Genomic DNA, 115,343 nt, shown 5'->3' on the forward strand with positions numbered 1-115,343 from the left:
ACCCAGTTTTTTCATAGTTCAGCATTCCTAATTGTGTGTAATAGTCAATGGTTCTCCTCGAAACATTCGCAAGTTCAGCAAGCTGGCCAATCCGATATATATTCATCCAGACAGTCACCTTCTTTTAAAATCTACTGTTAACGATACTATAACATAACAATCCAAAAAGGTGACTTCGAGGATGAATCTATTAGACTACTTTATCCGAGTTACCCTTCAGCTGCTTCTTGGCAAAATACAGAGCATCTTCCTTCGATTTAAAAAAGTGCTGTTTTTCTATTTTATGATATAATCCGGTGCTGAGTAGCAATTCCTTTGGTTGCTTCTGGATTCCAGAAATGATTAATTTCCCCTTATATTTTCCGATACGATTAACAATCGCCAATAGTGCAGCCTCTGCTGAAGTGTCCATATATGTTACCCGGCGCATGCTTAATACCAACACCTTCGTCTTATTATCCACGTTCGCTAATATCGATGACTCCAGGACATCAATCGAACCAAAGAAGAGAGGACCTTCCAAGTTATATACATTGATCTTTGAATCAGAATTGTCAATAGGAACAATCTCAGTAATCTCATGACTTCTTTCCCTAACCTTTAACGTGTGGCTCATTTTTGCAATGAAGGTGATGAATGCAATCGATAAGCCAATCCCCACTCCCATGATTAAATCAGTGAAGACAGTGACGAGAAAGGTGACTAGCAAAACGGCAGAATCTGCAGTCTTCGTTCTCAATACATGGGCGAATTCCTTTCTTTCACTCATATTCCAGGCAACAAACATCAATATGGGTGCCATGCTAGCCAAAGGTATATGCGCTGCAAATGGAGAAAGGACAAGCAAGACCAATAAAACGACAATGCCGTGAATGACTCCTGACATCGGAGAGGCTGCCCCGCTTTTTATATTGGTAGCTGTCCTGGCAATAGCACCTGTTGCCGGTATCCCACCGAAGAATGGAGTCGCGATGTTCGCGATCCCTTGGGCAACCAATTCCTTATTACTATCATGCTTGGTCCCCCCCATGTTATCGGCCACGGTAGCGGATAACAATGACTCGACACCGCCCAACAAGGCAATCGTAAAAGCAACTGGAAGGAGTGTGATAATGATCTCCACTGAAAGCTCCGGCACTTGGAATTCCGGAAAACCTCTCGGAATCGCTCCATAAGTGGAACCAATCGTAGCCACCTTATCGGGAAATAAAAAGTAGGCAGACATTGTGGATATTAGCAGACCCAGAAGTGGAGCTGGCACTCGCGGCAAAAGTCTAGGTGCAAGCAGGATGACGATGAAACATATGACCGCAACAATCACACTATATATATTGATCTTGTCTGCATTAATCACCAGTTCTTTCATGTTATCTATAAAAAATTCATGTTTTTCCACATTCATACCAAAGAAGCTGGCAATCTGCCCAGAAAAGATTATTATCGCAATTCCTGTAGTAAATCCAATGATGACAGGACGGGGAATGAACTTCATCAAATTTCCTAACTTAAAAAGGCCCATCAAGACTAATATCATCCCCGCTAAAAACCCGGCAATTAGCAGACTTTCATATCCATATTGCATAACGATACCAAATAATAAAGGTACAAATGCTCCGGTCGGTCCTCCAATTTGATACTTGGAGCCACCCAAAATCGATATGAGGATTCCAGCGATGATGGTCGTATATAATCCGTATATCGGTTCGACGCCTGAAGCAATTGCAAAGGCCAAACCTAAAGGAATGGCCACAACACCTACAACCAATCCTGCCGTTACGTCCTTTTGAAAACCCTTCATGTTATATCCTTGGAATCTGGAATCTTTTATCATTCTTTTCAAACTCACATCCTTAGTCGTTTTTTAAGATTGGGATCTACCATTATCAGGAAAAAGATATTCTTTCATTTTAGAGGGAGTTACTCAATCGATATCAATATTAACTATTGTAGAGGATACTATTCTTTCAACGGGACTGATTGGTTCACTACAAACATACGGGGGACCTTTCAAAAATAAGAAATAATCGTCATATGTAATCTCCTTTGTTAAGTTATTTGACATGGTTCTTGGCCACGCTTCAACATTATACAGTAAAACGTAAAACTGTACATTGTTAGCATTGTAAACATTTGTTTACATTTTTTTGAATTTTTTTACATATACATTACAATCCGGGACCATACTTCCAGTCTAGTTAGTTTGATCCTGGAGATATAGACTACAAACCGGGAAGTTTGAACTTTCGACTAATTCCCCACTCATCTCAAGGTGTAGCCTTGAAACAAATATTGATCATAATTCCCGATACTACAGAATCGTTTTTTCCAAACTTATCTTTTATGGTCGATATAATTTCCCTATTATTCGTTCAATCATTTACTGGTCTATATATACAAAAAACCTCTTGATTAATATCAAGAGGTTTTCTTTCTATTTACAGCTCTTCTCCTCTCGTCTCGATAATATGCTTGTACCAATGAAACGACAGCTTCTTTTTTCGGTTTAATTGATCATGATGGTCCACGTAAATAAATCCGTATTGCTTTTTATACCCGTTTAACCAGCTTAATAGATCGATGACAGACCAAGCGTAATACCCTTTTAAGTGAATGCCTTCTTTGATTGCACGCTTAATCACTTTTAAATGTTCCTCAATATATTTAATACGAGGAACATCCACTATTTCACCATCAATAATCGGATCCTCATCACCAAGTCCGTTTTCCGTAACATACATTTTAATATCACCATAACGCCCTTTTAACATATGAAGCCCATCTAAAAATCCTTGAGGAGAGATTTCCCACCCCCATTTTGTATATGTTTTATCTTCCATTTTCACGGTCCGATAAAAGCCATCAAAAGATGGGTTCCCTGGAGCTAGAGTAGATGTTTCTCTTGAATGCTCCATGGATGAAACGGCTTCCTGATTTTTTTCCACTCGAATGGGCTGGTAATAATTAAGTCCAATAAAATCATTCTTTTCCGCATTTCTTTTTAACGTATCCAGTTCTTCTTCGGTCCAACTTGGCGTCCAGCCTTTCTCCTTTAATTGCTCAACCACATAAGCTGGATATTCACCTTTTAATATTGGGTCATAATACCAAAAAGTTTCATATTCATTGGCATGTCGGGCAGCTAATGCATTCTCATGCTTATCATCTATGCTGTAAGCTGGTAAGAAAACATGGGTAATCCCAATTTCACCGTAATGATTCAGTGCCTTGTATACTTCTACTGCTCTCGCATGTGCATAAAACACGTAATGTGTCGCTTGAAAGTATTTATTCTCATCATTTTGGATACCAGGCGGATGCGCACCTTTTAAATAGCCCAATCCGCAAAACATAACCGTTTCATTAAACGTAATCCAATGTTTGATGCGGTCTCCGAATGCCTTAAAACAAATTTCTGCATACTTGACGAATGCTTCAGCTGTTCGCTTATTCGTCCATCCTCCATCTTGTTCAAGCGTCAAAGGTAAATCCCAATGATACAGCGTAACAAAAGGAACTATCCCATATTTTAAGCATTCATTTATTACATTATTATAAAATTCCAAGCCTTTTTCATTTACTTCTCCGTCACCTGTGGGCAAAATACGTGCCCATGAAATGGAAAACCGATACGATTCAAGTCCCATCTCTGCCATTAATTTAATATCTTCTTTGTAACGATGATAATGGTCTATGGCTACATCTCCGGTTGTACCTTCATATGTTTTCCCCGGAATCTTTGAAAAAACATCCCAATTCGTTATTCCTTTACCATCTTCATCCCATGCTCCTTCTATTTGAAAAGAAGCAGAAGCTGCTCCGAATAAAAAATCGTGTGGAAACTTCATAATAAACCCTCCGTTTTTATACCAGCTTATTAAATTGATAATAATATATTTTATTCATTGGCACAAATATTAATGTGATTATAATTTTATTCAATATTTGACTATATAATCTTCGTAATAACATAACCATTAAAGGTAGTATTTACTGTATAGGAATGATTAAATCCAGTGTCAAAGAGAAACCTAAAATAAAAGATGTTAATTCTGTGAATCAATCTCTCTTTTTTAGTAAAAGATAAATAACTTACATCTCGTTTTTTAGTTTCATATGAATAAATACAAAACCCGTCCACCTTTGGAGGACGGGTTACACATATTCAAGATGGTGCTAATCACTCCACAACCGGGAGCCAACCTTTTATATGAATCAACTTTTCCCAAAGCGGATCTGGAATGACAAGTTCTTCCTGATCCTTTTTCGAAAGGGTCGTCCGTATTTCCCCTTCTTTTCCAGACCTGATTTTTTCAATCCAATGCGGTTCCATAAGAAGTTCACGGCCAAGTGCGATAAATGGGACACCCGTTTCCATAGCTTCTGCAACTTCATCGGGTGTATGCAGGGATCCTACACCGACAACTGGAATACGATTCCCTACTTTGTCGTAAATTTTAACGATGCGCGACTTTGTCCTATCACTCTCACGGAAAGATCCATTCCAGAAGTGACCTACCGATATATGTAGATAATCCAGGTTTTGATTTGCTAATCTATCCACAAACTGGATCGTATCATCTAAAGTGATTCCAGGATCGCTGCCTTCTTCAGGAGAAATTCGGTAGCCAATGATAAATGGCTTTTCCGCATGCTCAGCAACCGATTTTTCGACTTCATTCACAATGGTAAGCGGGAAAATCAATCGTTTTCCCAGTGTTCCTCCCCAGTTATCCGTACGACGGTTTGAGTGCGGCGAGAAGAATTGTTGAAGCAAATACGTATTGGCACCATGGATTTCCACACCATCAAATCCCGCTTCGATGGCCCTTCTTGTTGCTTCTCCAAATGCCTTAATTACGCCTTGAATTACATCTTCACTCATTTCCCGCGGTACCGGTGCTTTCTCGCTGGAAGCAATGGCACTTGCAGAAACAGGTTGGTTATCAGGCAATAATTCCGGCGGACTTTGCCGGCCTCCATGATATATTTGCAATATCGCTTTTGACCCGTTAGACTGTATCGTTTCCGCTAATTTTCTCAAAGATGGGATAAATGAATCATCATCAGCACTAAATTGACCTGGGAATCCCTTTCCTCCAGCAGATACATAGGCACATGCCGTGACCACCGCACCTACACCTGCCGAGCGTTCAGCGTAATAGGCCAGTTCATCATCGGTTACAAACCCTTGATCATCCGAGGAATAAGTGGTCATAGGTGCCATCATGATACGATTTTTCACTTCTACCCCTGATGGAAATTTATATGGTTGAAAGATCTTTTCGTATTTTTGATTCATGCCAATCCTCCCCCTTTAATCTTAATGGTGATGATGTCCGTGCGGCTCCTTGGAAGGGTTCGTGATTTCAAAGCCTTCTTCAGGTACATAAAAATATTTAATCCAGACACCATCCAGAAATTCCTCACGTGAATCAAGCAAAATATCGATATCTTTATCTGTTTTGACGATTTCATCATGCTCTGCAGGTGTATCTAGTTTCATCTCATAATGGGCATGATCGCCATGCATATGGGTGATATATACACGAATCATTTTCCCTTCGGCTTCTTCAGTGCTCAGCATTTTTTGTAAGACCTTTGCTGCATTACGATTAATTTTACAATTCATGTCCATTCCTCCAACAATAAAAATTTCCATGTACTGAATTCTACCCAATTAAGGGGCATCAGTAACATCCATTTATACCCTTCCTGCTTGGCCATGTCCAATTAGTGCTTATAATCCGTCTGAAGGAAAGACGACGCCGATTTGCTTTCTTGCTTCATCCATGATTTCCATAGTCAACAGTGAATTCGAATATGAATTTATATCCGATTCCTTTTTCCCCTGCTTTATCAATTCAACAAATTCTTTCGCTTCATAATACATCGTATGCATATCCTGTTTAGCCGAAATGTTTTCAGTGGTTCCATCCCGATACTGGATATCCACAGCTTGAGGTCCAGAAATTTTCTGAATGAGGATGCTTCCAAGCTCACCTTGAATTTCCGTTGGCAAATTGGATTCAGTAATCTTGGAAAACATGACGACTGCCTCCATTTCATCATAGGAAAGCAAGATCGTCCCCTGTCCATCAACTCCTGATTCAAGCATCGTTCCTGATGCCTGCACCTTATTTGGTTTACCGAAAAGTACAACAAGTGGATAGAGGACGTAAATTCCTAAATCCATTAAAGAACCACTGGAGAATTCAGGATTGAATGCATTCAGCACAGTGCCTTGTTTATACGCATCATAACGTGATGAATATTGACAAAAGCTTCCTGAAAAACGTCTTACCTTCCCGATTTTATCCAGATTCCCTTTTATACTTTCGAAATTCGGCATGATGGTTGATTTCATCGCTTCCATCAATAGCACTTCATTTTGTTTTGCAGCCTCAATCATTTCCTTTACTTCTGCCGCATTCGAGGCCATTGGCTTTTCACATAATACATGTTTTTTATTTTGTAAAAATAACACGGCTTGCCTGCAATGATGAGAGTTAGGGCTGGCTATATATACAGCGTCGATATCATCGCTGGCCGCCATTTCTTCTAAATTTGTAAATGTCGTATGTACATCGTACTTATTGGCAAACTCCTTGGCTTTCACTTCTGTACGTGAATACACTGCGGTTAACGATAAATCCTCTACATGCTTTGCAGCCTCCAAAAATCGCTCCGTGATCCAATTTGTACCTATTACCCCTAATCGTATCAACATCCTATCCCCTTTCAAGCTAATTTATCATGTCCTCAATATACAGACATTTCACTGAAAAACAAAGTAAAATGAACACTGTCAACGGTTTAAATTGGATTTTTCAGGCAATATTCGTTTATAATTTTTCTATATTACCACTGCCATGATGTTTCTACATACTCCCTAAACGGGAAAGAAAAACTTAAAAGGAGCGTGTGAAGTTTATGACAGATTTAATGAAAAACAAAGTTGCCATCATTACCGGTGGAGGATCGGGAATTGGCCGGGGTGCAGCACTGAAACTAGCTGAAAACGGTGCCAACATCATCTTTTTTGACCGTACAGTCGAAAATGCCGAAAAGGTGAAAGAAGAAGTGGAAAACCTGGGCCGAGAGGCTTTAATCATTAAAACGGATGTTTCCAAGGCTGAGCAAGTTGAACATGCCTACAAGGTCGCCTATGACCATTTTGGGAAAATTGATTTTGTATTCGCAAACGCAGGCATCAACGGAGTGATCGCCCCTATAGAAGATATTAAGCCAGAAGATTGGGATCAGACTCATACCATCAACCTCAAAGGCACCTTTCTCACCATTAAATACGCCATTCCCTATATGAAGGAAACGGGTGGCAGCATCGTTATTAACAGCTCCATCAATGGAAACCGATATTTCAAGAATTTTGGTTTTTCCGCCTATAGCTCATCCAAAGCTGGACAAGTCGCTTTTGGTAAAATGGCTGCACTTGAATTGGCAAAATATAAAATCAGGGTAAATACCATTTGTCCCGGCGCCATCGATACGAATATTCATGATAACACCTTCCCGGAAGATGAAAACCTAAAAAAAATCAGGATTCCCATTGAATATCCGGAAGGCTCTCAGCCCCTGGCGAAGAAAGCAGGGACTACCGAACAAGCTGGTGATCTCGTATTGTTCCTAGCATCAGACATGTCCTCCCATATTACGGGCACGGAAGTTTATATCGATGGAGCAGAATCACTATTATGATTCATACTTAAGCCCTCATACAAACCCATTAAAAGGAAAAAGCTGAAATCCCACTTCAGGATTTCAGCTTTTTCCTTTTTAAGCAACTCGCCTTAACCCGCGACGGGCAAGAATCAAATAAGCGAACATGGCGATGACATGACAACTTACCATCACAACTCCCATCGGCAAGGAGGACTCACCTGAGCCTAAGCCCACGAGCGGAGCCATTACTGATCCTAATATAAAAGGAAGCAGTCCAATTAAAGCCGAAGCACTGCCTGCTGTTTTTTTCTGATTTTGCATCGCTAAAGAAAAACTCGTTGTACCCACAATACCGACGCTGGAAACGGAGAGGAACAAAGCGACCAAGATTCCTGCCAACCCGATTTCGAGAAGGACTGAGGCAAGAAGGAATATTCCTCCAAACAAAGCAAGACATAGTCCTATCTGAAGCAGTTTTTCTTCTTTAACCTTCCCTGCCAGCTTTCCGGCAATTTGGGAAGCAATGATGATCCCAATTCCGTTTATTGCAAAAATCAGGCTGAATGTCTGTGGGGAAACCCCATAAATATTCTGGAGAACAAAAGGAGATCCGGAAATATAAGCGAACATGGCGGCACTAATGAACCCTTGTGAAAAAGCATAGCCCATGAACACTCGGTCCTTCAATAAATTCCCAAAAATCTTGATTGTATCGTTTATCCCACCGGCACTCCTGAGATTAGGAGATAAAGTTTCTTTTATCCCAAAAAATGCAGCCGCAACCATAAGGATACCTAATACTGAAATGACAATGAAAACTCCCCGCCAAGAAGTGAACTGCAAAAGCTGACCGCCAAAAACTGGAGCCAAAATCGGTGCCGCTCCATTTACCAGCATTAACATGGAGAAGAACTTGGTCAATTCCGTTCCTGAAAAAAGGTCACGAACTATGGCCCTTGAAATGACAATGCCTCCAGCTCCCGCAATACCCTGGATAAAACGTAATAATAAAAGCAATTCTATTGATGGAGCAAAAGCACATAACAGAGATGAAATGCAATAAATGGATAATGATATGATTAACGGTGTCCGTCTTCCCTTTGCATCACTTAGCGGCCCTAAATAAATTTGGCCTAAAGCTAATCCTAACAAGCAGGCAGTCAAACTCAGCTGGGCTAAAGACGTAATGCTTTTCAGATCCTCTGCCAGTGTCGGGAGACCCGGTAAATACATATCAAGTGACAGTGGTCCAATCGCAGCAAAAGACCCCAGCATAAGCGCCATCAACAGCCTTTTGGATTTGGTCATTTCGTTGCCTGATGATATCGTTTCCTTCATTTCAATCATTATTACCCCTATCCCTCTTTCAACTAATTGTTTTTCCTAAATAAAACCCGGATTTCTTTAGTTTACAAAAAATCCGAACAATTTACGATAAGTATGCTTCCCTTGAATTGGATTCTTCCTTTCACCGATAAATTAAGCACATGCTTCAAAACTCCGAAATCTCCTGAAAAGGACAAATCATATATCAGGAAATATATGTGAGGATGCTACGAACCAAAGGAAAACTATTAAAGGTCCAAACAATTCCCCACCTTCGGATGTAACTCCATTTGAGCATTATTTTCAGCTTCGGCTAAAAAAATCCAATGGACATTCCCCATAAAAAATAACCCCATTTTGGAGTAATTTCAGACTGTAGACAAACTCGAGGAAAAGCGAGTTTGACTACTATTTTTTTCTAAAAAAAACATTCCAGTTGATTGTAAAGGAAGGTACGGGACTCCTGCGGGAAAAGCGCGTCCAAGGCAGACCCCACAGGCGCGAAGAGCGACGAGGAGTCTCGGTATCCAGTTATTTGGCAGGAGGTGTTGCAAATTTCTTCAATCTAGTAGGAGTTTCATAAAACAGTAAAAAACCCTAAAGTATAAACTAGCCTAATAGGTGGTTTGGGATGAGACCATTCCAAACCACCTATTAGGGTCATTTTGATTTATTCAACAATACTAAATTACGGGGAGTATCACCAGATAACCCCTCCATCAAGTTTTGTACAGCAAGAGCTGCCATTTTCAATCTTGTGGCAATACTGGCACTCCCGATATGCGGCAATGTAACCACATTGGGCAATGTTAGCAGCGGGTGATCCACGGGAACGGGTTCTTCTTCAAATACATCCAATCCAGCCGCCCAAATCTCTCGGTTTTCCAGCGCCTGGTACAACGCCTTTTCATCGATAATCCCGCCTCTTGCGGTATTTATGAGCACAGCCGTCCCTTTCATTAATTCCAGCTGCTCCTTGCCAATCATGTAAGTGGTTTCCGGTGTGAGCGGCAGCATGACACAAACGAAGTCCGAGAGTTGGAGCAATTTTTCAAGGGGCTGATATTCGATTCCTAATTCTTTTTCCTGTTCATATTTACGGCTTCGATTAAAATAAACTATGTTCATATCAAATCCCTTAGCTCTTTTTGCAAGGGCTTCCCCAATCCTACCTAACCCGATGATACCAAGCGTTGCACCGTGTACATCTTGTCCGGTCAGCTGCATCGGCGACCATGTTTCCCACCTTCCACTCCTTAAATAATCTTCTGCCTCCATCATCCTTCTCGCCGTTGCAAGCAGTAAGCCGAAGGTTAAATCAGCTGTCGTTTCCGTTAAAACCCCCGGTGTGTTCGTTACCATGATGCCTCGTTTTGTTGCACTTTGAACATCAATATTATTATGGCCCACTGCCATATTCGCGATGATTTTCAGATTAGGCGCCTGTTCAATCAGTGACTCATCGATTTGTTCTGTCAATAAGCATAGCAGCCCCTCGACTTCTTTCATTTCTTCTTCAAGGACTTTCCTAGGGACCGGTATATCCTCTTGGTCCCACATCCTGACATCATAATTCCCACTAAGTCCATCGATGATTTGTTCCGGCAATTTCCTTGTAATATAAATTTTAGTCTTCAAACCATAACCTCCCATACCGTTTCATTTCATAGAACGCGTTACACATTCAGTGTTCATTTCATATTCACATACAACAATCCATTTCAAGAATATTGGCTAAATAATCATCTTGTTTATTCAATTTTAAAATAAATTAGATGAATAGACCATTCATTCCCAATTATTAAATTCTCGTTTGCCTGAAAGCTTCCGCTTGACAGTTTCAGTTCATTCAACTAATCATAGAATAATAACCCTTTAAATCTATTCGGTCATTAGTAATATCGCAATTTTCCAGATGAAGTTTATCTCGATTTAGGAGGATATGGGACGTTCATGAAAACGAATACAACATTTAAAATTTATCCAATTATAGCTCCAAGCGCTTTATCTTTAAAAAGTATAAACTTTTATTTAGTTAAACAGGATGAATCTTTAACATTAGTCGATGCAGGTATGAATGATGACGTCTGCTGGAATGCACTGCAGCAAACATTAAACGAAAATGGATTTACCGTTGGAGATATCACGGAAATTTTGTTAACCCATCACCATGGAGACCATGTTGGTTTGGTCAACCGGATTACCGAACTCCATCCGATTCCCGTTTATGCCCATTCTAAATCCATTCCCCGTTTAAAAAGGGATCCTGACTTCTTAAGTATGAGAATTAATTTTTATAAGCAGCTTTACCATGAGATGGGCTGTGGTGAACTTGGAGATAAACAAGTGGCTTACCTATTCAACGCAGTCGATAATAATAAAGATCAAAAATTGAATGGTGACATCATCGCGATCACGGAAAAACAATGGCTGAATTTTGAAGTGATCGAATTTCCCGGGCATGCCCCGGATCAAATTGCTTTCCTTGACCAAGAAGAGAAACGGCTTCTTGCCGGTGATTTATTGATTGAACATATATCGAGCAATGCCTTGATCGAACCTGATGAAAACGGTAATAGGATGCTGACTCTTGTAGATCATATCGATTCCTTAAAACGATGTTTAGCATTACAGGTGAATCTACTCTTTCCTGGTCATGGTAACATCATTGAACAACCTGGTCATCTGATTGAAAAAAGACTCAACAGCATAGAAAGAAAATCACAAAAAATCCTGGCCTTGATAGAATCTGGAATTTCTACAGGCAATGAACTGGCAAAGGAATTTTACAAACAAAAGTATATAGCAGAATTCCCGCTCGTCATGTCAGAAATCATCGGCCATTTGGATTATTTAGAATATCAGGGGAAGGTCACGAAACAACTCGTTGAAAATGTAGTTCATTATCAAGCTAAATGACATCAAAAAAGGCTGAAATTGATATTATCCCCACTAAGTGGAAAGTGTAAAAGGCTACGGAATAATCCGTAGATGATACACTCACACTTGTAGGGGACTTTACTATGTCTAGAAAAAATATGTAAATCACTTGAATCTGAAATACATAGGCCTATTTGGGTGTTTTAATTAATCGAACAGGAAAACGATTAGAAAATGAAGAATCTATTATCTGAATATTATTTATTTTCAGAATAGGAGAATGAATGTGAAAAGAAAATTTTTAAAGGTTTTAAGTTCAACAGTAGTAGCCGCAGCATTACTTGGCCCAAATGTCAGCTTAGCTGAAAGAGGACCGAATACGACAGGTGGAACGAATCTTTCTACCGAAGCATTCCTTAATTATGACGAACTTGTAAAAAAATTAAATCAACTTGAGCAAGCGAGTGCAGGGAAAGTCAATGTTGAAGTGGCTGGACAAACAAATCAGGGTCGTTCCATTCAAAAAGTGACTGTCGGTCATGGTGACAAAGTCGTTCTTATTCAAAGTGAAATTCATGGAAATGAAAAAACTGGAACTGTTGCGTTATTGAACATTCTTAACAACCTTGGTCAAAGTAACTCACCTGAGGTAAAGAAAATGCTTGATGAACTAACAATTGTTGCTATTCCAATGATGAACGTAGACGGCTCAGAGCTTGATCGTCGTGGAAATGAGATGACATGGTCTGAGGTTGTAGGGAAATTCCCCCATCTTTCTAATGTGAAACCTACTTGGAACTATTACACTACTCCCAGATCAGGAGACGACTATGCTAGCAAACCGGGATTTGATGTTAATCGTGACTTTAATCCTGACCTAAACTATGTACCAAAGCCTCAAGACTTCCCGGGGGCATCTGAAAAGCCGGGCTGGTTTATTACACCCGAAGCGCAGACGGTACGTGACACATATAAAGGGTTAAAATCGAAATTCGGGAAAGTGGATGTTTTTATCGATCTTCATCACCAAGGGTTCCCATATATCGAAGGAACTGATGAGCGTGTAACTATGTCAATATCAGGAAAATTCGTTCCTAACCCAAGCACTCCAGAAGGGGCTAAATATGCAGAGTATGCAGATAATTTTAAATATGATTTCTCCCGTCAGTTGACACTTACTGCGTATAACGCACTACAAGCAAAAGGGAATTCAGTTTTTACAAATATTTCATTATACGATCAATCTATTGACCTGCCAGGAACTGCTTTAGGGACGTTTGCTTTAAACGGAAGTGGGACGGTTCTATTTGAAGTTAGTGGTCAAACACAAAACTTTGGGCAAAAAGAGAAAGGCCAGCTCGTAAAAACGGTTGAAACGGGGCTAATGGGTATTATCAATGGTGTGACAGATGGATCGGTTCATAGTCTTAATCCATCAGACTATGAAAAAATTCCTGAAAGTTCATCTACACCCGGAATCTAGTCAATTTTGAAACTTAATTGTAAAGGGGGCTTGTCCGCCATCTGGAACCGGTTGAATATCGAAGCCAGATGGCAGCACAGCCTTTTTTAGTTGTCTACTTGACAGGGGTAAGTCCATATCCAATTAAAGATTTCAGCCTTTTCTTGCTGACGAAGCTCACACACACACTACAACCTGTCTGGAAAAAATACCCTTCCTGGCTACACAGCGATCAGCAATTTCAAATCCTGCTTCTTCAATCATATGATCCATCGTGTCAATCGTTACGACGACGACCTTGTCAGCAAAGCTCCTGGCATGTTTAAGGATCGATAGCTGATCCTCCGGCGTTGCATGCGTATACAAATTGTAAGGCATATCGATAATCGCTACATCATATTTACTGGTGACCTCTGAAATCGGACCTGTAGTTACATCACCTTCGAGTCCGAAATAGGCAATATTCTCTCTAGAACCGTCAGTAACAAGTGGGTTGATATCTCGGCCAACAATATTTATCCCCATTGATAGTGCCTCTACCAATACCGTTCCAATTCCGCAGCACGGATCAATGGCCCTCACTCCATCAGGATGTGGAACGGCTATGTTGGCAATGGCTCTCGCCACTCTTGTGCTAAGTGCAGTTGAATATTCACGCGGCTTCTTCATATGATGTAACCAAACAGACTCAGGTTTGACATATTTCCCAAAATACCAACGGCCGCCCAGGGGCACGATTCCGTAAACCTGATCAGGATTACGTACATCGGCATTCCCCTGAATGTGCCAGCCAATTTCACGCTCAATTTCACGCTGTCCCTCATAATCTATTTTTGCTTCTTTAGTCAGATCATTAATTTTTACGAATAATACTTTGAACGTCGAATCCGGCAATTGAATATCCTTCACTTGCTCAACAATTTCGGATATGCTTTCCCCTTCAAACATGACATCGACCCGCCCTTTCATAAAAGGACTTCTGCTCGGTTCAATTTCTATATCACTTTGTAAAATATTTCCTGAAGTCTCAAAGCCAAAGAACGAGCGCATCTCCATTTTAGATAATTCGCGTTCGTCAGGGGTGCATGTAAAGGTATATATATATGCCGGTTTACGGCTATGATTAGTCAATCCATTCCCATCCTTCATTTACTTTAGATTATATCTTTCTATCAAACATAGCTGTAATAGTATAGAAAAGCAAATGGAATCGCGCAGAAAAAACAGCAGGAGTGATTTTCTTTCAGCACTCCTGCTGTTTTTTCCATTTTCCATCACTAAAGAAAAGTATTAATCCAATTTAAACGGCCGGCTATTTATATACTTTGCACGGGCCTCAATGAATTTCAGGATAAATTCGGGCTCATTGTCAAATTTTTCTTCCCCCCCTTAATATACGGGTCTTTTGGAACATAAGGTCTTATTTGATCATGCATTTCCTGAATGATAGGTTTCATATACCCAACGTTAACCGATTACTCAAAATCTTCTTTAGAAGACTCTGGTATCGAACACGAAATGCCCTAACATCAAGGATTCTAGCAGTCAATGTGTTGAATCCCTCGATTCTCACATAATCCTCTTCCATCACTTTCCCATTAACATCCCTGCCCCATGTCGCATCATAATCCCATGGGATTATTTCAAAGAGTCCTGTATCTCCATTTCGATACAAGGCATAGTTATGGACAAACCCATCATAGTTTTGCGTGAATATGAGTCCGTCCAGCCAGCGCAGGTACTTTTCCACATCGACATATTTTACGATTTCCTTTTCAAAATCCCCCTTGAAATTGTATTGATTTGAATGATCAACTCTTGTAAATGTAATTCATCCTTTCCTGTTCCCCATTTTTTTGATATCCCATCTCCAATGATTTTTTGATTCCTTTATCCAAATCGCTCATCAATGAGAAATTGGCATCACCATCCACTGCATAGAAAATGGCACCCTTGGGCAGCCCCCTTGTCTTCAACTAATATTCATCCACCGATTCCAATTCTAGGTATATCCCTTCGTCCTTTCCGTTCAGATTCAGGAAAACGAACTGGGAGTTCGGTAATAAGGTGCCTATATCCGCAAAAAAGTCTAAAGATAATTTATTTCTTAGTAAAGATTTATCTTTATATTCGGCATTTAAATGAACTTCCTTGGCATTCTTATAAGTATTAGGTTTTTAAAAGACTACATTATAGGATTTTTTGCGAAAACCGCGGATATGTGAGCCACGGTAAACAATATCAATATCCAGTTTTTTTCTGTTAAGTGTTAACTTTGCCGGTAAAGGATCATTGCACCATATATCTCTGCGAAGTTCCATTAAATTAACTGGTGGAATAAAAAGCTGGTACATAGGCAGCTTCTTGTCAGCATTCATATAACCCTTCCCTTTCACTTTCCTTTTAAATTATGGAAAAAAGCGAAGGGTGTCACCAAAAAAACACTATTTTTAAAAAGACTGGGGATTATCTTTAGCAAATCACGTACAAGCAACATAGTTTAATGTATAGAAAGGGGGATTATATATGTCAGAAATCATTCGTGACATACAAAATGCGGTGGATAGAGCCAATTCCATGGGATTAAGCGATTTCATGTTTAAGGACCCATGTTCAAAAGGCCGTTCTTCACGTAAAAGCAACAAAAACAGGCGAACTTCGCGCCGCAGAAGCACTAAACGTTGCACTAGCAGGAGGAGGTCCACTTGCCGTACGCAAAGACGCACTAGCAGGAGGAGGTCCACTTGCCGCACGCAAAGACGCACTAGCAGGAGGAGGTCCACTTGCCGTACGCAAAGGCGCACTAGCAGGAGGAGGTCCACTTGCCGTACGCAAAGGCGCACTAGCAGAAACCGGTGTTCCATATGCTGCAGACAAAGGCGCTCCAACAGAAACCGGTGTTCCTCCAACCACTGCAGTTGGCTTTGCTTCAATAACTTTCGCAATAAACGGAAAAGGTGCTTCTAGTTTCATGGTTCCGTTTTAATGTACAATTAATATTTTTTTACTGGATATTAAGCTTTACTTTAAAGTCCAATTTCTATAAAAAAAAACAAACTCGTCGTAAAGGGGCGAGTTTTGTGTTTTTAAAATTATCACGATCGTTATATCCATTAAAATGTCCCGTTCCTTAAACAATAAAAAACACTGCCATTTATAATGACAGTGGATTTATTTGCCATGTACCCGAATCTATAAAAAAGGACCCTACCCTCAAACATAAGGTAGGATCCTTCCAGTTTCGCTTATTTAACGGAGACCAATTCGAACTGTGCATACACATCCTTCAGCCCTGCTTGAATGGCTTGACCAGCCTTTCCACGATAATGCATTTGCACACGATCAATCAATTCTTCGATACCATCTTTCAGGCAATAACCGCGCAGCAGTTGACGAATGAATTCCCTGCCATGTTCTGTAGCTAGTGTACAGGAAGCCTCGACTATTACACCATATTTAAAGTCAAGTTCTACCGTGATGGTGATGGAATCATATATATTTCTCGCTGCCATCCCTTGTGGAAGCTTTGCATGCCCTGCAATAAAGTATGTGTTCATCATCTGATCTCCTCTATCTATAATTAATGTACGGAAACCTGCTCGAAGGGCCATGCAGGCAATTGCTTACGAAGCTCTTTATCTTGTCTGTAGCCAAGTGCGTATTCACCTTGCATTACTGTATGAATCTCACGGGTGCCTTCGTAAATGACCGGAGCTTTTGAATTCCGTAGAAAACGTTCGACTGGATATTCATCCGAGTACCCATAGGCACCATGGATTTGAACAGCATCATTGGCTGCTTCGTTAGCAGCATTACATGAAATCCACTTGGCAAGTGATGTTTCCTTCGTATTCCTTTTACCTTGGTTTTTTAAGGTACCCGCTTTAAATACCAGCAATCTGGAAATCTCTAAATTTGCGGTCATCTTGGCAATCATCTGTTGAACGAGCTGATGCCTGCCAATCTCTTTTCCGAATGTACTTCGTTCATGGCAATACTTCAAGCTTGCTTCAAGGCTTGCTTCAATTAATCCTACAGCACCTGCTGCCACTGTAAACCGACCGCTGTCCAATGCCGACATGGAAATTTTAAAGCCCTCACCTTCTTCACCAAGCCTATTCTCCACCGGGACTTTAACATCCGTTAAAAAGACTTCGCCTGTATTCCCCGCACGAATTCCCAATTTTCCTTTAATGGCCTTCGACTCCACTCCCTCAAAAGTCCGTTCCACAATAAAAGCGGTAATTCCCCTTGAGCCAGCATCATGATCAGTCTTGGCGAAAATGAGAAAATGATCTGCATAATCACAGAGCGAAATCCAAGTTTTTGATCCATTCAAGATATAATGGTCCCCAACACGTTTTGCCGTTGATTTCATCGCCGCTACGTCGGACCCTGCATTCGGTTCAGTCAGCCCAAAAGCGCCAATCTTGGTCCCTTTTGCTTGCGGAACTAAATATTTCTGTTTTTGTTCTTCCGTCCCCCATTGCAGCAGGGTCATGCTATTCAACCCCGTATGTACAGAAACTGCTGTTCGATAAGCCGTATCGCCTCGCTCCAGCTCTTCACAAACGATGGCCAGGGTATTATAATCCATTCCGACTCCACCATACTCTTCGGGGATACAAACGCCCATTAACTGCAATTCCGCTAACCTTTTTAAAATATGTGGTTGAAATTCCCCTTGCCTATCCCACTCTTGAATATACGGGATAATTTCCTTATCCACAAATTTCCTTACCACTTTCTTCACGCTTTGCTGCTCTTCTGTTAATTCGAAATTCATCATCAAAATTCCTCCTAAATAATTTTATTTTGCTTGAATTTGATTATTTGGTCCGGACTATATCCAATTTCAGCCAAAACGGCATCGGTATGTTCCCCATACAGCGGCGGATGCTTTCTCATCGTGACCGGTGTTTTTGAAAGGTTCAAGGGCGATCCCGTCACTCTAAGATTTTCGATTGTGGGATGTTCCATTTTCACCAACATGCCTCTTTCGATGATCTGTGGATCCTCGAACATCTCTGCGATATCATTAATCGGACCATTTGGTATCCCTGCATTATCAAACAGCATTTTCCACTCTTTTTTTGTCTTTGCTTTCAATGAATCCTCTAGTATTGGTATTAATTTTTCCTTGTTCAGCAATCGTTTTTCATTATGCTTAAACTGTTCTAGCTCCGCTAAATTAGGTCTGCCAATAACGGTTGAGAATCTCCTGAACTGCTCATCATTGCCTACAGCCACTACAAGCTCCCCATCGCGTGTTCGGAAAGTTTGGTATGGAACAATATTGGGATGTTGGTTTCCCATCCGTTCAGGGGTCAAACCATTGAATAAATAGTTGCTGGCTACATTCACCAATGAAGAAACCTGACAATCCATTAACGAAATATCAATTTCCTGTCCTTCCCCCGCTTTATCCCTATGATGTAAAGCGGATAAAATGCCAATGCATGTATACAAGCCAGTCAATATGTCAGCTATGGCCACTCCGACCTTCACGGGACTCCCATCTTTTTCTCCTGTGATGCTCATCAAACCACTCATCGCTTGAATGATATAATCATAGCCAGGTAAATCTTTATATGGTCCGGTTAAACCAAATCCCGTAATCGAGGCCATGATCAGTTTGGGGTTGCATTCCTTTAAATCCTCATAACCTAACCCCAGTTTTTCCAATGTACCCGTCTTGAAATTTTGAATCACTATATCCCCTGAAGACACCAACTTCCGGAATATCTCTTTCCCTTGTTCCGACTTTAAATTCAAGGTCATGCTTTGCTTATTTCGGTTTGCACATAAATAGTAAGCGCTTTCTCCTTGCGCGAATGGCGGACCCCACCCTCTCGTTTCATCACCTGATTCATGATGCTCGATTTTAATTACATCCGCACCCAAATCACCGAGAATCATTGAACAAAACGGACCCGCCAAAACACGGGACACATCGATAATCCTGACTCCTTCCAAAGCTCCATTCATACCATCACCCCTTTCAAACTGTCGGGATACACAAAAAAGAGCCAGTAAAACAAACAATGTCATTACATTGAACGTTTCACTGACCCTTATCCACGCACTGTCTTCCTGCAAAGGAAGATCAAGTGAACCAAGTCAATTTTTATGAATTCCAGATTTATGACAAGCCGGCCATGCAACAAGGTAACTTGTTGTCATCGGTTTGGTAAATTAAGTATAGAACCATTGTTTGAATTTTGCAATAATTTTGTTTATTGGTCGATCATAATTTTAACGCCCTTTAATCGTTGCTCTTGTAATCTCGGGAATCCTTTATGTTTAAGAAGCGAAAATTTACACTATTTGGTTATGCGCCATAACGTTCTTTTTGGATTTCTTTAAGAGACTTCCCTCGAGTTTCCGGTGACATGGTAAGACCAATGACTAAATGGATGATTAGGAATGCAATCATAATCAAACCAGCGATCTTGAACCCTAATGTCGTGATTAATAAGGCAATAACTAGAGAGAATAGCCCTACACCGATGCGGGCAATCGAAAACATGACACCTTGAGCTTTTGCACGATACTTCGTGTGAAACAGCTCACTTGACCATAAGGCATAAAATGATTGTGCCCCAAAGCCTGCTGCGGTTCCCCAAAGCAAAACAAACAACAGCAGTTCCGTCCAGCCCATTCCTCCAAACGTTAGGATGAGCCAAGCGACGATTCCCATTGCAGCTCCAATCCCAAACAGAACCTTTCTGTTTACTTTATCTCCTAATTTAATAAATACAAAATAGGTGGAGACAACAGTCAATAACCATAGTGTACCTTGTAATAAGTTAGCTTGTGTAGCGGTGAGGCCACCTACTGTTTCATATATATATGGCATAAAGTACCCCATTACTCCAGCTACTAAATTCCAGAATCCGTATATCCCGATTAAAAGGAATAAGGCTTTACGGTTTTCTTTCACACTGAACAATTCTTTAAGAGAAACGTCTGTAAGCTTCCCTTTCTTTTTAAGTTTGTTTTGTTTTTGTTTTTCTTCTTCCCAGATTGTCGATTCATTAATTTGTTGTTGCAATATCCAAGTGACTAAAGCAATTATAAATAATTGAGCGAAAATTAACCGGCTGCCCAATAACCCCAGTGGAGCCAACGCAACGGAAAGTAATAAGGTGATTGCTGGTCCGACAGACCATGCTAATTGCCCCCAGCCTACTCTTGCCGCTCTCTCTCCTTCTGGTGCTTCCTCAGCTATATATGTCCAAGCTGCGGGAATTGCAGCACCGACAGCAATTCCCGTCACCACGTACCCTATAAGTAACATCGGGAAGTTATACGAGAAAACAATCAGTAATACGCCTAACATATAGGCAATCAAATCATATTTATAGATGAATTTCCGCCCATATTTATCAACCAGGAACCCACCTAACAGCGCACCAACGGCAGCACCAAAGCCATTGGCACTAAGTGCACCCAAAAGTCCAAGTTTAAAATCATTGAGATCTAAATACTCCATCCAGAGTGTAAGTCCACCAGCACCTGCCACTATGGAACCGGCCTCCAAATAGTTAGACATCGCTACGGTAATGGTAGATTTCAAGCTTCCTTTTTTACCTTTTTCGCCATTAGACACCTTCCCAACCCCTTTCATGTTAAAAAACCTATAATTCCAAATACAGAAACAGATTGTAGATGGAGATCAAGCTATCCATCTCTACTTCAAATGAAACACTTCATTCAGCTCGATGGATACTGGGCTATTATTTGGGTTAGTTTCCATTAAAGGCTGCATATATTCCCACCACTTTTTATTAATCGCAGTTTGAGGCATCCTTTTCCATTTTTCTTCATCTTCTATTTCTAAATAAGCAAATAGCTTACCCGTTTCTTTTTCAAGAAAGATAGAATAATTGTGGGCTCCATGTGCCTTTAACTCAGCTTCCATCTCTGGCCATAGTTCATCATGTCTTTTTTTATACTCTTCATATTGATCTTCATACACCGTCATGATGCTGGCTTTTCTAATCATGTGGATCCCCCCCATTTTTTTCGAGCGAAATAAGAGCTATACTCTTTCCGATAAAACCTTTTTCTCATATGTTTTTACGTCTGCCAGCCAACCTTCACGTACAGGTACATTTTGAGTTGCACAATAGTAATCCCAAATCGCCCCAAATGGATACATCTTGAACTCCTCCAGCAGCGCTAGACGTGTTGTATAATCACCTTCCAATTCAGCCAGCTTTAATTTCTCAGTAGGAATCAGGTATGCACGGAGTAGTGCTTTAATCATGTTACGTGTTCCGATGACCCACGCTGCAACACGGTTAATGCTTGCATCAAAGAAATCCAGTCCAATATAAGTTTTTTCAGTCAAATTATGAGTGACTAATTCACGAGCTATTTCAAGAAGCTCATCGTCCAATGTCACGACATGATCACTGTCCCATCTTACTGGGCGGCTAACATGTAGAAGCATACCTTCACTGAATAACGAAAGAGAAGATAGCTTATTTGAAACCGTTTCTGTCGGATGGAAGTGTCCTGAGTCCAAGCAAATCAATTTATTTCGTGTTAAGCCATACCCCATATAAAATTCATGAGACCCTACCACGTAACTTTCAGATCCAATCCCAAATAATTTACTCTCCACAGCATCTAAATTGTATTTGGTATCAATTTCTTCCTTGAAAATCTCATCCAATGATTCTTCTAATCTTTTTCTAGGTGTTAATCGATCGACTGGGATATCTTTAAATCCATCTGGAATCCAATAATTCGTTACACAAGGCTGTCCTGTTTCCTTTCCAAAGTATTCACCAACTTTTCTAGAGCGCTTACAATGTTCAATCCAGAAATCGCGTATTTCCTTGTCTGGGTGGCTAAGGGTAAAACCATCATCTGATTTTGGGTGGGAAAAACATGTCGGGTTGAAATCCAGCCCTAACCCTTGGTCTTTTGCCCATTCGACCCATTTTGAGTAATGACGCGGTTCAATTTCATCCAAATCGACTTTTTCGTCTGTGTCTGCATAAATGGCATGTAAATTCAACTTATGTTTTCCTGGTATGAGCGAATATGCTTTTTCTAAATCCATTCTAAGTTCTTCCGGTGTTCTTGCTGCACCTAGATAGTTGCCCGTTACGGAAATCCCACCAGTGAGGTCTTGGTCTTTATTCATAAAACCTTTTACATCATCACCTTGCCAGCAATGCATCGAGATCTTTATTTTCTTTAATTTTTCTAATACTTCGTCTGTATTGATTCCATGACTCGCATATAATTCCTTAGCTGCATCGTAATCTCTTTTAATTTGTTTTTGCATAGTGGGTTACCTCCTTAAATTTGTTAATGATTGTGATGCGGTCATCTTCATTCGGAAAATATTTTTTAACTTCAAATGAATCTCCTATTAATTGTCTCCCTTCTTTTAAACTCTTAATCTCTTTGCTAGCAATCATTTGAATCAACAAATTCCCTATTGCAGTTGCCTCCATCGGACCTGCGTATACCACTCTCCCGCTTATGTCAGCTGTTAATTGATTTAGCAAATCATTATAGGCCCCACCACCAACTACGTGTAAGCGGTTGATAGGCTCTTCTGTTATTTCTTCTAAATCTTCTATAGTAATGGCATAAAGGATAGCCAAATTGTTAAATACACAACTGGCCAATTCTCCGGCTGTAACTGGAACAGGCTGGTTCGTTTCCTGACAGTATTCTTGAATTTCTTCAATCATATTAGGAGGATTCAGAAAACGATTATCGTTAAAATTAATGAATTGATTGAATTTTCGCTCTTTTGATGCTTCCTCTACAAATTGCGCAAAATTATAATCCTGCTTCAAATACCTTCTTACTTCCTGAATGACCCATAACCCCATTATGTTCTTTAGTAATCTTGTTGTTTGAAAAGCTCCCCATTCATTCGTATAATTATTGTTAAATGCTTTTTCATTCGCGAACGGAACAGAACTCTCGACTCCTAGCAAAGACCAAGTACCACTACTTAAAAATGCCCACCCTTTACCTTGACCAGGTGTCCCTACAACAGCAGATGCCGTATCATGTGTTGCCACCGTAACGATCCGACAGTCTGGCAGCTTATAAAACGGGAATTTTTCCTTCTTCAATTCACCCAAAATAGTCCCTGGTTCAACTAATACAGGGAATTTTTCCTTTTCAATAGAAACAAGGTCAAGAAGTTGTTCATCCAGATGCCTCGTTTCTAGATTCAACATTTGTGTCGTTGAAAGATTAGTTACATCACTCACAGCATTTCCAGACAAGCAGTAACCTAAATAATCAGGAATCATCAATATTTTATTTGCTCTATGTAACATGGCTTTATTTTCTTCAAAAAATTGATAAAGAGTATTGAATGATAGAAACTGAATACCTGTTTTCTTATAAATATCTTCTTTAGAGAGTAATTGAGTAACCTTCTCTAAGGTATTTTCTGTCCGGCTATCACGATAAGAAACAGGCTTTTGTAAATATTCTCCTTTTTCATCTACTAACACATAATCAACTGCCCAAGTATCTATTCCGACAGTGCATGTTTCGTAACCTAGCAGTTTGACTTTCTCTAATCCTTTTAATACTTCATTTAATAGATGGTCAATATCCCAAACGAGTCTGTTTTCGTTTTCTGTGAATCCGTTTGCAAAACGATGTATCTCTTTTATTTCTAATTTTTCATTCTGTAAGGTTCCTAGGATTAGTCTTCCACTTGAAGCTCCGATATCTACTGCTACATATACCAAAATCTCACTCCTTTCATTATTTGGACTTTTCGAATTCTTTAACTAAAACAAATAATACAACAAAAACAAATATGAATCAACGTGATTTTTTTTGTTTTCATACGATTTGTTTAAAAAACAAAACAAAATCAAAAAAAATACATAGATAAGCATCATCCGTCTGTTATATTTGCTTATTTTTTAAAACGGAATGGACAACCCCTACTAGATCCCCCCTTTTATCATATCCATTGATTTTTCGTACAAGTACTACCATAAATAGCCTTGGTCATTCCTCCAATTAGGAGTTATTAACCACTTTTTAAATAATTCTTAATATAATAAAAAAATCTATTCAAAAATAAACAAAGATATATTATAATCAAAACAGAATAAAACAAACAAAAATAAAGAAGATAATTGTAAATGGAGGGAATTCACTTGGTTAATAATTTATGGAATTCTAATACGGCAGAACAAGCTGCCAATGGAGTAGAAGAATTAGTATATCGTTCAAACTTAATCGGATCAGATCGTGCCGTGTGCAACTGGGGTGGTGGAAATACATCCACAAAGACGACGGTACAGGATTTCCGCGGTCGGGACGTAGAGGTCATGTGGGTTAAAGGAAGTGGATCAGATTTAGCAACAATGAAAGAGAAGAATTTCACAGGACTGCGTCTAGAAGATATAACACCATTGATTGAACGCGACGAAATGTCCGATGAAGAAATGGTTGAATATTTATCCCATTGCATGATTGACAGTAAACATCCAAGAGCATCTATTGAAACACTTCTTCATGCTTTTTTGCCTTTCAAGCATGTGGACCATACACACCCAGATGCCATCATCAGCATTTGCTGTGCAGATAATGGTCAAGAAATCGCCAAAGAAATTTATGGAAATCGCTTCGTTTGGGTTCCCTATGTACGCCCTGGTTTTACCTTATCTAAAATGATTGCTGAAGGAGTAAGAAATAATCCTAATGCTCAACTGGTGTTAATGGAGAAACATGGTTTGGTTACATGGGGAGAAACATCCGAAGCTAGTTACGCACAAACCATTTCAATCATTAATGAAGCAGAAAACTACATTCAATCTAAAATAACGGAAGCTTCTGTATTTGGTGGTCAAAAATATCACTCTCTTTCCGATGAAGAAGCAAAGGAAATATTATCCTTTGTGATGCCTGTTATCCGTGGAGCTGTCAGCGACGAGAAAAAAATGCTATTATCTTATGACCGTAGTGATGATGTTCTTCAATTTGTGAATAGTCATGATGCCGCAAACGTTTCACAAATCGGCGCGGCCTGTCCTGATCATCTAGTACATACGAAACGAGTTCCATTGTTTATTGATTGGAATCCAGAATCAAAAGACATTAAAAACTTGATAGAAATAATTAAAGATGGCATTGAAAAGTTTAAGGAAGAATATAGAGCTTATTTTAATAGAAACAAAAATGAAGGCGATAATATGGTCGAACCTGCACCGCGTGTGATTTTAATCCCTGGGGTGGGCATGATCAACACCGGAAAAGACGTTACTAATTCCCATGTGAGCGGCGCATTGTATCACCGCGCCATTTCTGTTATGAAAGGATCGACAACACTTGGAAATTTTGTTTCATTAAGTGAAAATGAATCTTACAATGTCGAATACTGGCCCCTGGAATTATACAAACTCTCATTAGCTCCTGCTGAAGCTGAATTCTCACGTAAAGTCGCATTCGTCACTGGTGGTGCTGGTGGTATTGGAAGTGAAACATGCCGTCAATTCGTATCACAAGGTGCACATGTTATAGTGGCTGACCTAAACTTGGAAGGTGCACAGAAAATTGCTGCTGAAATTAATGTGAACTATGGTCCTAATCGAGCCGTTGCATTAAAAATGGATGTAACAAAAGAAGAAGAAGTTCGGGCAGCTTTTGCTCAAACTGCCCTTAGCTTTGGTGGTGTCGATGTAATTGTAAATAATGCAGGACTTGCCACTTCAAGCCCGATTGATGAAACAACTCTAAACGAATGGAACTTGAATATGAATGTATTAGGTACAGGATATTTCCTGGTTGCCCGTGAAGCATTCAAGCAAATGAAACAACAAGGCATTGGTGGTAACATGGTCTTTGTTGGATCTAAAAACTCTGTTTACGCAGGGAAAAATGCGGCTGCCTACAGTTCGGTAAAAGCATTGGAAACTCACCTAGCACGATGTATCGCTGCAGAAGGTGGAGAGTTTGGCATTCGCGTAAACTCTGTCCTTCCCGACGCTGTCCTTCAAGGATCAGCTATCTGGGGTTCAAAATGGCGTGAAGATCGGGCATCTGCATATGGCATTGAACCTGATCAATTAGAAGATCATTATCGCAAACGCACGACTTTACTCGTGAATATTTATCCTAAAGATATCGCAGAGTCCATCACTTTTTTCGCTTCATCCAAAGCAGAGAAAACAACAGGTTGCATGATAACGGTTGATGGTGGCGTTCCAGCCGCTTTCACACGATAGGATTCACAGCTTACTTTTCAAATTATCATGATCCGGAAAAAAACCAGTCTTGCTCATTCAATTGTGCAAGGTTGGTTTTTTTGTTATGGTCAAACATTCAATGAAAAACAAAAACGAACAACTTTTGTATATGTGGTTTTTCTAATAAAAAACCTTAAGGGCTCATTGTTTAAGAGCACTTAAGGCTAATTAATTACATTCTATTCATGGGAACCTTTCATTGACCACTTACTTTAAGAGTGATATTTTTCTCGTTTAACTCTTTAATATAGTCCCCAGAAAGCTTTGAATCTGTAATAATTTCATCAATTTGATTAATGTTAGCAATTTGCACAAATGTTCGAATGCCAAACTTGCTGGAATCAGCCAATAATATCGTTTTGTCCGCAATTTGTAACATCTTCTTCTTAAGTAAAGCTTGCCATTCATTCGAATCGCTTAAGCCCTCGTCTAGATGAACACCTTTACATGAAATAAATGCTTTATTCACAAAATACTTATCCAATGAACGTTCTGCTAACGGACCAGCAAAGGAAAGTGATTTAGATAAAAGCATTCCACCGGTGGATATAACCTTCACATGTTCTTTTTTACTCAATTCAATCGCCACTTTTATTGAGTTGGTAATTACGGTCAACGGCATATCTTCGAGCTCTTTAGCCATAAACCATGCTGTCGTGCTTGCATCTAAGACAATTTGATCTCCTGGATTAATTAACTTTACTCCTTCTAATGCTATGGCCTTTTTCTCCGAGGAGTTAAGTATTTCCCGCTCCGTATAGGGAGTTTCCGTGTTAGTCTTCTCAATACTCACCGCCCCGCCATGACTACGGCGCAATAATTCTTCCTTTTCCAATCTTTCAAGATCTCGTCGAATCGTTTCTTCGGTAACATTAAATACATCACTTAATTCTGATACCCTTATACTCAGTCTTTCATTGACCAAATCCACAATTTTCCTTTGTCTTTCCGCTACAAGCACTTAACTTATACCTCCTATAGAATAAACCCTTAAGTCCGTTTATTTTTAAATTATTCTCTTACTTCATCATATCATGTGATGGAGATCTTTTGAATCCTCCCGTTACATTTCCAATACAAAAACAAACAAAGAAAATGAGAAATCTTTATTATACGGATTCTTTAAAGGAACTTTTTTTAAAGTAACCTTTATCGTGGGCTCTAAAATCTCACCATATTCATTTTCAGGATGTTTAAATTGCCTTTACAGAGGTGACATGTGATGATTAAGATACTCAAACTCTATATGATAAAACAAACCTATTTAGAAGGCATTTAAAGATTTAAAGGGAGATGGCAAAATGGAAAATATAAAGAAAGAAATAGTCGAAGCCATCAAGAAATACCCCACAATTATCATTCATCGCCATGTTAATCCGGACCCGGATGCATTGGGCTCACAAATTGGCTTAAAGAATCTATTGAAGCAGTCCTACCCGTCTAAAGAAGTCTTTGTGGTAGGCGAGGAAGTGGAAAAGCTCCTATTCATTGGTGAAATGGATGCCATTTCCGATAACAAATACAAAGGGGCCTTGGTGATTGTTTGTGATACTGCCAACATTTCACGGATCAGTGATTCCCGCTATGATCAAGGGGAGATGCTGATCAAAATTGACCACCACCCCGAATATGAACAATTCGGTGACCTTTCTTGGGTCGATCCGTCCTATAGCTCTGCAAGTGAAATGCTTGTTGATTTATTTTTGCTATTTCCAGAAGGCTTTATCATGAATAAAGAGGCAGCTAAATCATTTTATGCAGGAATACTTGGTGATACAGGGAACTTCATGAATGGGAATACCACTCCTAGGACATTAAAATTGGTTTCGCACTTAAGAACTTTTAATATCCAGCCAGAAAGAATCCATAACTGCCTTAATATAAAGCCGAAAAACGCTTCCAGACTTCAAAAGGACATTCTCATGAGCTTCAAGGTAACCGATAAAGGGGTGGCTTACTTCATTATTACGGAGGATTTGTTAAATATGTATGGTGTAGACCGAATCGAAGCTTCGAATTTAGTTAATACGCTATCAGGTGTCAGAGGAAACAAAATCTGGGTTTTTTTCATAGAATATCCTTCTGAAATCCGTGTCAGGATTCGTTCACGAAATATTCCCATCGCTTCAGTCGCACGTCAATTCAATGGAGGGGGACATTCACTGGCTTCAGGAGCTACCATCCATTCCTGGGAAGAGGTTGATCATGTTATTCAAGCATTGGATCAAGTCTGTCTTTAACAGGTGCATGACTTCATATTATGACAGCAATCATTTTGCTGCCGTGTTTATTTAGGATTATATTCCCAGGTTCATTAATACGGATTAATTCGACCTATACCAGAATAATTCGGCCTATACCGGATTACCAAAAAAGCGCCAAAACCAGGATGGCTGAGGCGCTTTTTGTTTCAATTTACTTGGATACTTCTTCAAGAGTTGATAGATCGATCATACCTTTTATATCACTGCTTGGGATATAACCAGCTTCTTTGCTTATGTCAGCCATTTCCTGAATGACTTGCTCATTAACTTCAGTGGTCACTTCCAGGCGTGAAAATGCTGAAGCCACTTCTTCTTTACTTAATTCTTTTCCTGTCAGTTCCTTCAAATGCTTAATGACAAGTTCTTGGCTTTCTTCAGGATTGTTTTGAATAAAATCCACTGCTTTTTCGTGAGCTTTCAAATAGGAAGCGGCGCGCCCCTTTTTATCCAAGAACTTCTGGCTTGCAGCCACTACCGTATTTGGTGAATCTTTCCCCCATGCAAATTGATCCCAATCAAGCACTAACTTTCCTTTTGCCTGGTTTTCCAATACATACCCCCATGGTTCCTGGGTAGCTGCTGCATCGACTGATTTTTGGACAAAAAGAGCAGTTGTGTCAGCAGGTGCTGATGCATACAGCTCAACTGTCCCCCCATTTGTAGTCGGTTTTAAGTCAACATCTTGAAGGGCTTTCCTAAGCATGACATCCTGTGTGCTCCCAATGACGGGAATCGCTACTTTTTTACCATCCAAATCCTTTAAATCAGTAACCTTGCTGCCCTCGCTAGCCACAAGAACTGCACCGCCATTAACAGCTCCAGAGATCAGGTGGTATTCAGGGTTTTTTACGTAAAAGTTAAGCAATGGACCAGGACCAACCGTTCCAACATCAATGGCGTTTGTAGCCATTGCTTCCATGAATAAACCGCCATTGGCCACTGTCTTGGTTTCAATCTTGACATCTTTACCGAACTCTTCTTCAAAAAAGCCTTTTTCAAGTGCAATGATCGTTGCACTGTGAGTTAAGTTAGGAAAATATCCAATTTTCACAGATTTTTTCCCCGAGCCTTCTCCTTCTTCATTACTGGTGGATTGCGTGCACCCGCTTACTATTCCGATTAACAATACGGACATAATAAGGGCAAAAAATGATTTTTTCAGCATATTTTTCTCTCCTTTTTATCTATTATCCTATTAAACTACCGTTGATTCACGCCCCACTTCAGTTGAACATTACGTTCCAGGCGTGAGAAGACAACATTATCCACGATTGTACCGATGATTGCGATAATGATCATTACGGAGATGACCAAATCCATTTGTCCCAGTGATCTGCCCATTTCCAGCAATTGTCCAAGACCGCCTCCCCCGCCAAGTAATTCACCGGCCATCAATGCACGCCAGGAAAATGCCCATGCAATTCGCAGACCGGATATTATTTGTGGGACGGATGCCGGTAAAATCACGGTGCGAAGAAAATGAAACCCGGTCGATCCATATGTTTTGGCAACCCGCTGATACAATTGGGGCACATTCCGGAATCCACTGGTTGCATTAACTGTCATCGTCCAAGTTGCACCGATCGTGACGATAAAGAGAATCGAAAAATCATTCAATCCAAACCAAATGATCGCTAGAGGGAACCAAACTATACTCGGGATGGACTGTAAGGCTGTCACGACGAATCCTAGAGTATCTTCCACCAGTTTAAAGCGCCAAATGAAATATCCTAATATTAGACCTACTATAATGGCAATCGTAAAGCCGATCAGGATACGGCCAAGGCTTTTTCCGATGGCTTCGGTTATTTGTCCGCTCACCAGTCCATTAAACAGAGTTTCCAAAACCTGCGTCAGGCTTGGGAACATGAAATCCGGAAGACTGGAAAGTCTAGATGTGACTTCCCATATCCCCGCTATCATCGCGATGAATATGATTCGTCTTAAAGCTGTAATCATTCCCCATTTCCTCCTTCAGCACTTTTTCAATTTCCTCCTGCAAGATCGATAGAACCCTTTGTTCAGTATGCAAAGTTACACTATCCGGCATAACCCCATCTTTCATGGAAGGGACGGAAATCGTCTCTTTAATTTTCCCTGGACGGGTTGCAAAGACGATAATTTTTTCGGAAAGCTGAACAGCCTCACGAATATTATGGGTAACGAAGAAGATTGTCACCTTAGTTTTTCTCCAGATTTCGAGCAGCTCTTTATGCAAGACCATCCTCGTTTGCTCATCCAGCGCAGAAAATGGCTCATCCATCAACAGGATATCCGGTTCCATCACCAGCGCTCTTGCGATGGCTACCCTCTGTTTCATGCCCCCCGAAAGTTGATGTGGATAGGAGTCAACATAACGGCTGAGGTGAACCATTTTTAAAATGTCCAATGCCTTGGATTTAGCCTCTTCTTTGGGAATTTTCTTTAACTTCAATCCATATGTAACATTTTCAAGTACCGTCAACCAAGGAAATAACCCGGCCTCCTGAAACACTACGACCCGTTCCGGACCTGGCTTCATCACCTTTTTTCCAGCTACACGTATTTCTCCTTTATCAGCCTTATCAAGGCCGGCAATTAAATATAGAAGTGTCGATTTGCCACATCCTGAAGGTCCGACGATTGAAACGAAGCTTCCTTTCTCGACCTCTATGTTAATCTCATCGAGCACCTTTATGCTTTCTTTCTTTTCATTCGAAAAACTTTTTTCAATGCCATCTATTGTTAAATACATAAAGTCACCCCACTTTTATATCGCATCGATTTACTAAACATTATTTCTTAATAATGATTAATCCAATGGTTTTTGTCAACTATAAAAATGCAAAAATTCTAATTTATCGGTATCTTTCTATTTAACTGTCATTTTATTTATAAATATGCCAAACTTGCACAAAAAAACCATTTAGACAACTTCCATGCAACAAAATAAAAAAACCTGAGCCCTTTCTAAGGGTTCAGGCTAATTTGAAGTATCCAGTTTCGTTTCAAGTAAGGGTAAACGAAGTTCCCAGCCCATTCAGTGAACTTAAAAAATCCTGCTTCCATACAATTTATCCTTCATCTTTTGTGTCCTTGCATGCAAGGGCTTTTTCAAAATGATTCCTAAGATGAGCGTAATCATTATAAAGAGAAACAAGATGAAAATATCCCTACCAGCAACGCTCCAGGTTATTCCCCCAACAGATTCACGAAGTAAACCAACGGCATAGGTGAATGGCAGGAAGGGGTTGATATGTTGAAAAAAGGGAGGTGTAACTTGAATGGGAAATGTGCCTCCTGAACTTGAAATTTGAAGGACCATCAAGACGACACTAATCCCTTTTCCAACATTTCCAAGAACTGAAACGAAGGTGTAGACAATGAGTGTAAATACTGTACTTATCAAGACAGAAAACAGGATGTACTCAAATTTATCCGCTACGTACACATCGATCAGTAGAATATTCCCTATGGACACACTAAGTGCCTGCATTAACCCAATTATGAAGAAAATAAGATACCTACCGATATAAATTTGATACGGACTGTATTTTTTTTGAGAAACACCCACGCTAAGCATGGAAATCAATATTGTACCACCCACCCAAAGGGAAAGTGCCGTAAAGAAAGGAGACATGGCTGATCCATAGTTTGGAATCGGAAAGAGACTATGTTTATTGAGCAGCACTGGTTCTGAAAAAAATTCACTTTCTTGTTCAATATCATTCCTTAGGAAATCAATCACTTCTTCCATATTATAAGACTTATCGATTTCTCTCATTTTAGAAGCTAAGGCCTTTATTTTCGTTTCGATTTCCGGGAACTTTTTCTGTAACTTATCGATATCCCCTGAACGTGTTTCCAACGTTCGATTGGTCTCATCCAAAAGCGTCTTCACTTCTGGAATGACCTTGGTCCCCTCTTCCATCGTAACCTGGACTTTATTCAATATTGATTCCGTTTCATTCCATATTTCATTGAATTTTGGCGCTGTTTCCTTTGAATAGACATCCTGGAATCTTGCCAAGACTTGATCATTGTTCTCGCCAAGTTCGATAAGATTGCCGAAGGATCGGTTATTCAGCGCGTGAAGTTGGTTCGAAGCATTATCCCGTAAATCCTCCACTAGCTGTATTTCCGGCTGAAGCAAGCTTTTCTCACTAAATTGATTGACTCTCACCAATAAATTATACATACTATCCAAAAGGTACAACTCTTTATTTATCCTCGTTATCCCTTGTTCCATTAGCTGATCTGACTCATTGCCAGGCAAACCCTGACCCGTTAACCGGTTCGCCAACACTAAAGTTGATTCATTAAAGCTCCTGATATTCGCAATATCATTTTTCAAGAGTGGATTGAGTCCTTCAAATGCCTGCTTTGTTGAATCTACATAACTGGAAACGTCTGAAACCAATTTGTCTTTCTGCGATGTTATCCCTTCTATGGAATCCAGACCATCATTCACTACCTTAATGATATCTTCAGCCTTTTTAACATGTGTTTGAACGGTTTTGATATTTTGTTCAAGCTCAGGCAATTCAGCCTCTAATAAATACACCATATTCTTCATTTTTTGAATCGTCGGCAACTCATTTTGCAAGGTTATTCCCAGTTCATTAAAGATTGCAAGGATACTCCCACTAGCTGATTTGATAAAGCTTTTGCTCACATTATCCACAATGCTGTTGGCCCCCGCTGCCGTAATTTTAGGAGCAACGGAATTGATTTTTTCATTAACATAGTAATCAATCTCCGCTTTCACAGGGTCATCGGTCATGATTGTCGCAATATGCTCGGAAAAATTCTCTGGAATGATGATGGATGCGTAATAATCCCCTTTTTCCACCTTTGCTATCGCTTCTTTTTCCGTTGTGAATCTCCAGCCCAGATCTTTATTCCCTTTTAACCCCTCTATTACTTCCTTCCCTATGTTCACCGCTTCGCCATTTATATCCGCACCTTTATCATTATTGGAAACACCGACAAGGATTCCTTCCGTATTTGCATACGGGTCCCAGGATGCGACAATATTAAACCACGCATAAATGGACGGGATGAACATAAGGAACACAACAACGATACAAACGAAGAAATTTTTATAAATGCTTTTTAAATCGTCAATGAATATTTCCCGAATATTACTCAAACCATACCCCCGTGCAAAAAAGTATTTTGATGCTATTATTCGAAAAATGTTCTTAATCAATACTAAGTAAACATATCCATGGATTTTTCAAAGCAAATAAAAAGAAGCAAGTAACGAGCTACCTGCTTCCGGAGATTTAACTTATCTTGAAGGCTTGGTTTAAAAGGAAGTACGTTTCATAATGATTAATTCTTCTTCATCTATCACACCCATAGAATAAATCTATCAATTTATGTCAAATGGGTTTCCCATCCAAAGACGGTTTTTTTCTTCTTACTATTACAGAATAAAGGGCTTGCTGTATGAACATGCTATCACAAACGAACTGTCGGGATTTTTGTAAGGGAGAAATAGTCATGTCAGAATCTGTTGAAATCATCTTTCGAACCTTTACCGCGTTTATTTTATTATGGGCATTTGTACAGCTGCTCGGTCAACAGACGATTGCCCAGAGGACCTATCACCTTTATATCGCTTCAATTACAATGGGGACAATTGCAGGAAATCTAGCCTTTAATATTAAAATTAAATTCCTGTATTTTATCATTGCAATTATCATAATGGGTACCGTCGTTTTTATGCTGAATCTTCTAGCGGTTCGAAATCCGCGCTTCGGGAAATGGATCGCTGGAGAACCTGCTACCTTAATTCAAAAAGGACAAATTCTCGAAGAGTCAATGGAGCGAATGGGGTACTCACTGGATTCTCTTAAACAGGCTTTGCGGGGAAAAGATATCTTCAACATAGAAGAAGTGGAGTGCGCCATTTTAGAGATAAATGGCTCACTCTCTGTATTAAAAAAAAAACAATACCAAAATACCACCAAGCAGGATTTATCTCTACTGGCCTCAGCAGGTTCTGTACCGATAGAGCTGGTTCATGATGGGAAGATCTTATACGAAAACTTATCCAAACACAACTACGATGACGAGTGGTTAATGGCTGAACTTAAAAAAAGAAACCTTTCTGTTTTTGACATCTCATATGCCGTCGTAGGGACAAAAGGAAATTTGTATATTGATTTGATTAAGGATCAATTAAGATAATAATCCTTTGCATTTCAAATAACATTATTAAACCTGTACAACTAATATCATAAGAAAAGTAATCATTTATCGAAGGTCCGAATGCCCCATAAAGGAACTTAACAGCAAGCAACGGAAAAAACCTTACGACTCTAAGACAAATTGACCGTCACATGGAGTTTCTGTGCAGTCTTCGTGCTTTGCATTCAGGAGATAATGATTTCTAAAATGACAAAATAAAAAACGGGAAGAACAGCAATGCTTTCGCCGTTCGGATGACCCGTGAGGAATTCGAACAGGGACCCCTTCATAGAAATCAAACTGGTTACTGCATTAAATGAGTGAAGATACTCCTTTTTATTTTCATATTTCGCATTTGGTAATTGGAAATAGGAATAATTAAAAGTGGTTTTTCCAGAAGGAAAAACCACTTTTTCACGCTATTATGTTTTAACGCTTTTCAATCACGTTTATCAATTCCCTTAAATAATCAGGTAGATCAGGCGGGCGTCTGCTTGATACAAGGTTTCCATCTACTACGACGGGCTTATCTATCCAAGTTGCCCCCGCATTTTCCATATCATCTTTAATGCCAGGTGTACTCGTTACATTCTTCCCATGTAAAATTTTAGCAGAAATCAACACCCAACCAGCGTGACAAATTTGCCCGATGGGTTTTTTATTTTCTTCCATGCTTTGGATAAGTGATATCACTTCAGGAAACCGACGAATTTTGTCAGGTGCCCAACCGCCTGGTACAAGAATGGCATCATATTCTTCAGCTTTAATACTGCCATACTCATAATCAGATACGGCTGGTACACCATATTTTCCAATGTACGTTTCATTCGCCTTTTCTCCAGCGAGGTGAACAATCGCTCCCTCTTCTTTCAATCGTAAGATCGGATACCAGAGCTCTAAATCTTCAAAATCGTGGTGCACAAGACTGATAATTTTCTTTCCTTCTAACCTCATGGAAATCTCCCCTTCTTTCGTTATTTCCCCTTTACCATTCTTCCCTATTTCTTGCAACAAGTCCAAAGTGTTGTGAGACCCTATGGGATATCGGTGATGATTTAAACAATGCATTAGGCGATGCATCAATATTTGGTCTAAAAATCAACCTTTACCAAGTACAACCCAGCTGCCTCCGCCATACGCCCCGTCTGGATTCTTTCTTTTGACTCTAAAATACTTGGTATATTTTCAGCATCTATTTCACCCAACCCAACTTCTATCAACGTTCCGACAATTTTTCTGACCATATTATAAAGAAATCCATCACCTCGCACTGTAATTTGGATGAAGCCGGCATTTTCTTCTATATCAATAGAATATATTTCACGCACCATGGATTTTTTCTTAGACTTTGCATTAGAAAAAGAAGTAAAATCATGTTCACCTATAAAATATTGACATGCTCTTTTCATTTTTGTGATATTCAGCTTTTTCTCAACATGCATACTGTACTTTCGCATGAAAGGATTTGTATATTGCTCGTTCCAGATCTTATACAGATAGGTTTTATCCTTAGCATTATAACGGGCATGAAAACGATCAGGAACTAATGTAACATCCACAACGCTGATATCTTGGGGTAAATATCTATTCAAATAGTTCATGATTTCAGATTCAGTCAGATTTTCTCCGATCTTAAAATTGGCAATTTGAGCAAGAGCATGTACACCTGCATCTGTTCTGCTGCATCCGATGATTTCAATTTTTTCCCCTACCATTTCCGTTAATACATTTTCTATTTTCCCTTGAATGGTATCATCACTATTACCGAGTCGTTGCCAGCCCTTATAGCGCCCGCCATCATATTGAATCGTCAATTTAAAATTGTTCATTGCTTCCTCCTTATTTTATTACTGTATAGTCATCTAAACAGAAAATTCTTGATAAAATACAAGCCCCCATACAACTCCTGCTGTATGAGGGAACATATGATTTTTTCTTATAAACAATATTATATTGTATTGTATTTTGTCCCTTTATTCCCCTATATATCAGGTTAAACTGAACTTCGTTACTTCTTTCAAAAGTCTAAAGCAACTGTAGTAACAGGATAATCCGCTCCCCTTTTCAGGTTTCGATTGGAGCACCCCACAGCTTACAAGGACCATGATTTATGTAAAGTTCATACATCTTATTAATGCCTTTCGATTTTAACCCTAGCAATCAAAGTGAAATGTACTTCTGCATAGTGTATCAAAGAGGCTAACGTCATGCAACGAACGATTCACCGTCATATGCAGTTTCTGAGCAACTTTGTACAAAGCATGAACAAACAGGAAAAATGGATGGAAGCGAAAACAGGAAATGGGTCAAAATCCCTGTTATATCATGGATTTAAGCCTTTGGCTGTTGATGACCTGTGACGAGCATAAAATGCTTTCGGTAAGATTTTTAAATTGACGATCTTCATGAAACACTTGAATTCCAAATTTTAAAAGCATAAAAAAACACCTCACATATTTTAGCGTGAAGGTGGTTTGTTGGCATTCCATGGTGTTTAACTTGCCCCATCATAATACAGTCGTGATTTAAAATAAAAAACGGCAAAAACATTGTTTAACAATGCTTCCGCCGTTCGGATGACCTGTGAGGGATTCGAACCCACGACCCCTTCCCTGTCAAGGAAGTGCTCTCCCACTGAGCTAACAAGTCGTATGTAAGACTGACTGGTAAATTACTTAAGTACATAATTTATTATAAGTTTTTTTGTTAAAAAGTCAACGAGTTATATTAAAAAAGTTTTAATTTTATCTTTTTTTATTTTACCTCCCTAAAAAACCAGAACCGACGTTCCCTTTTCCCTTGCATAAAAAACGTATGTTCGCATATAATATAGCAAGCAAGTCAGCAAAGGAGTGACAAGGAATGAAATATATACTTCGTAAACATATGGAAGAAAACGCTCCATTGGAAATAATCTATCTCTCCGAACAAGGAAAGATTACGCAGCGGAAAATCCAGGTGCTTGAAGTTTATCCAGGCCATATTCACGCATTCTGTTTTCTAAGGCAGACAAAACGGACATTTAAAATGGCCAATATCCTTTCTGCCCGCCTCATTAAGGCCAGGTTTGATAGATCTGGATGAAAATTGTTTATTAAGATTCAACCGATTAACTCTTCTTCTTCCTGAATGTCCTTTTCCTGTTCAGTTAATGATTCTTCTTCATCTCTTAGGCGATGAGCTAACCTTGAGGCGGCACTCGCGGCAATACTTGCAACGATATCATCCAGGAAGGTATGCACGATTCCTTCTTGTTTCTTATCAAGTTCGTGAATGACGCCTATTTTATTTTTGTCCAAATGGCCAAAGGTCGTTACAGCAATGCTTCCGTAACCGAGTACTGCACCAAAGGCAATCGTTTCATCCACTCCGAATAAACCTTCATCAGATTCAACAATCGATTGCAGGGGTTCTGATAGCTTTTTTTGCTCTGCCAGTTTATCCAGCTCCACACCGACTAAAATGGCATGTTGAATTTCCCTTTTCAACAGGACACGCTCAACGCTGTGGATGCATTCCTCAAGCTTAAGATCAGCTTTATACGGGAACTGCAATTCATAAACGATTTTTGCAATTGCTTCCACACTGACACCACGTTCTATCAATGATCGTTTAGCCGCCTTTGTTACTTCCCTGCTGTGTACGTGTACATCTGCCATTTTATTCGCCACCTCTTTTATTGTATTTTTTTTCTATATCCTTGTATTATAACACCTTATAATTTAAATTTTTAGAAAATATAATGAAAATTTTCTATTCTAAATTCTTGTCACGGGAAAAAGTCGCAAGGCTATGCTAAAATAATCAAGTAAGTTGTTTTTCATTATTAATTATCATTGAGGTGCGGGAGAATGAGTTTACGCAAAGGCACAATTAAAGAGTACATGTTTAAAAGCGAAACTTTAGCAGAAGAATTGGAACTACTTGTTTACTTGCCTGCAAATTTTTCGCCATTGTATAAATATTCGCTTGTGATTGCTCAGGATGGCCGTGATTATTTTCAAATGGGCCGAATTGGTCGCGTAGCCGATGAACTGTTAGGGAACGATGAGATCGAGAATATCATCATTGTCGGCATTCCCTATAAAGACCGTTTTGACCGCAGGCGCAAATATCATCCGGACGGGGAACAGCACATTGCATACATACGTTTTCTTGCCCATGAACTTGTCCCGTTTTTAGATGATGAATTTCCAACCTATCAAATGGGACATGGTCGAACTTTGATCGGTGACTCTCTTGGTGGTACAGTTTCTTTATTGGCCGCCCTGCAATACCCCCATACATTCGGGAAATGCATCATGCAGTCGCCACTTGCCAATGAAGCCGTAATGGATGCTGTACGTAATTTTGAGGATCCGCATCTCCTCGAACTTTACCATGTGATCGGGACTGGGGAAACGGATGTTCCGACCACGGATGGCAACAAGGCAAACTTCATAGAACCCAACAGGGAATTGCATAAGTTACTAAACCAAAAAGGATTTCCATGCTTCTATGAAGAATTTGAAGGTAATCATACCTGGAAATATTGGCAGGCAGATTTAAAGAGAGCACTATTGGAAATGTTCTAACTTACTCGAAATCGTCCCTTTAAGATGGTTTCAAGAAAAACACGTCCAACTATAATACAAAAATCAAAAAATATCAGGAGGTTTTATTTATGAAATATGGTGTTGCAATTTTCCCTTCAAAAAAACTTCAAGATTTAGCTAACTCCTATCGAAAACGGTATGATACGAAATATGCTTTCATTCCACCGCATCTAACGCTTAAACCAACGTTCGAAGCGACGGATATGGAAATTTCGACGATCGCTGAACAATTAAAAGACATTGCTAAAAAGTGCAGGCCTTTTAAAATGAACGTAACTAAAGCGAAGTCTTTCCAACCCGTAAGCAATACTATTTATTTCAAAGTTGAATTATCCGAAGGGCTTCAAGACCTGCATAATGCACTTAACAATGAGGAATTTATGAAAAGTGAAAATGAACATGCATTTGTCCCGCATATTACCATCGCTCAAGATTTATCCGATAATGAGCATTCTGATGTTTTAGGCCAATTGAGCATGCTTGACGTTAGCCATGAAGAAGAGGTGAAACGCGTTCACTTGCTATATCAGCTTGAAGATGGGGCATGGACCGTTTATGAAACATTTAGATTAGGAGCTGAATGATTTCGTGTTTGTAAAAATTGCAGAGAACAGCCAAGAGCTTGAAAATGCTTATTTGATTAGAAAAAAAGTATTCGTCCAAGAGCAAAATGTCCCTCTTGAAGAAGAGATCGATGAATATGAAGAAGAGTCTACACATTTCGTTTTATATGATGAACAGGAACAACCAATCGGTGCCGGCCGCTTCAGGGTCATCGACAACATTGGTAAAGTCCAGCGCATTTGTGTACTGTCATCGGGCCGAAAGAATGGTGCCGGTGCCATGATCATGAACGCTATCGAAGAATACGCAATCCAGCAGGAAGTCCCTCAATTGAAGCTTGATGCCCAGGTACATGCGATTCCTTTTTATTCGAAATTAGGATATGAGATCGTTTCCGACGAATTTCTGGATGCTGGCATTCCACATAAAACGATGATGAAAACCATTACATGAAATAAAAACGCTGTCCTTTCAGTCTTCTGATTGGACAGCGTTTTTTTGTTCGTTCATGATTTTAAATTATCGTTTTTAAAAAAACCATATCCGTTCAATGGCAATCTCCGCAAAAATACATAGTCTATATATAGAAAGCAAGAAGGAGGGAAAATTTTATGGGTAACAATGAATTTAACCTGGAGGAGTCTCAAAAAAGACTAATGGAGTTGCTGGTTTCAAGGACTATGAGAAAACATGGTTTCAAAAAGGGGAATATCGATCTAACTGAAAAAGAGAAAAACAACTTAAAAGAAACCATTCGCTATTTACAAGAGCAATCACAGAAAATCATAAACCAAGAAAAGAACATCACGGAAAATGATGTTAATCCAGTTACAAATACCATTCACAACAAATTCACGGATTCCAAAGATAAATGACTCACCATATCACCTAATCAAACCTTACTTGCTGGCGAGAAATAAATAAACCAAGACATAGCAGCACTTACATTTAATTCCTAAAGTTCCAGCTTCTTTATTTTTCAACCCCCGCAAACTAATACTTTCCCTATGTATTAAAAAATAGACGAATTAACTGGTTTATTCGTCCAACCCGATTATCCATCAAAGCATATTTTAATAGGGAATAAAACCTAAGGAGGAAAAAACAACATGAACCAAAATGTATATCGTAGCAACTGTAACACACATGAAGACTCTGAAAGATCATGGTCGGCTCTAGATTCCGCTTCCAGACATCCCCTGTCAGGATTCTGTAACGACGATGACACACGGATTGACCAAGATGCAAGACAGGATAATAATCAAGTTCAGCTTTCTGAAGAACTTATTTACATTAAAGATTCTTGTAATGTAAATATCACTTCAACGGATGTTAAAGCGGCTCTTTCTCTACAAGCAGCCCTACAAGCAGCAATTGCAGTCATCGTAAGCATTTCCATTGCAGATGCTGATAATGCTGATAAGATCACTCAACAATTAATCCAATCTTCTAATATTAAACAAATCACGCGCCAAAAAACAATTGTTGAAAACAGCCGTGATATCGACATTACAACAACAGATGCACAAATCGCTCTTAACATCCAACTATTACTGCAACTATTGTTAGCTCTAATCGTGGAAATTGACATTCTCTAAGAAATCATCACAAAAAGGACACTTCGTGTGTCCTCTTTTGTTTTCATTGCAGAATTAGATAATTTCGTTGAAATACCCACCTTTTCCTGTTATTTCAGCCGTTAATTCTTCACTAATTCCCATTTGTTTTTTATACGTGCCTGCTCCATATGTCCTTTCCCGAATATGATTTTTAACTTGATCGAATCCTTCAAAGCTTCCCCTCTCCTCTTCCAACACCTGATCAAAACGGATAGGTTGAATGGGTGTCGTTCCTTCAACAATTCTTAGTTTCTCTGCAGCTTCGAGCGTCCGTTTGGCATATTGAATGTAATCAAATTGTGTGACAGGTGCTATGTATCCCATAGTAATCCCTCCGTTATTTAAAACGTTAAATTGTCATTTCAATACCCGTCCGGGACGATATTTAAACACAATTTCCGCATTCTTTTTTCCTAATCTTCTGGTATGATGAGTATTGCCGATATTTTTATAGATTAGAGGTATCCATTTATATGAATCAAGCAAAATCTGGCAATGAAATTGTACATTTACATACCGTTTCAGCTGGTGAGCTGCAGACACTCTTTGAAAAAGGAAAACGTGATCAGCTTTCTTGTATCATTTGTCATAAACCAGTGAAATTGTTTATTGGAATTCATGAGACACCCTATTTTTATCATAGTGACCCATCGCAGGCACCCTGTGAAATGCCAAATGAACCAATGAATGAGGACAAGCCATTAGAATATATGGAACAGAATGGATTTAGGATTCCAACATCACGAACCATTACGGAAACAAAAACCATTACGGAACCTCTCCTTAAAAGCCGGCCCATAGCTGGCAATCCGAAATATTCAGCTAAGCCTTCTGCACTGGCACAATCAGAGGAACCATACTTTCAGGAATTATCCTCATCCGGGGTTGTTCTCGATGCAGAGCAACTCAAAGCGGTAATTACGATCGATGGACCAATTCTGGTCCTATCAGGAGCCGGCAGTGGGAAAACCCGAGTATTAACGGTACGTACTGCCTATATGCTCACAGTGAAAAAGATTGATCCAAAAAGTATCATGCTTGTGACCTTTACGGCGAAGTCTGCAAAGGAAATGCAGCAGCGTCTGCTAGGCTATCCCTATATGACTCCTTCCCTTGTTTCGCAAATAGTTAGCGGGACCTTTCATAGCATCTTTTATAAAATCCTGATTTTTCACGAACCATCCAAATGGCAGCGCGATTTCCTTTTGAAGTGGGAATGGGAAAAAGAAAAGATATTGAAACAGGCTGGCAGGGAAATGGAACTTGATGATAAGGAATTTGCATATGATCAAGCCCTTCAACAAATTGGGCTTTGGAAAAACTCATTGGCCTTTCCAGAAGATATTCAGCCGAAGGACGAGTGGGAGAAATCCTGTTTATTTTTATATAAAAGATATGAAGAATATAAACAGCAAACAGGGAAGTATGATTTTGATGATATGCTTGTGGGCTGTTATGTATTTTTAAAAAATCACCCGGATTCTTTAAAGAAATATCAGCAAAGGTTTAACTATTTTTTGGTTGATGAGTTTCAGGATATCAATAAAGTTCAATATGAATTGATAAAACTACTCTCTGCTGAATCAAAAAATGTATGTGCGGTTGGAGATGATGATCAATCCATTTATTCATTCCGGGGAAGCGATCCGAAGTATATTCTGAATTTCAATCATGATTTCCCTCGATCCCAGGTTATAAAGCTGACTGAGAATTACCGCTCTTCCCATGAAATTGTCGCTACAGCGAACCGCTTGATCAAGCGTAACCAGAACCGGATGGAAAAAAAGATGCGGGCACAGCATGATTCTGGAAATCCCCCTGTATTATTTTATCCTTATGATGAGGAATTGGAAGCAACGATGATCGTATCCGATATCCAAGAAAAAATATCCAAGGGAGCAAACCCTGGGGAATTTGCAGTTTTGTACAGGACACACACGATGTCCAGGGCCATTTTTGAACGGCTCGCAGCTTCCAACCTGCCATTTGTCATTGAAAAAGATGCGGATTCGTTTTATCAGCGCAGGGTCATTCGCGGCATGCTTGCCTTTATGCGCTTGAGTTTGTTTCCCCATGATAGCAAGGCAGCATCGGATGTCCTTTCCTCCTTATTCTTGAAACAAAGTATATTACAGGAGTTAAAAGCACAGACAATACTGCAGGATTGTGATTTTATCGATGCATTTGCTTTTGTTAAGACAGGACATGCTTTTCAAGAACGAAAATTAAAAACGATACCAGGGCAGATCCGCTCTTTAAAAAATATGTCACCACTCGTCGCTTTAGAAATTATCGAGAAAGATTTAGGATATCAGGAATATGTAAAAAAACGCGGAAATGATGCGAACCTGGAAAAGGGTTCCGATGACATCCGCGACCTAAAGGTGGCAGCAAATCGTTTTCATACCGTCGCCGCTTTCCTTGATCATGTCGATCATATGACTGCGATGGTCCAAGAGATAAAACAGCTATCGAAACATTTTAAGGATGCGATTCAACTTACCACCATACACCGTTCAAAAGGGCTTGAATATCAAACCGTTTATGTTCTTGCTGCAGTCGATGGCAGCATTCCTCATGATTTCGCACTTGAATCATACCGAAAAGGGGAACTGGCTCCTCTTGAAGAGGAAAGGCGCTTGCTCTATGTAGCGGCAACCAGAGCTAAAAAGGACCTTTACCTTTCCATCCTGCAAACTAGACGCGGACGGACCGCCCATCCATCACGTTTCTTGAAGCTTTGACCAAGAGTTTATCTCTCCTTGGAAAGGATGAATAAACTATAAAAGGCCTGCACGATAGCAGGCCTTTTTGTCACTTTTTATTTATCATATTGGAAATGGTTCCGAAATCCAGTTTATTCCCTTCAGCTACGATGGAATGTACGATTTTATCTTCCGTTTCTTTATTGACCGGTTTATTCGCTATTTTTGAAACGCGCTTAATGACGTTTCTAACAGTTTTTTCATCTTTAAAATTGGCTCCTTGTAGAGAGTTTGCCAATTCTAATACATCTTTCATATTTACGCCCGTTTTACCTTCTATGTTTTTAAAAAAGTTATTATCCATACCTAAGCCCCTCCCTTTTCTGTACCTATCTTATGGCAATATCAGAAAATTGGTGCTAGGCCCATGCAAATAAAAATAAAAGGAATAGGCTTCTTCTGCCTATTCCTTTTACCTTAGCAGAAAGAAGCCCCTACAATGATTAATAGGATAAACAATACAACGATTATCGCGAAAGTGGAACCGACTCCGCCACAACCGCCTCCGTATCCATAACCGCTGCCGTCACAACAACCGTAGCCACCGTAGCCACCATAACCAAACATACTAAATCACCTCGCTCTCGCTAAAGCTTACTGATAACATATGTAGGTCTGGACAAATATGTATAGGCCATGTCCTAGTCCAGGCAGCCTATTTCCGCTTATTTTATCCTTTTGGTCTGAATACTAAAGCTCCGATAAATCCAAAAATGATCGCTGAAGAGATACCGGAACTCGTAATTTCAAACATTCCTGTCAGTACGCCCACGAGACCATGTTTTTCCGATTCCATCATTGCCCCGTTCACTAGCGAGTTACCAAAGGAAACGATTGGTATGGTTGCTCCTGCACCGGCAAAGTCAACTAGTGGTTCATATAAATCAAACCCACCAAGAACAGCTCCTATTACAACGAACAAACTTAACGTATGTGCTGGTGTCAGCTTAGCAACATCGAAAAGAAGCTGGCCGACTACACAGATCAAGCCACCGATGACAAAGGCCCAAAAAAACATTGGTAACATCCAAATCTCTCCTTTTTCATGAATTCATCCCATACTCAATGGCTACCGCATGGGCAATGCACGGAATCGAATCTTTTTGCTGGACGGATAGTGGTGACAATAATGCTCCTGTTGCAACAAGCAGGATTTTTTTATATTTACCCTGAATCATTTCATTTAGTATATGGCCATATAAAACCACTGCTGAACATCCCGCACCACTCCCACCAGCCAAAACAGGCTGGTCCTTTTTAAAAATCATCAAACCGCAATCCTTAAATTTTTCCTGATTGATATTGCAGCCCTTTTGCTTTAATAAGTCCATGGCTGTCTCCCTGCCTATTTGTCCTAAATCACCAGTAATGATGAAATCGTAATCGTCCGGGCTCAAACCAGTATCTTTGAAATGGGCAAGAATCGTATCGACGGCGGCCGGGGCCATCGCTCCCCCCATATTGAAAGGATCTTTCAATCCCATGTCAATGACCTTTCCGATAGTGGCCGAAACTATATGGGGAAATTCCCCTTGCTTACTTCCATTAGGAGCAACCAGCGCCACCCCTGCTCCTGTTATCGTCCATTGAGCTGTAGGTGGTTTTTGCCCTCCATATTCAGTCGGATAGCGAAATTGCTTTTCAACAGCTGCATTATGGCTCGAGGCGCCTGTCAACACATAGTTAGCCCCGCCATAATTGGTGATGAAGGCAGCTAAAGCTAGCCCTTCCATTGACGTGGAACAGGCTCCAAACAAGCCGAAGTATGGAATGCCATTGGTTCTGGCTGCAAAACTTGTCGGTGTCACCTGATTGATTAAATCACCCGCCAAGAAAAATTGTACCTGCCCCTTGTCGATCTTACCTTTCTCCAATGCAAGCTCAACCGCTTTCTCCATCAAATGGCGATGAGCCTTCTCATATGAATCCTGCTCCATCCACAAATCGTCATATAGAATATCGAAATCTCCCGCAATTTCTCCATTTGCCTCAAACGGCCCGCCTGTTACCCCTGTTTCCAAAATGACCGGTTTATTGGCGAACATCCATGTTTGTTTTCCTTTTAACACCGCTTAGCCCCCAAACATTTGATAAATCGTTTTTATCAACGCCACGACAAAGGCTGAAAATACTCCAAATAAAATGACCGAACCGGCCAATTTAAACATATTGGCTCCAACACCAAGTACAAAACCTTCTGTCCGATGTTCGATAGCAGCCGAAATGACTGCGTTACCGAATCCCGTAACAGGGACTGCACTCCCTGCCCCACCAAACTGGCCAATGCGGTCGTAAAACCCGAAGCCGGTCATCAAAAGGGCCAGAAACACCATGGTAGCAGTTGTCGGACCTCCGGCTGTCTGTTCTGTAAAGTTGAAAAAATAAATATAGAAATAAGAAATGGCTTGACCCACTATGCAGAAAATCCCGCCTACTAAAAAAGCTTTCAAACAATTCTTCACAATTGGTCTTTTAATTTCATGCTTCCCTTGGAGCTCCTTATATGCATCCTGCAGGGGGGTGATTTTCTCCTTGTTGCTCATAGTGCTGATCCTCTCTTTCTAAATCAATTCTTTTTGAAGTCCTTCAATTTCCTTGAACTTCTCTCTTGCCTTTTTCTCTGGAACATCTTTTTTCTTGAGTAATTCGTTCAATCTTAAAGATTCCAAAAAGATTTTATAATCACTCGATACGATAAAATCATTCTTGGGAAACTTTTCTTCCAAATTTTCAGTCACAGTCTTTTCAATCTTTTTCATATGAAAACGTTGTAAGTGCTTCACTTTATAAGCGACGATAATCTTTTTTCCGTTTTTCACGACGATCACGTCATAGATGGTGTCTTCATTAGCAACTGTTTCCTTGACCTTTGAGATCAGTCCCTTTTCATCTTTCTCATCCATTCCATTAATGATATCCATCGGTTCAGGATTCGTACGTTTAATCATTGCTAAATGCTCCGTTTTTCCATCATTCTGATTGCTGCAGGCAGTAAGAACACACAAAACAACTATAAAAACCAGCCAACTGCCCTTAAAATACCTTCCTTGTCTGAACATAGAATCACATCCTAATTTATCGTTCTATTGTTATTTTCTTGTTTAACTGTATTTTTATGAATGGTAGGATTAGGAAATAAAAAACCTTTCCAAAATGGAAAGGTTTTTTTACTCAATATCCTTTATTTTTATTGTTATTGTTATTATTACAGCCACAGTCTTTCTTGATTTTGACCGGCTGATCTTTTTTCATCGGTTTGGCATAAGTCCATGGATTCGGTTTCTGATTCAATTTATGACTCCTCCTTTAAGATCTATACCATACTATATGAATGAAGAGACAAGTTGTTTCCAATCAAATGCCCATAATTTTGCTGATTATGACCTCGATGATCGCTCCTATTGCTGCTACGGCAAGGATTAATATCAGTACGTCGCCTATAAACCAATGTTGGATATAAAGAAAAACCAGAAAAAGGCTGATCCATACACCCACGCACCAAAAACAGCTTAGCAATTGACCAAGCCAGCCAACCAGGCCCTTTTCTTTCGGCAGTAAAAATATTTCAACATCCCCTTCTTCATTCTTTTCCTCTATCTCTTTAAAAAAGGGTCGGCGCAGCGGCTCCATGATTTTATCGAACACGATCAAGCGTGTCAGCCTGAAAGATGCCAAGCCTAATATTAGAAATAAGGTGAACTCATTTGGTGGGGGAAACATTCAATATGGCTCCCTTCATTTGGATTCTTCAATTATTTTAGCATCGATAATATCCGGCAGACCCACGAAACGAATATGGTTCCCTCTTTTAATCTTCACTGATTCCCCCTTCATTCCCAACACATGAAACTGAAGCGTTTCTCCGTTAATAACAGCCTCACATAATGGCTTTGGAAAACCTTGTTGATTGGAGAGTCGGGAAATGATGTCGCGAGTAGATTCTTTTTTTTCAACCTTTTTCCTTTTTCTCTTAACTGGCTTTTCGAATTCCTGTTCTGCTTGTTCAGGCTGTTCCGATTTTTCAACCGGAATTTGCTCAGGGACATATTGTTCGGTAATTTTCCTTATACCCGTAATCTCTGTTTCAATTTCCTTCATGACATCATAAACACCAAATTCGCGTTTGACTTTTTCGATTTTCTCTTCTTTATGCTCGGCTTCCTGAAGTTCCGGCTCAACGCTGTCTTGAGGTGTATCTTTTTTTGTTCGAAAATCACTTTGCATATTCCCTCGCTGATCAGATATTTTTGCCTGATCGACATATAAAAGTGGTTTGGATTCCTTATCGACATTATTCTCTGACATGAAAATCCCCCTTAATATTTCAGAATATCAACAGACTGCAGCTGTTCCATATGATATTGGACAACTTTTTTCCCGAATTTATGCCTTATGAACAAACTGGATTCTTTCTTTTGTTCCAATTTCCCGAACAGTGTACGGTCATTGATGATGAACTTACAAACAGGCTTAGGTGCAAAGGCTGGAAGTCGGGACAATAGCTCCACCAATTCCTCGGCAGTATATGAAGTGCTGATAATTTTTTCATTCAAATTAATATGTCTCTTCAGCGTTTTGTGTATCGTTTGTTTTCCAACAGCACAAGGTAGATCAACTTTCTTCATGTCCATGATGCCCCTCCTTCTTTTTCACGAATAGGGTTAAAAGCAGGTTTATGCCGATTCTCCCAAACAATGAATATCAGCTCTATGTATCATTTATATGAAATTCACCCTTCATTATGCTGGAGATGGTGCCACTCCCTAAAAAAAGGACATCAACCAATCTTGGGTATGTTGGGGATTAGTGAAGAAAACTAAAACATTTGAAGAAGAAAAAGGTGAAAAGATTTCAATTGAGGATGTAGCAATTCAAGATACCGTCAGAGTGGAAAATCAATAAAAAAGGGGACCGATATCGGCCCCCCTTCTTTTACTGTCATCCAATTATATGGTAACCAGAATCCACATGGATATTTTCCCCGGTAATTCCGCGAGACATGTCACTTAATAAAAATACTGCCGTATCCCCTACTTCTTCAGGAGTCGTTGTACGACGGAGCGGTGCTTCTTCCTCAATCTTCTTTAAAATTGTATTGAAGTCACGAACACCTTTAGCGGATAAGGTACGGATTGGTCCGGCTGAAATGGCATTCACCCGAATGTTATCTTTGCCAAGATCACTTGACAGGTAACGCACATTGGCTTCAAGTGAGGCCTTAGCCACTCCCATTACATTATAATTTGGCATGACCCGTTCACCGCCAAGATACGTCATCGTGACAATGCTTCCACCTTCCGGCATGATTTCTTTCGCCGCTTTAGCGACAGCCGTTAAAGAGAATGAACTGATATTATGGGCTAGCAAAAACCCTTCACGGCTCGTGTTGACGAACTCACCGTCCAACTCTTCCTTATTAGCAAATGCGATACTGTGTGCCACGCCATGAATGATACCTGTTTCTTCCTTGATCGCCGCAAAACATTTTTCAATGCTTTCGTCCTTCGTTACATCACATTGTAAAATCGTGGAAGGCTCCCCTTCCAATGTAGAAGATAATTCCCTAACGCTTTTTTCTGTACGGTCTTTTCCGTAAGTGAAAATCAGCTTTGCACCTGCTTTATGTAAGGAACGGGCAACTCCCCATGCAATACTTCTTTTATTCGCTACACCCATTATGACAAACGTTTTTCCCTCTAATGAAAAAGTCATCGTATGTGACCTCCTATTTTTAATACAAGTTATTAGTACCTGCTACTAATGACAGTATATCAAATTTCCTCTGATAAAAACAACGTTTTCTGAAGTCCCCTTGGAATATAGCTTCTCCAAGAAGGCCTTCTTTAGCTTATAGTAAATAACCCATGAATAATGTAGCCAATCCGAAATAAATCAAAATGCTGATAATGTCATTGATGGTTGTAATGAATGGTCCGGAAGCTACAGCTGGGTCGATTTTCATTTTATGCATGAAAAGCGGTACAAGCGATCCAGCGAGTGTGGCAACTACTAATGTTATGAAAATCGATATGCCGACCAATAAACCCAGCATTAGATCGTCTTGCCAAATATAAACGATTAAAATGCTGGCTATTCCACATGTCAGGCCAGTGATGAGACCCGTCCCCGCCTCACGCATGACCAGCTTCCACTTGCTTTCCTGCTCCAATTCCCCTGTTGCAATTCCCCGTACCGCCACTGCCAATGCTTGTGTTCCTGTATTGCCAGCCATGCCGCCAATCAATGGTATGAATACAGCCAGAATCGCTTTTTGACTAAGTGTCTCCTCAAAACGACCAATCAGGCTAGCGGTCAATAATCCTAAAAACAAAAGAATGATCAACCAAGGCAACCGTTTCTTCGCAGCAGAATAGGGACTTTTATCAACATGATCAAGATCAGATATACCTGCCAATTTAGAATAATCATCGGATGCCTCTTCATCCATGACATCAATGATATCATCAACCGTAATAATCCCTAACAAATGGTTTTGGAAATCGACGACCGGCACGGCAAGGAAGTTATAGTCCCTTATTTTTCGTGCCACCTCTTCCTGGTCTTCAGATACAGGTACGGAAACTACCCTGTCATCCATTAAATCACCAATTAAAGCATCTTCATCAGCTATGATCAATGTCCTGAGCGATAAAACACCAAGCAGCTTCTTATCCTGATCGGTAACGAACACATAATATATCGTTTCCGCTTCCGGAGCTTCCCTTTTTAAGATCTGCATGGCTGATCGAGCCGTTTCGTTTGCTTCAATGGCAATGAACTCTGTCGTCATGATACTTCCTGCCGTAGATTCCTCATAGTTCAGAAGCTCCTGGATTTCACTTGCCGCTTCATCATCCATGATGGTCAAATAGCTGACGGCCTGCTCATCATTGATTTCATTCAGGACGTCTGCCGCATCATCCGCATACATATGGGAAAGCATATCGGCAGCATAAGAAGGATTCATTTCAGCCAATAGGCTTTCGTAATTCTCTTCATCTATTTCTATATTTTCAAAAAGGTCCGCCATTTCTTCCGGTGACAAATATGTGTAAACGACGGATCTGAATTCATCTGACAAGCTTGTGTAAAATTGAGCCTGATCATACGGATGCATTTCAAGGAACTCCGTACGGAACTGATCTAGATTTTCCGTTTTAAGCGCTTCAAGCAAAAGCTCGTTATTCATTTGACTACTCTCCCGCTCCTGGTCCTTCATCTCCTCCATAACCATACACCTCCTAAAATATATTTTTTCATTTCCTCGTTTATATTTTATTTTTTTAAATAATACTATACTAATACCATAAACATAGACAAAACAAACAAAGGGTGTGTCAAATGAACATCGATATCATAGGGGACATTCATGGATGTTTCGCCGAATTCAGGCAGCTGACGGAAAAAATGGGCTATACGTGGGAGACTGGGTTTCCTGTACATCCCTCTGGAAGGATTCTCGGCTTTGTAGGGGATTTAACCGATCGCGGCCCAGATTCCCTTCAAGTAATCGAGGTTGTCCATGAATTAGTCATTAACCAAAATATTGCTAGGTATGCCCCAGGTAACCACTGCAATAAATTGTATCGGTATTTTTCAGGCAATAAAGTTCAAATATCACATGGTTTAGAGACTACAGTAGCTGAATATGAGAACCTAAACAATCGGGAGCAGAAGAAAATCCGAAAAAAATTCATGGATCTGTATGAACGTTCCCCACTCTATCATCTCATAGATGATGGGCGATTGATCATTGCCCATGCAGGAATTCGCAGTGATTATATTGGTCAATATAGCAGTAAGGTAAAAACCTTTGTCCTCTACGGGGATATCAACGGCTCCAAACATCCAGATGGGTCTCCTGTCAGGAAGGACTGGGCCCAATCCTATAAAGGGGAAGCCTGGATCGTGTATGGACATACGCCAGTCCCTGAAGCTAGACGAGTCAATCATACATACAATATTGATACAGGCTGCGTCTTCGGTGGAAAACTAACGGCAGTGCGTTATCCCGAAATGGATCTTCAAGAGGTGCCTTCGACCATGCCATATATAGCGGAAAAATTCAGGACGTCCTTTGATTAACCAAAAAAACTCGCCATCTTGGTGAGTTTTTTTGGCATCTATCGATTTTTTTCATAATCCTGAATTCAGTTTAATGAGAGCCGGTTATACGTCAGGAATCCCAGCCCTTACTTCCCTCGAGCAATCGGGTCATATCTTCAGGTAACTCTTCTTGAAACAACATCATCTTCTTTGTGAAAGGATGTAAAAATTTCAATTCAAAACAATGAAGGGCTTGACGAGGGATACTGCTCCTGCTCCCTCCATATAAATCATCACCAGCCAGCGGGTGACCTATATGCGCCATATGTACCCTGATTTGATGTGTCCGTCCTGTTTGGAGTTCCAAGTTAAGGAATGTATGGGACCCAGTGTGTGCCAATACCTTAAATAGGGTACGGGCATACCGCCCATCCTCCCTGACTTCCCGTTCAATGATGCTGGTCGACTTTCGTCCGATTGGCGCCACTATCTCTCCTTCAGGTCCGTCAACGGTTCCTTCAGCTATGGCTTGGTATCTCCGTTTTACCTGACCTGATTTTTGTTGTTCACTTAAAAGATGATGGATATGCCGATGCTTGGCAATTAAAACCAGACCCGATGTGTCGCGGTCAAGCCTTGTAACAATATGGATCGTTGCCTGTATCCCCGTCTTCCGATAATAACCTGCCAAGCCATTGGCCAGACTGCCGTTGGGATGCTCCCGGGAGGGAATGGTATTCATGGAAGGAGGCTTGGCCACCACCAATACAAACTCATCTTCATACCTGACATTCAAGGGGATGGGTTCTGGCAAAAGGCCTTCACTTCCCTGCTCCGGGGGAAATATGACGGTGACGGTGTCCCCAGTTTCAATTCGTTCCCTTACGGTTACTTCTACGCCGTTCAACTGGATAAAGCCACCTTTAAACTTGATATCCGTTAATGCTCGTTTTGAAATATCGCATTTGCTGAGGAACTCTCGCAATAAAGAGCCAGAATCCTCTTCAAAAACCGACCAGGTCAAAGAAAAGTTTTGATTTGACATGAGGTGAGTATATCTCCTTAGTTAGCAATAAATGAATCATGCACTCTTTTCCAGAAAGGAAAAGGGCGGAATCTGGCAAAACGAATCTTTTCATCTGCCACTCGGCACTGTATCGACTTTACATCTTCCTGAAGCAGGGTCAAATGGTCAATCGTAATTTGAAAATTGACTGCATTGACCGGCCTGAACATGCACGTATGATGAGCCGGCAGCAGAAGAGGCGATCCGACCGTCCTAAATACCCGGTTGTTAATGGATGCCAATTCGGTAATCTGGATGGCATCGATTGATGGATGGACGATGGCACCACCAAGCGCCTTATTATAAGCCGTGCTTCCGGATGGTGTCGCAATGCATAAACCATCTCCACGGAATGTCTCGAAATGCTGTCCGCGTATTTCAACATCCATGACGAGCGTACCTTCAACACTTTTGACTGTCGATTCATTCAAAGCCAAAAATCTTGTTTCCCGTCCACCATGCTGATAACGGACGATTGTTTCGAGCAGTGGATATTCCACAATTTGAAATGGGGTTTTTGCTAACGCTATTACCAATTTTTCAATTTCATCAGGGGTCCAATCCGCATAAAAACCAAGATGTCCTGTATGTACTCCAACAAAGGCGGTTTTGTCCAATCGATTCTTATAACGGTGAAAAGCGTATAATAAGGTGCCATCACCACCGACAGAAATGACAATATCCGGCTGATCTTCGTCATATTCCAAATGAAAGTCCTGAAGATACGTTCGCATCCTTTGCATTAAAGTATTCGATTTCGCATCTCCTTTTGACGTAATCGCAAATTTCATATAATCCCACCTTACAATTTAGATTTCTTCCTGTTCACCCATTTATCAGTTTAAGAATCTTTCTTCCGGGAAAAAAGACGCTGTGCTTCCTGGATTTCCGTCCGGATTTGCGACATCTCTGCATCAAGCAGGAAGGCCGCTTCCGCTGCGCGTTTCAACCGCAGTTGAATATCTTCCGGGAAAATGCCTTTATATTTATAATTTAAAGAATGTTCAATCGTCGCCCAAAAATTCATCGCAAGTGTCCTGATTTGAATTTCGGCAAGTATATTTTTTTCGCCATGGATCGTCTGGACCGGGTAGCGGATGACAACATGATAAGAACGGTAGCCGCTTGCTTTTTTATGGGAAATATAATTCCTCTCTTCGACTATCTCGAAGTCATTGCGACCCCGTAAAAGTTCAACTACCTGTTCGATATCATCCACGAACTGGCACATCATGCGAAGTCCTGCAATATCCTGAATTTCGGTTCCCAATTTATCAATGGGAATATCCTTCTGGCTCGCTTTATCCAAAATGCTGACAATCGGCTTTACCCTGCCTGTTACAAATTCGATCGGCGAGTGAATATTCTCTCTCTCAAACTGTTTCCTTAATCCCTTAAGCTTAACCTTTAATTCTTCGACAGCCTGAGTATAAGGCGCCAAGAAATCGTCCCAACTCTCCATTGCCACACCACCTATATCTATCTAAAAAGCGTCTGTTCAACTCTGGTATGGGCAGAACGCTCTCCTATATCCAGCAGTACCATGCCTTACTGCAATTCACCGCTGGATCCTATTCAATCTTTCTCTAAAACAAAAAGTATGTATTAATTTCTCTATATACGGTAATCCATTTCTTGAGTTCACCGTTTATATTTTATCATATCCTGCAATTGATTCCTAAATATTCAAGTACAATACCAAAAAATTATTGCATTCAATTTGACAGCTGGAATTGTTCTTATATGATTAACCTAAGAATCAGCCAGGAAGGAAGGAAAACATGAACCAGCATATTGAAATAGAATTTAAGAATCTCTTAAGCGAAAAGGAATTTCGTCAACTGATCGATTATTTTCATATCGTTGCATCGAACTTTAAATCACAGAAAAATCATTACTTCGATACATTAGAATTCCATTTGAAAAATCAGGGCTCTGCACTAAGGATCCGGGAGAAACACGGTCGATACGAGCTGACTTTAAAACAGCCTGCTACAGAAGGATTATTGGAAACGAATCAAGATATCTCTGAAGAGACCGCTTATGCATTTCTGAATCATAACACTTTCCCTGAAGGCGAGATCCAACATCTTATTCTTGAATGCGGAATTAACCCAAAAGACTTTACCTGTTTTGGGACACTAAAGACGGACCGTGTTGAATTTCCTTACAAAGATGGTTTACTTGTTTTAGATCATAGTTCGTATGTGAATCAGGAAGACTTTGAACTTGAATATGAAGTGACGGATGCAAAAGCGGGAAAAAAAAATTTCCTGACCCTCCTTGAAACCCTTCAAATTCCCGAAAGGGAAACCGAAAATAAAGTTAAGAGGTTTTATCGCGCCAAATTCCAGGAATAATCCTGTTTGAACCATAATCGGAGGTGGAGAGTTTGAAAGTCCAAGATTTCAAAACTTTTATGGAATTGCAGGCAATCCAGCAATTCACAAATGGCAACATCACAAATAATGATTCATCTCGATCCATTTTCCAGCACATGCTGTCGGAACTGGTTTCGGGTGATGCTCTTGAAGACACTTCGCAGACATTGGGTTCCTTATTAACCAATGTGCAAACGGAAACGAAGTCCTTTCTTCAATCCGGCAGCCTGAAATCGAACCCGATAGCCGCTGCATATACTAACAATGAGTCCAGCGAAACCGGCACAAACTACGATCAAATCATCAGCCAGGCGGCCAGTTTATATAATCTCCCGGAAAAACTGATAAAGTCGGTCATTAAACAAGAATCTAACTTTAACCCCGAAGCCACCAGTTATGCTGGTGCAACTGGCCTCATGCAGTTAATGCCGGCAACTGCAAGGAGCCTTGGAGTTGATGATCCCAGCGATCCGGAACAAAACATCATAGGCGGGAGTAAATATTTAAGCCAAATGATGGCCCGTTATGATGGGGACATCAAGGTTGCACTTGCTGCTTATAATGCAGGACCAGGAAACGTGGATAAATATAACGGCATTCCGCCCTTTAGAGAAACCCGGAATTATGTTCAAAAAGTGTATGGCACATTTTCAAGCTAATGAAAGCTGACCCTGATATTATTGGCGGGTCAGTTTTTTCATGTCTACATATTTCGGAAACCGCTGGACAAAATGTTAAAGCTACCTAAAAAGCGGTCTATCCCGTACATTCCCCTGTGTCATACTACAGATGTAAAATTTTCTTCAAGCTATATATTTGTTATATCAGGACGTCATTGATAAAATATGAATAAATATCAAACATCTTTCTTTAAAAGGAGTAATCAACATGATGCAAGGGAACCCTACACCATATGAATTAATTGGAGAAGGGCAATTACACAGGTTAATTGATGTGTTTTACTCCAACGTTAGTCAACACCCGGATCTGCAGCCGATTTTCCCTGACGATTTAACTGAAACGGTCCGTAAGCAAAAACAATTTATGACTCAATATTTAGGTGGTCCCTCTTTATATACGGAAGAGCATGGCCATCCTATGTTGCGGGCTCGACATATACCTTTTGAAATTACACCAGATCGTGCGAAAGCATGGCTCTCATGCATGTATCAAGCTATGGACGAAGTGGGCCTTGAGGGTGAAATTAGGGAATTTTTCTATCACCGCCTTTATTTAACGGCACAGCATATGATCAATACATCCGGAACTGACGGGAAAGGAGAAGACAGTTGAGCGCACATAAACCAGTTTTCAATATTTCCGATTGGATCAAGACACAGCATTGCTATGATATAGGAAAAAAGCCAATTGAAATTTATGTTTTTGTTGATCCGCTTTGTCCCGAATGCTGGGGCTTAGAACCGATTATTAGGAAATTACAGATAGAATATGGTCAATTATTCAGTTTACGCCATGTTTTAAGCGGTAAAATCGATTCTCTTAATATGGGGAAAAATAAAAATTATGAAAACCTTGCTCAAGTTTGGGAAAAGACAGCCAGCCGCTCGGGAATGTCCTGTGACGGAAGTCTTTGGTCTGAAAACCCGATCTCTTCTCCATATACAGCTTCCATCGCAATAAAAGCAGCGGAATTGCAGGGCCGTAAATTGGCCATTCGCTTTTTAAGGCAGCTTCAAGAATATGTATTCATAGGAAAAAGGGATATATCCAATATTGAAGTCTTGACCGAGTGTGCCAAGACGGTTGGATTGGATGTGGAGGAATTCCTTTATGACATCAATTCTTCCAGTGCAGCCAAGGGTTTTCAATGTGACATGAAAATCACCAGCGAAATGGAAGTGACTGAAATCCCTTCCCTTGTCTTTTTCAATCAAAATATTGAAGAAGAGGGAATAAAAGTTTCGGGTGTCTATTCTTACGAGGTATATGTTCAAATTTTAGAAGATATGCTGAATGGCCTTCCCGCCCCTGCCAAACCACCCTCCCTTGAAGAGTTTTTAAGCTGTTTCAAACTAGTGGCCACAAAGGAAATCGAAACGGTTTATAATATGAACAAGAATAACGTCGAGTTGGAAATGAAGAAACTTGTTTTAAAACAGTTGGCAGAGAAAATTCCGGCTAAATATGGGACGTTTTGGAGATATACAAAGAAGCAGTCATGAATTTGACTGCTTCTTTGTTGTTTAAAAAGGGAAAAACCATGCAAATCAACGATTGCATGGTTTTTTTATAAGAAATAAGGGGATGGGAGAAATTTTTTCACGATCAAACAAAGGGGTATAAGTTTGTTTGTGATTCACTTCACAATAAATAATATAACAGATTACACATTTATGTTTCAACTATATGTGCAACTTTTCACAATTTGTTCACAATATATATTTTCCAATTATGATAACCCCTTCTGGTATCTAGCAAAATAAGAGCCTCATTTTACTTTAACGGTATAAGTGCTTTTGATATATGATATAGAAATAGTATGAATTTAATTGTGAAAAATATCACAACACTGATTATATCTTTATTTTTCATTATCTAAACTTGCTACTTTTGTTATAACCGGCATCAATTCAACCCGTTTAATTTATCAGCAAATGAAAAACCCCGGCAAATCGCTAAATTTGCTGGGGTTTTCATCTATTTATACGAAAAAGGGGATGGGAGAAATTTCACGACGAGCAAACAAAGGGGTATATGTTTGGGATGTGATAACTTCTATATCTGTACTATAGCAGATTATACACATTAATTGCAAGAACTTGTGCGCAATTTCACATTATTGTCATATTCTTAGAATACTGCTTATTTTCAAACATAAAATCTAATAAAAAAGCAGATGATCTTTTATCCTGCTGCCAGGTTGGAGGTGGCCAAATTGAAAGGCTTTATTCTACTTATACTCTTGATAGGGTCGCTATTCGTCCAGCTACTCGGTATCATGAACCTCATTCCTCTGTATTTTACCTCCCCTATTTTATTTTTTGTTTTCTTCATTATTCTTCACAGCTTAAATCAGAGAAACCGTTTTAAAGGATTATGACGGATATCCATATTAGATGAAAAGGAACCCGAAGCCATTCGGGTCCCTTTCACATCCTATTTATTCAAAAGCTCTTCCAACTCATTTAATTTTTCTTCGAATACATTCATGGCTTCTTGTACAGGCTCGGCTTTTGTCATATCGACGCCAGCCTTTTTGAGTACTTCAATCGGATAATCAGAACTTCCAGATTTCAAGAACTCCAGATACCTTTTGACAGCAGGCTCTCCTTCTTCAAGGATTTGCTTGCTTAAAGCTGTTGCTGCACTGATTCCGGTCGCATATTGATAAACATAGTAATTATAATAGAAATGTGGAATACGTGCCCATTCCAAACCGATTTCTTCATCAATGCTCACATTCTCGCCAAAGTATTTCTTGTTCAGCTCATAATATTCCTTAGTGAGCATATCCGCTGTCAATGCTTCCCCATTTTGAGCTTTAAGATGAATGGTATGTTCAAACTCTGCAAACATCGTTTGGCGGAACAATGTTCCACGGAAACCTTCTAGATAGTGATTCAATAAATAAATGCGTTTCTTTTCTTCTTCGATTGTATTCAGTAAATAATCATTCAACAGGTTTTCATTACAAGTCGATGCAACTTCCGCTACAAATATCGAATAATTCCCGTATGGGTATGGCTGGTATTTACGCGTATAGTAGCTATGGACCGAATGCCCAAACTCATGAACGAGCGTGAATAGGTTATTTACGTTATTTTGCCAGTTCATTAAAATATATGGATTCGTCCCGTATGTACCAGAAGAATAGGCACCGCTTCGTTTCCCTACGTTTTCATGTACATCGACCCAACGGTTTTCAAATCCCTCTTTCAAAACATTCAAATAGTCCTCACCAAGCGGAGCAAGACCCTTTAGGACATAATCTTTGGCCTCCTCATATGTCACTTCCATCTTCACTTCTTTTACAAGAGGAGTGAATAGATCATACATATGAAGTTCATCTAATTCGAGTACTTTTTTACGCAAATCAAGATAACGGTGCAGTAAAGGCAAGTTGTCATTGACCGTTTTAACAAGATTATCATATACGGTCTCCGGAATGTTATTGCTACTTAATGCCGCTTGGCGTGCTGAATCATATTTTCGTACTGTGGCATTGAAATTATGGTTTTTCACCTCTCCTGACAGGGTTGAAGCAAACGTATTACGGAACTCACCATACTTGCTGTATACCCCTTTAAATGCCTCCTCACGTACACGTCGATCATCGCTCTCAAGAAAACGGATATACCTTCCGTGCGTTATTTCCACTTCATTTCCCTCTTCATCCTTGATGGTCGGGAATTTCAAATCAGCATTGTTAAGCATACCGAAAGTATTGCCTGATGAATCGAGTACTTCTGATGCTTGTGCCAATAATTCTTCCTGCTCGGCAGATAAGATATGGGGTCTCTGAAGATTAATTTCCTCTAAAGAATGTTTATATAATTTCAATTCTTCTTTTTCTTCCAAAAACCCTTCCACTTTGCTTTCGTCAATACTCAATAACTCAGGAACCATATATGAAAACGCAGCTGCTGCCTGGGCATATAAAGCTTTGGCCCGATCCTCCATCCCTTGGTAAAAAGGATTGGTTGTATCTTGGTCATTGCGCATATGTGAATAAGAATAAACTTTCCCTAGCTTCTCGAATACTTCATCTTGGAGTTGAAGGGCTGCAAATAATTTTTCTGCGCTTTCGCCCAACGTCCCTTTATGTGCCTCCGCTTTCTTGAGGTCTTCCTTCACTACTTTGAAGGCAGCTTCCCAATCTTCTTCGGTGGCGAAGATATCTTCCAGTCTCCAAGTATCCTCTGCAGCTATTTCACTTCTTGAGGGTAATGCATTCACTTTTGTTTCCTGTGTCATAAAAATTCCTCTCCATTCTATAGAAAACTCGCCAATCAGCTAACTCATTAAACCGGATTGAACGCTGCAATGATCCATACGGCATTCATGCTTTCTAAAAGTTTTTAAATCTCGTTCTTATTACTATTTCTCCATTAACAAAAATAATCCTGCCATTTCATCTGAATTCAAGATAAATAGGGATGTTATCCCTGATTATACTGGATATTCCCCTTTTCCATCATCAACTTATGCTTATCATAGAAAAATTTTTCCATCATTTGAACTTGATCACTGGTGAAGGGAAGGGAAAATTCTTTCTCAACTTTAAAAACCCCCTCTTCCAACTTTGATATGTAACCCATGTGCTCCAATAACTTAATGTATTGACCTACAGGGTACTCCAAGGGTGGTTTTTCATGAAGCAATGGCAACGGCCTGAACTTTATTTCCCCTTTTCTTGAACGCTTCTTAAAAAAGTGGATAATATTCGCCATGAAAATCTTTTCCCCTATTTTTTTCTCTTGAAACACATCCATGTAAAACCATGCCTGCCATTCAATCGGGGCTGTTTCGATCAAAAGCATCCCTCTGACTGGAACACCCACTTCAATGGGAATTGTCGCAGGTGTAATATGATGTAAATACAGTTCTTCGAAAAAAGGATCGGTTCTACGTGCAGTTTTCACACGATGGAGGGACCAGTCTTTTCGTTTATATCTCCAAGCAGGCAGAAAAGGGAAACGAAAGCTGTTTTGGGGCAATGCCCGACTAGGGGGAAGGAGTGTTAAGGAAGCTGAAGTCAATTCGGCAAATACGGTTCTAGGGGTGAAAGGAGTGAGGTTCTTCAATACTGATAAATGATTAGTTTCCGGGCAATACATCCAAAGAAACGGATGGTGCCAGCTGCCGCTGACAAAGAGCCATTGGAAGCGGGATAAACTGAATTCATACATGCTTTTCCTTTTTAAGCGTTTTGCAGCGAGGATCCAGATTGGCTTGATGCCTACGCTTTGATAGGCTCTAGTCCGTTCAATGAATTCAACCTCCGGGATTACGGAGCATTGAAATTCTATTGCATAGCGATTCCCCCCTATCGTAGCTAAGATATCAGCCCTTTTCTTAATTTCGGGAAAGTAGGCTTCTAAATCCACTTGATAGCCGTTTGATAAAAACCACTGAAACAATTTTCTTTTTCCCATTAAGTGATAGGCGGATTCCGGTTCTGAAGAAGCACGGCATGAAGAATTATTTTTATGGGCGAAATGCGGGATCCTGACGTTTCCTGCTTTGATGGACATTTCCATCTTGCAGCACGGACAGTAATAATTTGCTGACTTTCTCCATTCAGCAAGCACGTTTGCCGGTATCCTTTCAGGAAGGGTCATCCAAGTCCCATCTTTCTTTATCGCAGTTAGCATACATCTCCTCCTCATCCACTACATTCGCTTGCATCGCTAAGGATCCCTTCCTTTTAATAAAAAAAAATGCCAGATCGGCATAAAGGAAAGTTAATTTCTATAGAAGGGGTGAAAGCAATCGGCAAGTGGATTCCAATACTTTCAACCCGAAATTCCGTTTGGAAAATGCAACAATTTCCACCTCTTGGGATACCTTTATATCTTCCAAAAAATCATTCACAAGCTGTTGTGTACTTTCCGTCCGGTAGAGAAAGGCATTGACTTCGAAATTCAAGTGAAAGCTTCTCATATCCATATTGGTTGTCCCAATTGAAGCCAGTTGGTCATCAACGATGATGATTTTACTATGCATGAAGCCCTCATTATATTGGAATATACGAACTCCCGAAGCAAGCAATTCGGGAAAATAGGTTCTCGAAGCATGAAACACTATATGCTTATCGGGGTTCTTTGGGACCAGCAGCCTGACATCCAAACCACTTAAAGCAGCTACCTTCAATGCTTGAAAGATATCGTCGTCAGGAACGAAATAGGGTGAGGCAATCCAGACGGACTTTTCTGCAGAAGTGATCATCTTAAAAAAAATGCTCTTAATGATCGTCCACTCACTATCAGGCCCGCCGCCAATCAATTGAACTCCGCCATGATCATGATGGACCGGCACGCCAGTCAAGAGATATTCATCCGTTAAAAAGCTATTATTGGTGCTATAATACCAATCCTGCAGAAATATGATCTGTAAAGTCCTGACCGCTTCCCCTTTCACGATAAGATGCGTATCACGCCAAGAACCGAATTTCGGATCATGACCCAAATATTCATCTCCAATATTGAGGCCACCGATGAAACCGACAGAGCCATCTATCACAATTATTTTACGGTGATTACGAAAGTTGAATTTATTATTTAATAAAGGGAGATGCAACGGACCAAAGGCAACCATTTCGACTCCTGCATTCTTCAGTTCATCGATATAAGAGCGAGCTAACTTCCATGAACCAACCGCATCATAGAGAAAACGGACTTTTACCCCTTCTCTTACTTTTTGTATCAAGACATCCTTTAGCACACCGCCAATGCGGTCATCCCTAACAATATAATATTCTAAATGAATATGATGTCTGGCTTTTTTTAATTCTTCGATGATATTGGAAAATGTCTCCTTACCATTCCTTAAAATCCGGGTTTCGGTCGTAAATGAAATAGGGCTATTCCCTAGCCTATTTGCAAGAGTGAATAATTGCTGAGAGTTCTCGCCCATTTCCTTAATTCGATCATTATATTCCGCTTCGCCGCTTAATTTCACGAATCTTTGCTTATCCAAAAAGTACTTCTTGCGAAATATCCTTTCTTTCCGAAAATTACGGCCAAACAAAAAGTAAAATAAGAAACCGATGAATGGGAAAGCGCCAAAAATAACAAGCCATGTAATGGTCTGTATAGGATCCCGATTTTCCAGGAAAATGATAAAACCAATTATCACCAACAAAAGGGTCAATATAAGGCTAGAATAAAAAATCAGCCCGCCACTGACGTCATTTGTTAGAAAATACCAAGTTCCGACCAACAAGAGAATAAGCAGACCGATGCCAACTATATTCTTCACCTAGACTACCTCCAATTAACAAACACAGGCACATGTAAAAAACCTCCCTGCCTAAGGTAAAAAATTTATTCTAGGACGAAAAGGCCGATTTCAGTAGAAATCGGCCTCAACAGTCTATGCGAAATATTTATCGACCGTTGTGAATACATCATTTTCGATAACTATTTTCCCGTACTCTTCAAGCATGTGCACCGTTATTGGTGACTCCTGACTATATTCCAATAAAAGACTTAGTACATTATCGATTTCTTCCTCATCAATCTCCGCCTCGGAAAATTCGATATAAAGATAATATTTATTTTGATAAACATAAAGTTTTGTCGTCCAGTCATCCAATCCATGACGCTTACTTAATGAAATGACATCCTCAAAATCATCGAACGTCGTGATGAATTCAATCATACCATCTTCGAATGTCATACCGCTTTCTTCATCCTTACCATGGAAATGTTGATCAAGAAGCGTATCCATCTTATCTGATACATTAAAATCCTTTAACTTATCATCTGAAAGAGGCAGCTCGAGTTTCTGACCATCTTTGGCAAGCTGGGCTTTTGTGACCAAAACTTCCAAGCCTTTTTCAAGGGCTTGAACTTGAATCCATAAAGGGCCTTCAATCATGAATTCTTCTTCTTGATGCACTTCATCCATCATTTCCCAAAAAAGCTCCTCACTTCTCTCGCGACTGTACCAAATTTCTTCGCGATCGAAGCCTCTTTCCTCAATATCTATATAGGAAATATAAAATTTCACTGTATCATCATTAATGCGTTCGATTTCCATGATTCCCCTCTCCCTTCCTTTCTCATTTTGAAGGGATAATAACCCCCAAGCGAAAATTGCTCTTAAAAGCTCTTTACCCGTAAGTGAATACTGTAAATCATGATAGCCATTAAAACAGACTATTTTACATCATTTTATGACAAAACCTTGAAGAAGGGAAATAAAAAACATTACTTATCTAAAAAACAATTGTTTGCCTAATATTCCATTCATTCTATAAAAAAATTCATCCGCATGCAACTATCACAATGCTTTCTTCAAATTTAATCTTACTGTAGTATATGCCTTATTATTATACATGGCGTGGGGAGTAGCATTCTTATTTTATCTTTAAATGATGACCGGTCATAGGGACTTGCTGAAAATGCCAAACGTCTGTCGCCTATGGATTCGGTCATGCCCGGTTATTAAGGTGAAAAAGCGGTTATGTATAAAGAAAAAGCCCTGCACAATTCCTGGCAGAGCTTGAAAGACCTTATTAGTTGACCATACGTTGTGCTTCCCGTAACTGGAAGGTACGAACTTTACGTGGTAAAAAGCGTCTTATCTCATCTTCGTTATAACCAACTTGAAGCCGTTTCTCGTCAAGGATAATTGGACGTCTCAACAGTCCTGGGTTTTCCTTGATCAATTTATATAATTCTTGAAGAGGCAGGCTCTCTAAATTCACGTTTAACTTTTGGAAAGTTTTTGACCGTGTTGAAATGATTTCATCGGTGCCATCTTCTGTCATTCGAAGAATTTCTTTTATCTCATCAATCGTCAACGGTTCTGAAAAAATGTTTCTTTCTTTATATCCAATCTCATGTTCCTCTAACCATGCTTTTGCTTTTCTGCATGAAGTACAACTAGGTGATGTATATAATGTTACCATGTTTACTCACACTCCCTAAATATAGAATCGGTGATCTATGAGGAGAAATCTACTATTAGTATTCATAAGTACCACTCTAATTTGAAATAATTTTAAATAAGTATTTCATATTCTTTATTATACACTAATTTATTTAAAATGAATACCCTTTTTGATATTTGAAAAAATCCTTTTAAACTTCTGGTTTAGCCTGTACTATAGCTATTTCGTTTTTTTATGTAATACATTAAATCGACTTTTTCTAATTGAAAATACCTACCTATCATTCTCATTTAACTCTCAATTCGGCCCTCATGATTTTTTAATTAGCTCGTTACTTTTATTTACCCCCATTCCTTGTCAATAAACAAGATCTTGTTAATATATTTTCTTTAACAAAAAGCAAATTCCTCCTTTTTACAAGAAAAACCATTCTTTTAGCACATATAATTCCAAAAGTAAAAAAGGTAATTCAAAAGAATCAGCAATAAGGGAACAATCTACCATCCAAGAAGTTATAGATATTCATTTTTCTGCAATAAATGCATAAGAAAGCGAGTTTGCCTGCAGTTTTTTATTTGCAAGACGTTCAGTTCAATTTCAGAAATCCACTCCATATCCGCCGACTGTCAGCCAGGCTCCTAGCGGCAAGCGTCTGTGGGGGAGGAAAACCATATCTCCCTGTATTTTCTAAAAAAACATTCCAGTTGATTGGAATTGGAACGGAAGGTACGAGACTCCTGCGGGGAAAGCGTAGCCAAGGGATACCCCACATGCGCAAAGAGTGCCGCGGGCGGACCGCCCTCGGAAAGCGAGTGCCTGGAGTGGAAATCAACGCTCTATTTTAACAAACTCTCAAAAAACATTCAGTTGATTTCAGTGAACCGCTCCATATGCGCCGACTGTCAGCCAAGGCTCCTCGTCGCAAGCATCTAGCGGAGGCTCGGCTAGCGCGAGTTTTTCGGCTGGATTATCGCAAATTCCTTCAATATATTGAGGGTTACATCCTTAAAAAAAAGTAAAAATCGAAGGTTTACCAAGTCTTCTATTAAAAAAACATGGTTCGGGGTAAAACCATTCCGGACCTCCTTTCATCGACAAATTCTAAGAATAGACAGTTTCTCTCTCTCAATTTTTCTAAAAAAAGTTCCGGTTGTTTTCTGCTGTAGGCTGTAGCACTTTTACTTTTTCGTTAGCCTGAGCTGTTTTTTCGTCCGTTCACGCAATTTTTCTTCCTTTACCGTACTTGTTTCAACAAACTAAAAAGGACCGGTGAACAACCGGCCCTTTTTTCTCAAACTTCCATCTCTTTAAAAATATCCGTTTCCTGACCTGCATTCAAGCTTAGTACATCCTCTACATCTTGATAAGATTTCCCATAAAGGTCATCATCTTTGTAAGTATGGATTTCAGAATAAATCTCTTTCATGAAATCAAATACGTCTTCTTCATCAACAGATGGATTTGCCGGCCAATATAAGATTTCCATAGGCGTGTTCTCTTTGGTGGCAAGCGATTTTCTGCTGTAGGAAATCGAAGAAGCATGATGGAATCCTTCCCTTTTATAAAATTTCAGCCTTTTAAATGTATCATCATCATTTTCTTGTACTGGTTCGACTTCCAGCAAAATCGTTTTCTGCTTTTTTTGCAATTTTTGAATCAATTTCCTTCCTAGTCCCTGCCCCCTTGAATTCTTTGATACAAATAGGTAATCAACGAATATAAACTCTTCCCCTTCCACATACAATAAAACATGGTCGGGACCTTCATCCTTTTTATATATTTCCTGCTTATCTTCTAAAAGAACTTCTATATGTTCTTTGGACTTCATTTCTTCAATAGGGAAATACTGGTTTAATTTTTCATACCAATTCATAATTTAATCTCCTCATCTGCTAGTTTATACTTTCCAGATTTTTTCTTATCCACTACAATGGAACTTAAATAGCTTGAAAATATTAGGAGGGGTTTGGATGATCAGTTACTTTATCGACTTTTTTTTAGTCGCTGCTTGCGTTATTGGTATTACAGCTGTGAATGGCGTTGTGACGAATGGCATCGGCGAAAAATGGTTTGGCGGGAAACGTCACTCTCATATTTTCGATCAATCGAAACGAATTCAGTCAGGATGGAGTCAAGTTGGCGGGAATAAAAAGCGGTAATTCAGAGAGAAATTGGATGACCGGAAGGATTTTCCTAGGTCATCCATTTTTTCATGGGGTATAGTCTACTCCCTTTGTATATCGATTTGCTGCATTCCATAATAAGTATTCATCAATACCATTATCATTCAATGCTTTTATTTGGGCTTCCACTTCTTCCTTACCATACCTTTGATAATTCCCCTCCCCTAAATATGAGGCAGTAAAATCTTGTAGCCAAGGTCTTGAAGTAGGTGGCGTTTTTAATTCCTTCAGCTTCCCGTTCTCCAATTTCGCATATTCCTTAACGAGATCATACGGCTCCAAATCAGGCTTATCGATACCAAAATAAGATGTCCAGTGACTTGGATAGATCATGGATGAAATTACATCGACATTCTCAGAGATTTTTGTGAAGTTTTGCCCAATTCCGGGAGCTTCAGGCAATGTGGCAGCATATCCAAAAATATCCACTGATACTTCTACACCATATGGCTCCAGTTGTTTCCTCGCATAACTTACGAAATCCGTCACTGCCTGAACCCTTTTGGCTGTATGACTTACTTTCGCTTCATCATATTCACCGACATCATATTTCAAATCATCTTCTTTATTTTCGAATCCTTCGGGAAAACGGACATAGTCAAATTGAATTTCTTTAAAACCCATCTTTGCAGCTTCAATGGCAATACCGACATTATAATCCCACACCTCTTTTAAGAATGGGTTAACGAAAGCTTCCCCTCGACCATTCTTCCATACCTTTTCGTCATCTAAAAAAGACAATTCAGGCTTCTCTTTGGCCAGAAGGGAGTCTTTAAAAACGACTACCCTTGCAATCGGATAAATCTGTTTATCCTCCATTTTTTTCAGCATTGCCCTTGGATTTTTTATGTAGTCTTTACCAATCCTAGCATATGGAGAATCGGGATCTTCGGTTTGATACGTAACGTTCCCCAAGTCATCCTTAATATCAATGACCATCGCATTCAAATCGGTTTCATCTACATATTTAACAAGTTCATTCATTTTACTGCCACCCGCTGCAGGCCCTGTCACATATATTCCGCGCACAGCATCTGGATAGTCGAATTTCAACCCCGAATCAAAAACAAAACGCGGTACGCTCTCAGGCAAATCTTTATTTTCTAATGCTACCTGCCTGGTTTCGTTCATGCCTTCCGCATGAACTGGCTGTTGAATCAGGAATATGCACATACCTGTCATCAACCATTTACACATTGGTTTCATTTTCTCCACCTCATTCGCCATCAGTCATCAATATTCAACAAATATAATAAACCCCTTTCTTTAATACCACAAACAATTAATTTTACTCCTATATATTATAAATAATTAAAAAACTCCGCATTACAAAGTTTATATCTTAAAACCCATAGGTGGAAATACGTTCCTCAGCACTGTATTCCCTTGTATGTATCCTTCCCTAAAATCCTCTGCTCATAGTGAAATATAGTAAACGGTTTGATTTTCCTTGATTCTTTCATTTCTTCCATAATCAAAAAAAGGAAACGGAAAATCCGTACTTTTGCTTGATTGCCGATTCGATTATACATTTAATATGAATAAATGCTAAAATACAGTTATAGTGGACAATTCGTATTCTCAGAATGGCATCGATACTGGACAAAACGTCCTTCCACAAGATTTAAATGAGCGTTCCCTTTCATGGGCTTCACGCACATTTCTTTCAAAGAAAGTGGATTCATTTTCTATTTATCCTTACAATAATGAAGAGCGAATATCCATTTATCAATAAACGCATTTAGAGGAGTGACTAGCAGTTGAAAAGGATTTTCTCCGGCATTCAGCCATCCGGTTCCGTTACTTTAGGAAATTATATCGGAGCCATGAAACAATTCGTTAACTTACAAAATGAATATGAATGTTTCTTTTGTATTGTTGACCAGCACGCAATTACAGTTCCACAAGATCGCCTTAAGTTAAGGAAAAGCATTAAAACTTTGGCCGCTTTATATTTGGCCATTGGTCTAGATCCTGAAAAGAATACCATCTTCATTCAATCAGAGGTACCTGCGCATGCTCAGGCAGGCTGGATTTTACAGAGTATATCCTATATTGGTGAACTTGAGAGAATGACCCAATTTAAAGACAAATCCGCTGGCAAGGAAGGGGTATCAGCAGCACTTCTTACTTACCCGCCGCTGATGGCTGCCGATATTCTCCTTTATGGTACGGATGTCGTTCCTGTCGGGGAAGATCAAAGACAGCATCTTGAATTGACACGCGATTTGGCTGAACGCTTCAATAAAAAGCACAATGATATTTTCAAAATCCCGGAAATCAGCCTTCCTACAGAAGGGGCACGTATCATGTCCCTTCAAGAACCAACCAAGAAAATGAGCAAATCTGATCCTAACAAAAAGGCAACGATTGCCTTATTGGATGATCCGAAGCAAATCGAAAAAAATATCAAGAGCGCAGTTACCGATTCCGAAGGTATTGTCCGTTACGATAAGGAAAACAAAGCCGGTGTTTCCAACCTGATGTCCATTTACTCCATCTTCAGTGGAAAAACCTATTCAGAAATCGAAGAGATGTATGAAGGCAAAGGTTATGGCGACTTTAAAAGTGATCTGGCTGATGTGGTACTTGGAGAAATCCTACCAATCCAGGAACGCTATAATGAATTGATCGATTCGCCTGAATTGGATGAAATTCTGGACCGCGGTGCAGAAAAAGCCAACATTGAAGCCAATAAAATGATTAGAAAAATGTATAATGGCATGGGACTTGGCAGAAAGAGATAAAAAAAGACGATCCTCATCGGATCGTCTTTTTTTTGTTCATAATATCGATGGGCTATCGCCAGCTTCCACTTGCCAAAGCTTCTCAAAAAAAGGCTGCCCCTTCACCAAATTTTCACAAAGTTGAAGGTGCTTCTCTGACCAGCCCTCCTTCATTTCTTCATATAACTCCAGCCAAGCTATCTGAAAATCCATTTCTTGAATGCTTTCATATTTTTCAGGGGCCCATTCTGTATACCAATAGCGGATTTCAGCAGTATTTTTCGCCGTGAATAATTGGTCCATGGCCATGAATAGTAATTGCTTAAGCTGTCTTTCTTTTCTTGTCAACCCATTCATGAATAAGGGAGACGGCGACAAAATATGATATTCTTTCTCAGATGTAGGTTTTTCAGTAAAGGTGTAATCCATCTCATCATGGTTTTCTATCATGTCATAAACAATTTGTTCCTGCCGGGGAATTATTCTGCTTTTCCTGATCGGAATATGATACCCTATCGTATCAACAGCTAAAATTCCATTTCCATCAGTCACGATAAAACAATAGTCAAGCTGAATTCGTTCATGATTTTTCCTTGCATATGCTTTTTGATACACGTCATTCAGCAATGGCTTAGGTAATTCTGACAAGTCGTTTTCTATGTAGTGGAACAATGTTGATGACACTTTCAACAAAGGAACTTGATCTAGTAGTTCGATCCCATCATCCTTCCTCCATTCATGAAAATGACAAATATTATAGCCGTTTTCTTCTCCTTCAAACCAGTTAACCCATACATCATGAAGATATAACATCATTCATCCCTCACTTAAACAAATTTCTGTTTGTCAATCAGTATAGGCAGGAACCATACAATTTATTCCTATTCTAGAAAACAGATTAATAAAAAAAGAACGTATATATTAGCTATTTATTGATAAGAATTCTTCAGATTGAATAATGAATGATTTTTTCACAGAGAGTTTTTCGTAATTTTTCACTAGGTAATAGCCACTACAGTATCCAAGCATATATGGGTATCCTTTCGTTCCAAGCAGAAGCACATCATGAAGAGGGTCTGTACGCTTTATCATGTGCTTTTTCTCTAAATGTTTGCTCCAAAATTCTCGTAGTTTATCTTCCTGATATAACTTAGTCCATTTCGCTAAAAATTTTGTTCCTAAATATTTACCCACCGTTCGTTCCGCTAGCCCTTCCATGATCATCGTATCAAGGAGAGTAAATTCTTTTTGGTCCTTTTTCAAATGATGCAATCGGCAGACATGATGATATTCATGAATCAACAGGGCCTCCATTTCCTTTTCAGCTATACCCTTGTCGTAAAAAAGGAATAGTTTATCTTCAAATGCCAACCCTGACTTCGTTTCAACCGTTTTCTTCCATATCCCTGAAGACATGAGCGGAAAAATAAATATGGGAACATCAGGCCCTCCCCATAGTTTCTTATAAGATGTGAACAGGCTTTGTGTTTTTTCCCATACATTATTTTCTTTTAAGTCTTCCCATGTGAGTTTCGTTTTTTGATTCGGCGAATACATGCCATGCTTTAATAAATGATGATAAATCATATCCGCATCAAGCGTATTGTTGAATGTGCTTTTAAGTCTTTCCATCATCTGGACCGGGTGGTTGAAATCTTTCCTCATCCATTCATCAGTTGAAATGACTCCCATTTCCCATACACCTCCGCTTCTTTTGACTATCGTATGATTTAAAAAAGGTGAATGACACATTTTATATCCTGCATTTTCCCTTCAACACAAAAAGAGCAGATCTCAAAAGATCTGCTCTTCCTTCTGTTTGTTTTATTGATATTTCTTGAAAAGAATAGTAGCGTTATGTCCACCGAATCCAAGTGAATTGCTGATGGCGGCATTGATTTCGCCCTTCCTTGCTTGATTCGGGACATAGTCCAAATCACACTCAGGGTCTGGTGTTTCAATATTGATGGTTGGAGGTAAAATGCTGTCCCTGATTGCCTGAATCGTAAATATTGCTTCTACACCGCCTGCTGCCCCTAACATATGGCCTGTCATTGATTTAGTGGAACTTATTGCAAGTTTATTAGCATGGTCGCCAAAGACTTCTTTGACTGCCATCGTTTCATATTTGTCGTTGTAAGGCGTACTCGTTCCGTGGGCATTCACATATTGGATGTCTTCCGGATTCAAACCTGCATCCTCAATAGCAATTTTCATCGCTCTTGCCCCGCCTTCTCCACCTGGTGCCGGAGCGGTAATATGGAAGGCATCTCCAGTTGAGCCATAACCAGCTATTTCGGCATAAATCTTGGCTCCTCTATTCAATGCATGTTCAAGATCTTCCAGAACGATGATTCCAGCTCCTTCGCCGATTACGAAACCATCACGGTTAAGATCGAAAGGACGGCTAGCAGTTTGTGGATCAGGATTGGTCGATAAAGCAGTATTTGCACAGAATCCTGCAACTGACATTTTTGTGATTGGCGCTTCGGCTCCACCTGTGATCATCACATCAGCATCGCCACGTTGAATGGCTTTAAAAGCATCACCAATTGAATTTGTTCCTGTTGCGCAGGCTGTTACCGTACATGAATTGATTCCTTTAGCACCCAGTAAGATAGATACCTGGCCCGCTGCCATGTCCGGAATCATCATCGGTACGAAAAATGGGCTCACCCGTTTATACCCTCTGTTTAAAAAGTTTTCATGCTGTGTCTCAAGAGTCTCCAGCCCGCCGATACCCGAACCGATCCAGACCCCGATACGTGCTGCATTCTCATCCGTTATTTTCAGCTCACTATCATTATAGGCCATAACGGATGCTGCAATTGCATAATGGGTAAAACGGTCCATCTTACGCGCTTCTTTACGATTAATATAAGTCTCTATATCAAAGTCCTTGATTTCAGCAGCCACTTTAACTGGGAATTCTTCAGCATTCAAACGAGTTAAAGGCCCTATTCCTGATTTCCCCTCGATTATATTCTTCCATCCAGTTTCTGCATCATTACCAACTGGTGAGATTGCTCCAATACCTGTTACAACTACACGACGATTAGTCATTAAAATGGCTCCTTCCTATTTTAAAGCTCTTACGTTTTGCTACGTCTTTTATTTACCCCACCTAAGAGCGATCGCTCCCCATGTAAGGCCACCACCAAAACCGACCATGACGATTAAGTCATTGTCCTTGATTCTTCCTGCTTCCATTTCTTCCACAAGGGCCATTGGAATGGACGCTGAAGAAGTATTTCCATATTTATGAACCGTTTTTGCCATTTTTTCAAGCGGGAGACCCAAGCGTTCCCTTGAGGCTTCCATAATGCGTATGTTTGCTTGATGCGGGACAAGCAAATCCACATCTTCTTTTGTCAAACCAGCTTTGTCCAATACACCCAGGCTGGATTCCCCCATCTGACGGACAGCAAATTTAAATACTTCACGTCCATTCATATGAATGAAATCTCCTTCCTGTAATAAGTGCTTCCCGCCAGTTCCATCTGCGCCTAATTCAAAGGAAAGGACCCCTTTGCCTTCCGATACAGGTCCAAGTACAGCTGCACCCGCACCGTCACCAAAAAGTACAGCAGTATTGCGGTCTTCCCAATTGGTTACTTTCGAAAGTTTTTCAACACCGACGATCAACACATGCTTATATGCACCTGTCTTAATAAATTGCTGTGCCGTGATCATTGCATACATAAAACCGGCACACGCAGCACTTACATCCATTGCAGCTGCCTTCATCGCTCCCAATTTCTCTTGAATCATGCAAGCAACAGAAGGAAATGACTGATCAGGCGTAACAGTAGCTACAAGAATTAAATCTATCTCTTCAGCAGAAATTTCCGCATTTTTCAATGCAGCTTTTGCGGCCTCATAAGCCATATCTGATGTATCAATATCATCATTAGCAATTCTTCTTTCCTCAATACCCGTCCTAGTCCGGATCCACTCGTCGGAAGTGTCCATAATTTTCTCTAAATCCGCATTTGTAACGATTTTGTCGGGTAAGTAGCGGCCAAGCCCAAGTATTCCAGCATTCATCTTGCCATCCCCTTATATTTTAATGAGTTATTATAAGCATCTATTATTACCTGGTACTAATTTTATATAAAAAAACACTTCCTTGCAAGAGTTAACAATTTGAAAAGCTAAAGAAATCTCTTTCCGAAGTCGGACAAGCGCCTATGCCAGGGGAAATTGGGGACATACATTATAAATGAGATAGGAGGAATTTATTGTGGACATCTTCAATCGCAACAACCAGGGAACCCAGGATGATCATTTTTCGAATTTGATGTTTGGCAGGAAAGCTGAACCTGAAGCTGAACCTGAAGCTGAACCTGAGCAAGAGGAATCGACGGTTGATTACATGCAATTGATGGAGAGTGTTGAAACTTTGATGAGCTTATACAGTCAATACAAACCGGCCATCGATAAAATTAACCTGAACCCATTGATCGCCAAGTTCTTGAAAAAAGAATAAAAAAATAAGGCTGCCCTTTTACCCGGACAGCCTACCTTCAATTAACGCTGAGCATCTTGTTTTCCAAGCTCATAAGCTTCTTGCATCACGCTTTTAAAGAGCTCCATGAATGGCTCTGCCATCTCCATCGAGAATGGAATCCCGCTTGCTTCAAGCTTCGCTTTAGCTTCTGGGAAGTACTTCATGGCGATTCCCATAAATTCAAGAGTTTTATCTGAACTCATTTGCATTTCCCCCTATCTTTTGAATAACCATCAATTGATCATTGTGATGCCCAAATAAAGCTCAATATTATCATAATTCCACTTGTCCCTTTCGTAAAGGGCGCAAATATAAAATCATGAATATCTTTTGACGTTTATTCCTATCCTTGAACATTATAGTACAAGACATATAGGGTAGAGGCAAATATACAGTTTTGTCCTTTCCAAATAACGAAGCTTTCGGTTTTATATTTTCCTTCGAATTTAAGCATTAAGGTCCTCTCCCCGTTAATCACGCTTTCTCCACTCTTTAAGTAAATTTAATCTTTTATTATGTTTTCTTTGTAAAGCAATGCCTTCTTCCGGGTCCATTTTGCTGTGCACCTCAAATATTGATCCTTTATTGATTTTAGTTTTTGGTTGGGAAATGAATGAATCCATAGTTTCACCAAATATTAACTTGGCACATTTATTCCAATGATCATCAATACTGCTGCACAATTGGATGGCCCTATCGGAAGTGGAGGTAAGCACTGCTTCCAAATCATTCACAAAATCAGTGATGAAGAGGGCATCTCCGGTATATTCGTTAGCGATTGCCGCTTTGATATCTGACTGTCCAAGTTGATTGATTCCAGCTTCAAAGCTCATGCCTTCCGGTTGCCAAGGTCCATAAATCGTCGGTAAAAATATGATTTTAGCAGAATCAATTCCTTCGATCGAGTTTAAAATGGACTGAAAAATACTGACATCTCCTTCAATTGGCATGAAAATAACAAAATTCGGCGTTTGATTAGATCCATTTTTTTTGCATTTTTCAATGAAGTAAACGATTTCGCCTATAAGAAAATCGATTTTGCCCGTTTTTCCGCTTTGAATATCGTAACAAGATATGAAAACAGTGTCCTGCTGTGAAATATCCAATAATTTAAGTTTATTTATCGGAAAATATATATAGTTCGAACTTCTACCTATTTCAAGTTCCTTTTCTTCCATAATATATCGACTTGCTTCGGAATCAGCCCAATCAATTCCGATTACTTCTTCACCTTGGTTCAAAAAATATTGAGTTACATGGAATCCCACAAATTGATAAGTGCCAATGACAATGTATGTTTGCATAAATACAGCCTCCTCGTATGCCATCAAGCCCATTTCACTCGACACGTCTAGTTTTTTTAGATGCTGTATCGTATGCAAACTATTGTGAAAATATATCCATTCTCATAAAGACTCTTCATTCTCATTGAAAAACTTCTGTATTTGATAGGGGATTTTATAACGTTTTTCAGGCAATAAATAAGTCAGCTGCAAGTCTGCTTTCCTAGCCAGTTGGATTTCCCGATAAAGGGAGGCTTGCTCTTTCCGCATGCTTCCAAAAACCTGAATCACTTTCATGGGGATTTTCTCAGCGATCACTGTATCTTCAGTGTCCAGAATATGCTGTTCACATTCTGCCGGATCGAGCTCAAATGCAGCAGCGACCTCGGACAGCCACTTTTTATAGAAGAACTTATTTTCCTTTTCTTTCTCCAGTTGAGCTTTCAAGGAAAAAACCGGATCGATCAATACGACAGAGCGTATTTTATTTCCAAGTTCATTCATTAGCTTTAAGGCAAGGAGCGCGCCTGTCCCCTCTGCCAATATATGAACCCTTTGATTGACTATTTCTTTTTTCATGAAAAGGATATATAGGTTAAGGGAAAGGTCCATTGCTTTAGGGCTGCCCCAGTTGGCTCCGTGAAAATTGGATGAGAATAGCGTGTATCCGTATTCCTTTAAATATTCCAATATCCGCAACCTGCCAGGATGTTGCAGCCAAAAGCTGCTGTCTTTTTCGACAAAATGACTACGGTCTCCAATTACCATTACGGAAAAACCACTGGGCCGCTCTGGATAATAGATGATATTCCATTGGTCATCAATTTGAAAAGTTCGTTGTTCCATCGGTCTAACTCCTTTAAGGAATATTACTACTACTATATTAATTTATGACGAAAAATAGAAAGGGTTAGTGGTAACACCTAACTTCTTATCTTAAATTAACCAAGCTGGGATGGTTTTTTTTATTGAATCCCCAGTATTTCCCTTTTCACATAGGTACCAACTAGACTGCCTGAAAAGTTCTCTTATGATTTAAGGTAATGAATTATTTAAAGGTTATTATTAAAAACACGTTTTAACTGTATATTAATTATGGTAAGATAAAAATGAATGTAGTGGAATGAGGTGAAATTCGATGCGTTATGCTTGGACAATTTTTTGGACATTCTTATTAGTGCATATGACTGTATATGTTGTTTCTTCCATGATCGGAGTTTCATACGATGCTGCGCAGGGGACGATTTTAGGAGTAGCTGCTGCTATCCTGATTTGCATCATCCCTGCTATCATGCCTGCTGGGCCAGCAAAAGACTCTCATCAACATTAAGAAACAAAAAGAGGACATCCTTTTAGGATGTCCTTTTTGTTATACCGTACTTTGCTTTCGGGTAAACTACATTTTATATGAGGACCAATTCATCATGATCATAATCAATCGTTATTCCTTTTTCCAGTCCAACTGTCCCAGCTATGATCTTACGGGCGATTTTCGTTTCAAGATGCTTTTGGATGAATCGCTTCAATGGTCTGGCCCCATATACCGGATCATATCCCTGGTCCGCAATGAATTCCTTAGCCGCTTCAGTGACGTTCAGGATAATATTTTGTTCAGTTAACCTTACTTGTAAATGCTGAACCATTTTTTCTACGATTTCAACGATTTCTTGTTTCGTAAGAGGTTTGAATAAAACAATGTCATCTACGCGATTCAAAAATTCCGGACGGAAATGCCCTCTTAATTCTTTAAAGACTTGATCTTTTATTTCGTCTTCAATTCCACCATCCATCAGGTTGGACTGCAACAAGAAATGGGAACCGATATTGGAAGTCATGATGATCACTGTATTTTTACAGTTGATTGTTCTGCCCTGGGAGTCCGTTATCCTACCATCATCCAACATTTGCAGCAAAATATTGAAGACTTCAGGATGCGCCTTTTCAATTTCATCCAATAATACGACTGAGTATGGGTTTCTCCTAATTGCCTCCGTTAGTTGGCCGCCTTCCTCAAAACCAACATATCCAGGGGGTGCACCAACAAGGCGGGACACGGAATGTTTCTCCATATATTCCGACATATCGATTCGAATCATATGTTCTTCACTATCGAATAGCGTTTCTGCCAAAGCTTTTACCAGTTCAGTTTTACCTACCCCAGTCGGCCCCAGGAAAATGAATGAACCAATCGGTCTGTTGGGGTCTTTAATTCCAGCCCTTGCCCGTAAAACAGCATCGGATACTAGTTCCACCGCTTCTCCTTGACCTATTACGCGTTCATGCAGGATATCAGAAAGGCGGAGCAGCTTCTCCCTTTCACTTTCCACCAGCTTGCTTACGGGAATCCCCGTCCACCTTGCAACAATCGAGGCAATTTCCTCCTCAGTCACTTCTTGGCGAAGCAACCGTGATTCCTGTTTTTCCTTTTCCAATTCATCTTCCATTGCTTCCAATTCTTTTTGAAGCTGTGGAATCCTTCCGTGCCGAAGTTCTGCTGCCCGGTTAAGGTCATAGTCATTCTCTGCCTGTTCCAGCTCATGGCGCAGTTTCTCAAGCTCTTCACGTTGATCCTGCACCTTTTGAAGAGCTGATTTCTCCATTTGCCATTTGGACTTCATGCTATTCGCTTGATCCTGAAGTTCTGATAGTTCTTTTTGAAGCACTTCCAGCCTTGCTTTGCTTTGAGGGTCCTCCTCATTCTTCAAGGCCGCTTCTTCAATTTCAAGTTGCATGACTTTTCTCGTGATTTCATCCAACTCGGAGGGCATTGAATCGATTTCCATTCGGATCATCGCACAAGCTTCATCCACAAGATCTATCGCTTTATCCGGTAGGAATCGCTCCGTTATATATCGGTTCGAAAGGACAGAGGCTGCAACGATCGCCCGATCATGTATCCTGACGCCATGGTGAATTTCAAATCGTTCCTTTAATCCACGCAAAATTGAAATCGTATCTTCCACATCCGGTTCAGGAACCAGAACCTGTTGGAAACGGCGTTCAAGAGCCGGATCCTTTTCAATATATTGTCGATATTCATCCAGGGTTGTTGCACCGATACAATGCAGCTCCCCGCGTGCAAGCATCGGCTTTAACATATTCCCGGCATCAAGTGCGCCATCCGTTCTTCCGGCCCCGACAATTGTATGCAATTCATCAATGAATAAAAGGATTTTGCCGTCACTTTTCTTGATTTCATTCAACACCGCTTTTAGCCTTTCCTCAAATTCACCGCGGAATTTTGCCCCTGCGACAAGCGCACTCATATCAAGTGAAAAAACGGTCTTGTCCTTTAATCCTTCCGGCACATCCTTTCTCACGATCCTTTGTGCCAACCCTTCGACAATGGCTGTTTTACCAACTCCAGGTTCTCCAATTAATACAGGATTATTTTTCGTTTTACGTGATAGGATCCGAATGACGTTACGGATTTCCGTATCTCGACCGATTACGGGATCGACCTTCCCTGATTTAACCTCAGCAACGAGATCTCTGCCGTATTTTTTAAGTACCTCATATGTGCTTTCAGGATTTTGATTAGTCACTCGCTGATTCCCCCTTATATCGTTTATAACCCGTTTCGCTTTATCATAATCAATCCCATATGATGAAAAAAGCCTGTTTACATTCGTTTTATTGACCTGCAACGACGCAAGAAGTATATGTTCGACAGATAAATATTCATCTTCCCACATCTGCATTTCTTTTTCGGCAGCGGTCAAAATTCCCTGAAGGGAGGATGACATGTAAACCTGGGAAACACTTCCGCTCACTTCCGGTAATCGATCCAGTTCCCTATTAAGCTCTATATCAAATTGATTCATCGGTTTATCAGATTCCGATAAAATCCTGATTAATAAACTTTCATCCTGTTCCATTAAAATCTTTAATAAATGAAGCTCCGTCAGCTCGGGATTCCCTCTATCTTTAGCTAGCTCCTGGCCGCCAATGATTGCCTGTTGGGTTCTCTCCGTCATTTTATTAATATCCATCTTAAAACCTCCCATTCATCTATTTCATGAACGAAACCCCTCTTGGTTTGACCAAGTTTGACCTTTATATTTTCATTATACTTCTAATTCTCCCCATGTAAAGGAATGTTATAAAAAATGCAATTATGGAGGATAAACGGCAAAAGCCTTTCTTCATAAAGAAGAAAGGCAAAACCCATCTGTAAATTCATTACATCCCATCACAAGATTTTTATGAAACGAATCAGCTTTATGCTTTCACGGCCATTTTATTATAACCATGAAATTCATCGACGAATTTGAAATCCTTATCCGTGCGACCTGCAAGGATTGTATCTCTGAGCAGAATTCCAGCATCGGTCGCATTGTGGATGATTTCCCCCCACATTCTAGCGCTGGTTTGAACATTCGCCGTACGCGGAATCCGTTCCTCTTGGTATTCCAAAAATGCCTGTTCAATGTCATTCCCATGCTTATGAAGCATATCGGCCAAATAAGCTGCATCTTCTAAAGCCTGGCAAGCCCCTTGTGCCAAGTATTGAAGCATCGGATGTGCAGCATCGCCCGTTAGCGTAATCCTCCCTTTTGTCCAATTATCAATTGGTAAACGGTCATACATTGGCCAGCGACGTTGCCGTTGAATGAATGAAATTGCATTCTGAACAAGCTCACAAGTTCCGGCGAATACATGATCCATTTCTTCGGGGGTACCCCATTGATCTGTTTTTTCATTTTCTTCCGTGTATTGAGAACTTTTGAAGACCACCACTTGGTTGTATAGTTCTCCCCTTCTAACCGGGTATTGAACAAGATGAAGGTTTGGTCCAATCCACATGTATACATCATCTAAATCTCCATGACTCGTAACCTCTTCCATCGGAATCGCTCCTCTGTATGCAACATATTGTGAGCAGACCGGTTGATCTTCAACAAACAGTTTCCGTGCATTGGACCATAATCCATCGGCTCCAATGACAGCCGTTCCTGAATGTTGGGACCCGTTGGCAGAAGTAACTGTCACTTCACCCTCATTTTCTACTGTTTCAATAATGGTTTGGTTCGTTACCAGTTCAATATACGGGTTCATTTCACAGGCTTCAGCCAGTACTTTATGCAAATCGGAACGATGCAAAACAATATAAGGCGCTCCATATCTTTCTTTATAAACATCACCTAAATCCAAAGCGGAAAGCTCTTTTCCAGAAAAAGCATCCATCAGTACCAATCTTTTTGGAAAGACTGCTATTTCATTGATTTTTTCCATGACGCCTAAACGCTTTAATACGTTGGTTGCATTTGCGGCAAGCTGAATCCCTGCACCAATTTCACCAAATTCGGGAGCTTGTTCAAGGACCTTTACATACTGTTTAGTTTCTGCGATTCCTAAAGCAGTTGCCAATCCGCCAATTCCCCCACCGATAACGATGAATGGTTTTTTTTCTGTGTTCATCATCAATTCCCCCTATATAAGTAGCTTTTAGCCAATGTTGTGGACCAGCACCATAGTAAGCGTTTTCATTCGACTGGCATTCTATATATTCATTAGGATCATTCTGAAAGTTTCAAACCGATTATTTTCAAACCAAAACAGGCTTGAATTCACTTTCAACCTTTTGGTAACCATTGTTTGTGTCTAATGCCTGTTGCTGTTCCAAATCGAATCTCTCCATTATTGGTAGGTCGTTTACCGAGAATAAGTAAGAATCGACTTCTGCAACATGCTCATGCCAAGCCCAATTCGGAACGACGAAATAATCTCCCTTGGACCAATCAAAACGCACTCCATTAATGACCGTATAGCCTGAACCTTGGTGCACTTGATAGATTGTGGAATGGGTATGGCGATGTGCTTTGGTATGGAATCCTTTTGGCAGTTTCTGCATCCATGCCCCCATCGTCGGATTTGCCGTTTGTCCATTTGAAGGATTAATATATTCCACAGCAAAACCTTCAAATGGATCTGGTTCGAAGTTCATTAATCCTTCTATCGCTGCTTTGGTGCCTTTCCATTTGTAGTTGGCAAGCGGTGCCACTTGTGAATAACGATCGGATATCGGACGAACCATTCCGCCTTGATAACGGAGCTCTGAAAAATCATCAGGCCGTTTAGGCATTTCAACCCGGTCTGGGTATGGTTCAAAGAAAGTGCCACCTATTGAATAGATAGTTGGGATATCAAGGGCATCCATCCAAATCATCGGTTTTTCTCCAACATGACCATGACCATGCCATAGGTTTTTTGGCGTGATCAAGAAATCCCCTTCTTCCATGAAGATCCTTTCTCCTTGCACGATGGTGTAGGCACCCTCACCATTTGTAATGAAACGAAGGGCACTTTGAGAGTGACGATGGGAAGGAGCCACTTCACCAGGCAACAAAAGCTGAACCGCTGCATAAAGCGTTTGTGTTGTCGAAGCCCATCCCCAAGGCTGACGATAAGTTAAGCCAGGGTTTTGAAAATAAATGGCCCTCCGCTCCCCTCCCCGATCAGGTGTGAAGATTTCAGCTGCTTCCATCAACTTTTTAGTCAAAAGCTCTTCTTTCCATAAATAAGCATGGGCATGAGGTTTAGGTTCATGGTCCATCAGAGCGGGAATGGCTTCCCACAGAGGCCCAAGGTTATACTGTTGAATATCCTTTGTAAAATCCTTTACGATTGCACTATTCATGTATTCCAATTTTTCAGCCATATTAATCCCAACTTTCTTTTTTTATCTTTTCTCACTGGATTTTAGAAAGATTTCGCTTAATTTGATCGTAGTGTCCTGAAATATGTTCATCGATGAAGTGTTCCACAATATAAGAAACGGGTTTGTTTCCGAATTTCGCGAAATTTCGGTGTGGCGATTCTCTAGATAGTGTTTCTTCATCTAAATTCCCGAGCCTGCTTTCCACTTTATATTTAAGCTCCTCCACTTGTTTCAAGACATCATCAACAGCAAGTTTGTCAGTATGGGTAACGGCTGCCAATCGGGCTGGATCTTGTAAGCCACGCCCCCATTTGGCTCCAGGCATCGCTATAACAGTTTCCACTTCACCTAACCAATAAGGGATGGCCTCAGCTAAATGGGAAAGTATCTGCATGATTGACCATTCATCATCTGCAGGCTTATATCTGATCGTTTCCTCCGGGAGGTTTGCTGCTGTCTCAAGAATGTGGTCGATTGATTGGTGAACCGATTGGATTGATATCCCGATTTCCTGATACGCCATTTTATTTTCCCTCCCCGACAAGTCGCACACGGTTTTCAAGATAACCTATTTTGTCGATTTCGATTTTGACAACGTCACCATCTTTTAAGAACACTTGTGGATCACGGGCTACTCCTACCCCACCCGGTGTTCCTGTGAGTACGATGTCACCTGGTTCAAGAGTCATTAAATTCGATAAGAATTCAACTAAATACTTCACATCGAATACGAAGTTGGATGTATTCGTTTTTTGGCGTTCTTCACCATTTACCGTTAATCGGACATTTAAGCCAGATGGATCGGATAGTTCATCGGAAGTGACTAACCAAGGCCCCAACGGAGCACTTCCTTCAACCGTTTTCCCTTGAAGCCACTCAAGTGTACGCCGTTGGATATCACGGTACGTAACATCATTCGCAATTGTATAACCAGCTACATAATCAAGAGCATCTTCTTTTGAAACATTACGTGCCCTTTGTCCGACTACAAAAGCGAATTCCGCTTCATAATCAAGTTGTTCAGAGATTGGGAAAAACGGTATATCATCCTGGGGACCGATTACTGTATTGGCGAACTTTGCGAATACCACAGGGAATGGCGGCAATTCGCGACCCATTTCAGCAATGTGTTCACGGTAGTTATGTCCGACACAAATAATTTTGCTTGGCTTTTGGATAGGGGCCTCAAGCTTTATATCTTCAATTTCATGTACCATTTTATGTCTGAAGGAATCACGATTGTTCAATGCATAATCCGCAGCCTTTTTCGCGATGGAAAGGCTTTCATTCCCTCCCTGTAAAAATGCCTCCATTGTTGCAGGGACATACGCTTCAGCGATTTGTACACTGCGGAGTTTCCCTTCGCTTTCAAGAAGCGCTTGATAGGCATAGTTCAAATCCACTATTACATTATCCGGGTAAATTGCACCAATACGTTTAAATCCCTGACTGCTGAAAGTTACTAATTTCATATTCCATTCTCCTTTATTAATCTGGATTTTTTATAAAGCCTCTTTTAGTTCTTTGTTCGTGGGCCATCTGCTGGATTAACTTCACAAACCAGAATATGAATGATAAATGCTTATCTCATTAATCCACTCATAGATAACTTAGTTCACTATTTATATAAATGATAACTTAATTTTCGGAATATTGTCAAGATAGTATTGTAAATAATTTTGTGAAAATGTTATCATTTACACCATTAAGAGGTTTTCCGAATCCACTTGGGAAATTTATGAAATAGACAAAAAAATTCATTTATTAATAATAAAGTATATTGATAGCTTTCAAGTGGCTGATTTTTTCTTACTTTAATTTCATTTAAATTTTACAGATTCTGATATACTAGACCTAAATTAAAACAGATTAGGGAGATTGACTTATGGAAATCGTAAAATCCGGTTCGACGATTCAATCATTACAAATAGGGATGAGCATCATAGATTTACTTGCTTCCCAAAGAAATCCGTTAAGATTCTCTGATATTCAAGAATTAACGGACATAACGAAAAGTAACCTCTATAAGTATTTGAATACATTGACTCAACTGGAGTTACTATATCGTGATAAGACAACCGGTATGTATCACCTTGGGAGCAAATTGATTCAATATGGCATGGCAGCCATAGGAAATGAGGACATCACGAGCAGAATAACACCTTATTTACAGGAAATCAGTCACCATACCTCTTGTACAGTCCTTTTTTCCGTTTGGACATACGATGGACCAATCACGGCAAAAATATGGAATTCCAACCAAAACTTAAACATCGGGGCCCAGTTGGGTACGCGTCTTCCCCCATCATCCTCTTCAGGTAAAGTATTCACTGTATTTCAGGATCCTTCCTTGACAGCGGACTGGATTGAAAAAGATCGTAATGTTACCGGGCCTTTCCTGAAAGAAACAAATGAATATCATGATATTCGGAAATACAAGATCGCTTTTGCCAAAGAGCCTCTTGTACCTTCTGTTTCCTCGGTGTCCATCCCGGTTTTTAATTATAATTCAGACTTATTGGGAGCGATCACTGCCGTTGGATTCACCGAAAGCATTCCAGATCATTACGATGATCCCTTAAGCCACTATTTAAGAAAGAGCTATTTGGAGATCTCGAAAATATTCGGTTACACCGCTGAATAAGAAAAGCAGGAAAAAGGATGGTAATCATTCCTTTTTCCTGCTTTTAGATTTTTCATGGCTTTCGCTGATATGTCCATATCCGGTTGTGATTGGATGTTTCAGGAAAAGCGTCCCCTGCATCAAGTTTTACCATTTTCGGATTAACTACCGTGCTGCCCGTTTCACCGATTTCTACGTAGGTCCCATTGTTAGGCGCCTTCTGACCTGGCTTGAATTGACGATTTTGCCCCATAGATTTCACCCCTTTTCATGCTTTCCTTGTTATTATTACCATGTTCCTTTCTTTCATGTCAGAAAAATTAAGGACACACAGGAAATTCGGCTGAATTAAAAAAGCGTCTGCTCTCTGAGCAGACGCTTAGACTGTAGACAAACTCGATAATAATTGAGTTTGTCTACCAGTCTTTTTAGGTTTTATAATAGGTGGATTAAAACCTGAGGTGATAAGGGCGATTACTAAACATGATTCTATTCAGCGAGATTAACTTGAAATGATTAACTTTAAATCAACTGGTGCAATCGAATCATTTGGTTCGTAAAATGGAGGCAACAATTGATTACTCTTTCATTTATGACTTGGTTAAAGATATGTATTCAGAGGTAGGACGCCTAAGTATTGATCCAGTTATTATTCTCTATACTGCTAAAATTCCAATAAAAAATCAAAAAGGTTTCGGAATGAGACCATTCCGAAACCTTTTTTTGGTTAAGACATTAAATCCACTAGAACCGCTTTTTGGGCATGCAGACGATTTCCGGCTTGGTGGAAAACGACGGAATTAGGTCCATCGATGACTTCAGCCGTTACTTCTTCTTCCCTGTGTGCAGGCAGGCAATGCATGAATAAATAATCTTCTTTAGCAAGTTTTACAAGTTCACCATTGATTTGATAATTTTTAAAAGCTTCTAAGCGAATGCTATTCTCGATTTCCTGCCCCATGGAGGTCCAAACATCGGAATAGACGATATCCGCATCTTTTATAGCTTCCGAAGCTGAGGTTGTCACCACAATTTCACTGCCAGTCTCTTCTGCCACTTTTTGAGCATAGGCAACAACCTTTTCGTCAGGTTTGTAGGCCTCAGGACACCCAATGGAAAAGTCCATTCCCATTTTTGCGCAGCCCACCATCAATGAATTGGCAACATTATTGCCATCTCCGATATAACTCATCTTCAGGCCTTTTAGCTGTCCTTTAATCTCGATGATCGTCAAGAAGTCAGCAAGCACCTGACAGGGATGTGCAAGGTCTGTTAACCCATTGATGACTGGGATAGAGGAATTTTCTGACAACTCCAGGATTTTTTCATGCTCGAAGGTACGAATCATGATGCCATCTATATATTCAGAAAGGACTTTTGCAGTATCGGAAATAGTTTCCCCACGTCCAATTTGCAAGTCATTGCCACTCAAGAACAAAGCGTGTCCGCCAAGCTGCATCATGCCAACTTCAAAAGATACACGGGTACGGGTAGACGATTTTTCAAAAATCATCCCCAGCGTTTTCCCTTTTAAAGGTGTATATTCTTCGCCAGCTTGCCATTTGCCTTTAATGGTCTGTGCTAGCTTTAACAAATCTTCAATTGCTTTGGGTGTAGACTCCTTCATGGTCAAAAAATCTTTTCCATTTAAAATCTTCGCTTGTGTCGGTGCCGTCATTGAACTCATACGTGTGACACTCCTTTCGAATATGATACAAGCCATTCCTGAAGCGAGGTAACCCCTGGATCAGCATTTTCCAACGATTGTAGATAGGCCTTAAAAGTCTCTTCTTCCGTAAATGCAAGCAGTCGATATTTTGCTGCCAGTAACCTTAGCTTCTTATCTTCTTCTGTTGTTCCATATGCCAATACAACCGCTGCATTTCCTTCATTTAACCATTCATCAAAATCAGAATCCCCCAGTGTCAAACCTGCTTCTTCGATTTGCGCAAGTAAATCTTCACTTAATTGGACTGATTCGGATTGATATACACCTGAGGTATTTTTTGCGTTTTGAGCATGGAATACTTTTGTCAATGCTTCATTTACCGTTTCTCCGATGGCGATTCCTTCACCTGTTGATTTCATTTCCGGCCCCACCTTCGAATCAAGTCCGCTAAGTGCAAATGTAGAGAATACTGGATATTTTACGACTGCATATGGAATTTCTTCCATCAAGCCCGTTTTATCGAACGCATTCGACAATGAATATTTCCCGAGCAATATTTTTGTCGCTATTTGCACTAAGGATACGTCAGTCACTTTACTGATGATTGGAATGGTCCGACTGGCACGGGGATTCACTTCCAATACATATACACTATTTCCGTCAATCACGAATTGGATGTTCATAAGTCCTTTATAACCAAGCTCCATTACTAGTTTTTTGGCATAAAGGGTCATTTTACCTTTGATATCATCCGTTAAGGATTGAGCTGGCAACAATGCCATGCTATCCCCTGAATGAACCCCTGCTTTTTCAACATGTTCAGCAATGATTGGAATATATACATCATTTCCATCTGCGATCAAATCGATTTCGGCTTCTTTTCCCGGAATATAAGAATCGATTAGCACGGGATATACAAGTGCCGTTCCATTTTCCATTCTATTCAATAAGCTTTCCTTGGAGCGGATGATTTCCATTCCCTGGCCGCCAATTACATAGGATGGGCGTAAGAGCACTGGAAAACCGATTGCCTCTGCACGTTCAATTAATTGTTCTTCACCATTAGCCATTGAACCCGGCACATGAGGGATATCCAGTTTTTGAAGAAGCTGATAAAAGCGATCACGGTCTTCTAATTGATCAAGTGTATCAAATGAAGTCCCCAACAAATTGACACCGTAATCTTCGAGGCCTTTTGCGAGATTTATCGCAGTCTGCCCGCCAAATTGAACGATTACATCTTCAATATCTTCCGCTTCTATTACATTAAGAACGTATTCAAGGGTTAACGGCTCAAAATAAAGGCGATCTGCCGTCGCAAAATCCGTACTTACCGTTTCAGGGTTATTATTGATCATGATCGTTTCAACATTTTCATCTTGGAGTGCATAAACCCCATGAACGGAACAGTAATCAAATTCTATTCCCTGTCCGATCCTGATAGGACCGCTGCCAATCATCAAGACTTTCTTTTTATCAGTCTTTTTCTGTTCATTTTCACCAAAATATGTTGAATAGTGATAGTTAGTATGTGATTCGAACTCGGCTGCACATGTATCTACCGTTTTGTAGACCGCCGTAAGGCCAAGTGATATCCGATGTGCTCTCAGTTCCATCTCACTTACATTCCATACGGAAGCAAGATAGCGGTCTGAGAAGCCCTTTTCCTTGTATGACTGCAATTCTTCCTTAGTCACCTGATCGATTGACATGCCTTCGATTTCCATTTCTTTTTGGATCAATGAAGCAAAGGATTTAAGGAAGAAATAATCTATGGTTGTCGCTTCATGGATTTCTTCAATCGTCACGCCTTTTCTAAGCATTTCAAAAATGACAAATATTCGTTCGTCAGATTTTTCGGCAAGCTTCCCCCAAAGTTCAGGAACCGTTTTATTTTTCAGCGATGCTAGCTGCAGTCCATTCGTTTTTAATTCCAAAGAATCGACTGCCTTTTGGACTCCCCCCTCAAAGCTGCGGTGTAAAGCCATCACTTCACCTGTAGCCTTCATCTGTGTTCCCAATTTGCGGTTGGCGGTCGTGAATTTATCGAATGGCCACCTCGGGAACTTCACCGCTACATAGTCAAGAGCAGGTTCGAAGCTTGAATAGGTGCTTTGCGTTACAGGATTGATAAGTTCAGATAAATGGTAGCCGACAGCAAGCTTTGCAGCTATGCGAGCTATTGGATAACCTGTTGCTTTTGAAGCTAGTGCCGATGAACGGCTGACGCGTGGGTTAACTTCTATTAAATAATATTGTTTGCTATTCGGATCAAGTGCAAATTGAATGTTACAGCCGCCTATAATACCTAAAGCAGAGATGATTTTAATGGAAGCGGCACGCAGCATTTGAAACTCATCGTCAGATAAGGTCTGTGATGGCGCCACCACGATTGAATCACCTGTATGAATCCCTACCGGATCGATATTTTCCATGTTACAGATGGTGATGCACGTATTGTTGGCATCTCGCATCACTTCATATTCGACTTCTTTAAATCCAGCAATGCTTCTTTCAATCAAGCATTGTGTAATCGGGCTTTCTTGGAGTCCGCCCCGTACAAGTTCCTTAAAGGTATCCAGTGAATCAGCAATCCCGCCGCCAGTGCCTCCCAGTGTATAAGCAGGACGAACGATGATGGGGAAACCGATTTTATCGGCAAAAGCTAGCGCTTCTTCAAGAGAATGGACAATTGTACTGTCTGGAACTGGTTCTCCTATTTCAAACATCAGCTCACGGAACAGTTCACGATCCTCCCCCTTTTTGATGGAGTCGATTGGAGTTCCCAATAATTTGACTTTATATTTTTCAAGTACTCCGGCATCATCCAATTGATAAGCAAGATTTAACCCTGTCTGACCTCCTAATGTTGCGAGCAGGCCATCCGGCTTTTCTTTGGAAATGATCTTTTCCAGTACATCGACGGTTAAAGGTTCGAAATAGACAGCATCCGCATTCATATCATCAGTCATGATCGTTGCCGGATTGTTGTTGACCAGTATGACTTTATATCCTTCTTCTTTTAAAGCGAGGCAGGCCTGTGTACCTGCATAATCGAATTCGGCGGCCTGCCCGATGACAATCGGCCCCGAACCAATCACTAATATGGTCTTTATCGTGTCGTCCTTAGGCATAAGCTTTTTCTCTCCCGCTATAATCATTTATCATTTGTAAAAAGTCGTTGAATAGTAGTGAACTCTCGATAGGCCCTGGATTTGCCTCTGGGTGGTACTGGGTAGTGAATATTGGCAGGTCTTCATGCATGAGTCCCTCAACTGTACTATCATTCACATTTCTGAATCTCACTTGAAGCGATGTTCCTTGTAAGCTCGGTTCATCAACCTCATAACTATGATTTTGAGAACTCATATACACCTTTTTCGTTTTCAAATCGACCACGGGCTGATTCGCTCCGCGATGTCCAAACAGCATTTTTTTTGTATTTCCCCCAAAGGCTAGTGCCGTTAATTGATGACCGAGACAGATGCCCATCGTTGGGAAATTCGTAATGATCTTTTTTATGTTTCCTAAAAGGTATTCAAGCTGTTTTGGATCCCCAGGCCCATTTGAAAGCAAAATACCATCTGGCTTCAAGTCCTTGATTTGTTCGAATTCAGTATCGAATGGTACGACCGAGACTCGGCAGCCTTGCTCAACCAATGAATCCAATATGGATTTTTTATAACCGAAATCCATCATCACCACGTGCTTGTCGCCTTCTCCAAAACTCTCGACTACCTTTGTGGATACCTCAGCAACGTGGGCGGATAAACCATTCAGACCAGGTTCGACAGTGAATTTTTCTTCCGCTGTGATGACTGCTTGCATGGAACCTTCCTGTCTTATATTCTTAACGACCGCTCTTGTGTCAACATGGCTTAAAAGCGGAATGCTCCACTTGTCTAAATATTCACCAAGTGAATATTCAGCTTGATAATGAGAATGGCCCATATTTCCTTCATATACAATGACACCCGCAACATGCGGCTTTTTACTTTCAAAATCATATTCATTGATTCCATAATTTCCGATCAGAGGATATGTGAAGATGACAATCTGGTCCTTATATGAAGGATCTGTCAATACTTCTTGATATCCGGTCATTCCTGTAAAAAAGACAATCTCTCCAGTGATTGCTTTTTCAGAGGATTTTGTCAGCAGTTCCCCTTCAAAGACGGAACCATTCTCTAAATATAGATAGCTTTTCATGATCTTCACCTCTTTAGATGATGTATATTTATATATAGAATAGCATAATTATTCATTTTATTCTATAAAAATTCATTCAATTTAGATAGTTTGTTTAATTGCCAATACTTTTTTAATTTTGTTTATTGCCATATCGATCTCTGGTTCAGTAACTGTCAGTGATGGAAGTAAACGAAGTACCTTAGAACCTGCACTCAATACTAATAAGCCCTCTTCTTGAAGTTCCATTAAAAACCCCTGAACATCTTGTTTACATTCAATCCCGACCATCATTCCCAGTCCGCGAATCTCTATCACTTCTTCCGAATCATTTAATGCTTTTGCCAATTCACTCTCAAGGTATTCAGCCTTTTTCACGGTACTTTTTAAAAATCCTGATTGGAAAATTTCCATTAAAACAGCTTCAGCTGCTGAGACACTAACGGGATTACCTCCAAAAGTGGATCCATGACTTCCAGGGTTAAAGAACTCCGACAGCCTTTCCTTCCCAATCATCGCCCCGATTGGCAGGCCATTTCCCAGCCCCTTAGCAGAAGTGATGATGTCCGGTTGGATATTGAAATGCTGGAATGCAAATGGTTTCCCTGTACGTCCTATCCCAGTCTGGATTTCATCAATGATAAGAAGGGCTCCGTGAGCTTGACATTTAGTTTGAATCGCGTCCAGATAGGATTGCTGTACAACATGGATGCCGCCCTCACCTTGAACTATTTCAATCATTACAGCGGCCGTATTTTCATCAATGGCTGCTGTCATGGCATCATTATCATTAAATGGAACATATTCGAACGAAGCTAGCATAGGTCCGAAACCAGTTTTAATTTTTTCCTGTCCCGTTGCAGCCATCGTTGCAAACGTGCGGCCGTGGAAAGACTGCTGACATGTGACAATTTTGCTTCTCCCAGTAGCTTTACGTGCAAGTTTGATAGCTGCCTCATTCGCCTCGGCACCACTGTTAGCAAAAAACACCTGGCTTAGACCAGAGGCATCTGCCAGCATTTTTGCTGTCCGTTCCTGTATGGAACTGTTAAACATGTTGGAAACATGCCAATATTTATTAAGCTGTTCCGTGACGGCCATTTTTACCTTCTCATGACAATGCCCAAGATTCAAAACCCCGATTCCGGATGTAAAATCCAGATACTCTTTACCAGTTGTACTCGTAATCTTCATTCCTGACGCTGTGTCTGGCTCAATGTTCCACCTTGCATATGTTGGAAATAAAGAACTCATTGAAATACCCCTTCTTCCTGAAGAAATTTCGTTCCGATGAATTGTCCGCCTTGATAAAAGTGATCTTTTCCACTCACGATCATCACTTCTTCAACCCCTTTATTAAGAACCGACAGCGCTGTATTGACTTTTGGAATCATTCCTCCATGGATGCTTCCACCCTCGATCAATTCCTTTGCTTCCGTTTCAGTCAATTTCTCAATGATCTGTTCATTCTTTAAGACCCCTTTAACATCGGTCACAAATAAACACATATCTGCCGATAGTGCCTTCGCTACTGACCCTGCAGCCATATCAGCATTCACATTTAATTTAGTACCTTCTTCGGTAGTTGCAATTGGCGTCAATACCGGACAATAACCATTTTCGAATAAAAGTCCAAGTAATTCAGTATTGACTTTTTGTATCTTACCTACAGCTCCAAGTTTCTGTTCATCTATATACTCACCTGTGAGAATTCCGCCGTCAGAACCATTTAAACCGACTGCCTTTATGCCGTGTGCTTCTAATTTATGAACGAGACTGCGGTTCGATTTGCCTGCCAGGATAAGTTCCACAATTTCCATCACTTCAGTGGTCGTTTTTCTTAAACCATTTTCAAAGACTGGTTCAATTTCATATTTATCAAGCATCGAATTTATATCTGGGCCGCCTCCATGAACAAAGACAATATGATACCCCCGGTTTTGTAACTCTTTAGCACTATTGAAAAACGACTCCGATAACTCATTAATGATACTGCCGCCGCACTTAATGACTAATATGTTCATTCTTTCCTCCTTACGAACGATAGCTTCCGTTTATTTTTACATAATCATAGGTTAAATCGCAGCCCCATGCTGTTCCCGATTCATTACCGTCTTTCAAATAAACATGAATGATGATACTTTCATTTTCCAAGTAAGCCTTGGCTTCTTCCTCAGAAAACTGTATTGGCTCACCATCTTTAAGTACGACGATATCACCAAAAACAATCGTTGTTTGATCCGGCTTGAATCCCACACCGCTTCTTCCCATCGCAGCAATGATTCTTCCCCAGTTTGCATCCGCTCCAAAAGCTGCCGTTTTCACTAGATTTGATCCAACGATCGTCTTCGCCATCATCTGTGAATCTTGCTTCGTCTGCATGCCATGAACATTCACTTCTATAAGTTTTGTGGCACCTTCTCCGTCTTTCGCAATTTGTTTGGCCAGATTTTCGGATGTTTGTTTTAATAATTCCAGGAAGACAGACCATTCAGGATGGTCAGGCGTCAAAGGTTCATTGTTCGCTTTTCCATTCGCTAGCACTAACACCATGTCGTTCGTTGAACAGTCACCATCAACCGTAATTTGATTGAATGTATCATTGGTTATGGAAGATAGTGCTTGCTGTAAATCATTCGGTTCAATGACAGCATCCGTTGTAATGAAACCAAGCATTGTGGCCATGTTTGGATGAATCATTCCCGAACCTTTCGCAGCTCCGCCCATTTTCACGGTTTTACCGTCAATCATTGTTTCATAACCGCAGCTTTTCGTTACAATATCCGTTGTTAAAATGGCGGTACCAAAATCTTCAGCAGCTTCAGATGTATTCTCTGGCTGTAAGGACTCTATGCCTTTCTTAACTTTTTCCATTTCCATGTATTCCCCAATGACTCCAGTTGAAGCCACTGCAAAAGAATGATCCTCCAAACCGAACTTTTGAGCCGCAAGCTTCCTCATTTCATTTGCATCTTTTAAACCCTGTTCTCCTGTACAAGCATTAGCACAGGCACTATTGACTACAATGCCGTGAAGTTTTCCAGTAGCGGCAATGCTGTTTTTCGTTACATTGATTGGAGCTGCTTGAACTATATTTTGTGTATAAACCGCAGCGGCTGACGCTGGTACATCGGTAAAAATGATGCCAACATCCTTTTTGGAGTAGCGCAATCCTGCATGGACACCTGACGCTTTGAACCCTTGTGGCATTAAAATGTTTCCTTCTTTAATTTGTTTGATTTCTTCAACTGACTGTAGTGTATTCATTATTTCCCTCCAAAATTTACGGATATAGCGGACTGTTCCATAGTCCTGCCGTTTCTTCTAGTCCCATTAATATATTTGCATTTTGAATGGCCTGCCCTGCAGCACCCTTCACTAAATTATCAATAACTGAAACCACCGTTACCTTACCTGTCCTTTCATCATATGCGACGCCAATATCGCAAAAGTTCGATCCATATACTTGTTTCGTTGATGGAAAGCGATCGAGCGGCTGTACCCGGACAAATGGGTGGTTCTCGTATACTGTTTCGTATAAATCCTTTAATTCAACATTTGAAGTCCCCCGATTTACCTTTATATACATCGTTGCCATAATCCCTCTTGTCATTGGAACTAGGTGGGTATTAAAGGTAATAGGTTGTAAATCCGATGACCATCGTCCAAGCTGTTGTTCGATTTCCGGTATGTGTTGATGTTGATTTACCTTATATATCTTAAAGTTCTCATTCATTTCACTATAATGGGTAACGGCCGAAAGTGATTTACCCGCTCCTGAAACCCCGGATTTTGCATCGATGATCACTTCTGCGGCTGCTCCGGCCAATCCTTCAGTGAATAAAGGGGCGAGGCCTAAAAGTGATGCAGTTGGGTAGCACCCTGGATTCGCAACAATCGTTGCTTTCCTTATTGCTTCGGCATTCCATTCAGCCAATCCGTATACAGCTTCTTCAATAATATGCTGTGGGGCGGCTGGTTTTTTATACCAGTGTTCGTATTCACCCGGGGTTTGAAGCCTGAGGTCTCCTGAAAGGTCGATTACTTTAATGTCAAGGTCAGAAAATTCCGAAATCAATTGCGAGGAAACACCAGAAGGAGTTGCAAGAAATACAATATCGGATTTTTTTGCAATCGCTTCCGGGTCAATTTCTTCTAATTTATCTTTCATATGCATTAAATGTGCATTTTCTTCATATAAATTCCGACCAAATTGAGATGAAGTATGCAATGATTTTATTTTAAATTGCGGATGATTATTCAGGAACCTTATTAGTTCCACTCCTCCATAACCCGTTGCACCTACTATTGATACGTTCATAAAACCATCTCCTATAATTTTAAGTCCCTGTCATTCTTTGATTCTATTATTATATGACTGAATAAAAATAAAATCAAATGTATTTTTATAAAATTAATAACTCCACTTTAATTTGAAAAATTACCCACATTAATTTCTAAAATTATCCAAAGTTGTTGACTGCTAGTGTTTTTTCCGTTTAAATCAAAGGTAGTGATTGTGTTATAAAGGTATCTAAAAGGTGGTCATATACATGAATGAATTTTCGTTATCCAATCGGATGCATGCAATTTTAGATAATGAACAGCAAGTTAAACATATGGAAAAAGGACGCTTCCTTTTCCAGGAGAGCACCCCAGCAAGTGATTTGTATTACATTTTAAAAGGGAAAGTAGAAGTGAGTAAGGTAGTTCCCGACGGCCGGGAATTAACTATGCGCATTTGTTCGGAGAATGATTTGGTTGGGGAAACAGTCCTTTTTTCTCAAAATCCTAAATATATGATGAATGCAAAAATGTTGGAAGATGGAACTGTTGCGGTTATTTCCAAAGAAGCATTAGAAGAGAAAATCGCCTCCGATAGCCATCTTGCAGTTGATATGATGACATGGTTATCTGCTCAAAACCGTAAAAATCAGTCTAAATTCCGCGATATGCTCCTGCACGGTAAGAAAGGTGCTTTTTACTCCACCCTCATCCGTTTATCAAATAGCTATGGCACTGAAGTTGAAGACGGTAAAGTTATCAATCTTCCCTTTACAAACCAAGAACTCGCCAATTTTTGCGGCACATCCCGCGAGGTAGTCAATCGAATGCTCGCCCAATTAAGGAAAAACAATGTCATCTCCATTAATAAGGGACGCATTACGATTCTTGACTTAGACTATTTGAAGCAGGAAATCGACTGTGAAAACTGTCCAATAGAAATCTGTACCATCGATTAAAACCCTTCCATAAAAACAGCGAATGCATAATGTCTTACTTGATCTTAAAATGATTGTTTTCAAATTCATCCCTAGGACCATTTAATTATTTTAATTACAAAGGATTCGATATAATAATTTCACAGTACTATAAAAAATGCATAAAAAAAGCATAAAAATTCATATAAGTTAATGGCAAGCATCGGAAGGCCTTAACAACTATATATACTAAATTAAGGGATGGCATAGTTGCCATCCCCTAATTTAGTATATATTCATTCAGACAGGATCACTTTTTTACCCGCCAATGAATGACATTTCGATTTTTTCCTGTTTTGTCACTGTTCCCGCTGCCCGTTCATCTGAATAGCGGTCGTCCCTATGGTTCCAAAGTGAAATGATGAATTCAGTCAATTCTTCATCTGTCATGTCGGAACGGAGCAATGACTTCAAGTCATGCCCCTTTCCATTAAACAGGCATGTATATAAACTTCCGTTAGCAGAAAGTCGTGCACGTGTACAACTGGAACAAAAAGACTCGGATACTGATGTTATGAAGCCCACTTCTGCAGTAGTGCCTTTATAACGGAAGCGTTTTGCCACTTCTCCAAAATAATCTTCATCAACCGGTTCAAGATCGAATTCGGTTTGGAGCATCTCGAGCAATTCTTTTTTCGTAATGACATTCTTCAACTGCCAGCCATTTGTATGTCCGACATCCATGAATTCTATATAGCGTAATTGAATGCCCTCTTCCTTACAAAAACGGGCCATCGGCAGGATTTGAGATTCATTGGTTTCTTTTTTCACAACCATATTGACTTTAACGCCAAGCCCAGCTACTTTGGCAGCAGCTATGCCTTCAATGACCGGCTTTACCCCGATGTCCCTGCCGTTCATCTTCTTGAAAAGTTCATCATCGAGACTGTCTAAGCTGATATTAACCCGCTGCAAACCAGCTGCCTTCAAATTCGCGGCATGTTTTTTCAAGAAGACACCATTCGTAGTCAATCCGATATCTTCAATACCATCAATTTGAACGAGATTTGAAATCAGAGTGGTAAGATCTCTCCGGAGTAATGGTTCACCGCCTGTCAACCTTAGTTTTTTAACCCCTAAGCTTGCAAATATTTTAGAAAGCCTTACAATTTCCTCATAAGATAATAGCTCACTTTTAGGCAGGAACTGAAAATTCTCATGAAAAATTTCAGCAGGCATGCAATACTGACAGCGAAAGTTGCACCGATCTATGACTGAAATCCTTAAATCCCTTAGTGGCCTGTCCATTGAATCTTTTATATGACTGTTCAATTAACCACTCCTAGCCATAAGTATTAGAAAAAAACCAGACCATAAAAAGTGGCTCCATAGAATGGATTCACTTTTTTTTGACTGGCTTTATATTTCTATTACCTGGTTATTATTTGATTCCTAATGCAATTTTAGCATATCTGGACATTTTGTCTTTGGTCCACGGCGGACTCCAGACTATTTTAACATCCGTTTCCTTGACCTCTGGAATATCTTCCAGAACCAATTTCACTTGATCGACAATCGTCCCAGCCATCGGGCAGCCCATTGCAGTCAATGTCATCGTTACTGTAGTCAGACCTTCCTCATCCATATCAACATCATATACCAAACCTAAATTCACGATATCTATACCAAGCTCCGGGTCAATGACCTGCTCCAAAGCTCCTAAAATAATGTCTTTTGTATCTTGATCCACTTCGATCACTCCTTTTATGGAAAATCTCTTCATTGTCCGTATTAGAATCATAACAGATTTCGGGTGAGTACTTAAGCTTTTTGCACAGTTGACAGCAAATGTTTCGCGAACCAGTCCGCAGTAAGAAGTACTCCTTCTCTACTGACCTTGTGTCCTGATTTAGGGTCGAGAATAAATTCGATTTTTTCATTTGCCTCATTATAACCCGCTTTGACCCCTTCATAAAAGCGATATGCATGCTGATATGGTACCACTGGATCTTTAGCTCCATGCCAAAAAAGAAGCGGGCGGTTGGAAAGCTTATCTTGATTAAGACTCAAGTCAAATGGCTTGAGCTGTTCAATCACCTTGGCAACTTCCTCATCAGTAGCAGGGAAATCAACTTTCCTTTTCTTAATTTCCGCCATTTGGAGCTCTGCATACGCGACATATGATGGGTTTCCCATCAAACTGACTCCGGCCGATATCCAATCATAAGCAGCAAGAGCCCCATTAGTCACTATTCCCCCCATAGAGGTACCCGCTATACCTATTCTGTCAGGATCAATTAATTTTCTGGATATTAAATCATCCTTCATCAAAGATAAATCCTGGATGGTCTGTAAAACCATTTCCCAAAAACGGGGCATCATTTCGGAATCACTTAAACCAGCTTCCCTTTCCCCATGATGAATCACATCGGGAAGAAGTACACGAAACCCCTTCTCAGCCAATAAATAAGCATAGTGAAGATTGTGTTCCTTTGCACTTTGAAAACCATGTATAAAAATAATAAGCGGTAATTTCTGATGGAAAGTGGTTTCCTCACTTAAGTGTAATACAGGAATATGTCCAATTTCTTCCTTTTCAATTATTATCAAGTTAACCCCTCCGAATAATTTGTTCGGTTTTAATCTAAAAGAAGTTCAACAACCTTCTCAAAAAGAATTTTGCATTCCTTATTCCATTCCTTTAAACCTGAGCATCGCTTTAAGTATCATGATCCTGCATATAGTAATATCATACAGGAATGCATAAAGAATGAAAAAGATTTACATTTACTTTAAAATAGTCTTAACAATATTTGCATATAATGAAATCAAAAAGAACAGAAGGTGTGTACATGGCGGAGAAACATTTAATCGTATTGGATCTTGATGGTACTTTACTTACAGATAAAAAAACAATTTCTTCAAGAACTAAAAAAACACTGCTAAAACTTAAGGAAGATGGACACGAAGTTATGATAGCTACCGGTCGTCCCTTTCGCTCAAGTGAACTTTATTACCGGGAATTGGGATTGACTACACCAATCGTTAATTTCAATGGCGCTTTCATCCATCACCCATTACAGACAAGCTGGGGGGTATACCACTCTCCACTGGATATAAATGTAGCGAAGGAGATTGTTGAAGCGTGTGATCAGTTTGAATATCACAACATCATCGCTGAAGTCCGTGACGATGTTTATGTCCATTATCATGATGAAAAATTGATGGACATGTTCAATCTAGGAAATCCAAACATGAAGACGGGTGACTTGCGCAATTTCCTTAAGGATTCCCCAACTTCGATGCTAATTCACACAGATAGTCAATTTGTAGGCCAGATTCGCCAGCATTTATCCGATGTTCATGCAGAATTGGTCGATCATCGCCGCTGGGCAGAGCCTTTTCATATCATTGAAATCATTAAGAGCGGGTTAAGTAAAGCCGTGGGGCTAAAACGCGTATCCAACTATCTGGAAATTCCTCAAAACAGGATAATCGCTTTCGGGGATGAAGATAATGATTTGGAAATGCTCGATTACGCGGGAACCGGAGTAGCTATGGGAAATGCAATCTCACCAGTAAAAACAGTTGCAAATACGACTACATTGACGAATGAAGAAGATGGAATAGCAGTCTTCCTTGAAGAAAAATTCAATATTAAACCCTAATACGTCATTTTTTACCTTCATAATATCTCTCTTACAAGCCAAACTAATAAGGACAACAGCTTCCTTATGTTGTCGACAACGCTCAGAATCGGAGGAGATAAGCATGGGTAAAAGCAGTAAATCTAAACGATTTGTACAGCAGGGCAAAGAAAGTGTTGCCAGGCATGCCGAAAAAATCCCTTATCACACTACGTTTGAAGAAGCTGAAAAAGACAGGTTAAGAATTATGTCTGAACAAAGCTATGGTGGCTTCTAATGGGAAACAAATTATTCCAGAAAGCAAGGGAATTTGTAGAAGAAGCTCTCCACTCTGAGCATGACGGTGACCAGCAAAAGACAGAGGAAGTCGCTAAAAACGCTCTTTCATCAGCCTTTGCCAATACTACAGAGGCGGAAAAAGAACAACTGCGAGAACTCCAGGAAGAGCTGGAAAACCACTCGAAATAAAGTGAAGGCCTCCAGGATTCCTGGAGGCTTTCATTATGTTCATCAATTGTTATTTCGTGCCTTACCTCCTTTTTCACCGATTTCTTTATAAAAATCTTTACCATGGGAATCGGAAGTGGCCTCGCCGCCCTTTTGTCCAATTTCTTGATAGAAGTCCTTATCATGATTATTCGATGTCGCTTTTCCGCCCTTTTGCCCAATTTCCCGGTAAAAATCCTTGTCGTGATTTTTAGAAGTGGCTTCCCCGCCTCTACGTCCTGCTTCTTCTCTACTCATTTTTTCATCGTTAGCCATTTTTATCACTCCTTCAAGGTTTTAAATTGGCGCTACATTATCAGAATTAGCCGTATTGTACAAGCAATAAACTTATAACACCAAAAATTCTTCCTTTTGTAATGGAAGTGTAATGGCTTTAATTTTCCTGTTAATATCATTCCCTGCGGAAGGTACCGACAATGCCCGAAGTTTCTATAATGTTTGTAAAAGCGTGTGGATCCACTTCTTTGATGATCCGTTCAAGGTCATACAGTTCATACCTTGTAATGACGATCAATAACATTTCCTTATTTTCGTTAGTGAACGCCCCTTTTGCAGGAACCCTTGTAATTCCGCGAACTAACTGAGCATGGATTGCCTGTTTAAGTTCTTCGCTTTTCTTTGTAATGATCATGGCTGTAAGCTTTTCATGACGAGTATGTATCGCGTCCACAACACGGGTAGATGTGTAAAGGGTAACAAGTGTATACAAGGCTTTTTCCGGTCCATAAACAGCTCCTGCAGTCACAATGATCACGCCATTCAGCAGAAATAAATAAGTACCTACAGGTTTATCCTTCTTCCGTGATAGAAGCATGGCGATAATATCCATTCCGCCAGTAGATGCACCGTATTTCAAGGTGATTCCCACACCCACTGCAGCTATGACTCCGCCAAACACCGCATTCAATAATATGTCAGGTGACCAGCGTGTAATCGGAATGATTTCCATAAAAAAGGACATCAAGACAACGCTGAGGAAACTATAAAAAGTAAAGGACTTTCCAACTTTCCGCCAGGCAATGATCGTTACTGGAATGTTCAATACAAGCAATAGAATTCCTGTCGATACATTAAAAGGAGCAAAAGAACCTATCATTCTTGATAGTAGCTGGGCCACTCCTGTAAAGCCGCTTGCATATACGTTTGCCGGTATTAGAAAAAAGTTCATCGCAATAGCATTAAGTAATGCTCCGACCACAACTATGATAATTTTCTTCATTTCACCACTGTACATTCTAAAAACCTCCATTTCACCCTTATCCTATTATCTTTTTACCCTTAATTATTTATTCTATTTACGTAGAGATTGAATTTTTACCGTTTCGTGCTACACTAAAAAGTAAAGTGACCACTCATTTTCTAAAAATTGTAAAAAGAAAGCAGGTGTATTATGGCTATCACAATTCTTGCAGATAGTGCATGTGATTTGCCATTGTCTTTCTATAAGGAAAACAATGTATCATTAATCCCTTTACAAGTCCATCTTGATGGGGAAAATTACGAAGATTTACTTACCATTAATTCTCACGAAGTCTATCAGGCGATGATTGATGGAAAAGCTCCTAAAACATCGCAAGCTTCTCCAGAATACTTTATAGAACTTTTTACACAGTTTGCCAAGGAGAAAAAACAAGGTATCTATATAGCCTTTTCCTCTGAGTTATCAGGAACTTATCAAACGGCAGTGATGATTCTTAATCAGGTGAAGGAAGAGTACCCTGACCTTGACATCGAAATCGTCAATACGAAATGTGCTTCGATGGGGGTCGGTTTAATTGTAAAGAAAGCTGCCGATCTAGCAGCAAACGGTGCCACTAAAGAAGTGATCCTAGCTGACATCGAATTCCGCACCCGGCATATGGAGCATCTATTCACTGTTGATAATCTTGATTATTTGGCCCGTGGCGGTCGCATCTCCAAAACCTCTGCCCTTGTTGGAGGTTTATTAAACATTAAACCGTTATTGCATGTTGAAGATGGGAAGCTTGTTCCGCTTGAAAAGATACGCGGCAAAAAGAAATTGATTAAACGTGTAATAGATTTAATGCATGAAAGAGGCAAAAATTTAACAACCCAAACGATTGCCATCAGTCATGGTGATGATGAAGCCACGGCATTGGAATGGAAGGAAGCCATTCAAAATGAATTCGGGACAACCGATTTCATGATCCATACAATCGGCTCCGTCATCGGTGCACATGCCGGTCCTGGTACAATTGCCCTCTTCTTCTTAAACGATACCCCTGGGAAATCATAAACATACATACTCCCCTCCATATTTGTGAACAATATATATTGATCATGATAATGGAAGGGAGTTTTCACTATGTCAAAAACAACTGATAACAATAAAAGGCCAAAAGATAACCAAGCGATAAATGCCGAGAAAAATATCGCATATCAGGAAAATCTCACTGCAGGTAAGCACTCCTATTCGAAGAAAACGGACCATAAGTGAAGCGTGGGGCTTGTGCCCTCGCTTTTTTTATAAGCAGTCACCGATTTAACCATATGGTTTATATAGTTGTCTTCCTATCACTCTTTCTCTATAATAAAGGAAATAAAACCTGCTGGAGGTAAGTGATGGCAAAGGAAAATTCATTTGATATTGTTTCGAAAGTAGACTTTTCAGAGGTAACGAATGCAGTTACCATGGCTATGAAGGAAATTCAGACCCGCTATGATTTTAAAGGTAGCATAAGCAGCGTCACCATTGAAAAAGAAGACCTGGTTTTAGTGTCCGACGATGAGTATAAGCTCGAACAGTTGAAGGATGTCCTCATTAGTAAACTCATTAAACGTGACGTACCCATCAAGAATCTGGACTATGGTAAATTAGAAGGTGCTTCTGGCGGTACCGTTCGCCAGCGGGCTAAGTTAATTCAAGGTATCGATAAGGAACAAGCAAAAAAGATTAATACCATCATTAAAAATAGCGGTCTTAAAGTGAAAAGCCAAATCCAGGATGATCAAATCCGTGTTACCGGTAAGAACCGGGATGATTTGCAAGGAATCATTTCTGCAATCCGAGGCGCTGACCTGTCCATTGACGTACAATTTTTAAATTACCGCTAAGTAAGAAGGCCTCACCTGCTTTTTGGGTGGGTCTTTTTTATATGTTAGCAGCTGCCTCTATAGCGGTAATACCCTCTTTTCCCTCAAATGAATCTCCTTCATGGAACATGGATAGACTAGTCATGTTCCCTCAGAATAAATAATAACCCAAACTCTCTTTTGGTCATTTTTTCCATGTTTTCTTTTTCCCAAAAGAAGGAATAGAAAAGCGTAGATAATTAAACAGGAGGCGTTTAATCTTGACTAGTCAAAACCAAAATCAAAACAAACAAGGATTTCCACCTCAACATCAACAACATCAACCTGGAGTGGAAACAAAAATGGAACCGAACCCTGATTCAGTTAAATCTACCTACAAAGGAAGTGGTAAATTAATAGGGAAAACGGCAATCATAACTGGAGGAGACAGCGGAATCGGTAAATCAGTTGCCATTTATTATGCTAAAGAAGGTGCTAATGTGACAGTTGCCTACTTGGATGAACACGAGGATGCTCAAACGACAAAAGAATTGATCGAGAAAGAAGGCCAGAGATGTTTACTCATTTCCGGAGATATCGGTGATGAAGCATTCTGCCAGGATGTCGTCAAAAAAACGGTGGATGAATTCGGCGGTTTGGATATTCTAGTCAACAACGCTGGAGAACAGCATGTGCAGACAAGTATCCTTGACATTTCTGCTGAACAATTGGAAAAAACGTTCCGCACTAATATTTTCTCGATGTTCCATTTAACAAAAGCTGCATTGAAGCACCTGAAAAAAGGAAGCAGCATCATCAATACAACCTCTATCACAGCCTATCAGGGCAATCCAAAATTAATCGATTACTCTTCAACAAAAGGTGCAATACTAGCCTTCACAAGAGCTCTATCGAACTCCATCTCAAAAGATGGCATCAGAGTGAACGGCGTTGCGCCAGGTCCAATCTGGACACCGCTGATTCCTGCCTCATTCGGTGAAGCGGATGTTGCCAAATTCGGTACGGATACTCCAATGGGCCGCGCAGGACAGCCAGAGGAATTAGCACCAGCCTATGTTTATTTGGCTAGTGATGATTCATCCTATGTCAGCGGACAAGTCATCCATGTAAATGGCGGTACCGTTGTAAACGGATAAGCTAACTTCAAAAGCAGTGGATTTCGTCGCAAATTGAAATCCACTGCTTTGCTTTTTTCAAGCAGGATATTTCCAATTAACACGGAAATATTGGGTATGGAAGGAGTGACCTCATTTGAAAAATATTATAGACCCCTGGTTCACCGTTCAGGAATTGGGCTCAAAGACGTTTGCAATTAGTGAATATGGTCATTGGGAGAAAGTTCATTCCTTTTTACTAATTGGGGGAGTTCCAAGCTGCGTTAATCGATACAGGATTAGGCATCGTGCCGATTAAGCGGATTACGGACCAGCTTACCGAACTTCCGATAATCGTCCTGACCACACATGTGCATGCGGATCATATTGGCGGACATGGGGATTATGATACAATTTATGTTCATGGTGATGATGCCGATTGGCTGATCAACGGCATTAAGGGTTTGTCTTTGGAACAAATAAGAAAAGACATGGCTCGGGATATCACTATACCCGTACCGGAGTCTTTCGACCCTGATACATACAAGCCATACCAGGGGTACCCGGATAAACTCTTATCGGATGGGGACACCATTGATCTTGGGAACCGTAATTTAGGCATTTATCACACACCTGGGCATTCACCTGGCCACATCTCTATTTTTGATCATGAAACTGGTTATTTATTTACTGGTGACCTGCTTTATTCAGATACTCCAGTTTATGCATTTTATCCCTCGACAAGCCCTGAAGACCTTGTGAATTCGTTAGAAAAAATCGCTTCGATCCAGAAAGTCTCCAAAATCTATGGTGGACATAACCAACTCGGCCTTGAACCAAAGATTTTTTGTGAAATCCTTACAGCCATTCAATATCTTAAAGAGAATAACTTAGTCAGACATGGAACGGGTGTACATACATTTCAAAGTTTCAGCGTACATTTCTAGCAAAAGGGCATTGCTTTTACGCAATGCCCTTTTCGTTTAATAAGTCATGGCCATCGAACCTTGCTTGATAGATCTGCAAGAATGCCTTTCCACAAAATGATGTGGAATGATGGACCCAGCAGGAGTATCTCCAGTTTGCAGCATTTGAATGATGCCTTTAGCGGCCTGATATCCCAAATCGAAGATATTAATATCTACAGAAGTCAGGGCTGGTAATGACAGTTCAGAGAAAAGAACGTTATTGAAGCTTACGATGGACATTTCTTCAGGAGTGCGCACGCCCATCTCACGAAGTGAATGCACGATGCCAAGTGCCATAAGATCATCACTGACCACCAAAGCGGTTGGTGGTTCATCGATGGATAGTAACCTTTTTGCAGCAGCTTGTCCACCTTCATGCAAAAAGTCTTCATGCAGGGTATATTCCTTCCTTCGATCGATTCCAGCACTCTTCAACGCTCGTTCATAACCTAATAAGCGATCGAGGGTCATCACTAGGGTTACATCACCTCCGATGAATCCAATCCTTTCATGCCCTAGCTGAATGAGATAATCTGTTGCCTGCTCGGCTGCCAAGACATTATCGTTATCTACATATGTTATCTCCTCGATAAAATCATAGGGTTTCCCAATGATGACAAACGGAAAATCCCTTGCTCTCAAATAGGTCAGAATGTGATCGTCCATCCTAGAATACATCAGGATTATTCCATCAACCATCCCCCCCTGCACCATATTTACGACTCCTTCGTAGATTTCATCTTCTGTTTTTCCCGTGCTTAGCAACAGGGAATAATGGTTTTCCTGAGCCCCCTCACTAAGACCCTGGAGGATCGTCGGAAAAAATGGATTTTGATAATAATCATTTGACGAGCTTGGCAGTACCAAGCCAATGATCCTGGTTGATTGATTAGCAAGACTACGTGCAATGAAGTTTGGATGGTATCCTAATTTATTCATCGCCTTACGTACCCGTACCTTTGTTTTTTCACTTATTCGAGGATTATTTGCAATCACTCGAGAAACTGTTGAAGGAGCAACATTCGCTAACTGTGCCACATCTTTTATCGTGATGGCCATTCATTTCCCCTCTCCCTTCTTAGCCTTTATTGACTTCATTCAAAAAAAGGTGAATACCAATAAACACTTCTCTTATATTTATTTTATAATTATACATTTTTATGTATTAATAATACACTCTGCCCAATAGTTATTTCCATACTTTTTTTGCCGTTTATTCATTTTATCAGAAAATACTTACTTTTCCGTTTTTTTTCGTATATTTTTCAAAAATTAAAAAGAAGCTGATTATAGATCAGCTTCTAAAAAACGGACAGGTCTTTTGTGCAGAAAGAAGTCAGACGACTAACTACATAGGGTTTAAAGCTAGTTTCCAATCAAATCAAAGGAAGATATTTATAGATCAATAACGATAAATCCTTGTTTCATATGGTCGTAAATCAATAACGGACCCTTCAGGACAATCCTCATAATTAGCTAGTAAAAGTTCCATTTCACCCCAATGAGAAAGATCGATTTGGTGGTGATTCACACTAAAGTTACATATTACCTTGACTGAATCACCATTCATAATTCTTGTATAAATATAAAGTTCAGGGTGATCTTCCCATAATAATTCATATTCCCCATAAACAAGTACCTGATGTTTTTTTCGAAGTTCAATCATTTTTTTATAGAAATGATAAATGGATGATGGATCATTCCTCTGCTGTTCTACATTAATGGCACGATAATTGGAATTAACCTTCATCCAGGGTGTTCCGTGCGTGAACCCACCATTTTCTTTATCATTCCATTGCATCGGCGTTCGTGAATTATCACGGCCGCTATGCCATATAATGTTCATTATTTCATCATGCGAACGACCTTTTGAGGTCTCAATCCGGTAAAAATTTTTCATTCCAACATCATCATAATCATCAATCGAATCAAATTTGACATTCGTCATGCCTATTTCCTGACCTTGATAAATAAAAGGTGTCCCTTGCATGAAAAAATATAGAGCCCCAAGCATTTTTGCGCTTTCCAGCCAATATTGATGATCATTTCCCCAGGTCGATACACTTCTGGGCTGGTCATGATTTTCAAAAAACAAAGCATTCCAGCCTTTGTTTTTCAGCCCCTTTTGCCACTTGGTCATGGTGCGTTTTAACCCCTGAACATCAACATCGTGATTCTGTCCCCTATTCCAAAGTCCAAGATGTTCAAATTGAAATATCATATTGAATTTCCCATTCAATTCCCCGACCCATTCATCAGCCTGCTCAATCCTGACGCCATTGGCCTCCCCGACCGTCATGATATCATACTTAGAGAAAGTCTCTTCCTTCAACTCCTGAAGGTAATCCAGAATCCCGTCCTGATTGGTATGCATTTCAAACGCAGGTACATACTGATGCCAATAAGGGTTGGGCATATCCGGCAGGCCTTCACGCTTATGAATATGCGTAATCGCATCAATCCGGAAGCCATCAATTCCCTTATCGAGCCACCAATTCACCATTTCATACAACGCCTGTCGCACACCCTCATTTTTCCAGTTTAAATCTGGCTGCTTTTCGGCAAATAAATGTAAATAGTATTGATTGGTCCTTTCATCGAATTTCCAGGCACTTCCGGAAAAGATACTTTCCCAATTATTAGGCTCCCGTCCGTCCTGCCCATCCCTCCATATATACCAATCCCGTTTCGGATTATCGCGTGACGAACGTGACTCAACGAACCAGGGGTGCTCATCGCTTGTATGGTTCAAAACAAGATCGAGTATCACCTTCATCCCACGTGCGTGAACATCCTCCAATAACAGTTCAATATCTTCGATTGAACCGAACTCATCGGAAACTGCTTGATAATCACTAATATCATAGCCATTATCCGCATTGGGCGATTTATAAAATGGACAAATCCAAATGACATCTACCCCTAAATCCTGCAGATAATCTAGCTTTGAAATCAACCCTTTAATATCTCCTACACCATCACCATTACTATCCATGAAACTGCGCGGGTATATTTGATAGCAAACCGCTTCTTTCCACCAAGTCTTATTCATGCTGTACCCTCCCGATCCTGTTTTCCACAAAGCCTTAGGGACAATGTTTGGCAGCTACCCACAATCGAGAGGTACATGATTATTTTGGTTGGTTCCGTTTTGAACGCTTAATAACCAAAGCAATGAATATACCAAAAATAAGAAGAACCAATCCTATAACTAACAGGTAAGGAATATTGATAATCGACTTGGGTGACAGTGTGTAAACTTCTGTCGTCTCCCTGTCGATTACGATAGAGTAGCTGTTGTCCTTACTGCGGACCAGATCCCCATTCAGCATACCTCTCAACTCTTTATTACTTTCAAGTTCCTTTTCAGTAAGGTTTATCTTTTGAGTTTCAGTCGTATTGTTCATGGCGACGACAATCGTTTCATCACCATACACACGTTTGAATACCGAAGCTCCGCCTTTTTCATATAAAAGCTCCATATCCCCTTTTATCAATGCTGGGTACATGTCTCTGAGATCAGAAAGCTTTGTTATATATTCCACCAATTCCTGTTCTGTCTTGAAATTCATCAATTTATGATTATCCGGAGCAATATCACCATTTAAGGCAATTTCCGATCCATAAAATACGATTGGTACTCCTGGCATCGTATATAGATATGACAGCGCCATTCTCCATCTGGCACCTGGGTTTTCGTTATGATCGGCTGCATCCTTTGTAAAACGCGGCATTCCCTGAGTATCCATGAACAATGCCTGAGGAGCATTGCCCCCAAATTCATCTTCACTTTTCGCAAACGAATTAAAAACGGGTTTCAATTCTTTATCAGGTGCAGCAAATGCTTCCCGTAGCTCAACATTTTGCGGATAAGCCATGAAAGCATCGATACCCGTTTTCTTATAGCTTGAAATCAAATCCGCATCACCTTGTATATCGCCGATTGTATAGAAATTTGATTTTTCAGATTTGACTGCACCTACAAATTCCTTCCAAAAATCTTTTGCTACGTATTGAACCTTATTTAAACGGTACCCATCAATATCAGTTTCCGTTATCCACCATTTTGCGGCATCAAGTAAATATTTCCTTGTTTCCTCATTGTCTTGATTCAAATCCGGAAGACCATCGACCCAGCCTGTTTCCAAATCCTTTTGATTACCTTCATTGGAAATCTTTTTTTCTTCATGGAACCAATCTTGTTTTTCAGGGTCGTTCAGCCAAGATGAGTCAGGACCCACATTATTTGCTTGAAAATCAATGATCACCTTCATATCGCGTTTATGTGCCTCATTCACGAGTTTTTTAAACTCTTTAATTGTCCCAAAGTGTGTATCCGTTTTATAAAAATCAGTCACCCAATCGCCATGATAGCCATTTTCATCATTAGCGAAAATTGGTGAAAGGATGATAGCTGTATAACCCATATCTTTTAAATAATTCAGTTTCTTCGTGACACCTTCAAAATCCCCACCATTAAACGCAGAAGGGTCATTCACATTCGCATCTCCATTATTTTGTGTATTACCATCGAAAAATCTGTCGACCAATAATGAATATACGATTTCGTCCTTCCAAGTTCGTTGTTCTTTTTCAGCTGCTCCTACTGGAATGGCGTAAAAAAGAAGCAACGGAATTAAAGCGAGTGATAACACTCTTTTTCTCATATCCGCTCTCCTCCTAGCTATCTCTTTACGCCTTTAAGATTAGCCTTTTGGCCCCTTAACGTCAAATCCAAATTATAAAAAACTTTACACTAAAGGGACAAATTGGGGATACTGGATACAGTTAATGAAATGGAATAAGCAGAAGACGATTAACGTTCTTTTTTTATCGTCTTAACCGCTTTATCCAAAGCCCTTTTTGGTTTTGCTTTTTCAGTGGCTATATCATCCATGGCAGAATTCATCGGTCCCCATACCTTATTCATTTCCGGAATATTCGGCACAGGTTCAGCGTATTTTATTTGTATGCTTAAGGCTTGTGCCCTTTCATTTTCATTGATTGCTGCATTGTGTTTGATTGAATTATTAGGAGGGATTTCCCCTGTTATTTCATAACGTTGCATTGCATTATCATCGTTTGTCAAATATTCAACTAACTTCGTAGACCAATCAGGATGTTTTGTGAATGCTGTTACATGCCAGCCTTTGATTTCCATGAACGTTTTCATTGGCTGACCATTTGGCAATTCGGGCAAGGGGGCAAATCCTGTATCCTTTCTCTCGGAAAATGAGTTACCGTCACTCATGAAAGAAGCCAAACCCCCTTGACTAAACAACTTCTCGATCGCTGCCTTGTCGCCTTTTGGAATCAAATCCGCTTTATACCATTTTTGGATGTACGCAGCTCCTTTTACAGCACCCTTATTATTCAAACCAATGTCCGAAGGGTCTAGATTTCCATTCTTATCTTTAAATGTGTAACCTCCCATTCCAGCCATTACTCCATACCCATCATGGAAATCATTCCATTTGGCATAATAACCATACACATTACCTTGTCTTAATTCCTTCGCCATTTTATATAAATCATTCATCGTTTCAGGAGGCTTAGCCATCAATTTTTTATTATAAATTAAAACGGAAGTGTTTACGGATTTCGGCAATCCAAATACCTTATCTTGATACATCTCGCCTCTAATTGAAGATTCAATGAAGGCATTTAATACTTCATCACTCACTTTCACTTCCTGAATTAGGCCTTCCTTTACGATTTGCCCGACTTTTTCATGAGAAAAAGTTACCACATCCGGGGCTTTCCCGTTTCCAATCGGCCCATCGCGACGAAGCCGTTCATACATCTCGGTAGCTATTTCCAGCTCTTCATGCTCAACTTTTATTCCATATTCTTTTTCAAATGCTTCAATCACTGGCTTTAGGGCCTCCGCTTTCCCTTTTTCCTCCCAAATGATCAATTTTTTCGGCTTCGCTTCATTACTGGCTTCTTCGTTTTTCTTATTTTCTTTCACTACTTTATTTTCCAAATCTGAACTGGATCCACAAGCACTTACAATAACGATCAAGAACATGGACATGAACAAATGAAAAATCAGCTTCTTCACTTTCATTCTCCTTTTTAAAATGTTTATTCTATCATGTCCAAAAGCACCAAATAATACTGTTTTTCAGTTCAGCCAATCAAATAAAGCCCCAGAATGAAAGCGGTACCAAACTTATTGTTATCATTATATGAACGGCTTTGGTTTTTACAACATTTTCCTCGACGTATTTATTTCCTTGTAGTGATGAACACTTTTTGTTATTTTTTAGTTAATAGGTGCTTCTTTCAATTAGAATTGGGTATATAACCATATTGAAAAAAACACTTAACGGCTAATTACAACTGCTTAGTGAACCCCCTCATAACAGCCTGAAGTTCCCTTTTTCATATTCACTTCCCCAAATACTTATAGAATTGGAGTGGTTTTAATGGAATTTTCATCCATACACCATAGACCTAATGACAATTACGGCTATCCCATCAACACTGAAACCCTACATATCCGACTACGTACGAAAAAACAAGATATCTCCTCAGCTGGATTGATTTTTGGGGACCCATACATTTCAGATAATGGACAATGGCAGTACGAAGAACTTCCCATGAGTTTATCAGGCAGCGATAACCGTTATGATTATTGGCATATTTATGTGAAGCCTACCTACAGAAGAATTCGGTATGGGTTCAAGGTCCTCTCAGAAGATGAAAGTGCCATTTACACGGAAAAGGGTTTCTTTAAAGAACCCCCCCGAGATCCGGGATGCTATTTCGCGATTCCCTATCTACATCAAAATGAAGTATTCGTCGCACCAGAATGGGTCAAAGATACAATTTGGTATCAAATTTTTCCTGAACGATTCGCGAACGGAAACCCTGACAACGATCCGGAAGGTGTTAAACCTTGGGGAAGTGAAGACCCGGCAGTGGATAATTTTTTTGGCGGGGACTTCGAAGGAATCATTGAACATTTAGATTACCTAGAGAAGCTCGGCATCAACGGAATCTATTTCACGCCAATCTTCCATGCCCACTCCAATCACAAATACGATACGATTGATTATCGGAAAATCGATCCGCAATTCGGAACGAAGGAAACATTGAAAACACTGATAAACGAATGCCACAAACGGAATATCCGAGTCATGCTGGATGCCGTTTTTAACCATAGCGGCTACTATTTCCCCCCATTTCAGGATTTACTCGAAAAAGGAGAGGATTCGAAATATAAGGATTGGTTCCATCCACACAGCTTTCCTCTCAAAGGAGGGGAAAGGCCCAATTATGAAACGTTCGGTTTTTTTGAATCGATGCCAAAATTGAATACTGCGAATCCGGAAGTGAAAGAATATCTGCTCGAAGTCTCAGCCTATTGGATTAAGGAGTTCGATATAGACGCCTGGCGACTCGATGTGGCAAATGAAGTCGACCAACCATTCTGGCGTGAATTTCGAACAACGGTGAAAAGTATAAAGCCTGACCTTTACATTCTTGGTGAAATTTGGCACGACTCCATGCCATGGCTTCGCGGCGATCAGTTCGATGCTGTCATGAATTACCCTTTTACCAACCAAGTTTTCCGCCTGGTCGCTTCACAAACCATCAATGCACGCGAGTTCACCGAAGAAATGACAGCCATCTATCATAGTTACCCGACCAATATTTTTGACGTGACGTTCAATCTCCTTGGAAGCCATGATACACCGCGGATTTTCACGGATTGCGGGGAAGATCTAGATCGAGCCAAGCTCATCCACGCGATCCTGCTTACTTTTAATGGCAGCCCCTGTATATACTATGGCGATGAAATCGGCTTAACCGGAGGCAGGGATCCAGGATGCCGAAAATGCATGGTTTGGGAAGAAGAAAAACAAAATACCGAGCTTTTCAATGAAATTAAGGCATTGATCCACTTACGAAAAGAAGAACGATTACTTGCCAATGCCGGAAAGTTCAAATTTCTAAATACAAACGGAAACGAAAATATCGTGGCTTACCAAAAATATAATGGCGAACGCGCTGTCGTGATCCTCATCAACCCGACGGATGTCCAGCAATCCTTCACTCTCCCTATTGATTTGAAGGGGCGTACACTAACAGATTTAAGAACAAAAGAAACAACACAGGAATGCCAATTTGAATTGGGTGGATATCAATATAAAATTCTTGCATTCAATCTTTGAGACAATGAAAACGGGGCAAGGAAAATCATCCTGCCCCGTTTTTTTCAATCGATTATTTGAATATCATATTCTTTGAACCATACATGGGTTTGTGCCAAGTGAGCCAGTAACTGGGGACCTGACATCAATTGCCCGAACCACGGCACTTTAAAAGCAGCTCCTTTGGAATCCACTATATCCGTCAGCTTCTGTTTATCGAAAAACTCATGCAAGACCGAATTTTTATCCCTCAGTAAGTCTTTCAACCACGCCTGCACACGGTCAGTATATATAGGGTTGTGGGTTTTTGGATATGGACTTTTTTTACGATACAATACCTCATCCGGTAACAGCCCCTCCAACGCTTTCCTCAGAATACCCTTTTCACGGTTGCCTTCCATTTTCATTTCCCAAGGAATGTTCCATGCATATTCAACAAGTCGATGATCGGCAAATGGGACGCGCACCTCTAGACTTGCCCCCATACTCATCCGGTCCTTCCGGTCAAGAAGCGTCGTCATGAACCATAACAAATTCACATAGAAAAGTTCTCTACGCTTTGCTGCTACACCGTTTTCCCCTTCCAATTTAGGAGTTTCGGCAAGGGTGGTCAAATAGGCTTCATTCGCAAATTCCTCCAGCTTCAATTTCTCACGCCATCCCGTTTTCAATAACGATACCCGTTCCCCGGTCGATCTCATCCATGGAAAACCAGCTCGATTTAAATCATCTTCACGATGAAACCAAGGATAACCGCCAAAAATTTCGTCCGCACACTCACCGGACAGGCCTACGACAAAATCCTGCTTGATTTCCTTACAAAACCAAAGTAATGAGGAATCGACATCCGCCATCCCTGGAAGGTCTCTTACAAGGACAGCTTCCGTTAAATAATCCGTTAACTGTTCTTGAGTGATGATCGATGAATGGTGAACCGTGTTAAAGGTATCCGACATCTTTTTAATCCAATGTCCATCAGAGTTAGGCTGAAAATCATTTGCCTTAAAATAGCGCTCATTATCTTCATAATCAATGGAATAAGTATGCAGCCGTCCTTTCCCTTCTTTTTGATAGGCGTTTGCCGCAATGGCCGTTATGGCGCTAGAGTCCAGCCCTCCTGACAAGAAGGTACAAAGTGGAACATCAGATACAAGTTGCCGAGTCACTGCATCCTCGACAAGGAAGCGGACCTTCTCGGCCGTCTCA

Annotated in this window: 109 protein-coding genes, 1 tRNA gene and 5 pseudogenes (2 of these 115 only partly in view); 36 read left to right on the forward strand and 79 right to left on the reverse strand. The window is 40.1% G+C overall.

Annotated features, from left to right (window positions below; translation table 11 throughout):
* From QUF86_RS25650 to QUF86_RS25675, 6 genes are all read right to left on the reverse strand, one after another.
* On the reverse strand, window positions 1–106 hold the 5' end (the start) of the coding sequence (locus tag QUF86_RS25650) for a MerR family transcriptional regulator (RefSeq protein ID WP_289317410.1). It extends 308 nt beyond the left edge of the window; only the first 106 of its 414 coding nucleotides appear in the window; its start codon is at window positions 104–106; the stop codon falls past the left edge of the window.
* Between the two features lie 84 nt (window positions 107–190).
* Complete coding sequence (locus tag QUF86_RS25655; protein ID WP_289336296.1) at window positions 191–1,831, reverse strand: SulP family inorganic anion transporter; 1,641 nt, start codon at window positions 1,829–1,831, stop codon at window positions 191–193.
* A gap of 604 nt (window positions 1,832–2,435) precedes the next feature.
* A complete protein-coding gene (locus tag QUF86_RS25660) occupies window positions 2,436–3,845 on the reverse strand; it encodes a glycoside hydrolase family 1 protein (protein ID WP_289336069.1) in 1,410 nt (469 codons plus the stop codon).
* A gap of 332 nt (window positions 3,846–4,177) precedes the next feature.
* On the reverse strand, window positions 4,178–5,299 hold the full coding sequence (locus tag QUF86_RS25665; protein ID WP_289336070.1) for an NADH-dependent flavin oxidoreductase: 1,122 nt from the start codon (window positions 5,297–5,299) through the stop codon (window positions 4,178–4,180).
* A gap of 21 nt (window positions 5,300–5,320) precedes the next feature.
* On the reverse strand, window positions 5,321–5,629 hold the full coding sequence (locus tag QUF86_RS25670) for an iron-sulfur cluster assembly accessory protein (RefSeq protein ID WP_289317413.1): 309 nt from the start codon (window positions 5,627–5,629) through the stop codon (window positions 5,321–5,323).
* A 108-nt stretch (window positions 5,630–5,737) separates the two neighbouring features.
* Window positions 5,738–6,724, reverse strand: coding sequence for a Gfo/Idh/MocA family protein (locus QUF86_RS25675; RefSeq protein ID WP_289336071.1), 987 nt, complete (start codon window positions 6,722–6,724; stop codon window positions 5,738–5,740).
* 206 nt (window positions 6,725–6,930) lie between these two features.
* On the opposite strand from QUF86_RS25675, the gene QUF86_RS25680 reads away from it, so the two are divergent.
* Entirely contained in the window at window positions 6,931–7,716 is a 786-nt protein-coding gene (locus QUF86_RS25680) for an SDR family oxidoreductase (RefSeq protein ID WP_289317414.1), read from the forward strand.
* Between the two features lie 78 nt (window positions 7,717–7,794).
* Here QUF86_RS25680 and QUF86_RS25685 read toward each other — a convergent pair whose 3' ends face one another.
* On the reverse strand, window positions 7,795–9,018 hold the full coding sequence (locus tag QUF86_RS25685; RefSeq protein ID WP_289336297.1) for a multidrug effflux MFS transporter: 1,224 nt from the start codon (window positions 9,016–9,018) through the stop codon (window positions 7,795–7,797).
* Window positions 9,019–9,666: 648 nt separating this feature from the next.
* Window positions 9,667–10,644, reverse strand: a complete 978-nt coding sequence (locus QUF86_RS25690) for a 2-hydroxyacid dehydrogenase (RefSeq protein ID WP_289317415.1) — start codon at window positions 10,642–10,644, stop codon at window positions 9,667–9,669.
* A 315-nt stretch (window positions 10,645–10,959) separates the two neighbouring features.
* Here QUF86_RS25690 and QUF86_RS25695 point away from each other — a divergent pair, with 315 nt between their 5' ends.
* Together QUF86_RS25695 and QUF86_RS25700 are read left to right on the forward strand one after the other, a co-directional pair.
* A complete protein-coding gene (locus tag QUF86_RS25695; RefSeq protein WP_289336072.1) occupies window positions 10,960–11,925 on the forward strand; it encodes an MBL fold metallo-hydrolase in 966 nt (321 codons plus the stop codon).
* Window positions 11,926–12,172: 247 nt separating this feature from the next.
* A complete protein-coding gene (locus QUF86_RS25700; protein ID WP_289317417.1) occupies window positions 12,173–13,369 on the forward strand; it encodes a M14 family metallopeptidase in 1,197 nt (398 codons plus the stop codon).
* A gap of 156 nt (window positions 13,370–13,525) precedes the next feature.
* Here the strand turns inward: QUF86_RS25700 and QUF86_RS25705 are convergent, their stop codons facing one another.
* Entirely contained in the window at window positions 13,526–14,479 is a 954-nt protein-coding gene (locus QUF86_RS25705) for a TRM11 family SAM-dependent methyltransferase (RefSeq protein WP_289336073.1), read from the reverse strand.
* Window positions 14,480–14,638: 159 nt separating this feature from the next.
* A pseudogene (locus QUF86_RS25710) lies at window positions 14,639–15,726 on the reverse strand (CotH kinase family protein).
* Between the two features lie 148 nt (window positions 15,727–15,874).
* Between QUF86_RS25710 and QUF86_RS28995 the strand changes: the two are divergent.
* Window positions 15,875–15,952 (forward strand): annotated as a pseudogene (locus QUF86_RS28995) (CotG/ExsB N-terminal domain-containing protein); the annotation flags it as partial.
* A 24-nt stretch (window positions 15,953–15,976) separates the two neighbouring features.
* On the opposite strand, the gene QUF86_RS25715 reads toward QUF86_RS28995, so the two are convergent.
* From QUF86_RS25715 to rhaB, 8 genes are all read right to left on the reverse strand, one after another.
* Window positions 15,977–16,321: a hypothetical protein gene (locus QUF86_RS25715; RefSeq protein ID WP_289336074.1), complete on the reverse strand. Its 345-nt coding sequence runs from the start codon at window positions 16,319–16,321 to the stop codon at window positions 15,977–15,979.
* A 272-nt stretch (window positions 16,322–16,593) separates the two neighbouring features.
* Window positions 16,594–16,905 (reverse strand): DUF3870 domain-containing protein, encoded by a 312-nt coding sequence (locus QUF86_RS25720; protein ID WP_048682993.1) that lies wholly within the window; start codon window positions 16,903–16,905, stop codon window positions 16,594–16,596.
* 23 nt (window positions 16,906–16,928) lie between these two features.
* On the reverse strand, window positions 16,929–18,134 hold the full coding sequence (locus tag QUF86_RS25725) for an acyl-CoA dehydrogenase family protein (RefSeq protein ID WP_289318454.1): 1,206 nt from the start codon (window positions 18,132–18,134) through the stop codon (window positions 16,929–16,931).
* A 14-nt stretch (window positions 18,135–18,148) separates the two neighbouring features.
* Window positions 18,149–19,336: a CaiB/BaiF CoA transferase family protein gene (locus QUF86_RS25730; RefSeq protein WP_289336075.1), complete on the reverse strand. Its 1,188-nt coding sequence runs from the start codon at window positions 19,334–19,336 to the stop codon at window positions 18,149–18,151.
* Between the two features lie 343 nt (window positions 19,337–19,679).
* Window positions 19,680–20,903 (reverse strand): MFS transporter, encoded by a 1,224-nt coding sequence (locus QUF86_RS25735; protein WP_289336298.1) that lies wholly within the window; start codon window positions 20,901–20,903, stop codon window positions 19,680–19,682.
* Between the two features lie 138 nt (window positions 20,904–21,041).
* Complete coding sequence (gene rhaM / locus QUF86_RS25740; protein ID WP_289336076.1) at window positions 21,042–21,356, reverse strand: L-rhamnose mutarotase; 315 nt, start codon at window positions 21,354–21,356, stop codon at window positions 21,042–21,044.
* 36 nt (window positions 21,357–21,392) lie between these two features.
* The gene (rhaA, locus tag QUF86_RS25745) at window positions 21,393–22,652 is read right to left on the reverse strand and encodes an L-rhamnose isomerase (RefSeq protein ID WP_289336077.1); all 1,260 of its coding nucleotides are present in this window, start codon (window positions 22,650–22,652) and stop codon (window positions 21,393–21,395) included.
* On the reverse strand, window positions 22,636–24,093 hold the full coding sequence (rhaB, locus tag QUF86_RS25750; RefSeq protein ID WP_289336078.1) for a rhamnulokinase: 1,458 nt from the start codon (window positions 24,091–24,093) through the stop codon (window positions 22,636–22,638). Before rhaB ends, rhaA begins: the two co-directional genes overlap by 17 nt.
* Before the next feature lie 405 nt (window positions 24,094–24,498).
* Here rhaB and QUF86_RS25755 point away from each other — a divergent pair, with 405 nt between their 5' ends.
* Window positions 24,499–26,583, forward strand: a complete 2,085-nt coding sequence (locus QUF86_RS25755) for a bifunctional aldolase/short-chain dehydrogenase (protein ID WP_483313939.1) — start codon at window positions 24,499–24,501, stop codon at window positions 26,581–26,583.
* 217 nt (window positions 26,584–26,800) lie between these two features.
* Here the strand turns inward: QUF86_RS25755 and QUF86_RS25760 are convergent, their stop codons facing one another.
* The gene (locus QUF86_RS25760; protein ID WP_289336080.1) at window positions 26,801–27,565 is read right to left on the reverse strand and encodes a DeoR/GlpR family DNA-binding transcription regulator; all 765 of its coding nucleotides are present in this window, start codon (window positions 27,563–27,565) and stop codon (window positions 26,801–26,803) included.
* A 340-nt stretch (window positions 27,566–27,905) separates the two neighbouring features.
* Here QUF86_RS25760 and QUF86_RS25765 point away from each other — a divergent pair, with 340 nt between their 5' ends.
* Window positions 27,906–28,844 carry a DHH family phosphoesterase gene (locus QUF86_RS25765; protein ID WP_289336081.1) on the forward strand — a complete coding sequence of 313 codons (939 nt, stop codon included), beginning with the start codon at window positions 27,906–27,908 and terminating at the stop codon, window positions 28,842–28,844.
* A gap of 175 nt (window positions 28,845–29,019) precedes the next feature.
* On the opposite strand, the gene QUF86_RS25770 is transcribed toward QUF86_RS25765, so the two are convergent.
* The 4 genes from QUF86_RS25770 to QUF86_RS25785 all read right to left on the reverse strand — a co-directional run bounded on the left by QUF86_RS25770 (window position 29,020) and on the right by QUF86_RS25785 (window position 33,999).
* Window positions 29,020–30,033: an aliphatic sulfonate ABC transporter substrate-binding protein gene (locus QUF86_RS25770; protein WP_289336082.1), complete on the reverse strand. Its 1,014-nt coding sequence runs from the start codon at window positions 30,031–30,033 to the stop codon at window positions 29,020–29,022.
* Window positions 30,034–30,068: 35 nt separating this feature from the next.
* Window positions 30,069–30,827, reverse strand: a complete 759-nt coding sequence (locus QUF86_RS25775) for an ABC transporter permease (RefSeq protein WP_289317423.1) — start codon at window positions 30,825–30,827, stop codon at window positions 30,069–30,071.
* Complete coding sequence (locus QUF86_RS25780; RefSeq protein ID WP_289324150.1) at window positions 30,760–31,602, reverse strand: ABC transporter ATP-binding protein; 843 nt, start codon at window positions 31,600–31,602, stop codon at window positions 30,760–30,762. Before QUF86_RS25780 ends, QUF86_RS25775 begins: the two co-directional genes overlap by 68 nt.
* A 294-nt stretch (window positions 31,603–31,896) precedes the next feature.
* A complete protein-coding gene (locus tag QUF86_RS25785; RefSeq protein WP_289336083.1) occupies window positions 31,897–33,999 on the reverse strand; it encodes a YhgE/Pip domain-containing protein in 2,103 nt (700 codons plus the stop codon).
* Between the two features lie 356 nt (window positions 34,000–34,355).
* Between QUF86_RS25785 and QUF86_RS25790 the strand changes: the two genes are divergently transcribed.
* Window positions 34,356–35,045, forward strand: coding sequence for a DUF421 domain-containing protein (locus QUF86_RS25790; protein ID WP_289336084.1), 690 nt, complete (start codon window positions 34,356–34,358; stop codon window positions 35,043–35,045).
* 429 nt (window positions 35,046–35,474) lie between these two features.
* Here the strand turns inward: QUF86_RS25790 and QUF86_RS25795 are convergent, their stop codons facing one another.
* Both QUF86_RS25795 and truA read right to left on the reverse strand, forming a co-directional pair.
* Window positions 35,475–35,999 (reverse strand): type 1 glutamine amidotransferase domain-containing protein, encoded by a 525-nt coding sequence (locus tag QUF86_RS25795; protein ID WP_289317427.1) that lies wholly within the window; start codon window positions 35,997–35,999, stop codon window positions 35,475–35,477.
* A gap of 137 nt (window positions 36,000–36,136) precedes the next feature.
* Window positions 36,137–36,874, reverse strand: coding sequence for a tRNA pseudouridine(38-40) synthase TruA (gene truA / locus QUF86_RS25800; RefSeq protein ID WP_289336085.1), 738 nt, complete (start codon window positions 36,872–36,874; stop codon window positions 36,137–36,139).
* Window positions 36,875–37,252: 378 nt separating this feature from the next.
* Here truA and QUF86_RS25805 point away from each other — a divergent pair, with 378 nt between their 5' ends.
* Window positions 37,253–37,405 (forward strand): hypothetical protein, encoded by a 153-nt coding sequence (locus QUF86_RS25805; protein ID WP_289336086.1) that lies wholly within the window; start codon window positions 37,253–37,255, stop codon window positions 37,403–37,405.
* Between the two features lie 217 nt (window positions 37,406–37,622).
* Here the strand turns inward: QUF86_RS25805 and QUF86_RS25810 are convergent.
* A tRNA-Val gene (locus tag QUF86_RS25810) sits at window positions 37,623–37,694 on the reverse strand.
* Window positions 37,695–37,907: 213 nt separating this feature from the next.
* Here QUF86_RS25810 and QUF86_RS25815 point away from each other — a divergent pair.
* Window positions 37,908–38,129, forward strand: coding sequence for a hypothetical protein (locus QUF86_RS25815; protein WP_289317430.1), 222 nt, complete (start codon window positions 37,908–37,910; stop codon window positions 38,127–38,129).
* A gap of 17 nt (window positions 38,130–38,146) precedes the next feature.
* Here QUF86_RS25815 and QUF86_RS25820 read toward each other — a convergent pair whose 3' ends face one another.
* Complete coding sequence (locus QUF86_RS25820; protein ID WP_289317431.1) at window positions 38,147–38,704, reverse strand: phosphatidylglycerophosphatase A family protein; 558 nt, start codon at window positions 38,702–38,704, stop codon at window positions 38,147–38,149.
* A gap of 192 nt (window positions 38,705–38,896) precedes the next feature.
* Here QUF86_RS25820 and QUF86_RS25825 point away from each other — a divergent pair, with 192 nt between their 5' ends.
* The 5 genes from QUF86_RS25825 (at window position 38,897) to QUF86_RS25845 (ending at window position 41,802) form a co-directional block, all read left to right on the forward strand.
* On the forward strand, window positions 38,897–39,619 hold the full coding sequence (locus tag QUF86_RS25825; protein ID WP_289336087.1) for an alpha/beta hydrolase: 723 nt from the start codon (window positions 38,897–38,899) through the stop codon (window positions 39,617–39,619).
* Window positions 39,620–39,708: 89 nt separating this feature from the next.
* Entirely contained in the window at window positions 39,709–40,224 is a 516-nt protein-coding gene (locus QUF86_RS25830; protein ID WP_289317433.1) for a YjcG family protein, read from the forward strand.
* 4 nt (window positions 40,225–40,228) lie between these two features.
* Window positions 40,229–40,657, forward strand: coding sequence for a GNAT family N-acetyltransferase (locus QUF86_RS25835; protein ID WP_289336088.1), 429 nt, complete (start codon window positions 40,229–40,231; stop codon window positions 40,655–40,657).
* 158 nt (window positions 40,658–40,815) lie between these two features.
* The gene (locus QUF86_RS25840; protein WP_289317435.1) at window positions 40,816–41,079 is read left to right on the forward strand and encodes a hypothetical protein; all 264 of its coding nucleotides are present in this window, start codon (window positions 40,816–40,818) and stop codon (window positions 41,077–41,079) included.
* 234 nt (window positions 41,080–41,313) lie between these two features.
* The gene (locus QUF86_RS25845; RefSeq protein WP_289317436.1) at window positions 41,314–41,802 is read left to right on the forward strand and encodes a spore coat protein; all 489 of its coding nucleotides are present in this window, start codon (window positions 41,314–41,316) and stop codon (window positions 41,800–41,802) included.
* 54 nt (window positions 41,803–41,856) lie between these two features.
* Here QUF86_RS25845 and QUF86_RS25850 read toward each other — a convergent pair whose 3' ends face one another.
* Window positions 41,857–42,147, reverse strand: coding sequence for a hypothetical protein (locus QUF86_RS25850; protein WP_289336089.1), 291 nt, complete (start codon window positions 42,145–42,147; stop codon window positions 41,857–41,859).
* A 149-nt stretch (window positions 42,148–42,296) separates the two neighbouring features.
* On the opposite strand from QUF86_RS25850, the gene QUF86_RS25855 reads away from it, so the two are divergent.
* Window positions 42,297–44,567: an ATP-dependent helicase gene (locus QUF86_RS25855; protein WP_289336090.1), complete on the forward strand. Its 2,271-nt coding sequence runs from the start codon at window positions 42,297–42,299 to the stop codon at window positions 44,565–44,567.
* Window positions 44,568–44,637: 70 nt separating this feature from the next.
* Here QUF86_RS25855 and spoVIF read toward each other — a convergent pair whose 3' ends face one another.
* From spoVIF to mgtE, 11 genes are all read right to left on the reverse strand, one after another.
* Entirely contained in the window at window positions 44,638–44,892 is a 255-nt protein-coding gene (spoVIF, locus tag QUF86_RS25860) for a sporulation-specific transcription regulator SpoVIF (RefSeq protein WP_289317440.1), read from the reverse strand.
* A 113-nt stretch (window positions 44,893–45,005) separates the two neighbouring features.
* Window positions 45,006–45,155, reverse strand: coding sequence for a YjcZ family sporulation protein (locus QUF86_RS25865; protein ID WP_289336091.1), 150 nt, complete (start codon window positions 45,153–45,155; stop codon window positions 45,006–45,008).
* Window positions 45,156–45,258: 103 nt separating this feature from the next.
* Complete coding sequence (gene spoVAE, locus QUF86_RS25870; RefSeq protein WP_289317442.1) at window positions 45,259–45,615, reverse strand: stage V sporulation protein AE; 357 nt, start codon at window positions 45,613–45,615, stop codon at window positions 45,259–45,261.
* A gap of 16 nt (window positions 45,616–45,631) precedes the next feature.
* Entirely contained in the window at window positions 45,632–46,657 is a 1,026-nt protein-coding gene (gene spoVAD, locus QUF86_RS25875; protein WP_289317443.1) for a stage V sporulation protein AD, read from the reverse strand.
* Between the two features lie 3 nt (window positions 46,658–46,660).
* Window positions 46,661–47,131: a stage V sporulation protein AC gene (gene spoVAC / locus QUF86_RS25880; protein WP_289317444.1), complete on the reverse strand. Its 471-nt coding sequence runs from the start codon at window positions 47,129–47,131 to the stop codon at window positions 46,661–46,663.
* An 18-nt stretch (window positions 47,132–47,149) separates the two neighbouring features.
* Window positions 47,150–47,647, reverse strand: a complete 498-nt coding sequence (locus QUF86_RS25885) for a YhcN/YlaJ family sporulation lipoprotein (protein ID WP_289336092.1) — start codon at window positions 47,645–47,647, stop codon at window positions 47,150–47,152.
* 295 nt (window positions 47,648–47,942) lie between these two features.
* Entirely contained in the window at window positions 47,943–48,308 is a 366-nt protein-coding gene (locus QUF86_RS25890) for a DUF1360 domain-containing protein (RefSeq protein ID WP_289317446.1), read from the reverse strand.
* Between the two features lie 15 nt (window positions 48,309–48,323).
* Complete coding sequence (locus tag QUF86_RS25895; protein WP_289336093.1) at window positions 48,324–48,893, reverse strand: hypothetical protein; 570 nt, start codon at window positions 48,891–48,893, stop codon at window positions 48,324–48,326.
* A gap of 11 nt (window positions 48,894–48,904) precedes the next feature.
* Window positions 48,905–49,219 carry a hypothetical protein gene (locus QUF86_RS25900; RefSeq protein ID WP_289317448.1) on the reverse strand — a complete coding sequence of 105 codons (315 nt, stop codon included), beginning with the start codon at window positions 49,217–49,219 and terminating at the stop codon, window positions 48,905–48,907.
* 307 nt (window positions 49,220–49,526) lie between these two features.
* Window positions 49,527–50,300, reverse strand: coding sequence for an enoyl-ACP reductase FabI (fabI, locus tag QUF86_RS25905; protein ID WP_289317449.1), 774 nt, complete (start codon window positions 50,298–50,300; stop codon window positions 49,527–49,529).
* 136 nt (window positions 50,301–50,436) lie between these two features.
* Complete coding sequence (mgtE, locus tag QUF86_RS25910) at window positions 50,437–51,807, reverse strand: magnesium transporter (protein WP_289336299.1); 1,371 nt, start codon at window positions 51,805–51,807, stop codon at window positions 50,437–50,439.
* 122 nt (window positions 51,808–51,929) lie between these two features.
* Here mgtE and prpE point away from each other — a divergent pair, with 122 nt between their 5' ends.
* Window positions 51,930–52,673 carry a bis(5'-nucleosyl)-tetraphosphatase PrpE gene (prpE, locus tag QUF86_RS25915; RefSeq protein WP_289317450.1) on the forward strand — a complete coding sequence of 248 codons (744 nt, stop codon included), beginning with the start codon at window positions 51,930–51,932 and terminating at the stop codon, window positions 52,671–52,673.
* Between the two features lie 91 nt (window positions 52,674–52,764).
* Here prpE and QUF86_RS25920 read toward each other — a convergent pair whose 3' ends face one another.
* The 3 genes from QUF86_RS25920 to yjbM are packed head-to-tail and all read right to left on the reverse strand — an operon-like array spanning window position 52,765 to window position 55,162.
* Window positions 52,765–53,679, reverse strand: a complete 915-nt coding sequence (locus tag QUF86_RS25920; protein ID WP_289317451.1) for an RluA family pseudouridine synthase — start codon at window positions 53,677–53,679, stop codon at window positions 52,765–52,767.
* A gap of 17 nt (window positions 53,680–53,696) precedes the next feature.
* Window positions 53,697–54,491, reverse strand: a complete 795-nt coding sequence (locus QUF86_RS25925) for an NAD kinase (RefSeq protein ID WP_289317452.1) — start codon at window positions 54,489–54,491, stop codon at window positions 53,697–53,699.
* 50 nt (window positions 54,492–54,541) lie between these two features.
* Window positions 54,542–55,162, reverse strand: a complete 621-nt coding sequence (yjbM, locus tag QUF86_RS25930; protein ID WP_289317453.1) for a GTP diphosphokinase — start codon at window positions 55,160–55,162, stop codon at window positions 54,542–54,544.
* Window positions 55,163–55,481: 319 nt separating this feature from the next.
* Here yjbM and QUF86_RS25935 point away from each other — a divergent pair, with 319 nt between their 5' ends.
* The 4 genes from QUF86_RS25935 to QUF86_RS25950 all read left to right on the forward strand — a co-directional run bounded on the left by QUF86_RS25935 (window position 55,482) and on the right by QUF86_RS25950 (window position 58,264).
* Window positions 55,482–56,060 carry a CYTH domain-containing protein gene (locus tag QUF86_RS25935; RefSeq protein WP_289336094.1) on the forward strand — a complete coding sequence of 193 codons (579 nt, stop codon included), beginning with the start codon at window positions 55,482–55,484 and terminating at the stop codon, window positions 56,058–56,060.
* A gap of 23 nt (window positions 56,061–56,083) precedes the next feature.
* The gene (locus QUF86_RS25940) at window positions 56,084–56,740 is read left to right on the forward strand and encodes a lytic transglycosylase domain-containing protein (protein WP_353957685.1); all 657 of its coding nucleotides are present in this window, start codon (window positions 56,084–56,086) and stop codon (window positions 56,738–56,740) included.
* 229 nt (window positions 56,741–56,969) lie between these two features.
* Window positions 56,970–57,374, forward strand: coding sequence for a globin domain-containing protein (locus QUF86_RS25945; protein ID WP_289317456.1), 405 nt, complete (start codon window positions 56,970–56,972; stop codon window positions 57,372–57,374).
* Window positions 57,371–58,264 carry a ClpXP adapter SpxH family protein gene (locus tag QUF86_RS25950; protein ID WP_370014242.1) on the forward strand — a complete coding sequence of 298 codons (894 nt, stop codon included), beginning with the start codon at window positions 57,371–57,373 and terminating at the stop codon, window positions 58,262–58,264. The genes QUF86_RS25945 and QUF86_RS25950 overlap by 4 nt, the downstream gene beginning before the upstream one ends.
* A gap of 934 nt (window positions 58,265–59,198) precedes the next feature.
* On the opposite strand, the gene pepF is transcribed toward QUF86_RS25950, so the two are convergent.
* The 6 genes from pepF to QUF86_RS25980 form a co-directional block, all read right to left on the reverse strand.
* The gene (gene pepF / locus QUF86_RS25955; protein WP_289336096.1) at window positions 59,199–61,016 is read right to left on the reverse strand and encodes an oligoendopeptidase F; all 1,818 of its coding nucleotides are present in this window, start codon (window positions 61,014–61,016) and stop codon (window positions 59,199–59,201) included.
* Between the two features lie 185 nt (window positions 61,017–61,201).
* Window positions 61,202–62,416 (reverse strand): competence protein CoiA, encoded by a 1,215-nt coding sequence (locus tag QUF86_RS25960; protein ID WP_289336097.1) that lies wholly within the window; start codon window positions 62,414–62,416, stop codon window positions 61,202–61,204.
* A 97-nt stretch (window positions 62,417–62,513) separates the two neighbouring features.
* A complete protein-coding gene (gene cls, locus QUF86_RS25965) occupies window positions 62,514–64,022 on the reverse strand; it encodes a cardiolipin synthase (protein WP_289336098.1) in 1,509 nt (502 codons plus the stop codon).
* A 114-nt stretch (window positions 64,023–64,136) separates the two neighbouring features.
* Window positions 64,137–64,805: an adaptor protein MecA gene (mecA, locus tag QUF86_RS25970; protein WP_289317460.1), complete on the reverse strand. Its 669-nt coding sequence runs from the start codon at window positions 64,803–64,805 to the stop codon at window positions 64,137–64,139.
* Window positions 64,806–65,283: 478 nt separating this feature from the next.
* A complete protein-coding gene (gene spxA, locus QUF86_RS25975) occupies window positions 65,284–65,679 on the reverse strand; it encodes a transcriptional regulator SpxA (RefSeq protein ID WP_034314502.1) in 396 nt (131 codons plus the stop codon).
* Window positions 65,680–66,952: 1,273 nt separating this feature from the next.
* Window positions 66,953–67,534: a GNAT family N-acetyltransferase gene (locus tag QUF86_RS25980; RefSeq protein ID WP_289317461.1), complete on the reverse strand. Its 582-nt coding sequence runs from the start codon at window positions 67,532–67,534 to the stop codon at window positions 66,953–66,955.
* Window positions 67,535–67,631: 97 nt separating this feature from the next.
* On the opposite strand from QUF86_RS25980, the gene QUF86_RS25985 reads away from it, so the two are divergent.
* A complete protein-coding gene (locus tag QUF86_RS25985; RefSeq protein ID WP_289317462.1) occupies window positions 67,632–67,820 on the forward strand; it encodes a hypothetical protein in 189 nt (62 codons plus the stop codon).
* A 51-nt stretch (window positions 67,821–67,871) separates the two neighbouring features.
* Here QUF86_RS25985 and QUF86_RS25990 read toward each other — a convergent pair whose 3' ends face one another.
* Window positions 67,872–69,017 carry a putative glycoside hydrolase gene (locus QUF86_RS25990; RefSeq protein ID WP_289336300.1) on the reverse strand — a complete coding sequence of 382 codons (1,146 nt, stop codon included), beginning with the start codon at window positions 69,015–69,017 and terminating at the stop codon, window positions 67,872–67,874.
* Window positions 69,018–69,604: 587 nt separating this feature from the next.
* Between QUF86_RS25990 and trpS the strand changes: the two genes are divergently transcribed.
* Window positions 69,605–70,591: a tryptophan--tRNA ligase gene (trpS, locus tag QUF86_RS25995; RefSeq protein ID WP_289317463.1), complete on the forward strand. Its 987-nt coding sequence runs from the start codon at window positions 69,605–69,607 to the stop codon at window positions 70,589–70,591.
* 36 nt (window positions 70,592–70,627) lie between these two features.
* On the opposite strand, the gene QUF86_RS26000 is transcribed toward trpS, so the two are convergent.
* The 4 genes from QUF86_RS26000 to QUF86_RS26015 form a co-directional block, all read right to left on the reverse strand.
* Window positions 70,628–71,383 (reverse strand): YjbA family protein, encoded by a 756-nt coding sequence (locus QUF86_RS26000; protein WP_034314514.1) that lies wholly within the window; start codon window positions 71,381–71,383, stop codon window positions 70,628–70,630.
* A gap of 108 nt (window positions 71,384–71,491) precedes the next feature.
* Window positions 71,492–72,262 carry a DUF2268 domain-containing putative Zn-dependent protease gene (locus tag QUF86_RS26005; RefSeq protein WP_289336099.1) on the reverse strand — a complete coding sequence of 257 codons (771 nt, stop codon included), beginning with the start codon at window positions 72,260–72,262 and terminating at the stop codon, window positions 71,492–71,494.
* Window positions 72,263–72,394: 132 nt separating this feature from the next.
* Entirely contained in the window at window positions 72,395–73,633 is a 1,239-nt protein-coding gene (gene fabF / locus QUF86_RS26010; RefSeq protein ID WP_289317465.1) for a beta-ketoacyl-ACP synthase II, read from the reverse strand.
* Between the two features lie 48 nt (window positions 73,634–73,681).
* Entirely contained in the window at window positions 73,682–74,617 is a 936-nt protein-coding gene (locus QUF86_RS26015) for a beta-ketoacyl-ACP synthase III (RefSeq protein WP_289317466.1), read from the reverse strand.
* Between the two features lie 196 nt (window positions 74,618–74,813).
* Between QUF86_RS26015 and QUF86_RS26020 the strand changes: the two genes are divergently transcribed.
* Window positions 74,814–75,059 carry a hypothetical protein gene (locus QUF86_RS26020; RefSeq protein WP_289336100.1) on the forward strand — a complete coding sequence of 82 codons (246 nt, stop codon included), beginning with the start codon at window positions 74,814–74,816 and terminating at the stop codon, window positions 75,057–75,059.
* Between the two features lie 41 nt (window positions 75,060–75,100).
* Here the strand turns inward: QUF86_RS26020 and QUF86_RS26025 are convergent, their stop codons facing one another.
* The 3 genes from QUF86_RS26025 to QUF86_RS26035 form a co-directional block, all read right to left on the reverse strand.
* Complete coding sequence (locus tag QUF86_RS26025; protein WP_034314525.1) at window positions 75,101–75,283, reverse strand: ComZ family protein; 183 nt, start codon at window positions 75,281–75,283, stop codon at window positions 75,101–75,103.
* A gap of 267 nt (window positions 75,284–75,550) precedes the next feature.
* A complete protein-coding gene (locus QUF86_RS26030) occupies window positions 75,551–76,384 on the reverse strand; it encodes a Rossmann-fold NAD(P)-binding domain-containing protein (RefSeq protein WP_289336101.1) in 834 nt (277 codons plus the stop codon).
* A gap of 102 nt (window positions 76,385–76,486) precedes the next feature.
* Window positions 76,487–77,209, reverse strand: coding sequence for an alpha/beta fold hydrolase (locus QUF86_RS26035; protein WP_289317469.1), 723 nt, complete (start codon window positions 77,207–77,209; stop codon window positions 76,487–76,489).
* A 292-nt stretch (window positions 77,210–77,501) separates the two neighbouring features.
* On the opposite strand from QUF86_RS26035, the gene QUF86_RS26040 reads away from it, so the two are divergent.
* A complete protein-coding gene (locus tag QUF86_RS26040; RefSeq protein ID WP_289317470.1) occupies window positions 77,502–77,693 on the forward strand; it encodes a YjzD family protein in 192 nt (63 codons plus the stop codon).
* Between the two features lie 73 nt (window positions 77,694–77,766).
* Here QUF86_RS26040 and clpB read toward each other — a convergent pair whose 3' ends face one another.
* The 5 genes from clpB to QUF86_RS26065 all read right to left on the reverse strand — a co-directional run bounded on the left by clpB (window position 77,767) and on the right by QUF86_RS26065 (window position 84,496).
* On the reverse strand, window positions 77,767–80,355 hold the full coding sequence (clpB, locus tag QUF86_RS26045; protein ID WP_289317471.1) for an ATP-dependent chaperone ClpB: 2,589 nt from the start codon (window positions 80,353–80,355) through the stop codon (window positions 77,767–77,769).
* Window positions 80,356–80,584: 229 nt separating this feature from the next.
* Window positions 80,585–81,784: an FAD-dependent monooxygenase gene (locus QUF86_RS26050; protein ID WP_289317472.1), complete on the reverse strand. Its 1,200-nt coding sequence runs from the start codon at window positions 81,782–81,784 to the stop codon at window positions 80,585–80,587.
* A 127-nt stretch (window positions 81,785–81,911) separates the two neighbouring features.
* Window positions 81,912–83,024 carry a cupin domain-containing protein gene (locus tag QUF86_RS26055; RefSeq protein ID WP_289317473.1) on the reverse strand — a complete coding sequence of 371 codons (1,113 nt, stop codon included), beginning with the start codon at window positions 83,022–83,024 and terminating at the stop codon, window positions 81,912–81,914.
* A gap of 31 nt (window positions 83,025–83,055) precedes the next feature.
* On the reverse strand, window positions 83,056–83,547 hold the full coding sequence (locus QUF86_RS26060) for a DinB family protein (protein WP_289317474.1): 492 nt from the start codon (window positions 83,545–83,547) through the stop codon (window positions 83,056–83,058).
* Window position 83,548: 1 nt separating this feature from the next.
* Entirely contained in the window at window positions 83,549–84,496 is a 948-nt protein-coding gene (locus QUF86_RS26065; RefSeq protein ID WP_289317475.1) for a fumarylacetoacetate hydrolase family protein, read from the reverse strand.
* Between the two features lie 413 nt (window positions 84,497–84,909).
* Here QUF86_RS26065 and QUF86_RS26070 point away from each other — a divergent pair, with 413 nt between their 5' ends.
* Window positions 84,910–85,668: an IclR family transcriptional regulator gene (locus tag QUF86_RS26070; protein ID WP_289336102.1), complete on the forward strand. Its 759-nt coding sequence runs from the start codon at window positions 84,910–84,912 to the stop codon at window positions 85,666–85,668.
* Between the two features lie 52 nt (window positions 85,669–85,720).
* On the opposite strand, the gene QUF86_RS26075 is transcribed toward QUF86_RS26070, so the two are convergent.
* Window positions 85,721–85,900, reverse strand: coding sequence for a YjzC family protein (locus QUF86_RS26075; protein WP_061462081.1), 180 nt, complete (start codon window positions 85,898–85,900; stop codon window positions 85,721–85,723).
* A 278-nt stretch (window positions 85,901–86,178) separates the two neighbouring features.
* On the opposite strand from QUF86_RS26075, the pseudogene QUF86_RS29000 reads away from it, so the two are divergent.
* A pseudogene (locus QUF86_RS29000) lies at window positions 86,179–86,304 on the forward strand (transposase); the annotation flags it as partial.
* Between the two features lie 70 nt (window positions 86,305–86,374).
* Here the strand turns inward: QUF86_RS29000 and argF are convergent.
* The 7 genes from argF to argC form a co-directional block, all read right to left on the reverse strand.
* Window positions 86,375–87,334: an ornithine carbamoyltransferase gene (gene argF / locus QUF86_RS26080; protein WP_289317478.1), complete on the reverse strand. Its 960-nt coding sequence runs from the start codon at window positions 87,332–87,334 to the stop codon at window positions 86,375–86,377.
* A complete protein-coding gene (locus QUF86_RS26085; protein WP_289336103.1) occupies window positions 87,331–90,450 on the reverse strand; it encodes a carbamoyl-phosphate synthase (glutamine-hydrolyzing) large subunit in 3,120 nt (1,039 codons plus the stop codon). The genes argF and QUF86_RS26085 overlap by 4 nt, the downstream gene beginning before the upstream one ends.
* On the reverse strand, window positions 90,443–91,525 hold the full coding sequence (locus QUF86_RS26090) for a carbamoyl phosphate synthase small subunit (RefSeq protein WP_289336104.1): 1,083 nt from the start codon (window positions 91,523–91,525) through the stop codon (window positions 90,443–90,445). Before QUF86_RS26090 ends, QUF86_RS26085 begins: the two co-directional genes overlap by 8 nt.
* Before the next feature lie 81 nt (window positions 91,526–91,606).
* The gene (locus tag QUF86_RS26095) at window positions 91,607–92,758 is read right to left on the reverse strand and encodes an acetylornithine transaminase (protein ID WP_289336105.1); all 1,152 of its coding nucleotides are present in this window, start codon (window positions 92,756–92,758) and stop codon (window positions 91,607–91,609) included.
* A complete protein-coding gene (gene argB / locus QUF86_RS26100; RefSeq protein ID WP_289336106.1) occupies window positions 92,755–93,528 on the reverse strand; it encodes an acetylglutamate kinase in 774 nt (257 codons plus the stop codon). Before argB ends, QUF86_RS26095 begins: the two co-directional genes overlap by 4 nt.
* 10 nt (window positions 93,529–93,538) lie before the next feature.
* The gene (gene argJ / locus QUF86_RS26105; RefSeq protein WP_289317483.1) at window positions 93,539–94,771 is read right to left on the reverse strand and encodes a bifunctional ornithine acetyltransferase/N-acetylglutamate synthase; all 1,233 of its coding nucleotides are present in this window, start codon (window positions 94,769–94,771) and stop codon (window positions 93,539–93,541) included.
* A 16-nt stretch (window positions 94,772–94,787) separates the two neighbouring features.
* Window positions 94,788–95,825, reverse strand: a complete 1,038-nt coding sequence (argC, locus tag QUF86_RS26110) for an N-acetyl-gamma-glutamyl-phosphate reductase (RefSeq protein ID WP_289317484.1) — start codon at window positions 95,823–95,825, stop codon at window positions 94,788–94,790.
* A 232-nt stretch (window positions 95,826–96,057) separates the two neighbouring features.
* Between argC and QUF86_RS26115 the strand changes: the two genes are divergently transcribed.
* Window positions 96,058–96,747, forward strand: coding sequence for a Crp/Fnr family transcriptional regulator (locus QUF86_RS26115; protein WP_289317485.1), 690 nt, complete (start codon window positions 96,058–96,060; stop codon window positions 96,745–96,747).
* A 276-nt stretch (window positions 96,748–97,023) separates the two neighbouring features.
* On the opposite strand, the gene moaA is transcribed toward QUF86_RS26115, so the two are convergent.
* The 3 genes from moaA to QUF86_RS26130 form a co-directional block, all read right to left on the reverse strand.
* Entirely contained in the window at window positions 97,024–98,013 is a 990-nt protein-coding gene (gene moaA, locus QUF86_RS26120) for a GTP 3',8-cyclase MoaA (protein ID WP_289318458.1), read from the reverse strand.
* A gap of 133 nt (window positions 98,014–98,146) precedes the next feature.
* Window positions 98,147–98,455 (reverse strand): metal-sulfur cluster assembly factor, encoded by a 309-nt coding sequence (locus QUF86_RS26125; RefSeq protein ID WP_034314562.1) that lies wholly within the window; start codon window positions 98,453–98,455, stop codon window positions 98,147–98,149.
* Between the two features lie 71 nt (window positions 98,456–98,526).
* The gene (locus tag QUF86_RS26130) at window positions 98,527–99,315 is read right to left on the reverse strand and encodes an alpha/beta fold hydrolase (protein WP_289336107.1); all 789 of its coding nucleotides are present in this window, start codon (window positions 99,313–99,315) and stop codon (window positions 98,527–98,529) included.
* A gap of 242 nt (window positions 99,316–99,557) precedes the next feature.
* Between QUF86_RS26130 and QUF86_RS26135 the strand changes: the two genes are divergently transcribed.
* The 3 genes from QUF86_RS26135 to QUF86_RS26145 all read left to right on the forward strand — a co-directional run bounded on the left by QUF86_RS26135 (window position 99,558) and on the right by QUF86_RS26145 (window position 100,820).
* Window positions 99,558–100,373, forward strand: coding sequence for a Cof-type HAD-IIB family hydrolase (locus tag QUF86_RS26135; RefSeq protein WP_289318459.1), 816 nt, complete (start codon window positions 99,558–99,560; stop codon window positions 100,371–100,373).
* A 103-nt stretch (window positions 100,374–100,476) separates the two neighbouring features.
* The gene (locus QUF86_RS26140) at window positions 100,477–100,629 is read left to right on the forward strand and encodes a hypothetical protein (RefSeq protein ID WP_164468789.1); all 153 of its coding nucleotides are present in this window, start codon (window positions 100,477–100,479) and stop codon (window positions 100,627–100,629) included.
* A complete protein-coding gene (locus tag QUF86_RS26145) occupies window positions 100,629–100,820 on the forward strand; it encodes a DUF3813 domain-containing protein (RefSeq protein WP_289317487.1) in 192 nt (63 codons plus the stop codon). The genes QUF86_RS26140 and QUF86_RS26145 overlap by 1 nt, the downstream gene beginning before the upstream one ends.
* Before the next feature lie 45 nt (window positions 100,821–100,865).
* On the opposite strand, the pseudogene QUF86_RS26150 reads toward QUF86_RS26145, so the two are convergent.
* Window positions 100,866–101,114 (reverse strand): annotated as a pseudogene (locus QUF86_RS26150) (KGG domain-containing protein); the annotation flags it as partial.
* Window positions 101,115–101,250: 136 nt separating this feature from the next.
* Complete coding sequence (locus QUF86_RS26155) at window positions 101,251–102,093, reverse strand: YitT family protein (RefSeq protein ID WP_289336108.1); 843 nt, start codon at window positions 102,091–102,093, stop codon at window positions 101,251–101,253.
* 156 nt (window positions 102,094–102,249) lie between these two features.
* Here QUF86_RS26155 and QUF86_RS26160 point away from each other — a divergent pair, with 156 nt between their 5' ends.
* The 5 genes and pseudogenes from QUF86_RS26160 to QUF86_RS26180 all read left to right on the forward strand — a co-directional run bounded on the left by QUF86_RS26160 (window position 102,250) and on the right by QUF86_RS26180 (window position 105,954).
* Window positions 102,250–103,116 carry a DegV family protein gene (locus tag QUF86_RS26160; protein ID WP_289317489.1) on the forward strand — a complete coding sequence of 289 codons (867 nt, stop codon included), beginning with the start codon at window positions 102,250–102,252 and terminating at the stop codon, window positions 103,114–103,116.
* Between the two features lie 69 nt (window positions 103,117–103,185).
* On the forward strand, window positions 103,186–103,317 hold the full coding sequence (locus QUF86_RS26165) for a DUF3941 domain-containing protein (RefSeq protein ID WP_081092478.1): 132 nt from the start codon (window positions 103,186–103,188) through the stop codon (window positions 103,315–103,317).
* A gap of 125 nt (window positions 103,318–103,442) precedes the next feature.
* Complete coding sequence (locus QUF86_RS26170) at window positions 103,443–103,934, forward strand: YajQ family cyclic di-GMP-binding protein (RefSeq protein WP_289317490.1); 492 nt, start codon at window positions 103,443–103,445, stop codon at window positions 103,932–103,934.
* A 239-nt stretch (window positions 103,935–104,173) separates the two neighbouring features.
* Window positions 104,174–105,049, forward strand: coding sequence for an SDR family oxidoreductase (locus QUF86_RS26175; RefSeq protein WP_289317491.1), 876 nt, complete (start codon window positions 104,174–104,176; stop codon window positions 105,047–105,049).
* Between the two features lie 115 nt (window positions 105,050–105,164).
* Window positions 105,165–105,954 (forward strand): annotated as a pseudogene (locus QUF86_RS26180) (MBL fold metallo-hydrolase).
* 36 nt (window positions 105,955–105,990) lie between these two features.
* Here QUF86_RS26180 and QUF86_RS26185 read toward each other — a convergent pair.
* The 4 genes from QUF86_RS26185 to QUF86_RS26200 form a co-directional block, all read right to left on the reverse strand.
* Window positions 105,991–107,034, reverse strand: coding sequence for a LacI family DNA-binding transcriptional regulator (locus tag QUF86_RS26185; RefSeq protein WP_289317493.1), 1,044 nt, complete (start codon window positions 107,032–107,034; stop codon window positions 105,991–105,993).
* Between the two features lie 343 nt (window positions 107,035–107,377).
* The gene (locus QUF86_RS26190) at window positions 107,378–109,027 is read right to left on the reverse strand and encodes a glycoside hydrolase family 13 protein (RefSeq protein WP_289317494.1); all 1,650 of its coding nucleotides are present in this window, start codon (window positions 109,025–109,027) and stop codon (window positions 107,378–107,380) included.
* 79 nt (window positions 109,028–109,106) lie between these two features.
* Complete coding sequence (locus QUF86_RS26195) at window positions 109,107–110,642, reverse strand: alpha-amylase family glycosyl hydrolase (RefSeq protein ID WP_289317495.1); 1,536 nt, start codon at window positions 110,640–110,642, stop codon at window positions 109,107–109,109.
* A 149-nt stretch (window positions 110,643–110,791) separates the two neighbouring features.
* Window positions 110,792–112,039: an extracellular solute-binding protein gene (locus QUF86_RS26200; RefSeq protein WP_289336109.1), complete on the reverse strand. Its 1,248-nt coding sequence runs from the start codon at window positions 112,037–112,039 to the stop codon at window positions 110,792–110,794.
* Between the two features lie 367 nt (window positions 112,040–112,406).
* Here QUF86_RS26200 and QUF86_RS26205 point away from each other — a divergent pair, with 367 nt between their 5' ends.
* Window positions 112,407–114,158, forward strand: coding sequence for a glycoside hydrolase family 13 protein (locus QUF86_RS26205; RefSeq protein WP_289336110.1), 1,752 nt, complete (start codon window positions 112,407–112,409; stop codon window positions 114,156–114,158).
* Between the two features lie 44 nt (window positions 114,159–114,202).
* Here the strand turns inward: QUF86_RS26205 and asnB are convergent, their stop codons facing one another.
* Window positions 114,203–115,343, reverse strand: partial view of an asparagine synthase (glutamine-hydrolyzing) gene (gene asnB, locus QUF86_RS26210; protein ID WP_289317498.1) — the 3' portion only. Its footprint extends 707 nt past the window's final position; 1,141 of the gene's 1,848 nt are visible here — the last part of the coding sequence; its start codon lies beyond the right edge, outside the window; it ends in the stop codon at window positions 114,203–114,205.

Source organism: Peribacillus sp. NJ11, from assembly GCF_030348405.1.
GTDB lineage: Bacteria > Bacillota > Bacilli > Bacillales > DSM-1321 > Peribacillus.

What these genes read in the sequence shown, in the direction of transcription:
- moaA (WP_289318458.1), bottom strand. Translation starts at nt 98,013, where the DNA reads ATGGACAGGCCACTAAGGGATTTAAGGATTTCAGTCATAGATCGGTGC.
- mgtE (WP_289336299.1), bottom strand. Translation starts at nt 51,807, where the DNA reads ATGAAGGACCAGGAGCGGGAGAGTAGTCAAATGAATAACGAGCTTTTG.
- QUF86_RS26190 (WP_289317494.1), bottom strand. Translation starts at nt 109,027, where the DNA reads ATGAATAAGACTTGGTGGAAAGAAGCGGTTTGCTATCAAATATACCCG.
- QUF86_RS25695 (WP_289336072.1), top strand. Translation starts at nt 10,960, where the DNA reads ATGAAAACGAATACAACATTTAAAATTTATCCAATTATAGCTCCAAGC.
- QUF86_RS25680 (WP_289317414.1), top strand. Translation starts at nt 6,931, where the DNA reads ATGACAGATTTAATGAAAAACAAAGTTGCCATCATTACCGGTGGAGGA.
- QUF86_RS26000 (WP_034314514.1), bottom strand. Translation starts at nt 71,383, where the DNA reads ATGTTATATCTTCATGATGTATGGGTTAACTGGTTTGAAGGAGAAGAA.
- QUF86_RS26090 (WP_289336104.1), bottom strand. Translation starts at nt 91,525, where the DNA reads ATGAAAAGCTATCTATATTTAGAGAATGGTTCCGTCTTTGAAGGGGAA.
- QUF86_RS26170 (WP_289317490.1), top strand. Translation starts at nt 103,443, where the DNA reads ATGGCAAAGGAAAATTCATTTGATATTGTTTCGAAAGTAGACTTTTCA.
- QUF86_RS25935 (WP_289336094.1), top strand. Translation starts at nt 55,482, where the DNA reads ATGAACCAGCATATTGAAATAGAATTTAAGAATCTCTTAAGCGAAAAG.
- QUF86_RS26085 (WP_289336103.1), bottom strand. Translation starts at nt 90,450, where the DNA reads ATGCCTAAGGACGACACGATAAAGACCATATTAGTGATTGGTTCGGGG.
- QUF86_RS26035 (WP_289317469.1), bottom strand. Translation starts at nt 77,209, where the DNA reads ATGGAACAACGAACTTTTCAAATTGATGACCAATGGAATATCATCTAT.
- spxA (WP_034314502.1), bottom strand. Translation starts at nt 65,679, where the DNA reads ATGGTAACATTATATACATCACCTAGTTGTACTTCATGCAGAAAAGCA.
- QUF86_RS26005 (WP_289336099.1), bottom strand. Translation starts at nt 72,262, where the DNA reads ATGGGAGTCATTTCAACTGATGAATGGATGAGGAAAGATTTCAACCAC.
- QUF86_RS25895 (WP_289336093.1), bottom strand. Translation starts at nt 48,893, where the DNA reads ATGTCAGAGAATAATGTCGATAAGGAATCCAAACCACTTTTATATGTC.
- QUF86_RS25890 (WP_289317446.1), bottom strand. Translation starts at nt 48,308, where the DNA reads ATGTTTCCCCCACCAAATGAGTTCACCTTATTTCTAATATTAGGCTTG.
- QUF86_RS26185 (WP_289317493.1), bottom strand. Translation starts at nt 107,034, where the DNA reads ATGGCCATCACGATAAAAGATGTGGCACAGTTAGCGAATGTTGCTCCT.
- QUF86_RS26095 (WP_289336105.1), bottom strand. Translation starts at nt 92,758, where the DNA reads ATGAGTTCTTTATTTCCAACATATGCAAGGTGGAACATTGAGCCAGAC.
- pepF (WP_289336096.1), bottom strand. Translation starts at nt 61,016, where the DNA reads ATGACACAGGAAACAAAAGTGAATGCATTACCCTCAAGAAGTGAAATA.
- QUF86_RS25765 (WP_289336081.1), top strand. Translation starts at nt 27,906, where the DNA reads ATGGAAAATATAAAGAAAGAAATAGTCGAAGCCATCAAGAAATACCCC.
- QUF86_RS25805 (WP_289336086.1), top strand. Translation starts at nt 37,253, where the DNA reads ATGCAACGAACGATTCACCGTCATATGCAGTTTCTGAGCAACTTTGTA.
- QUF86_RS25925 (WP_289317452.1), bottom strand. Translation starts at nt 54,491, where the DNA reads ATGAAATTTGCGATTACGTCAAAAGGAGATGCGAAATCGAATACTTTA.
- QUF86_RS26065 (WP_289317475.1), bottom strand. Translation starts at nt 84,496, where the DNA reads ATGAAATTAGTAACTTTCAGCAGTCAGGGATTTAAACGTATTGGTGCA.
- QUF86_RS26040 (WP_289317470.1), top strand. Translation starts at nt 77,502, where the DNA reads ATGCGTTATGCTTGGACAATTTTTTGGACATTCTTATTAGTGCATATG.
- yjbM (WP_289317453.1), bottom strand. Translation starts at nt 55,162, where the DNA reads ATGGAGAGTTGGGACGATTTCTTGGCGCCTTATACTCAGGCTGTCGAA.
- QUF86_RS25795 (WP_289317427.1), bottom strand. Translation starts at nt 35,999, where the DNA reads ATGAGGTTAGAAGGAAAGAAAATTATCAGTCTTGTGCACCACGATTTT.
- QUF86_RS26135 (WP_289318459.1), top strand. Translation starts at nt 99,558, where the DNA reads ATGGCGGAGAAACATTTAATCGTATTGGATCTTGATGGTACTTTACTT.
- QUF86_RS26115 (WP_289317485.1), top strand. Translation starts at nt 96,058, where the DNA reads ATGAATGAATTTTCGTTATCCAATCGGATGCATGCAATTTTAGATAAT.
- QUF86_RS26140 (WP_164468789.1), top strand. Translation starts at nt 100,477, where the DNA reads ATGGGTAAAAGCAGTAAATCTAAACGATTTGTACAGCAGGGCAAAGAA.
- QUF86_RS25885 (WP_289336092.1), bottom strand. Translation starts at nt 47,647, where the DNA reads ATGTTCAGACAAGGAAGGTATTTTAAGGGCAGTTGGCTGGTTTTTATA.
- spoVAC (WP_289317444.1), bottom strand. Translation starts at nt 47,131, where the DNA reads ATGAGCAACAAGGAGAAAATCACCCCCCTGCAGGATGCATATAAGGAG.
- QUF86_RS25755 (WP_483313939.1), top strand. Translation starts at nt 24,499, where the DNA reads ATGGAGGGAATTCACTTGGTTAATAATTTATGGAATTCTAATACGGCA.
- QUF86_RS25670 (WP_289317413.1), bottom strand. Translation starts at nt 5,629, where the DNA reads ATGAATTGTAAAATTAATCGTAATGCAGCAAAGGTCTTACAAAAAATG.
- spoVIF (WP_289317440.1), bottom strand. Translation starts at nt 44,892, where the DNA reads ATGGATAATAACTTTTTTAAAAACATAGAAGGTAAAACGGGCGTAAAT.
- QUF86_RS25735 (WP_289336298.1), bottom strand. Translation starts at nt 20,903, where the DNA reads ATGTCTAACTATTTGGAGGCCGGTTCCATAGTGGCAGGTGCTGGTGGA.
- QUF86_RS26050 (WP_289317472.1), bottom strand. Translation starts at nt 81,784, where the DNA reads ATGAACACAGAAAAAAAACCATTCATCGTTATCGGTGGGGGAATTGGC.
- QUF86_RS25730 (WP_289336075.1), bottom strand. Translation starts at nt 19,336, where the DNA reads ATGAATGGAGCTTTGGAAGGAGTCAGGATTATCGATGTGTCCCGTGTT.
- QUF86_RS25820 (WP_289317431.1), bottom strand. Translation starts at nt 38,704, where the DNA reads ATGGCAGATGTACACGTACACAGCAGGGAAGTAACAAAGGCGGCTAAA.
- QUF86_RS25715 (WP_289336074.1), bottom strand. Translation starts at nt 16,321, where the DNA reads ATGAAACTAGAAGCACCTTTTCCGTTTATTGCGAAAGTTATTGAAGCA.
- QUF86_RS25770 (WP_289336082.1), bottom strand. Translation starts at nt 30,033, where the DNA reads ATGCTGAAAAAATCATTTTTTGCCCTTATTATGTCCGTATTGTTAATC.
- QUF86_RS25985 (WP_289317462.1), top strand. Translation starts at nt 67,632, where the DNA reads ATGATCAGTTACTTTATCGACTTTTTTTTAGTCGCTGCTTGCGTTATT.
- clpB (WP_289317471.1), bottom strand. Translation starts at nt 80,355, where the DNA reads ATGGATATTAATAAAATGACGGAGAGAACCCAACAGGCAATCATTGGC.
- QUF86_RS26145 (WP_289317487.1), top strand. Translation starts at nt 100,629, where the DNA reads ATGGGAAACAAATTATTCCAGAAAGCAAGGGAATTTGTAGAAGAAGCT.
- QUF86_RS25830 (WP_289317433.1), top strand. Translation starts at nt 39,709, where the DNA reads ATGAAATATGGTGTTGCAATTTTCCCTTCAAAAAAACTTCAAGATTTA.
- QUF86_RS26155 (WP_289336108.1), bottom strand. Translation starts at nt 102,093, where the DNA reads ATGTACAGTGGTGAAATGAAGAAAATTATCATAGTTGTGGTCGGAGCA.
- QUF86_RS25655 (WP_289336296.1), bottom strand. Translation starts at nt 1,831, where the DNA reads ATGATAAAAGATTCCAGATTCCAAGGATATAACATGAAGGGTTTTCAA.
- QUF86_RS25980 (WP_289317461.1), bottom strand. Translation starts at nt 67,534, where the DNA reads ATGAATTGGTATGAAAAATTAAACCAGTATTTCCCTATTGAAGAAATG.
- QUF86_RS25775 (WP_289317423.1), bottom strand. Translation starts at nt 30,827, where the DNA reads ATGATTACAGCTTTAAGACGAATCATATTCATCGCGATGATAGCGGGG.
- QUF86_RS25780 (WP_289324150.1), bottom strand. Translation starts at nt 31,602, where the DNA reads ATGTATTTAACAATAGATGGCATTGAAAAAAGTTTTTCGAATGAAAAG.
- QUF86_RS26205 (WP_289336110.1), top strand. Translation starts at nt 112,407, where the DNA reads ATGGAATTTTCATCCATACACCATAGACCTAATGACAATTACGGCTAT.
- QUF86_RS26015 (WP_289317466.1), bottom strand. Translation starts at nt 74,617, where the DNA reads ATGAATGCTGGAATACTTGGGCTTGGCCGCTACTTACCCGACAAAATC.
- QUF86_RS25845 (WP_289317436.1), top strand. Translation starts at nt 41,314, where the DNA reads ATGAACCAAAATGTATATCGTAGCAACTGTAACACACATGAAGACTCT.
- fabF (WP_289317465.1), bottom strand. Translation starts at nt 73,633, where the DNA reads ATGACTAATCGTCGTGTAGTTGTAACAGGTATTGGAGCAATCTCACCA.
- argC (WP_289317484.1), bottom strand. Translation starts at nt 95,825, where the DNA reads ATGAACGTATCAATAGTAGGTGCAACGGGTTATGGAGGAGTGGAACTA.
- QUF86_RS26160 (WP_289317489.1), top strand. Translation starts at nt 102,250, where the DNA reads ATGGCTATCACAATTCTTGCAGATAGTGCATGTGATTTGCCATTGTCT.
- QUF86_RS25720 (WP_048682993.1), bottom strand. Translation starts at nt 16,905, where the DNA reads ATGAACACATACTTTATTGCAGGGCATGCAAAGCTTCCACAAGGGATG.
- QUF86_RS25815 (WP_289317430.1), top strand. Translation starts at nt 37,908, where the DNA reads ATGAAATATATACTTCGTAAACATATGGAAGAAAACGCTCCATTGGAA.
- QUF86_RS25725 (WP_289318454.1), bottom strand. Translation starts at nt 18,134, where the DNA reads ATGAATTTCGAATTAACAGAAGAGCAGCAAAGCGTGAAGAAAGTGGTA.
- QUF86_RS25660 (WP_289336069.1), bottom strand. Translation starts at nt 3,845, where the DNA reads ATGAAGTTTCCACACGATTTTTTATTCGGAGCAGCTTCTGCTTCTTTT.
- argJ (WP_289317483.1), bottom strand. Translation starts at nt 94,771, where the DNA reads ATGAATACACTACAGTCAGTTGAAGAAATCAAACAAATTAAAGAAGGA.
- QUF86_RS26025 (WP_034314525.1), bottom strand. Translation starts at nt 75,283, where the DNA reads ATGAGTTCAGATAAAACTCTTGAATTTATGGGAATCGCCATGAAGTAC.
- QUF86_RS26070 (WP_289336102.1), top strand. Translation starts at nt 84,910, where the DNA reads ATGGAAATCGTAAAATCCGGTTCGACGATTCAATCATTACAAATAGGG.
- rhaA (WP_289336077.1), bottom strand. Translation starts at nt 22,652, where the DNA reads ATGCAAAAACAAATTAAAAGAGATTACGATGCAGCTAAGGAATTATAT.
- QUF86_RS25990 (WP_289336300.1), bottom strand. Translation starts at nt 69,017, where the DNA reads ATGTGCATATTCCTGATTCAACAGCCAGTTCATGCGGAAGGCATGAAC.
- argB (WP_289336106.1), bottom strand. Translation starts at nt 93,528, where the DNA reads ATGAACATATTAGTCATTAAGTGCGGCGGCAGTATCATTAATGAGTTA.
- QUF86_RS26055 (WP_289317473.1), bottom strand. Translation starts at nt 83,024, where the DNA reads ATGGCTGAAAAATTGGAATACATGAATAGTGCAATCGTAAAGGATTTT.
- QUF86_RS25790 (WP_289336084.1), top strand. Translation starts at nt 34,356, where the DNA reads ATGTCAGAATCTGTTGAAATCATCTTTCGAACCTTTACCGCGTTTATT.
- fabI (WP_289317449.1), bottom strand. Translation starts at nt 50,300, where the DNA reads ATGACTTTTTCATTAGAGGGAAAAACGTTTGTCATAATGGGTGTAGCG.
- QUF86_RS26030 (WP_289336101.1), bottom strand. Translation starts at nt 76,384, where the DNA reads ATGCAAACATACATTGTCATTGGCACTTATCAATTTGTGGGATTCCAT.
- QUF86_RS26060 (WP_289317474.1), bottom strand. Translation starts at nt 83,547, where the DNA reads ATGGCGTATCAGGAAATCGGGATATCAATCCAATCGGTTCACCAATCA.
- QUF86_RS26165 (WP_081092478.1), top strand. Translation starts at nt 103,186, where the DNA reads ATGTCAAAAACAACTGATAACAATAAAAGGCCAAAAGATAACCAAGCG.
- QUF86_RS26075 (WP_061462081.1), bottom strand. Translation starts at nt 85,900, where the DNA reads ATGGGGCAAAATCGTCAATTCAAGCCAGGTCAGAAGGCGCCTAACAAT.
- spoVAE (WP_289317442.1), bottom strand. Translation starts at nt 45,615, where the DNA reads ATGTTACCAATGTTTTTTTGGGCCTTTGTCATCGGTGGCTTGATCTGT.
- QUF86_RS25920 (WP_289317451.1), bottom strand. Translation starts at nt 53,679, where the DNA reads ATGTCAAATCAAAACTTTTCTTTGACCTGGTCGGTTTTTGAAGAGGAT.
- QUF86_RS25840 (WP_289317435.1), top strand. Translation starts at nt 40,816, where the DNA reads ATGGGTAACAATGAATTTAACCTGGAGGAGTCTCAAAAAAGACTAATG.
- mecA (WP_289317460.1), bottom strand. Translation starts at nt 64,805, where the DNA reads ATGGAAATCGAACGCATTAATGATGATACAGTGAAATTTTATATTTCC.
- QUF86_RS25900 (WP_289317448.1), bottom strand. Translation starts at nt 49,219, where the DNA reads ATGGACATGAAGAAAGTTGATCTACCTTGTGCTGTTGGAAAACAAACG.
- QUF86_RS25685 (WP_289336297.1), bottom strand. Translation starts at nt 9,018, where the DNA reads ATGAAGGAAACGATATCATCAGGCAACGAAATGACCAAATCCAAAAGG.
- argF (WP_289317478.1), bottom strand. Translation starts at nt 87,334, where the DNA reads ATGAGTTCAATGACGGCACCGACACAAGCGAAGATTTTAAATGGAAAA.
- QUF86_RS25945 (WP_289317456.1), top strand. Translation starts at nt 56,970, where the DNA reads ATGATGCAAGGGAACCCTACACCATATGAATTAATTGGAGAAGGGCAA.
- QUF86_RS25865 (WP_289336091.1), bottom strand. Translation starts at nt 45,155, where the DNA reads ATGTTTGGTTATGGTGGCTACGGTGGCTACGGTTGTTGTGACGGCAGC.
- QUF86_RS25850 (WP_289336089.1), bottom strand. Translation starts at nt 42,147, where the DNA reads ATGGGATACATAGCACCTGTCACACAATTTGATTACATTCAATATGCC.
- QUF86_RS25665 (WP_289336070.1), bottom strand. Translation starts at nt 5,299, where the DNA reads ATGAATCAAAAATACGAAAAGATCTTTCAACCATATAAATTTCCATCA.
- QUF86_RS25960 (WP_289336097.1), bottom strand. Translation starts at nt 62,416, where the DNA reads ATGCTAACTGCGATAAAGAAAGATGGGACTTGGATGACCCTTCCTGAA.
- prpE (WP_289317450.1), top strand. Translation starts at nt 51,930, where the DNA reads ATGAACATCGATATCATAGGGGACATTCATGGATGTTTCGCCGAATTC.
- truA (WP_289336085.1), bottom strand. Translation starts at nt 36,874, where the DNA reads ATGAACAATTTTAAATTGACGATTCAATATGATGGCGGGCGCTATAAG.
- QUF86_RS26195 (WP_289317495.1), bottom strand. Translation starts at nt 110,642, where the DNA reads ATGAGAAAAAGAGTGTTATCACTCGCTTTAATTCCGTTGCTTCTTTTT.
- QUF86_RS25825 (WP_289336087.1), top strand. Translation starts at nt 38,897, where the DNA reads ATGAGTTTACGCAAAGGCACAATTAAAGAGTACATGTTTAAAAGCGAA.
- rhaM (WP_289336076.1), bottom strand. Translation starts at nt 21,356, where the DNA reads ATGATTAGAAAAGCCAGCATCATGACGGTGTATGAAGATCAATATGAA.
- QUF86_RS25855 (WP_289336090.1), top strand. Translation starts at nt 42,297, where the DNA reads ATGAATCAAGCAAAATCTGGCAATGAAATTGTACATTTACATACCGTT.